This is a genomic window from Bradyrhizobium sp. Pha-3, assembly GCF_042258615.1.
Lineage (GTDB): Bacteria > Pseudomonadota > Alphaproteobacteria > Rhizobiales > Xanthobacteraceae > Bradyrhizobium.
Genome location: NZ_CP170152.1, coordinates 2,515,666 through 2,631,008 on the forward strand (window position 1 = coordinate 2,515,666; position 115,343 = coordinate 2,631,008).

Annotated in this window: 96 protein-coding genes, 1 tRNA gene and 1 pseudogene (2 of these 98 only partly in view); 56 read left to right on the forward strand and 42 right to left on the reverse strand. The window is 64.0% G+C overall.

The genetic code is table 11. From position 1 onward, the window contains the following. From ACE10Z_RS11775 to ACE10Z_RS11805, 7 genes are all read left to right on the forward strand, one after another. Positions 1-273, forward strand: partial view of a CoA-transferase subunit beta gene (locus tag ACE10Z_RS11775; protein ID WP_194459395.1) — the final stretch only. It extends 498 nt beyond the left edge of the window; only the last 273 of its 771 coding nucleotides appear in the window; its start codon lies off the left edge, out of view; the stop codon is at positions 271-273. A 27-nt stretch (positions 274-300) separates the two neighbouring features. Beyond that, entirely contained in the window at positions 301-1,254 is a 954-nt protein-coding gene (locus ACE10Z_RS11780) for an LLM class flavin-dependent oxidoreductase (protein ID WP_050401073.1), read from the forward strand. 35 nt (positions 1,255-1,289) lie between these two features. Then, a complete protein-coding gene (locus tag ACE10Z_RS11785; RefSeq protein WP_375788064.1) occupies positions 1,290-2,567 on the forward strand; it encodes an ArgE/DapE family deacylase in 1,278 nt (425 codons plus the stop codon). A 157-nt stretch (positions 2,568-2,724) separates the two neighbouring features. Continuing rightward, on the forward strand, positions 2,725-5,151 hold the full coding sequence (locus ACE10Z_RS11790) for a xanthine dehydrogenase family protein molybdopterin-binding subunit (protein WP_375789813.1): 2,427 nt from the start codon (positions 2,725-2,727) through the stop codon (positions 5,149-5,151). Beyond that, positions 5,148-5,987: an FAD binding domain-containing protein gene (locus ACE10Z_RS11795; protein WP_375788065.1), complete on the forward strand. Its 840-nt coding sequence runs from the start codon at positions 5,148-5,150 to the stop codon at positions 5,985-5,987. The genes ACE10Z_RS11790 and ACE10Z_RS11795 overlap by 4 nt, the downstream gene beginning before the upstream one ends. Continuing rightward, positions 5,984-7,204 carry a 2Fe-2S iron-sulfur cluster-binding protein gene (locus ACE10Z_RS11800; protein WP_375788066.1) on the forward strand — a complete coding sequence of 407 codons (1,221 nt, stop codon included), beginning with the start codon at positions 5,984-5,986 and terminating at the stop codon, positions 7,202-7,204. Before ACE10Z_RS11795 ends, ACE10Z_RS11800 begins: the two co-directional genes overlap by 4 nt. A 53-nt stretch (positions 7,205-7,257) precedes the next feature. Then, on the forward strand, positions 7,258-8,016 hold the full coding sequence (locus ACE10Z_RS11805) for a GntR family transcriptional regulator (RefSeq protein ID WP_375788067.1): 759 nt from the start codon (positions 7,258-7,260) through the stop codon (positions 8,014-8,016). A 36-nt stretch (positions 8,017-8,052) separates the two neighbouring features. Here the strand turns inward: ACE10Z_RS11805 and ACE10Z_RS11810 are convergent, their stop codons facing one another. Continuing rightward, positions 8,053-9,240 (reverse strand): diaminopropionate ammonia-lyase, encoded by a 1,188-nt coding sequence (locus ACE10Z_RS11810; protein ID WP_375789814.1) that lies wholly within the window; start codon positions 9,238-9,240, stop codon positions 8,053-8,055. Between the two features lie 255 nt (positions 9,241-9,495). On the opposite strand from ACE10Z_RS11810, the gene ACE10Z_RS11815 reads away from it, so the two are divergent. The 16 genes from ACE10Z_RS11815 (at position 9,496) to ACE10Z_RS11890 (ending at position 25,504) form a co-directional block, all read left to right on the forward strand. Continuing rightward, entirely contained in the window at positions 9,496-10,272 is a 777-nt protein-coding gene (locus ACE10Z_RS11815; RefSeq protein WP_173638209.1) for a LamB/YcsF family protein, read from the forward strand. A 21-nt stretch (positions 10,273-10,293) separates the two neighbouring features. Next, the gene (npdG, locus tag ACE10Z_RS11820; protein ID WP_375788068.1) at positions 10,294-10,953 is read left to right on the forward strand and encodes an NADPH-dependent F420 reductase; all 660 of its coding nucleotides are present in this window, start codon (positions 10,294-10,296) and stop codon (positions 10,951-10,953) included. Between the two features lie 3 nt (positions 10,954-10,956). Continuing rightward, complete coding sequence (gene cofE / locus ACE10Z_RS11825; RefSeq protein WP_375788069.1) at positions 10,957-11,730, forward strand: coenzyme F420-0:L-glutamate ligase; 774 nt, start codon at positions 10,957-10,959, stop codon at positions 11,728-11,730. After that, entirely contained in the window at positions 11,727-12,665 is a 939-nt protein-coding gene (gene cofD, locus ACE10Z_RS11830; protein WP_375788070.1) for a 2-phospho-L-lactate transferase, read from the forward strand. Before cofE ends, cofD begins: the two co-directional genes overlap by 4 nt. Positions 12,666-12,673: 8 nt before the next feature. Next, complete coding sequence (gene cofC, locus ACE10Z_RS11835; RefSeq protein WP_375788071.1) at positions 12,674-13,366, forward strand: 2-phospho-L-lactate guanylyltransferase; 693 nt, start codon at positions 12,674-12,676, stop codon at positions 13,364-13,366. After that, the gene (cofH, locus tag ACE10Z_RS11840; protein WP_375788072.1) at positions 13,366-15,771 is read left to right on the forward strand and encodes a 5-amino-6-(D-ribitylamino)uracil--L-tyrosine 4-hydroxyphenyl transferase CofH; all 2,406 of its coding nucleotides are present in this window, start codon (positions 13,366-13,368) and stop codon (positions 15,769-15,771) included. The genes cofC and cofH overlap by 1 nt, the downstream gene beginning before the upstream one ends. 45 nt (positions 15,772-15,816) lie before the next feature. Further along, positions 15,817-17,307, forward strand: coding sequence for a pyridoxal-phosphate dependent enzyme (locus ACE10Z_RS11845; protein WP_375788073.1), 1,491 nt, complete (start codon positions 15,817-15,819; stop codon positions 17,305-17,307). Between the two features lie 276 nt (positions 17,308-17,583). Next, the gene (locus tag ACE10Z_RS11850) at positions 17,584-18,747 is read left to right on the forward strand and encodes an ABC transporter substrate-binding protein (RefSeq protein ID WP_375788074.1); all 1,164 of its coding nucleotides are present in this window, start codon (positions 17,584-17,586) and stop codon (positions 18,745-18,747) included. Between the two features lie 111 nt (positions 18,748-18,858). After that, a complete protein-coding gene (locus ACE10Z_RS11855; protein ID WP_375788075.1) occupies positions 18,859-19,731 on the forward strand; it encodes a branched-chain amino acid ABC transporter permease in 873 nt (290 codons plus the stop codon). Beyond that, positions 19,728-20,762, forward strand: coding sequence for a branched-chain amino acid ABC transporter permease (locus ACE10Z_RS11860; protein WP_375788076.1), 1,035 nt, complete (start codon positions 19,728-19,730; stop codon positions 20,760-20,762). Before ACE10Z_RS11855 ends, ACE10Z_RS11860 begins: the two co-directional genes overlap by 4 nt. Next, positions 20,759-21,565: an ABC transporter ATP-binding protein gene (locus ACE10Z_RS11865; protein WP_375788077.1), complete on the forward strand. Its 807-nt coding sequence runs from the start codon at positions 20,759-20,761 to the stop codon at positions 21,563-21,565. The genes ACE10Z_RS11860 and ACE10Z_RS11865 overlap by 4 nt, the downstream gene beginning before the upstream one ends. Next, entirely contained in the window at positions 21,552-22,256 is a 705-nt protein-coding gene (locus ACE10Z_RS11870) for an ABC transporter ATP-binding protein (RefSeq protein ID WP_375788078.1), read from the forward strand. Before ACE10Z_RS11865 ends, ACE10Z_RS11870 begins: the two co-directional genes overlap by 14 nt. Before the next feature lie 6 nt (positions 22,257-22,262). Beyond that, positions 22,263-22,469 carry a hypothetical protein gene (locus ACE10Z_RS11875; RefSeq protein WP_375788079.1) on the forward strand — a complete coding sequence of 69 codons (207 nt, stop codon included), beginning with the start codon at positions 22,263-22,265 and terminating at the stop codon, positions 22,467-22,469. 140 nt (positions 22,470-22,609) lie between these two features. Continuing rightward, positions 22,610-23,734, forward strand: a complete 1,125-nt coding sequence (locus ACE10Z_RS11880) for a Re/Si-specific NAD(P)(+) transhydrogenase subunit alpha (protein WP_375787301.1) — start codon at positions 22,610-22,612, stop codon at positions 23,732-23,734. An 11-nt stretch (positions 23,735-23,745) separates the two neighbouring features. Further along, on the forward strand, positions 23,746-24,063 hold the full coding sequence (locus ACE10Z_RS11885; protein ID WP_016841609.1) for a proton-translocating transhydrogenase family protein: 318 nt from the start codon (positions 23,746-23,748) through the stop codon (positions 24,061-24,063). Between the two features lie 43 nt (positions 24,064-24,106). Then, positions 24,107-25,504 carry an NAD(P)(+) transhydrogenase (Re/Si-specific) subunit beta gene (locus tag ACE10Z_RS11890; protein ID WP_375787302.1) on the forward strand — a complete coding sequence of 466 codons (1,398 nt, stop codon included), beginning with the start codon at positions 24,107-24,109 and terminating at the stop codon, positions 25,502-25,504. 66 nt (positions 25,505-25,570) lie between these two features. Here ACE10Z_RS11890 and ACE10Z_RS11895 read toward each other — a convergent pair whose 3' ends face one another. The 3 genes from ACE10Z_RS11895 to ACE10Z_RS11905 all read right to left on the reverse strand — a co-directional run bounded on the left by ACE10Z_RS11895 (position 25,571) and on the right by ACE10Z_RS11905 (position 27,224). Continuing rightward, positions 25,571-25,852: a hypothetical protein gene (locus tag ACE10Z_RS11895; RefSeq protein WP_375788080.1), complete on the reverse strand. Its 282-nt coding sequence runs from the start codon at positions 25,850-25,852 to the stop codon at positions 25,571-25,573. Positions 25,853-26,076: 224 nt separating this feature from the next. Continuing rightward, on the reverse strand, positions 26,077-26,703 hold the full coding sequence (locus ACE10Z_RS11900) for a thiamine pyrophosphate-dependent enzyme (protein ID WP_375788081.1): 627 nt from the start codon (positions 26,701-26,703) through the stop codon (positions 26,077-26,079). Next, a complete protein-coding gene (locus tag ACE10Z_RS11905) occupies positions 26,700-27,224 on the reverse strand; it encodes a thiamine pyrophosphate-binding protein (protein ID WP_375788082.1) in 525 nt (174 codons plus the stop codon). Before ACE10Z_RS11905 ends, ACE10Z_RS11900 begins: the two co-directional genes overlap by 4 nt. Positions 27,225-27,527: 303 nt before the next feature. On the opposite strand from ACE10Z_RS11905, the gene ACE10Z_RS11910 reads away from it, so the two are divergent. The 5 genes from ACE10Z_RS11910 to ACE10Z_RS11930 all read left to right on the forward strand — a co-directional run bounded on the left by ACE10Z_RS11910 (position 27,528) and on the right by ACE10Z_RS11930 (position 31,951). Then, the gene (locus ACE10Z_RS11910) at positions 27,528-28,436 is read left to right on the forward strand and encodes a PotD/PotF family extracellular solute-binding protein (RefSeq protein WP_375788083.1); all 909 of its coding nucleotides are present in this window, start codon (positions 27,528-27,530) and stop codon (positions 28,434-28,436) included. Between the two features lie 42 nt (positions 28,437-28,478). Then, positions 28,479-29,312: an ABC transporter permease gene (locus ACE10Z_RS11915; protein ID WP_375788084.1), complete on the forward strand. Its 834-nt coding sequence runs from the start codon at positions 28,479-28,481 to the stop codon at positions 29,310-29,312. Next, positions 29,312-30,133, forward strand: coding sequence for an ABC transporter permease (locus ACE10Z_RS11920; protein ID WP_375788085.1), 822 nt, complete (start codon positions 29,312-29,314; stop codon positions 30,131-30,133). Before ACE10Z_RS11915 ends, ACE10Z_RS11920 begins: the two co-directional genes overlap by 1 nt. Positions 30,134-30,145: 12 nt before the next feature. After that, positions 30,146-31,255 (forward strand): ABC transporter ATP-binding protein, encoded by a 1,110-nt coding sequence (locus tag ACE10Z_RS11925; RefSeq protein ID WP_375788086.1) that lies wholly within the window; start codon positions 30,146-30,148, stop codon positions 31,253-31,255. A 135-nt stretch (positions 31,256-31,390) separates the two neighbouring features. Further along, positions 31,391-31,951: a hypothetical protein gene (locus ACE10Z_RS11930; protein ID WP_375788087.1), complete on the forward strand. Its 561-nt coding sequence runs from the start codon at positions 31,391-31,393 to the stop codon at positions 31,949-31,951. A 155-nt stretch (positions 31,952-32,106) separates the two neighbouring features. Here the strand turns inward: ACE10Z_RS11930 and ACE10Z_RS11935 are convergent, their stop codons facing one another. Further along, complete coding sequence (locus ACE10Z_RS11935; protein ID WP_375788088.1) at positions 32,107-33,312, reverse strand: ABC transporter substrate-binding protein; 1,206 nt, start codon at positions 33,310-33,312, stop codon at positions 32,107-32,109. A 28-nt stretch (positions 33,313-33,340) separates the two neighbouring features. Here ACE10Z_RS11935 and ACE10Z_RS11940 point away from each other — a divergent pair, with 28 nt between their 5' ends. The 4 genes from ACE10Z_RS11940 to ACE10Z_RS11955 all read left to right on the forward strand — a co-directional run bounded on the left by ACE10Z_RS11940 (position 33,341) and on the right by ACE10Z_RS11955 (position 36,606). Continuing rightward, positions 33,341-34,156, forward strand: coding sequence for a helix-turn-helix domain-containing protein (locus ACE10Z_RS11940; protein WP_375788089.1), 816 nt, complete (start codon positions 33,341-33,343; stop codon positions 34,154-34,156). Between the two features lie 3 nt (positions 34,157-34,159). Next, positions 34,160-34,597 carry a cupin domain-containing protein gene (locus ACE10Z_RS11945; protein WP_092116247.1) on the forward strand — a complete coding sequence of 146 codons (438 nt, stop codon included), beginning with the start codon at positions 34,160-34,162 and terminating at the stop codon, positions 34,595-34,597. A gap of 26 nt (positions 34,598-34,623) precedes the next feature. Beyond that, the gene (locus ACE10Z_RS11950) at positions 34,624-35,751 is read left to right on the forward strand and encodes an iron-containing alcohol dehydrogenase (RefSeq protein ID WP_375788090.1); all 1,128 of its coding nucleotides are present in this window, start codon (positions 34,624-34,626) and stop codon (positions 35,749-35,751) included. 393 nt (positions 35,752-36,144) lie between these two features. After that, the gene (locus ACE10Z_RS11955) at positions 36,145-36,606 is read left to right on the forward strand and encodes a hypothetical protein (protein ID WP_375788091.1); all 462 of its coding nucleotides are present in this window, start codon (positions 36,145-36,147) and stop codon (positions 36,604-36,606) included. A 347-nt stretch (positions 36,607-36,953) separates the two neighbouring features. Here ACE10Z_RS11955 and ACE10Z_RS11960 read toward each other — a convergent pair whose 3' ends face one another. The 5 genes from ACE10Z_RS11960 to ACE10Z_RS11980 form a co-directional block, all read right to left on the reverse strand. Further along, entirely contained in the window at positions 36,954-37,580 is a 627-nt protein-coding gene (locus ACE10Z_RS11960) for an RES family NAD+ phosphorylase (RefSeq protein ID WP_375788092.1), read from the reverse strand. Next, complete coding sequence (locus tag ACE10Z_RS11965) at positions 37,577-37,915, reverse strand: hypothetical protein (RefSeq protein WP_375788093.1); 339 nt, start codon at positions 37,913-37,915, stop codon at positions 37,577-37,579. Before ACE10Z_RS11965 ends, ACE10Z_RS11960 begins: the two co-directional genes overlap by 4 nt. A gap of 65 nt (positions 37,916-37,980) precedes the next feature. Then, a complete protein-coding gene (locus tag ACE10Z_RS11970; RefSeq protein ID WP_375788094.1) occupies positions 37,981-39,027 on the reverse strand; it encodes a hypothetical protein in 1,047 nt (348 codons plus the stop codon). A 54-nt stretch (positions 39,028-39,081) separates the two neighbouring features. Next, positions 39,082-39,157 (reverse strand) — tRNA-Ile (locus ACE10Z_RS11975). Between the two features lie 115 nt (positions 39,158-39,272). Beyond that, on the reverse strand, positions 39,273-40,241 hold the full coding sequence (locus ACE10Z_RS11980; RefSeq protein ID WP_375788095.1) for a Bug family tripartite tricarboxylate transporter substrate binding protein: 969 nt from the start codon (positions 40,239-40,241) through the stop codon (positions 39,273-39,275). A 119-nt stretch (positions 40,242-40,360) separates the two neighbouring features. Here ACE10Z_RS11980 and ACE10Z_RS11985 point away from each other — a divergent pair, with 119 nt between their 5' ends. Next, a complete protein-coding gene (locus ACE10Z_RS11985) occupies positions 40,361-41,329 on the forward strand; it encodes a TAXI family TRAP transporter solute-binding subunit (RefSeq protein WP_375788096.1) in 969 nt (322 codons plus the stop codon). A gap of 137 nt (positions 41,330-41,466) precedes the next feature. Here the strand turns inward: ACE10Z_RS11985 and ACE10Z_RS11990 are convergent, their stop codons facing one another. Further along, positions 41,467-42,678 carry an ABC transporter substrate-binding protein gene (locus ACE10Z_RS11990; protein ID WP_375788097.1) on the reverse strand — a complete coding sequence of 404 codons (1,212 nt, stop codon included), beginning with the start codon at positions 42,676-42,678 and terminating at the stop codon, positions 41,467-41,469. Positions 42,679-42,861: 183 nt separating this feature from the next. Here ACE10Z_RS11990 and ACE10Z_RS11995 point away from each other — a divergent pair, with 183 nt between their 5' ends. Further along, positions 42,862-43,983: a molybdopterin-binding protein gene (locus ACE10Z_RS11995; protein ID WP_375788098.1), complete on the forward strand. Its 1,122-nt coding sequence runs from the start codon at positions 42,862-42,864 to the stop codon at positions 43,981-43,983. A gap of 9 nt (positions 43,984-43,992) precedes the next feature. Next, entirely contained in the window at positions 43,993-45,945 is a 1,953-nt protein-coding gene (locus ACE10Z_RS12000) for a molybdopterin biosynthesis protein (protein WP_375788099.1), read from the forward strand. A gap of 856 nt (positions 45,946-46,801) precedes the next feature. Here ACE10Z_RS12000 and ACE10Z_RS12005 read toward each other — a convergent pair. Together ACE10Z_RS12005 and ACE10Z_RS12010 are read right to left on the reverse strand one after the other, a co-directional pair. Next, a complete protein-coding gene (locus ACE10Z_RS12005) occupies positions 46,802-47,113 on the reverse strand; it encodes a hypothetical protein (protein WP_375788100.1) in 312 nt (103 codons plus the stop codon). Positions 47,114-47,401: 288 nt separating this feature from the next. Further along, on the reverse strand, positions 47,402-49,963 hold the full coding sequence (locus tag ACE10Z_RS12010) for a fused MFS/spermidine synthase (RefSeq protein WP_375788101.1): 2,562 nt from the start codon (positions 49,961-49,963) through the stop codon (positions 47,402-47,404). Positions 49,964-50,194: 231 nt separating this feature from the next. Between ACE10Z_RS12010 and mobB the strand changes: the two genes are divergently transcribed. From mobB to ACE10Z_RS12030, 4 genes are all read left to right on the forward strand, one after another. Continuing rightward, positions 50,195-50,722, forward strand: coding sequence for a molybdopterin-guanine dinucleotide biosynthesis protein B (gene mobB, locus ACE10Z_RS12015; RefSeq protein WP_375788102.1), 528 nt, complete (start codon positions 50,195-50,197; stop codon positions 50,720-50,722). Between the two features lie 57 nt (positions 50,723-50,779). After that, on the forward strand, positions 50,780-51,049 hold the full coding sequence (locus ACE10Z_RS12020) for a sulfurtransferase TusA family protein (protein ID WP_375788103.1): 270 nt from the start codon (positions 50,780-50,782) through the stop codon (positions 51,047-51,049). Positions 51,050-51,375: 326 nt separating this feature from the next. Then, positions 51,376-53,028: an OFA family MFS transporter gene (locus ACE10Z_RS12025; RefSeq protein WP_375788104.1), complete on the forward strand. Its 1,653-nt coding sequence runs from the start codon at positions 51,376-51,378 to the stop codon at positions 53,026-53,028. An 89-nt stretch (positions 53,029-53,117) separates the two neighbouring features. Beyond that, a complete protein-coding gene (locus ACE10Z_RS12030) occupies positions 53,118-53,396 on the forward strand; it encodes a hypothetical protein (protein ID WP_375788105.1) in 279 nt (92 codons plus the stop codon). Between the two features lie 90 nt (positions 53,397-53,486). On the opposite strand, the gene lon is transcribed toward ACE10Z_RS12030, so the two are convergent. Together lon and ACE10Z_RS12040 are read right to left on the reverse strand one after the other, a co-directional pair. Beyond that, on the reverse strand, positions 53,487-55,862 hold the full coding sequence (gene lon, locus ACE10Z_RS12035) for an endopeptidase La (protein WP_375788106.1): 2,376 nt from the start codon (positions 55,860-55,862) through the stop codon (positions 53,487-53,489). 11 nt (positions 55,863-55,873) lie between these two features. Next, a complete protein-coding gene (locus ACE10Z_RS12040; protein ID WP_375788107.1) occupies positions 55,874-56,281 on the reverse strand; it encodes an Hsp20/alpha crystallin family protein in 408 nt (135 codons plus the stop codon). Positions 56,282-56,544: 263 nt separating this feature from the next. Here ACE10Z_RS12040 and ACE10Z_RS12045 point away from each other — a divergent pair, with 263 nt between their 5' ends. Together ACE10Z_RS12045 and ACE10Z_RS12050 are read left to right on the forward strand one after the other, a co-directional pair. Next, positions 56,545-56,820, forward strand: a complete 276-nt coding sequence (locus tag ACE10Z_RS12045; protein ID WP_375788108.1) for a hypothetical protein — start codon at positions 56,545-56,547, stop codon at positions 56,818-56,820. Between the two features lies 1 nt (position 56,821). Further along, a complete protein-coding gene (locus tag ACE10Z_RS12050) occupies positions 56,822-56,986 on the forward strand; it encodes a hypothetical protein (protein ID WP_375788109.1) in 165 nt (54 codons plus the stop codon). Positions 56,987-57,203: 217 nt separating this feature from the next. On the opposite strand, the gene ACE10Z_RS12055 is transcribed toward ACE10Z_RS12050, so the two are convergent. From ACE10Z_RS12055 to ACE10Z_RS12085, 7 genes and pseudogenes are all read right to left on the reverse strand, one after another. Next, positions 57,204-57,965, reverse strand: coding sequence for a slipin family protein (locus ACE10Z_RS12055; protein WP_375788110.1), 762 nt, complete (start codon positions 57,963-57,965; stop codon positions 57,204-57,206). Next, positions 57,962-59,359, reverse strand: a complete 1,398-nt coding sequence (locus ACE10Z_RS12060) for a nodulation protein NfeD (RefSeq protein WP_375788111.1) — start codon at positions 59,357-59,359, stop codon at positions 57,962-57,964. Before ACE10Z_RS12060 ends, ACE10Z_RS12055 begins: the two co-directional genes overlap by 4 nt. Before the next feature lie 119 nt (positions 59,360-59,478). Next, complete coding sequence (dapA, locus tag ACE10Z_RS12065) at positions 59,479-60,408, reverse strand: 4-hydroxy-tetrahydrodipicolinate synthase (RefSeq protein WP_375788112.1); 930 nt, start codon at positions 60,406-60,408, stop codon at positions 59,479-59,481. Between the two features lie 12 nt (positions 60,409-60,420). Then, positions 60,421-60,675, reverse strand: coding sequence for a hypothetical protein (locus tag ACE10Z_RS12070; protein WP_375788113.1), 255 nt, complete (start codon positions 60,673-60,675; stop codon positions 60,421-60,423). Positions 60,676-60,787: 112 nt separating this feature from the next. Continuing rightward, positions 60,788-61,063, reverse strand: coding sequence for a hypothetical protein (locus ACE10Z_RS12075; protein WP_375788114.1), 276 nt, complete (start codon positions 61,061-61,063; stop codon positions 60,788-60,790). Between the two features lie 13 nt (positions 61,064-61,076). Continuing rightward, positions 61,077-61,541: a hypothetical protein gene (locus tag ACE10Z_RS12080; RefSeq protein ID WP_375788115.1), complete on the reverse strand. Its 465-nt coding sequence runs from the start codon at positions 61,539-61,541 to the stop codon at positions 61,077-61,079. Between the two features lie 305 nt (positions 61,542-61,846). Next, a pseudogene (locus ACE10Z_RS12085) lies at positions 61,847-62,962 on the reverse strand (integrase core domain-containing protein); the annotation flags it as partial. A 542-nt stretch (positions 62,963-63,504) separates the two neighbouring features. On the opposite strand from ACE10Z_RS12085, the gene ACE10Z_RS12090 reads away from it, so the two are divergent. The 8 genes from ACE10Z_RS12090 to ligD all read left to right on the forward strand — a co-directional run bounded on the left by ACE10Z_RS12090 (position 63,505) and on the right by ligD (position 74,879). Then, positions 63,505-63,594, forward strand: coding sequence for a K(+)-transporting ATPase subunit F (locus tag ACE10Z_RS12090; RefSeq protein ID WP_375788116.1), 90 nt, complete (start codon positions 63,505-63,507; stop codon positions 63,592-63,594). Between the two features lie 119 nt (positions 63,595-63,713). Then, positions 63,714-65,417 carry a potassium-transporting ATPase subunit KdpA gene (gene kdpA, locus ACE10Z_RS12095; protein ID WP_375788117.1) on the forward strand — a complete coding sequence of 568 codons (1,704 nt, stop codon included), beginning with the start codon at positions 63,714-63,716 and terminating at the stop codon, positions 65,415-65,417. Between the two features lie 24 nt (positions 65,418-65,441). Further along, positions 65,442-67,553 carry a potassium-transporting ATPase subunit KdpB gene (kdpB, locus tag ACE10Z_RS12100; RefSeq protein WP_375788118.1) on the forward strand — a complete coding sequence of 704 codons (2,112 nt, stop codon included), beginning with the start codon at positions 65,442-65,444 and terminating at the stop codon, positions 67,551-67,553. Positions 67,554-67,565: 12 nt separating this feature from the next. Next, positions 67,566-68,171 (forward strand): K(+)-transporting ATPase subunit C, encoded by a 606-nt coding sequence (locus tag ACE10Z_RS12105; protein ID WP_375788119.1) that lies wholly within the window; start codon positions 67,566-67,568, stop codon positions 68,169-68,171. A gap of 39 nt (positions 68,172-68,210) precedes the next feature. After that, entirely contained in the window at positions 68,211-70,922 is a 2,712-nt protein-coding gene (locus tag ACE10Z_RS12110) for a DUF4118 domain-containing protein (RefSeq protein ID WP_375788120.1), read from the forward strand. After that, positions 70,919-71,608, forward strand: a complete 690-nt coding sequence (locus ACE10Z_RS12115) for a response regulator (RefSeq protein WP_375788121.1) — start codon at positions 70,919-70,921, stop codon at positions 71,606-71,608. Before ACE10Z_RS12110 ends, ACE10Z_RS12115 begins: the two co-directional genes overlap by 4 nt. A 170-nt stretch (positions 71,609-71,778) precedes the next feature. Continuing rightward, on the forward strand, positions 71,779-72,018 hold the full coding sequence (locus ACE10Z_RS12120) for a DUF6496 domain-containing protein (protein WP_375788122.1): 240 nt from the start codon (positions 71,779-71,781) through the stop codon (positions 72,016-72,018). Between the two features lie 224 nt (positions 72,019-72,242). After that, on the forward strand, positions 72,243-74,879 hold the full coding sequence (gene ligD / locus ACE10Z_RS12125) for a DNA ligase D (protein WP_375788123.1): 2,637 nt from the start codon (positions 72,243-72,245) through the stop codon (positions 74,877-74,879). A 168-nt stretch (positions 74,880-75,047) separates the two neighbouring features. On the opposite strand, the gene ACE10Z_RS12130 is transcribed toward ligD, so the two are convergent. After that, positions 75,048-75,212, reverse strand: coding sequence for a DUF3309 family protein (locus ACE10Z_RS12130; protein ID WP_076865768.1), 165 nt, complete (start codon positions 75,210-75,212; stop codon positions 75,048-75,050). Between the two features lie 165 nt (positions 75,213-75,377). On the opposite strand from ACE10Z_RS12130, the gene ACE10Z_RS12135 reads away from it, so the two are divergent. Next, on the forward strand, positions 75,378-75,686 hold the full coding sequence (locus ACE10Z_RS12135) for a polyhydroxyalkanoic acid system family protein (RefSeq protein ID WP_223976985.1): 309 nt from the start codon (positions 75,378-75,380) through the stop codon (positions 75,684-75,686). A gap of 9 nt (positions 75,687-75,695) precedes the next feature. On the opposite strand, the gene treY is transcribed toward ACE10Z_RS12135, so the two are convergent. From treY to ACE10Z_RS12165, 6 genes are read right to left on the reverse strand one after another with little or no spacing between them, the layout of a single operon-like run. Then, entirely contained in the window at positions 75,696-78,479 is a 2,784-nt protein-coding gene (gene treY, locus ACE10Z_RS12140) for a malto-oligosyltrehalose synthase (RefSeq protein WP_375788124.1), read from the reverse strand. 4 nt (positions 78,480-78,483) lie between these two features. Continuing rightward, positions 78,484-80,256 carry a malto-oligosyltrehalose trehalohydrolase gene (gene treZ / locus ACE10Z_RS12145; protein WP_375788125.1) on the reverse strand — a complete coding sequence of 591 codons (1,773 nt, stop codon included), beginning with the start codon at positions 80,254-80,256 and terminating at the stop codon, positions 78,484-78,486. Continuing rightward, on the reverse strand, positions 80,253-82,325 hold the full coding sequence (gene glgX / locus ACE10Z_RS12150; RefSeq protein ID WP_375788126.1) for a glycogen debranching protein GlgX: 2,073 nt from the start codon (positions 82,323-82,325) through the stop codon (positions 80,253-80,255). The genes treZ and glgX overlap by 4 nt, the downstream gene beginning before the upstream one ends. Positions 82,326-82,328: 3 nt before the next feature. Beyond that, positions 82,329-84,476, reverse strand: coding sequence for a 1,4-alpha-glucan branching protein GlgB (gene glgB, locus ACE10Z_RS12155; RefSeq protein ID WP_375788127.1), 2,148 nt, complete (start codon positions 84,474-84,476; stop codon positions 82,329-82,331). Next, on the reverse strand, positions 84,473-87,778 hold the full coding sequence (treS, locus tag ACE10Z_RS12160; protein WP_375788128.1) for a maltose alpha-D-glucosyltransferase: 3,306 nt from the start codon (positions 87,776-87,778) through the stop codon (positions 84,473-84,475). The genes glgB and treS overlap by 4 nt, the downstream gene beginning before the upstream one ends. A 10-nt stretch (positions 87,779-87,788) precedes the next feature. After that, on the reverse strand, positions 87,789-89,738 hold the full coding sequence (locus ACE10Z_RS12165) for an alpha-1,4-glucan--maltose-1-phosphate maltosyltransferase (protein WP_375788129.1): 1,950 nt from the start codon (positions 89,736-89,738) through the stop codon (positions 87,789-87,791). A 203-nt stretch (positions 89,739-89,941) separates the two neighbouring features. Between ACE10Z_RS12165 and malQ the strand changes: the two genes are divergently transcribed. Next, a complete protein-coding gene (malQ, locus tag ACE10Z_RS12170; protein ID WP_375788130.1) occupies positions 89,942-91,891 on the forward strand; it encodes a 4-alpha-glucanotransferase in 1,950 nt (649 codons plus the stop codon). 15 nt (positions 91,892-91,906) lie between these two features. Continuing rightward, complete coding sequence (locus ACE10Z_RS12175; protein WP_375788131.1) at positions 91,907-93,715, forward strand: glycoside hydrolase family 15 protein; 1,809 nt, start codon at positions 91,907-91,909, stop codon at positions 93,713-93,715. Positions 93,716-93,961: 246 nt separating this feature from the next. Here ACE10Z_RS12175 and ACE10Z_RS12180 read toward each other — a convergent pair whose 3' ends face one another. The 8 genes from ACE10Z_RS12180 to ACE10Z_RS12215 form a co-directional block, all read right to left on the reverse strand. Then, complete coding sequence (locus ACE10Z_RS12180; RefSeq protein ID WP_375788132.1) at positions 93,962-94,768, reverse strand: HAD family hydrolase; 807 nt, start codon at positions 94,766-94,768, stop codon at positions 93,962-93,964. Further along, complete coding sequence (locus tag ACE10Z_RS12185) at positions 94,765-95,253, reverse strand: gluconokinase (RefSeq protein ID WP_375789815.1); 489 nt, start codon at positions 95,251-95,253, stop codon at positions 94,765-94,767. The genes ACE10Z_RS12180 and ACE10Z_RS12185 overlap by 4 nt, the downstream gene beginning before the upstream one ends. A 54-nt stretch (positions 95,254-95,307) precedes the next feature. After that, complete coding sequence (gene pgl / locus ACE10Z_RS12190; RefSeq protein WP_375788133.1) at positions 95,308-96,060, reverse strand: 6-phosphogluconolactonase; 753 nt, start codon at positions 96,058-96,060, stop codon at positions 95,308-95,310. Between the two features lie 2 nt (positions 96,061-96,062). Beyond that, the gene (zwf, locus tag ACE10Z_RS12195) at positions 96,063-97,556 is read right to left on the reverse strand and encodes a glucose-6-phosphate dehydrogenase (RefSeq protein WP_375788134.1); all 1,494 of its coding nucleotides are present in this window, start codon (positions 97,554-97,556) and stop codon (positions 96,063-96,065) included. Between the two features lie 20 nt (positions 97,557-97,576). Beyond that, complete coding sequence (gene gnd / locus ACE10Z_RS12200) at positions 97,577-98,560, reverse strand: phosphogluconate dehydrogenase (NAD(+)-dependent, decarboxylating) (protein ID WP_375788135.1); 984 nt, start codon at positions 98,558-98,560, stop codon at positions 97,577-97,579. A 12-nt stretch (positions 98,561-98,572) separates the two neighbouring features. Next, positions 98,573-101,419 carry a bifunctional transaldolase/phosoglucose isomerase gene (locus tag ACE10Z_RS12205; RefSeq protein WP_375788136.1) on the reverse strand — a complete coding sequence of 949 codons (2,847 nt, stop codon included), beginning with the start codon at positions 101,417-101,419 and terminating at the stop codon, positions 98,573-98,575. A gap of 218 nt (positions 101,420-101,637) precedes the next feature. Next, positions 101,638-102,087 (reverse strand): DsrE family protein, encoded by a 450-nt coding sequence (locus ACE10Z_RS12210; protein ID WP_375788137.1) that lies wholly within the window; start codon positions 102,085-102,087, stop codon positions 101,638-101,640. A gap of 41 nt (positions 102,088-102,128) precedes the next feature. After that, positions 102,129-102,746 carry a hypothetical protein gene (locus ACE10Z_RS12215; RefSeq protein WP_375788138.1) on the reverse strand — a complete coding sequence of 206 codons (618 nt, stop codon included), beginning with the start codon at positions 102,744-102,746 and terminating at the stop codon, positions 102,129-102,131. A 497-nt stretch (positions 102,747-103,243) separates the two neighbouring features. Between ACE10Z_RS12215 and ACE10Z_RS12220 the strand changes: the two genes are divergently transcribed. From ACE10Z_RS12220 to ACE10Z_RS12230, 3 genes are all read left to right on the forward strand, one after another. Next, positions 103,244-105,187, forward strand: coding sequence for a PrkA family serine protein kinase (locus tag ACE10Z_RS12220; protein ID WP_375788139.1), 1,944 nt, complete (start codon positions 103,244-103,246; stop codon positions 105,185-105,187). A 107-nt stretch (positions 105,188-105,294) separates the two neighbouring features. Next, positions 105,295-106,566 carry a YeaH/YhbH family protein gene (locus tag ACE10Z_RS12225; protein ID WP_298377106.1) on the forward strand — a complete coding sequence of 424 codons (1,272 nt, stop codon included), beginning with the start codon at positions 105,295-105,297 and terminating at the stop codon, positions 106,564-106,566. A 4-nt stretch (positions 106,567-106,570) separates the two neighbouring features. Then, entirely contained in the window at positions 106,571-108,115 is a 1,545-nt protein-coding gene (locus tag ACE10Z_RS12230; RefSeq protein ID WP_375788140.1) for a SpoVR family protein, read from the forward strand. Between the two features lie 9 nt (positions 108,116-108,124). Here ACE10Z_RS12230 and ACE10Z_RS12235 read toward each other — a convergent pair whose 3' ends face one another. Continuing rightward, positions 108,125-108,358 (reverse strand): hypothetical protein, encoded by a 234-nt coding sequence (locus ACE10Z_RS12235; protein WP_375788141.1) that lies wholly within the window; start codon positions 108,356-108,358, stop codon positions 108,125-108,127. A 9-nt stretch (positions 108,359-108,367) separates the two neighbouring features. On the opposite strand from ACE10Z_RS12235, the gene ACE10Z_RS12240 reads away from it, so the two are divergent. Further along, positions 108,368-109,564 carry an ABC transporter substrate-binding protein gene (locus tag ACE10Z_RS12240; protein ID WP_375788142.1) on the forward strand — a complete coding sequence of 399 codons (1,197 nt, stop codon included), beginning with the start codon at positions 108,368-108,370 and terminating at the stop codon, positions 109,562-109,564. A gap of 63 nt (positions 109,565-109,627) precedes the next feature. Here the strand turns inward: ACE10Z_RS12240 and ACE10Z_RS12245 are convergent, their stop codons facing one another. From ACE10Z_RS12245 to ACE10Z_RS12260, 4 genes are all read right to left on the reverse strand, one after another. Further along, positions 109,628-110,683, reverse strand: coding sequence for a 2-oxoacid:ferredoxin oxidoreductase subunit beta (locus ACE10Z_RS12245; protein WP_375788143.1), 1,056 nt, complete (start codon positions 110,681-110,683; stop codon positions 109,628-109,630). A 130-nt stretch (positions 110,684-110,813) separates the two neighbouring features. Next, the gene (locus ACE10Z_RS12250) at positions 110,814-112,661 is read right to left on the reverse strand and encodes a 2-oxoacid:acceptor oxidoreductase subunit alpha (protein ID WP_375788144.1); all 1,848 of its coding nucleotides are present in this window, start codon (positions 112,659-112,661) and stop codon (positions 110,814-110,816) included. Further along, on the reverse strand, positions 112,631-114,430 hold the full coding sequence (locus ACE10Z_RS12255; protein ID WP_375788145.1) for an FAD-dependent oxidoreductase: 1,800 nt from the start codon (positions 114,428-114,430) through the stop codon (positions 112,631-112,633). Before ACE10Z_RS12255 ends, ACE10Z_RS12250 begins: the two co-directional genes overlap by 31 nt. Before the next feature lie 283 nt (positions 114,431-114,713). Further along, a protein-coding gene (locus tag ACE10Z_RS12260; protein ID WP_375788146.1) for a hypothetical protein crosses the window boundary here: on the reverse strand, positions 114,714-115,343 show its 3' portion. Its footprint extends 42 nt past the window's final position; 630 of the gene's 672 nt are visible here — the last part of the coding sequence; its start codon lies beyond the right edge, outside the window; the stop codon is at positions 114,714-114,716.

The following is a 115,343-nucleotide window of genomic DNA, read 5'->3' on the forward strand; positions in this document are numbered from 1 at the left end:
TTCATCCGCGGCGGCACCAGCCGGCGCGATTCCGGTCTGCCCAGCGGCGGCATGTGGCGCGTGATTACCGAGCTCGCGGTGTTCGGCTTCGATGACAGGACCCGGCGCATCAAGGTGCTGGCGCTCAATCCCGGCGTCAGCCGCGAGGAGGTGCAGGACAATACCGGTTTCAGGCTCGACTTCGACGAGAAGCTCCACGTCACGTCGCCGCCGACCGATCACGAACTCGAGACGCTGCGGATGCTCGATCCCGACCGTCTCTTCACCGCTTAAAGCTACACCAAGTCCGGAGATCTATTGATGACCACGCTCGCCAACACGTTTGGTATTGCCGCGCGCAACTTCACCGCTTATCCCGAAATGCCCAACGCCCGGGCACTCGTCGAGTATGGCGTTCGGGTCGAGGAACTGGGCTATGATTCGGTCTGGGTCTGGGATCACATGCTTCTCGGGGTGGATCCGAACTTCCCGATCATCGACTCCCTGACGACGCTGACGGGCATTGCCGCGCGCACGAAGCGGATCAAGATGGGCACCGGCATCCTGGTTCTGCCGCTGCGCAACGCGGTGGCCCTCGCCAAGCAGCTCTCGAGCATGGATCAGCTGTCCGAGGGCCGTCTGATCATGGGCATGGCGTCCGGATGGTACAAGCGCGAGTTCGACGCGCTCGGCATTCCCTTCGAGAAGCGCGGCAAGATCATGGATGAAAATCTTGAGATCATGCGCCGGCTGTGGACCGAAGAGTCGGTTTCGGGCGAATACATGCGTCACAACATTTCGAAGGCGGTGATGTACCCGAAGCCGGCGCAGCCGCAAATTCCGCTGTTGATCGGCGGATACGCCGATCCCGTGTTGAAGCGCGCCGCCTTGAACGGGGATGGCTGGCTCACCTACTTCTATCGTCCCGCCGACTTCAAGAAGTCCTGGGACAAGATCATCAACTTCGCCAAGGAGGGCGGCAAGGATCCGTCGACTTTGAAGAACGCCTCGCAATTGCCGATCATGATCGGCAAATCGCGGCAGGCGGTCGAAGCCGACATGATGGACTGGCTCAACAAGGAGTGGGATTTCCCGGCTCACAGCGATTGCAGCCGCGAGAGCGCCATCATGGGCTCGGTCGATGAGTGCGTTGCCCAGCTTCGCGAGCACATCGCGCTGGGCGTCCAGAAGATCATCTTCGTGCCGTACAAGTATCAGGCGGACCAGGTCGAGACCATCGCGCGCGAGATCATCCCGCGCCTGCGCGCCAAGTAACGAACCCGGAAACGATCAACACAGGCGACAAGCAGATGACTGACCCCGTACGCAAGAAGATCATCGACAAAGTCGACGCTTCGAAAGATCACGCGATCAAGTTCCTCCAGGATATGGTCGCGATCCCGAGCGTGACCGGCGACGAAGCCGCGATCCAGAAGCACATGCACGGCTACCTGACCGAGGTCGGTCTTGAGGTCGACATGTGGGAGACCAATTGGGACGAGCTGAAGAAACATCCCGGCTATCGCCCGGTCGACCGCGGCTACGAGAACCGTCCCAATATCGTTGCGACCCTGAAGGGCACCGGCGGTGGTCGCTCGCTGCTTCTCAACGGCCATACCGACGTGATCCCTGTCGGCAACGGCGAGGGATGGAGCGACAATCCGTGGTCGGCCTCGATCAAGAACGGGCGCATCTATGGCCGCGGTTCGTGCGACATGAAGAGCGGCGTTGCCAGCCACGTGCTCGCGGTCCAGTACTTGAAGGAGCTTGGGCTCACCCCGAAGGGCGATGTCATGATCAACATCGTCATCGACGAGGAAGTCAGCGGACACGGCACGCTCGACACCGTCATCCGCGGCTACAAGGCGGATGCCGGCATTTCCGGCGAAACCAGCGACCTCTTCGTGCAGCCGGCCTGCATCGGGCGCATCTGGTTCCAGATCGACATCGAAGGCAAGCCCGCCGGTATCCAGCAGCGCTATCTCGGCATCAGCGCCATCGAGCTCGGCAACAAGATCGTGAAAGCCGTGCAGGAGCTGGAAGACGAACGCGTGGCGAACGTCAAGCACGCGCTCTACCCGAGCGCCATCGACTCCTTGCCTTGTATTATCGGCAGCTTCCAGGCCGGCAACTATCCGAGCGCCTTTCCGGCGAGCGCGGTTCTGAAGGGGTCGATCGGTACGGTGCCGAGCGAGGACCACGAGGGCGTCAAGCAGAGCCTCGTCAGGAAGATTGCCGAAGTTGCGGCCCAGGATCCCTGGATGAAGGACCATCCGCCCGTAGTGAAGTTCGTCGGCTACGACGCCGAGGCTTCGGAGATTCCGGTCCAGCATCCGATCGTGCAGACCGTCTGCGACGTCTATACGGAAGTGACCGGCAAGAAGCCGACGATCTCGGGGCGCCAGGGTGCGGCGGATACGCGGTTCTTGAACAAGTACGCGAATACGCCGACCGTGATCTTCGGACCCGGTTCGACGGCGGTCATGCACGCGAACGACGAGTACGTCTCGATTGATGACTATCTGACGGCCATCAAGGTCATGGCGCTCAGCATCTACGACTGGTGCAATTCCGCCCCAACCAAGTAATCAAGGGCCGGATCGATCCAGGAGGGGCCCATGGTTTGGGCCCCTCTTTTTTGGCGGCGTCGGTGGTGCGAACTCGTTATTGTCGCACGCGGGAGGGTTCTCGAGACTCGACGCTCGATGCTAGTGATGCTATCTTTGCGATAATAGAATGAATTTGATGTTCGAGCTGTCGATCGCTCCGGGCACCGACGACAAGAGGGGAGACGGAGTGGCAAAGCAGGGCGTTGGAGCTTCCATTCCCCGAAAGGAAGATGATCGCTTTCTCCGCGGACGAGGCGAATATGTCGGCGATATTCGTTTGCCCGGCATGCGCGACGTCGCGTTCGTCCGTAGTCCGCTTGCACATGCGCGGATCAAGGATATCCGTATCCCGCCGCATCTCCGCAGCAGCGTATTCATTGCGTCAGACATCGCAGCCGACACCCGTCCCATTCGCGCTGTGTCCGGACTGCCGGGCTTCAAGCCTTCCGATCAGCCGATCCTTGCGTTCGAGAAGGTCCGTCAAGTCGGCGAATTGATCGCGATGTGCGTCGCCGATGCCCGCGCGGAAGCCGAGGACATTGCGGCTGCGGTCGAAGTCGATTTCGAGGAACTGCCGGCCGTGCATGACATGCTGCTGGCGCGGCGTCCGGGCTCGGCCCTGGTGCACGAAGAGTGGGGCGACAATGTCTTCCTCGAGACGTTTGTCGACATCAACATGGAAGCGGCCTACGACGCTCCGATCAAGATCACGCGCGAAATATCGACTGCGCGGCAGAGCATGGCGCCGATGGAAGGCCGCGGCACAGTCGCGGTCTGGCACAAGCGTATGGATCAGCTCGTCCTCTACACCGGCAATCAGCAGCCGCATATCGTGCGCAACGGCCTGTCGGAGTGCCTCAATCTCGAGCAGCTGAAGATCCGCATCGTCTCGCCCGATGTCGGCGGCGGCTTCGGCTACAAGGGTATCGTGCTGACGGAGGATGTTTGTCTTGGCTGGCTCGCCATGCGCTGCGGCTATCCGGTGCGCTGGATCGAGGATCGTCGCGAGCACTTGACGGCAGGCGCGAATTGCCGCGAGCATCATTATAACATCACCGTCTATGCCGATCGCGACGGGAAACTGCGCGGTGTCGAGTGCGAGGCCTCGGTCGATTCCGGCGCCTATTCGTCCTATCCGTTTTCGGCATGCCTGGAGGCTGCGCAGATCGCCAGCATCCTGCCCGGGCCGTACGATTTCCCATCCTATCGCTGCCGCACCTGGTCGGTCTCCACCAACAAGTGCCCGATCCTGCCTTACCGCGGCGTTGCCCGCACCGGCGTTTGCTACGCGATCGAACTGATGATGGACGCCGTCGCACACGAATGCGGTCTCGAGCCCTACGAGGTGAGGCTCAAGAATCTGGTGCGGCCGGAGCAGATGCCGTTCGACAACATCACCAAGAAGCACTTCGACAGCGGAAACTATCCGGAATCGCTGCGGCTGGCTCTGGCAAAGATCGATTTGGCCGGCCTCCGCGCGCGCCAAAAAAAGGGCGAGCCGGACGGTCGTTTGATCGGGGTCGGGCTTTCAGTCTATTGCGAGCAGGGCGCCCACGGCACCTCGGTCTACGCAGGCTGGGGCATCCCGATGGTTCCGGGGCACGAACAGGCAACCGCCCGTATGACCCCCGACGGTGGCCTCGAGCTGCGCATCGGTGCGCATTCGCATGGTCAGAGCATGGAGACCACGCTTCCGCAGGTCGCGCACGAGATCCTCGGCATCGACATCGCGCGCATCAAGCTGGTTCACGGCGACACCGAGTACACGCCTTACTCGACGGGTAGCTGGGGATCGCGCTGCGCGGTGATGTCCGGCGGCGCCGTTGCGACGGCTTCGCGCGAACTCGCCAAGCTCATCAAGGGGATTGGCGCGCATCTGCTGCAGACCGAAGTGGAGAACGTCAAGCTCGAGAACGGCGCGGTCGTTGGTCCATCCAACAGCGTGAAGATCGACGAAATCGCGCACACCTGGTACCGCCGGCCGCAGGACTTGCCGGCAACTGTCGATCCAAGGGGCCTCGAGGTCACCATCGGCTACAAGCCGGCGCGCGATTCCGGCACGTTCAGCTACGCGACCCATATCGCGGTGGTCGCCGTCGATCCGGAATTGGGCGATATCGAGCTGATCGACTATGTGGTCGTCGAAGACGGCGGCCAGCTGATCAATCCCATGGTTGTCGACGGGCAAATCTATGGCGGGCTGGCGCAAGGCATCGGCACCGCAATGTATGAAGAGATGAATTTTGATGCCTCGGGGCAGCCGCTGGCATCGACCTTTGCCGACTATCTGCTGCCGGGCCCGACCGAGGTGCCGGCGCCCAAGCTTGGCCACATGGAGACGTTGGCGCCCTATACGGAGTTCGGTGTCAAAGGCATCGGCGAGGGCGGTGCTATCGCGCCTCCTGGAGCAATCGGCAACGCGGTCAATGACGCATTGCGGCCTCTTGGAGCCCAGGTCTTGCACACACCAATGACGCCACGGCGCGTTCTCGAAGCCATTCAGGCCGCGGCGGGGCGCCGCAAGGCGAAAGCGCCCGAACTGGCGGAAGGTTTGCCGGCGTGAAACCTGTCAATTTCGACTATGCGCGCCCCGATGCGGTCGATGCGGTCATCAGGCTCATCGCGGACGACAGCAGAACCGTCAAGATGATGGCCGGGAGCCAGTCGCTCGGGCCGATGTTGAACCTCAGGCTCGTGCAGCCCGATCTGATCGTCGACCTGACCGGGATCGAAGAGCTCCGTTGTTTCAGTGACGGGGCGGACGAGATCTCGATCGGGGCTTGCGTCACGCATGCCGATATCGAGGATCTCCGCGTCACCGACGTCACGCGCGGTGCGCTGCCGACGGTGGCCAATGGCATCGCTTATCGCGCGGTGCGCAATCGCGGCACCATCGGCGGAAGCTTGACGCATGCCGATCCGTCCGCCGACTGGCACTCGATCCTCGCCGCGGTTGGGGCAAAGGTCGTGCTGCGTGGCCCGGCCGGAGAGCGGACCGTGGCCGTTGAGGACTACATGGTGGGCGCCCTTGAAGCCGACCTTCGGCTCGGTGAAGTTCTCGTTCGCGTCGTGGTGCCGCGACTGAGCAAATCGGCGCGCTGGGGCTATTACAAGAGTTGCCGCAAGACGGGCGAGTTTGCCCACGCGATCGGCGCCTTCATGACCGACCCCGATCGCGGCATCAGCCGTGCGGTGATCGGCGCAACGGAAAGCCGTCCGATCGTCATTGCCGAGGCAGGCAATGTGATCGGCGACGGCCGCGCTCCGCGGCTGAGCGACAGTTTCGACGGCGGGGCCGTCGACGAGATTCTGGAGAAGGCAGGGATGGTCGATCCCCTGGACAAGCAAACCCATGTCGTCGCGCTGCGCCGCGCGGTCGAGCAGGCACGGCCGCAATGAGCACCTGCAATCTGAACGTCAACGGGAGCGCCGTCAGCGCGGAGATCCAGCCGCGGACGCATCTTGCGGACCTTCTCCGCGAGAAGCTCAATCTGACCGGCACCCATCTGGGTTGCGAGCACGGCGTCTGCGGCGCATGCACACTGCTTGTCGATGGTGTGCCCACGCGCTCCTGCATTACCTTCGCGATGGCTTGCCAGCAGGCCGACGTCACGACGATCGAGGGGCTCGACGACGACGAGATCACGCGCGAGCTGCGTGCCGCCTTCACACGGGAGCACGGCCTGCAATGCGGCTATTGCACGCCGGGGATGGTCGTGTCGGCTCGCGATGTCGTGCTGCGCATGCAGGACCCCACCGAGCGCGATATTCGCGTGGCCATGAGCGGAAACCTTTGCCGCTGCACCGGCTATGTCGGCATCGTCCGCGCAATCCAGAGTGTAATCGCAGACCGCAGGGGGCGAGGGATCGCGGCGATTCCAAACGGAAACCGGACGCGTCTTGGTCCGTCGGGTTCTGGCAATGCGACCGCGGTTGCCGCGGCTGAGGCTCGGCCCAAGGCATACGCCGCACTAACGGCGAAAAAGGCGGAAGCTCCGGCAGCGGCGGCGGCCTCGCTCAGGGATGCGAGCTGGAAGCCGCAAACGACCTTCACGCAGAGTTTCACCGTCGGGCATCCGGTCGATGACGTCTGGAATTTCTTCTCCGACATCGGTGCGGTCGCGGCCTGTCTGCCGGGCGCATCATTGGCCGGAGAGCCGGTCGACGGTCACGTCGACGGCCAGATCAAGATCAAGGTCGGGCCGATCTCTGCCGAATTTCAAGGCATCGCCGACGTGACGCGCGATGATGCGACCCGCACGGGCACGATTGTCGGCGCAGGCAAGGACAAGCGCAGCAACTCCTCAACCCGCGGTCTGATCGGCTATGCCGTCAAGCCGGGTGATGTGGAAAACCAAACCAGGGTCGATCTCAGCATTGGCTTCACCTTGACCGGGGCCCTGGCGCAGTTCAGCCGCTCCGGCTTGATCCAGGATGTGGCCGGACGAATCATCGCTGTTTTTGTCCAGAACCTCGAGACGAGGCTCTCCCATCGATCGGGAGGAGACGAGGGTGAGCCGGCCATGGTCAGGGAATTCGACGCCGGCGCGCTCATGCGATCGATGGCATTGGACTATGTGAGGCGAGCGTTGCGATGGCTCTTGCGACGATCCTAGTTGTTCGGTGATAAAAACTCGCCTTTGGCGATGAAATGGACTATCTTACTATCATGAATAAGCTAGTCCCAAACTACGAGCGCAGCCGGGTCCCCCTCTATGTGCAGGTGGCATCGGTCATGCGTCAGCGGGTCGAGTCCGGGCAATGGCAAGAGGGCGACAAGATCTCGACCATCGAGGAACTCGAAACCGAATTCGGCGTCGCGCGCGTTACGGTCCGGCAGGCGATCGAGATGTTGCGGAACGAAGGTCTCCTTGACGCGCAGCAGGGTCGCGGGACGTTCGTGTCCGGAAGACCCAAGAATCGTCACTGGCTGAACCTGGCCAATGATTTCGAGTCGATGGTCGATTCCGTCAGGAACAACGTCCTCAAGCGCGTCTATGTCGAGGAGAACGCGGAGCCGCCCCGGCTCGCTGCGCATGAAGGGCGGCCTGCAGCCAGCTACGCTTTCCTCAGAAGCGTGCAATACAACGAGGACGAGCCGTTTTCCGTCGTCAATCTCCATCTGGCGCGCAACCTCTACCTCAAGGACCGCAAGCGCTTCACCCACACCGCCGCGCTGACCAAAATCATGGAGATGGACGACATAACGCTCGCCCATGCTCATCAGGTTGTGACGATCGGCGTGGCCGATCCCGAAACGGCCGAACTGCTCAAGATCGGCCTCGGTGAACCAACGGCCGATTGTCGCCTTGTGCTGGTCGACAGCAACGACATCGCCGTCTATGTCGCCAATATCCATTATCATCGCAGCTGCTTCGCGCTCCGTTCCGATCTTCTCGAAAAATCGAAGAAGCGAACGAAGGCCTGACGAAGGAGCGGGCGCAAGGCCCGCTCCGCATTGTCGCTAGGCGAGGATGCTCGCCGGCGAGGCTCCCACGATCTCCGTGTAGCGCTTCTGGTCGGTCGCACCTTCGGTGTTGATCAGCAGGACGCGCGATGCCTGGTTCAAGCCCAGCGATTCACGCGCGGTGCTGCTCTTGGCGGCTCGCCAAAGGCCGGCCAATCCGGCAGCGCCGCTTTCGCCGGCCACAATGGCGGGATCGTCGCCTGTCGGGTGTGCGAGCCGGCGCATTGCCGCCGCGGCACCTTCTTCGCCGACCATCATGAACGCGTCCGCCTTCCGCGACAGGATGCGCCAGGCGACCAGAGAAGGCTCGTAGCATTCGAGCATCGCCATGATCGTCGGCTCGCCATGAGCGATCTTGATCGGCGCGCCCGCGATGGCGCTTTGATAGAGGCAGGCAGCCCGTTCGGGCTCCACGACCACGAATGTCGGCCGGCTCTTGCCGAAGACGACATCAAAGTAACCCGCAACCGCGGCCGCGAGGCCGCCGACGCCGGCCTGGATGAAGACGTGGGTGGGCGGCTCCGGCTGCTGCCGGAGGATCTCGTTCAGCATCGCCGTATAGCCCTGCATGACCAGTCCGGGGATGCGCTCATAGCCGGGCCAGGACGTATCCGAGACGACGATCCAATGATTGTCCTGGCAGACCTTGTCGGCGACCGCGACGGAGTCGTCGTAGGTGCCGGGCACCCTCACGATTTCCGCGCCGAAGCGGGCAATTGCCTGCACGCGCTCATCCGTGACTCCGGAATGCACGAAAATGACCGCCTTGGCTCCGACCATCTGCGCGCCGGCCGCGACCGATCGCCCATGATTTCCGTCGGTGGCGCAGCCGACCGTCAGGCCGCGCGCGATTTCGCGTATCGCAGGCGTCCCGATCTCGCTGATATCCACCGCGCGGCCCAGCTTGTTGCCGGCATGCTCCAGCAGTAGCCTGACGACGGCGTAGGATCCGCCCAGTGCCTTGAAGCTGCCGAGGCCGAGCCGATGCGATTCGTCCTTGATGTGGATGGACTTCACCTCGAATTCGCGGGCGAGCGCCGGCAGCGATCGCAGCGGCGTTTCCGCGTGGTTCGGTCGAAAGGTGAGAAAGCGCTCGACTTCGTTGGCTTCTTGACGCGACAGCGTGGCGGCATCCGCCGGGTCAAGCGGTTGGTCGTGAGATGAACTTGTATTCGACAGGAACATTCGAACCGGCCTTCGCGATGGGTTGTTTGGTGGAACCTGCCGCCGCTGATCGGACGTGTCGCGATCGGGCAGCGTAACTTGCCAGGATTGGAGATACATACTATCATTGGGATGATGGTTCAATACGGTTCTCGTGAGACGCCGCCTGCTGTGGTCGCTCCAAAAGCGATCTTCGGGAAAACGGGAAAAATTGTTTGCGAAAGGGATTGTCTTACTAATGATAGGACATTATAGCTCAAGCAGACGAGGTGACGGATGACCATATCGATCAACTTGAACGCCGACATGGCCGAAGGGTTCGGCGCCTACGACGTCGGTGACGACGCCGGAATCCTCAAGATCATCGGATCGGCCAATATCGCCTGCGGCTTTCACGCCGGTGACCCGCGGGTGATGCGCAACGTCGTGCGCGAAGCCAAGCGGCTCGGCGTCACGATCGGTGCCCATCCCGGTTTCAACGATCTCTGGGGCTTCGGGCGCCGGCGCATCGATATGCGCCCCGATGACCTCGAATACATGGTCGCCTACCAGATTGGTGCGCTGCAGGCGATGGCGGCCTATGAAGGCGAGCGGGTCACCCACCTCAAGCCGCACGGCGCGCTCAACAACATGGCCGCCGAAGACGCCGAATACGCGCTGGCGATCGGCCGCGCCATCAAGGCCGTCGATCCGCGCATCATCTATGTGGCTCTCGCGGGGTCGGAGATGGAGAAGGCCGGCCGCAAGCTCGGACTTCCCGTCGCCATCGAAGGCTTCTGCGATCGCCAGTACGACGACGATGGCAATCTGACCTCGCGCAAGATCGCGGGCTCGGTCATCAAGGACGCGGCGGTCGCCACCCGGCAGGTGCTCGACATGGTGCTGAACAACACCATCACCTCCCGCAACGGCAAGAAGATCAAATGCAAGGTCCACTCGCTGTGCGTCCATGGCGACGAGCCCACGGGCGTCGCCACGGCCCGCGCGGTGCGGGAAGGCCTCGAGAAGGCCGGCGTCAAGCTCGTGCCGCTCACCGAAATGCCCCTCGACTAATCCTGGAAAGGCCACCGAGACATGAACACGAAACCGACGATTGCCATCCTTGGGGGAACCGGCGACTTGGGATCCGGCCTCGCGAAATGCTGGCTTGCGGCGGGATACAAAGTCATTCTCGGTTCACGCTCTGCGGAGAAGGCCAGGAGCGCGGCCCAGACCATGACCGGCAACGTCGCGGGCGACGACAATTCCTCCGCCGCCCGGGCTGCCGACATCGTGGTCGTTGCCGTGCCGTTCGCGAGCCATGATGCGACGCTGAACGAAGTCAAGGACGTGGTTCAAGGCAAGATCGTCGTGGATGCCGCGGTCCCGCTGGTGCCGCCGAAAGTGTCCGTCGTCCAGCTTCCGTCCGCCGGCTCGGCCGCGCAGATCGCGCAGCAGTTGCTGGGGCCCGGCGTGCGGGTCGTCTCCGCCTTCCACAATGTGGGCGCGACCAAGCTGCATCAGGGCAGCCGGGCGGATTGCGACGTTCTGGTCTTCGGCGACGACAAGGCGGCGCGCGACGTCGTCATCGGTCTCGCGAACGAAGTTGCATCCGCAGGCATCGACGGCGGCGTGCTGGCGAACTCGGCGGCGGCTGAGGCGCTGACATCCGTGCTGATCGGGATCAATCGGCGCTACAAGGTGCCCGGCGCCGGCATCCGCATCACCGGTCTGTCCGCTAGCCCGGGTACCTGATCGATGTCTGTGGGGACGCGAGTCGAATACATCGCCCTGCAGGACATTCGGCGCGTCGAGCCGGGCGAGGATCTTGCCGCGCTCATCAGGCAGGGCCTGGCCGGAATGTCCCTCGAGCTGCAGCGGGGCGACATCCTCGTCATTGCGCAGAAAATCGTCTCGAAATCGGAAGGGCGGTACGTTCGGCTGAGCGACGTCGAGCCGTCGCCCGAGGCGCTCGAACTCGCGGCGACCGTCGGCAAGGACCCGCGCTTCCTTGAGGTCGTGCTGCGCGAATCCGCGGAGGTCGTCAAGACGCGGCCGAACGTCGTCATCACCGCGCACCGGCTCGGCTTCGTCATGGCCAACGCCGGCATCGATCAATCGAACATCGAACACCGTGAAGGCGAAGAGCGCGTCCTGCTGCTGCCCAAAGATCCCGACGGATCCGCGCAAGGGCTGAAGGTCGCGCTGGACGCAGCCGGCGACCTCGATCTTGGAATCATCATCAACGACAGCTTCGGCCGTCCCTGGCGCAATGGTGTCGTCGGCGTGGCGATCGGCGCTGCCGGCATTCCCTCGCTGTTGAGCCAAATCGGCGTCCCCGACATGTTCGGCCGGGCGATGCGCGTCACCGAGATCGCCATCGCCGATGAGATCGCCGGCGCCGCTTCACTCCTGATGGGGCAAGCGGGCGAGGGGATGCCGATCATTCTCGTCCGTGGCCTTGCGCTTGATGGACCGGTCTCACCTGCGGCCGCGCTCGCGCGACCCAAGAGCCAGGACATGTTCCGATGAGTGGCGGTGAGCTCAACGTTGTTGCGCTTTGCGGCGGGGTCGGGGGCGCCAAGCTTGCCTATGGCCTCAATCGCTCGCTGGGCGCCAACCTCGCCGTCATCGTCAACACAGGCGACGACTTCCAGCATCTCGGTCTCACGATCTCGCCGGATATCGACACGGTCGTCTATACGCTGGGCGAGCTTGCCGACGAAGAGCGGGGTTGGGGGCGAGCCGGCGAAAGCTGGAACTTCATGGAGGCGCTCGGCGGCCTGAAGGGCGAGACATGGTTTCGTCTCGGTGACCGCGATCTTGCCATGCACGTCTTGCGCTCGCGCGCGCTGAGCGCCGGCGTAACCTTGACCGATTTCACGGGCAGGATTGCATCGCATCTCGGCATTGAAGCGAGCATCCTGCCGATGACAGACGATCCGTTTGCGACGATCGTCGTGACGGCCGATCAGAAGCTCGCGTTTCAACGCTATTTCGTCGAGTTGCAGGCGCGGCCCGAGGTGAGGAAGATCGAATTCCAGAGCCCCAGTGGTGGAACGGCGACCAGCGCCGCATTGCGGGCTATCGGCGCCGCCGATGCCATCATTGTCTGTCCGTCGAACCCGTATCTCAGCATCGATCCGATCCTGGCTGTACCCGGTATCCGGGCTGCCTTGGACGAGACGAGGGCTCCCATCGTCGCAATCTCGCCGCTGGTCGGCGGCCGCGCCATCAAGGGACCGACCGCAAAGATCATGAACGAGCTCGGCGTCGCGACGAACTGCGCCTCGATCGTCAGGCACTATGGCTTCCTCGATGGTCTGGTGATGGATCGCGAGGACCAGGCCGACGCCGATGCGGTCGGCATTCCCGTGCATGTGACGAACACGATCATGCGCTCGAAGGATGAGCGCGTTGAGCTGGCACGCGAGTGTCTCCGCTTTCTGGACCGACTAAGAAGCTGAGCGAAGCGATGGACGATTCCGAAACCTGGGCCCTGGTGCCTGTCAAACGGTTCAGTCAAGCAAAGAGCAGGCTGGGCGACATCCTGGTGGCGACCGAGCGTGCAAAACTGGCGCAAGCGATGCTGTGCGATGTTCTCGGAAACCTGCGGGATACGCGCTCGCTGGCCGGCATCGCCGTGGTGAGCGCCGATCCGGAAGCGTTTGCAATCGCCAAGCGCTTTGGCGCGGCCATGATCTTTGATGAGGTCGAGACCGGCGTAAATGCCGCCGTGCAGCGTGGCCTCGATGCGTTCCAACCGTACGGGCGGCGGGTTCTTGTTGTGCCCGCCGATATTCCGTTCGCCCGTCCGGAGGACTTCGAACACGTCATCCGGTTGCTGGACCACACGCCGATCGTGCTGGTACCTGCGCTTTACGACGGTGGCACAAATGCGCTGGCGATGCGGTCGCCCGACATGCTGGAGCCTCGATTTGGCGAAGAGAGTTTCCGCGCGCACCGCGCCCTGGCGCGACAGCGGCAACTGAGCTGCAGCGTGTTCAAGTCCCATGGCATCGGCAAGGACATCGACTGCCCGATCGATTTTGGTCCGTATCTGATCTCGTCGCAAGATCTCGGAACGACAGGCTCGCTCCTTGATGAGCTCAGGATCGCCGAGCGTTTCGGCAGTGACGACCATCCCGTTCCCGTGAGGCTGTTCTGATGACGTCCGTCTTGAATCTCCCGTTCGACCGCCGCCTGTCCCGAAGCGAAGCCTACGGGCTCATCGATCTTGCTGACATCGACGAACTCCTGACGGCCGCCGCCAGGCGAAGGGATGCCGCGCACGGCGATGTCATTACTTATTCGCCCAAGGTGTTCATCCCGCTCACCCAGCTTTGCCGCGATGTCTGCCACTACTGCACGTTCGCTCATGCACCGCGCTCGAACGTGAAGCCGTATCTCTCGATCGAGGAAGCGGTCGCCATCGCCAAGGCCGGCAAGGAGGCAGGCTGTCACGAGGCGTTATTTACGCTCGGCGACAAGCCGGAGCTTCGTTACCGCGTCGCGCGTGAGGAGCTGACAAGGCTGGGCCACGAATCTTCGCTGTCGTATCTCGCCGAAGTGGCCAGGGCTGTCTTCGAGCAAACCGGCCTGCTCCCCCACGTCAATCCCGGGATCATGAGCGAGCTCGACCTTGCCATGCTGCGCAAGGTATCGGTCTCGCAGGGGATCATGCTGGAATCCGCGTCCGATCGGCTTTGCGCGAAGGGCGGTCCCCACTTCGGATCGCCGGACAAGGTGCCGGCCGTCAGGCTTCAGACAATCAAGACTGCCGGTGAGCAGGCCGTTCCCTTCACATCCGGAATCCTGATCGGCATCGGGGAGACTAGGGCCGAACGGATCGACGCATTGCTCGCCCTGCGGGACCTGAACGATGCGCACGGCCATCTGCAGGAGATCATCGTCCAGAACTTCCGGCCAAAGGTAGGGACGCGCATGGCCAATGCGCCGGCGCCTTCCGTCGACGATCATCTCTGGACCATCGCTGTCGCCCGCTTGATATTCGAGCCGGGGATGAACATTCAGGCGCCGCCGAACTTGAGCCCGGCGGCCCTGGGGCGCGTCGTTGCAGCGGGGATCAACGATTGGGGCGGCGTGTCGCCCGTCACGCCGGACCACGTCAATCCCGAAGCACCATGGCCGCATCTGCGGCTGCTGGAGGCTGCAACGCGGTCAACCGGCAAGCGGCTCGAGAAGCGGCTGCCGATCTATCCGGGCTTCGCACGCTATCCTTCGCGCTGGCTCGACAACAAGCTGCTGAAGTCGGTCCTCGATCGCATCGATGGTGACGGCTTTCCTCGCACCGATGACTGGCACCCCGGCCACATCGGCGGGCTTCCATCGCGCGAGCTCGGGTGGTTGAAATCCGCTCCGCGCACCGCGCACGCCAGCGAGGTCACATCGGTCGTTGCCAAGGCCCAGCGCGGCGATGAGCTTTCAGAGGGCGAGATCGTCAGGATGTTCCGCTCTCACGAGCGCGACTTTACCAGCATCTGCCGGGCGGCCGACGAACTGCGAAGCAGCGTCAACGGCGACGTGGTGTCCTACGTCGTATGCCGCAACATCAACTACACCAACATCTGCTCGTTCAAATGCCAGTTCTGCGCCTTCTCGAAGGGGAAGATGAGCGAGAATCTGCGCGGCCGGCCGTACGACCTCGAGATGTCCGAAGTCGCGCAGCGGGTCACCGAGGCCTGGGACCGCGGCGCCTCCGAGGTGTGCATGCAGGGCGGTATCCATCCTTCCTATACGGGGCAGAAGTATCTGGATATCTGTCGGGCCGTGAAGGGCGCCGTCCCGGCCATGCATCTCCACGCGTTCTCGCCGCTCGAAATCCATCAAGGCGCGCACACGCTTGGCATCTCTGTCGCGGAATTCCTGCAGGAGCTGAAGGCGGCAGGCCTCGGCACCCTGCCGGGAACGGCCGCTGAAATCCTCGACGACGAGGTGCGCGAGACGCTCTGCGCCGACAAGATCAGGACCCAGCAGTGGCTCGACGTCATGCGTACGGCGCATTCGATCGGGCTCCGATCGACGGCCACCATCATGTTCGGCCATATCGAGCGTTACGACCATTGGGCGCGGCATCTGCTCCGGGTGCGGCGCTTGCAGGCGGAGACCGGTGGATTTACCGAGCTCGTACCGTTGCCGTTCGTTCACATGGAAGCGCCGGTCTATCTCAAGGGCCGGGCGCGTCCGGGCCCGACATTCCGCGAGGCGGTCTTGATGCATGCAGTGTCGCGCCTCGTCCTCAACCCCCACATCACCAATATCCAGGCGTCCTGGGTAAAGTTGGGACCGGAGGGGCTGCGGCACTGCCTTTCGGCTGGCGTCAACGACCTCGGCGGAACGCTGATGGATGAGAGCATCTCGCGGTCGGCCGGTGCCTCGCACGGCCAGGAAATGACGCCGCAGGAGCTCGAATCGATCATCATTTCGGCAGGTCGTGTGCCGCGTCAGCGCACGACGACGTATGGCGTCGCGGATGACGTTCGGAGGCAGCGTTCATTTGACGCGGTCCACGAGCGGCAGGCCAGCACGGGCATGCGATCCGCGGGGTGCTAAAGGGACCCCGGGCGAGGCCGTGCGATTCAACAGGGATAATTGAAAATGGCGTTCGTAATCGAGCCGAATGTTGTCGACAGGAAAGGCTGGCGGCAAGCCGCCGCGCAAGCGCGCAAACTTAACCTGAAGCTGCCGACCTTCTCTCAGCTCGCGCATCCACCGCTCCCCTCGGCCAAGGTATGGGAAGACATCGCGGCGGTCGGGCCGGATGAGCCGAGCGCCGCGAACCTCTGGCGCATGCACTGGTACAATGCGGAAAACCGCAGGGGCAGGGACCTGGTGCCCGGCCATATCGTGCTGCCAAAGGAGATCACCGGCGTCGATGCCAAGATCATCGTGCTGCTCGGCAATCGCTTCCCGATGATTGGCGCGCACAAGGTCCTGCCGGCCTATGCCGCCTTGATCGAGCAGCTCGTCACGGGGCGCTTCGATCCATCCAAACAGAAGGCTGTCTGGCCTTCCACCGGCAATTATTGTCGCGGCGGTGTCGCAGTTTCACGGATCCTCGGCTGCCGCGGCGTTGCTGTTTTACCCGAAGGGATGAGCCGCGAACGCTTCGAATGGCTCGAGAGGTGGGTGACGGATCCGGGCGATATCATCCGGACACCCGGCACCGAGAGCAACGTCAAGGAGATCTACGACAAGTGCGCGGAGCTCAGGCGGGACGACAGCAACGTCATTCTCAACCAGTTCTCGTCGTTCTCGAACTATCTCATCCACTATGAATGCACGGGGCGCGCGGCGGAAGACGCCTTCAAGGCGTTCAATCGAGACGATAACCACGAACTGGCGGCCTTCGTTTCGGCAACCGGGTCGTCGGGAACGATCGCCGCGGGTGATTTTCTCAAGACCCGCTGGGGCTCGAAGGTCGTTGCCGTGGAGGCGCTCGAGTGTCCGACGATGCTCAACAATGGCTATGGCGAGCACAACATTCAGGGGATCGGCGACAAGCACATCCCGCTCATCCACAATGTCATGAACCTCGACTTCGTCGTCGGGGTCTCGGACCGAACCACGGACCAGCTCAATCTGCTGTTCGGCTCGAAAGCGGGCCGGGATTATCTCGAGACGCGCCGCGGTCTCGAACCGGCGCTGGTCCGCGCCTTTGACCATGTCGGAATCTCCGGGCTCGCCAACATCATCGCCTCGATCAAGCTGGCAAAGCAGATGAATTACGGGCCCGAGAAGGCCATCGTCACCGTGGCGACGGACAGCGCTGCCATGTACGGCAGCGAACGCAGGCAGTTCGAAGAGAAGCACTACGCGCGTGGCCTTGATCAAGTGAACGCCGCCGAAATCTTCGGCGCCTGCCTGCTCGGTGCCGCCTCCGACAATGTCGTCGAGCTGACGGAGCTTTCGCGCCGCGCCGTCTTCAACCTGGGGTACTACACCTGGGTCGAGCAGCAGGGAGTTTCAGTCGCCGATTTCGAGCGGCGCCGGTCGCAGTCCTTCTGGAGCAGGATTCAGGACAGCCTGGGCGAATGGGATCAACTCACCATCGAGTTCAACAAAGAAGCGAATTTGGCGAACGCTTGATCGGCACGCGCGGCATCGTGTCCGTCGAAGGAGTTTCGAAATTGGTCTAGGCGAAAGCAAACGCGCAAATGATGAGCGGCTGCGTCAAATGAGGGCACCGCGAAAACAAAAATAGAGCAGGGCGCCTGCTTGACGACAGATTGGAAGTATCTTTAAGATACTAAGAATAGGATGATAGGATCATCCCGGCGGTGACGAATGGCCAGCACCCATAAGCTGGCGCGCTGCACTGGTGTTTCGTTCCCTAGGCAGGCTCAAGCGAGCACAGGAGGAAAGATGAAGCGAGCACACGGATTGATTACGGGCGCGGCCCTCGCCGCGGCAATGTCGGCCGCACTGGCGACGGGCGCCGCGGCACAGACCATCAAGATCGGTGTCAATGAGCCGCTCACCGGTCCGTTCGCCGCTTCCGGTACCTATGTCGTGAACGGCGCCAAGATTGCCGCCGACGAAATCAATGCCAAGGGCGGCTTGCTCGGTCGCAAGATCGAGCTGGTCATCGAGGACAACAAGAGCAATCCGACGGAGGCCGCGGCCGTCGCCGAGAAGCTGATCACCGGCGACAAGGTGCCCGTGATCATGGGTGCCTGGGGCTCGAGCCTGACGCTCGCGGTGATGCCGAAGCTCATGGAATACAAGGTCCCGATGGTGGTGGAGACCTCCTCCTCGAGCAAGATCACGACGTCCGGCAATTCCTACATCTTTCGCATCTCGCCGCCCTCGTCAGTGGAGGCGACCGAGTTCAAGTCCATAATGCCGTCGCTCGGCATCAAGAAGGCCGACTTCCTCGTCATCAACAATGACTGGGGCCGTGGATCAGCCGAGGACTTCGGCAAGATCATGAAGTCCCAGAACATTCAGGTCGGTCTCGTCGAGATCATGGATCAGGCGGCCCAGGACATGAGCGCCCAGCTTGCCAAGATCAAGGCAACCGACTCGGACACGATCATGGTCACGACCGCGGTCGAGCAGCTCACCCTGGTATTGAAGCAGGCCGCAGCGCTCGGCATCACCAAGCGGATCGTCACCACCGGCGGCTCGCAGAATCCGGATCAACTGATCGAGCAGGCCGGCGCCGCAGCGAACGGCTCGATGCATCTGACGACCTTCGCGCCCTGGTATCCGGACAAGACCCCGGATCCGGCAGCGACGAAGTATTTCCTCGGCGAGTGGAAGAAACGTGGCTTTGCGATCGCCGGCGCGACCGAAAGCTTCCGCGGCTACGACGGCATTCGCACGATCGCCAATGCGATCCAGCGGGCCGGCAAGGCAGAGCCCGCGGCGATCACCGATGCGCTTTGGACGACCGACTTTCCCGGCCTGAATGGTCAGATCAAGTTCCAGAAGCAGGGGCCGGCCGGCAAGGAAAGCGGCCAGAGCATGCCCAACCTCTATCTGATCAAGATCGAGAACGAAAAGATCATCCTGTCGGGCTCCTGAGCTCGACGATTGCGGAAGGCGCCACCAGAACGGGTGGCGCCTTGGCATCGCCTCGCCCATTGAACATGCTCTGAAGAGAGGATCAGCGGTCTTTCGGCCGAAAAAATCAGCATGACCGAGTTTCTGCAACACATCGTCAACACGCTCATTCTGGGCAGCACCTACGCGCTGCTGGGCATTGGGCTCACGCTCATCTTTGGCATCATGCGCGTCGTCAATTTCGCGCATGGTGAGCTCTACTCCTTCGGGGCGTATGCGCTGTATTTCGTCGGCGTGATGCTCGGCCTCAACTTCTTTCTTGCGCTGATCGTGGCGGTCGTCCTGGGCTGCTTTGCCGGTGCGCTGATCGAGGTCATCTTGCTGCGCCCGATGCGTGGCGCGGATATCGATACGACCATGCTGGTCATGATCGGCGCCATGATCGTGATGCAGAATGGTGAGCAGTTCATCTGGGGTGGTGTCGCGAAGTCGGTTTCGACGCCGTTCCCGGAACTTCCGCTCGTCATTGGTTCGATTTCGGTGTCCTGGTTGCGCCTGTTCGTCTTCTGCGCCGCCCTTGCCCTGATCGGCGTGTCCTATCTCCTGATCAACCGCACAAAACTCGGAAAGGCGATGCGGGCCACCTTCCAGGATCGTGACGCTGCTTCGCTCATGGGCGTCAACATCCAGTTCATCTACATGGCGACGTTCGCGATCGGCTCGAGCCTCGCGGCGGCGGCGGGTGCACTGCTCGGGCCCGTCTACGTCATCTCCCCGCAAATGGGCAATCTCGCTTCGTTGAAGGCTTTCGCCATCGTCATCCTGGGCGGTCTCGGCAGCATCGGCGGGGCCACCATCGGTGGCTTCTTGCTGGCGTTGGCCGAGGAGCTTGGTGCTGGATACGTTTCATCGGGCTACCGCGATGCTATGGGCTTTCTGATCATCATCGTCGTTCTCCTCTTCAAGCCGACTGGCCTGTTTGCACGCGCGGAGCGGATCGGATGAAGCGCTTGATCCCCTATATTGCGCTCGCAGCGTTCGCGTCGGTCCCGTTTTGGCTGCACGATCCGTATCTGCTGAACGCCTTCATCACGACGGGTATCCTCATTATCGCGGCGATGAGCCTCAATCTCCTGCTCGGGTTCACGGGACAGCTGAGTCTTGGTCACGTCGCATTCTTTGGCATCGGAGCCTACACGAGCGCGCTCGTGTCGCTGGGCTTCGATGTCGAGTTGATCGGCGGTATCCGCGTGGTTCACGAACCCTGGCCGGTCTGGACCGGGTTTGTGATCGGCACCCTGGTTGCAGCGCTCTGCGGCTACGCCGTCGGGAAGCTGTCCTTCAAGGTACGAGGTGCCTACTTCGTCATCGTGACCATCAGCTTTGCGGAAGTTGTCCGGCTGGTCGCGCTGAACTGGGTCGAGTTGACGCAAGGCCCGCTGGCCTTGACCTCGATCCCGCCGATGACGCTCGGATTCCCCGGAGTTGGCTACCTCGACTTCTACAGCAAGCAATCCAACTATTATCTCGTGCTTGCCGTCCTTGTGGTGTCCTACATCGTCATCCAGCGTCTCGTTTACTCCCGTGTCGGGCGCGCAATGATTGCGCTCAAGGAGAACGAGTCGCTCGCGGTCTCGGTCGGGATCGACGTGACCCGCTATTTGGTGCTGGCCGCGGTCTTCTCGGCCGGCATTGCGGGGGCCGCCGGCAGCCTCTACGCCCATTACCTCAAGATCATCGATCCCGACGTGTTTGCGTTTCTTTACACGGTCACGATGGTGATCATGGTGATCTCGGGCGGCAAGGGCACCCTTGCGGGACCCATCGTTGGCGGCCTTATCTTCGGCTTCATTCCCGTCGCCGCCCGTTCTTTCGCCACGCCCGAGATTCAGTGGATCCTCTATGGCCTGCTGATGATCATCATCGTCTTCGTGTTGCCGAAGGGGATCGTTCCTGCCATCGAGAAGTGGTTCGCAGCTCCCAGCAGCCGCGCGGATCCGGAACCTCTCCAAGCCAAGATGCACGACACGCCATGAGCACCATGCCCTCCAACGCCCCCCAGCCGGTTCTGTCCGTCGAGCATATCGCCGTGCATTTCGGCGGACTGATTGCGATCACCGATATGAGTTTCGTCGTCAACCAGGGTGAGATTGTCAGCCTGATCGGACCAAACGGCGCCGGCAAGACGACGGCTTTCAACGTCATCACCGGCTTTCTGCGGCCGACCAAGGGCGAGGTGCGCTACAAGAATACGTCGCTCAGCAACCTCAAGCCGCATGAAGTCACGTCGCTCGGCCTGGCGCGGACCTTCCAGCGCACCAGCGTGTTCCAGAGCGTGACTGTCTTCGAGAACGTGATGATCGGCTTGCACCGACGGAGCCGGTCGACGCTGCTGGATACGCTGCTGGCGCTGCCGCGTGAAGGGCGGGCGGAGGCGGAGTTGAGGAATCTTGCGCACGAGCTGCTCGAGATCGTCGGGATCGCGCGCCGTGCGGACGAACTCGCCGGGTCGCTGTCTTACGGCGACCAGCGTCTGCTCGGCGTCGCGCTTGCCCTTGCTACAGACCCTTCGATGCTGCTGCTGGATGAGCCGGTGTCGGGCATGAACGCGACGGAAACCGCCCGGTTCATGGAACTGCTCAACAGGCTGCACAGCCGCGGCATGTCGATCCTGCTGGTGGAGCACGATGTGCCCATGGTCATGGGCGTCTCCGATCGCATCGTCGTGCTCAACTACGGCCGCATCATCGCGGAAGGGCCTCCCGCGGCGATCCGCGGCAATCCCGAGGTCATTCGCGCCTATCTCGGTGAAGGAGCCAGCCGGCATGCTGCACATTAATGGTCTGGTTTGCCGCTATGGCAAGGTCGAGGCCCTCAAGGGCGTCACCTTGTCGATCGGGCAGGGGCAGCTGGTCGCTCTGATCGGAGCGAACGGTGCGGGCAAGAGCACGACGTTGCGGGCGATCTCGGGAATCCTGCCGTCGTCCGCCGGACGGATTACGTTCGATGGGCACGATATTACGAAGTGTTCGGCACGGGAAATCCTGGGCAAGGGAATCGCCCATTGCCCCGAGGGACGTCGCGTATTCCCTGACATGACCGTCGACGAAAACCTCGATATGGGCGCGTATCTGCGGTCCGACCGTCGGGAGATCGCGGCGGACCGGGAGCGGATCTTCGGGATGTTTCCGCGACTGGCGGAGCGCCGGCATCAGGTGGCGGGAACACTATCCGGTGGCGAGCAGCAGATGCTGGCGATCGGGCGCGCGATCATGTCCAAGCCCAGGCTCATGATGTTTGACGAACCATCGCTCGGCCTGGCGCCCAACATCGTCGAACAGGTGTTCTCGATCATCGATGGCATCAGGAAATCCGGAACGACGGTCTTGATGGTCGAACAGAACGCCTACTCGGCGCTCGAGATGTGCGACTACGCCTATCTTCTGGAGACCGGTTCGATCGTTCTTTCCGGCAGCGGCAAGGATCTGATCGACGATGAACACGTGCGATCTGCCTACTTGGGTGGATAACCGTAGGTGAGCAGGAATGACGACACTCTCGTGGGCGGTGCGGCGCGAGCGAGAGACGAGGTGGGTTCCGACGAATGTCTGGTTCTTCTCGCGTCGTTCATGAGGGTGCGGGATCGAAAGGCGCGCGCCGAGATCGTCAAGTTCGCGCAACGATGCGCCGACTTCGAGCCCGGCGGAATTGTCTCCTTTGGGCTCGATACGCCACGCGATTGATGCGTCGGCGTTGGCAAGTTGGAAAATCCTGCGACGCAGGCGGGCACGCTGGGATCGAGGACGATCCTCCGGGCAATGCCGCGCTTGCGTCGCTGATTTGGTGAATGACCTCGTTGGTTCTCAAGAGTGGTGCTGTGAGCGTGAAGATCGCCGTTGCCAAGGAAATCGATGCGTCCGAGCCGCGGGTTGCGGTTTCGCCCGATACCATCAAGAAGTTCAAGGCGATCGGCGCCGAGGTCGCCGTTGAGCCGGGCGCGGGCGTCAAGTCGGGGCTGCCCGATTCGGAGCTTGTCGCGGCGGGCGCGACCGTCAGCGCCGATGCGCTCAAGGACGCCGACATCATCATCAAGGTGAAGCGGCCCGAGGCCTCCGAGCTCGCGAAGTACAAGCGCGGCGCGCTGGTGATCGCGATCATGGACCCCTATGGCAACGAGGCCGCGCTGAAGGCGATGGCCGATGCCGGCGTGTCGGCCTTCGCGATGGAGCTGATGCCGCGCATCACCCGCGCCCAGGTGATGGACGTGCTGTCCTCGCAGGCCAATCTGGCCGGCTACCGGGCGGTGATCGAGGGCGCCGAAGCCTTCGGCCGCGCTTTCCCGATGATGATGACCGCCGCCGGCACCGTGCCGGCCGCCAAGGTGTTCGTGATGGGGGTCGGCGTCGCCGGCCTGCAGGCGATCGCGACGGCGCGCCGTCTCGGCGCCGTCGTCACCGCGACCGACGTGCGGCCTGCCACCAAGGAGCAGGTGGAGAGCCTCGGCGCCAAATTCCTCGCCGTCGAGGACGAGGAGTTCAAGAACGCGCAGACCGCCGGCGGCTACGCCAAGGAGATGTCGAAAGAATACCAGGCCAAGCAGGCCGCGCTGACCGCCGAGCACATCAAGAAGCAGGACATCGTGATCACCACCGCGCTGATCCCGGGCCGTCCGGCGCCGAAGCTGGTGTCGGGCGAGATGGTGAAGTCGATGAAGCCGGGCTCGGTGCTGGTCGATCTCGCGGTCGAGCGCGGCGGCAATGTCGAGGGCGCAAGGCCCGGCGAGGTGGTCGAAACCGACGGCATCAAGATCGTCGGCTACACCAACGTCGCCGGCCGCGTCGCCGCCTCGGCCTCGAGCCTCTATGCGCGCAACCTGTTCTCGTTCATCGAGACGATGGTCGACAAGGCCAACAAGGCGCTCGCGGTCAATTGGGACGACGAGCTGGTGAAGGCCACCGCGCTGACCAAAGACGGCGCCGTCATCCATCCCAACTTCCAGCCGAAGTAAGGAGACAAGCCATGGAGCATCTCGCGCAGGCCGTCGATCCGTTCGTGTTCCGGCTGTCGATCTTCGTTCTTGCCGTGTTCGTCGGCTACTTCGTGGTGTGGTCGGTGACCCCCGCGCTGCATACCCCGCTGATGAGCGTGACCAACGCGATCTCGTCGGTGATCGTGGTCGGCGCGCTGCTCGCGGTCGGCGTCGGCATGGTGTCGAGCGGCTCGGGCTGGGCCCGCGGCTTCGGCTTCGTCGCGCTGATCTTCGCCTGCGTGAACATCTTCGGCGGCTTCCTGGTCACCCAGCGCATGCTGGCGATGTACAAGAAGAAAGCCAAGTGAGCGGCGTGCACCTCGGGGTGACGAAGACAAAGGGGGACCTGAGATGAACGCCAATCTGGCTGCTGTTCTGTACCTCGTGGCGGGGGTGCTGTTCATCCTGTCGCTGCGCGGCCTGTCGAGCCCGGCCTCTTCGCGCCAGGGCAACATGTTCGGCATGATCGGCATGGCGATCGCGGTCGCCACCACGCTGGCGAGCCATCCGCCGGCCGACGGCATCGCCTGGCTCTTGGTGATCGTCGCGATCGCGATCGGCGGCGGCATCGGTGCGGTGATCGCGCGGCGGGTGCCGATGACCTCGATGCCGGAGCTGGTCGCCGCGTTCCACTCGCTGGTCGGCATGGCCGCGGTGCTGGTCGCCGCCGGCGCGTTCTACGCGCCCGAGGCGTTCGATATCGGCACGCCCGGCAACATCCATCCGCAGAGCCTGGTCGAGATGTCGCTCGGCGTTGCGATCGGCGCCCTGACCTTCACCGGCTCGGTGATCGCGTTCCTGAAGCTGTCGGCCCGCATGAGCGGCGCGCCGATCATCCTGCCGTTCCGCCACGTCATCAACATCGTGCTGGCCTTGGCGCTGGTGTTCTTCATCGTCGGCCTCGTGATGAGCGGCAGCGCGCTCGACTTCTGGCTGATCACGATCATCGCGCTGGCGCTCGGCGTCTTGATGATCATCCCGATCGGCGGCGCCGACATGCCGGTCGTGATCTCGATGCTGAACTCCTACTCGGGCTGGGCCGCGGCCGGCATCGGCTTCACGCTCGGCAACTCGGCGCTGATCATCACCGGCGCGCTGGTCGGCTCAAGCGGCGCGATCCTGTCCTACATCATGTGCCATGCGATGAACCGCTCGTTCATCTCGGTGATCCTCGGCGGCTTCGGCGGCGAGACCGCGGCGGCCGGCGGCGGCTCGGGCGAGCAGAAGCCCGCAAAACTCGGCTCGGCGGACGATGCCGCCTTCATCATGAAGAACGCCTCCAAGGTCATCATCGTGCCCGGCTACGGCATGGCGGTGGCGCAGGCCCAGCACGCGCTGCGCGAGATGGCCGACCTCCTGAAGAAGGAAGGCGTCGAGGTGAAATACGCCATTCACCCGGTGGCAGGGCGCATGCCCGGCCACATGAACGTGCTGCTGGCCGAAGCCAACGTGCCCTATGACGAGGTGTTCGAGCTCGAGGACATCAACTCGGAATTCGCCCAGGCCGACATCGCCTTCGTGATCGGGGCCAACGACGTCACCAACCCGGCGGCGGAAGAGGACAAGACCTCGCCGATCTACGGCATGCCGGTGCTGCAGGTCTGGAAGGCCGGCACCGTGATGTTCATCAAGCGCTCGCTGGCGTCGGGCTATGCCGGCATCGACAACCCGCTGTTCTACCGCGACAACACCATGATGCTGCTCGGCGACGCCAAGAAGGTCACCGAGAACATCGTCAAGGCGATGTAAGGCGGGCAGTGAATGGCGCCTGCCTGTGCCAGGGCCCTGCGATCGGCCAGCCCGGAAGCAGATGACCTATGAAGCGCGGGATCCGATCGGGTCTCGCGGCGACGGAGTGTGGCCCAGGATGAGCTCGAGGGAAGGCCATGCCTCACCGGATAACGAGCAAATCCACATCAGCAAGGCCTGAGACACCGGCATTCGACGCTCGCCGCGTTGCGGATGATCCGCATCCGCCGTCTCGTCAAACTCATTTGTTCGGTCCGGGGAGCCGCCGTCATTGAAGTGAATAACTGGCATGCCGACGGAGATCGACGCGGCCACATCAATCCGCAAGGCGTCCTGGTTGCTGTGCATCGTTGTCGTCGTCCTTCATCAAGAGCGAGCGAACCAGCGAATAGTCCATCGTCAATACATCGTACTAAGTGATGAACGGCGGACAAGTTCAAAATTTCGACGTCCTGTGCCTAAGATCGGAGCGCCTTCCGATAGCCTGGTGGCATGGGGAGCGCGTAAAAAAGCGGCCCGCTTCGGCAACCAAGCGCACCGCCATGGATTTGTGCAAGGGAAATGCCGGTCGACTAGGGTCGCTCGAGCATCCCGCCGCCGAACAGCGTCGGGATGTAACGTGGTGCCTCAATCGCCGCCATGAAGCGATGTTTTGTCGCGACCGGATCGAGTGAGATGGGCGGCCGCACGACTTCGACATCGGGCTCCGTCGCCAGAACCAGAACTCCGACGCCATCGCGCTTTTCGGCCGCGGCGATGCTGGCGGCAAGTGCGCTCGGCGCATTCAGGTTCTCGGCGTGCTTGATTCCCGAGGCGCGCGCCAGCTGTGCCAGATCGAGCGCTGCGTTGGTCAAGGCTTGGCCGCCTGAAGCTGCGTGAACACCGTTCTGGATCAGCAGGATGGTGAGATTTGACGGGTTCATCGCGCCAATCGTAACGAGCGCGCCCATATGCATGAGCAGGGCGCCGTCGCCCTCAACCGCAATGACCGGACGATCCGGTTGAGCGAGCGCCAGGCCCAGCGCCAGAGGGAGTGTCAGTCCCATGGCGTCTTCGAAGTAGAAGTTCTCCGGTGCGTGATGCAGCGATGCCCACAAATACGAAGCATTGCCGAGCGACGTCACGACGAGCGCACGGGAAGACAGACTGCTGGCAAGCGCCCTGTAGTGATCCGCCCGGGTCGGTCGTGTATTGGTCACCACTGGATATCCTCCCGACCCATCAGCAGGGCAAACGGACACGAAGCTTCTTCCGCATAGGTTGCGGCATGTTCGATCTGGGGGCCGATCGGGCGGTATCGATCGGTGCAGGCATGGGCGAGGCCGATGCCGCGGAAGACCGGCTCCGTCGCTCGGCCCTTCGGCACATGATAGAAGACCGGATCATCCGGGGTGCCACGGTAGGACACCAGCATCAGAAGCGGAAATTGATAACGCTGCGCGAGCGACACCATGCCCGCGCCCATGCTGAGCACGCCGGCGTTCTGCACGAGCAGGGCGGTGCGAATGCCACCGAGCCGGCTTCCACAAGCGATTGCAAGCGCCTCTTCTTCATGCGTTGCCCGCACCAGCGTCATGCCCGGCTCCTGGTCGATGCGAATAAGGATTTCGCCCAGCCAGCTGTCGGGGACGGAGACGACGGTGCCGAAACCAAGACGCTTGAGCGTATCGAGAACGGCAGACGGCCGATGGGCCTCTAAAGCTTCCGTCGATGTCGTCATCGACTGCCTCCGTGATTTCAACCAACGTGCGGCGCAGGCTAATCGCAAAAGGTACTATTGTCGATAAGACAAACCTATTGCAGGCCGAAAGCGTGCCTGATAAAAGGTACTATTAAGCAGATGATAAGTTTAATTTCATGACCGAGGATTGCAGCTGGAGCCGGCGCTGCATTCTGTCGCTGGAGGGAGACTGCACCTATGCTTCGCCTTTGGTCTGTGTTGATCGCTGTTCTGATTGCATTGCCGGCTCACGCACAAGACAAGCTCGTTGTCAGTATCTGGGGCGGCAGTTGGCGTGATCTGGTGGCCGAGACGGTTGCCAGGAAATTCACCGCCGAAACCGGCGTCCCCGTCGAATTCATCACCGGCGGCACCATCGATCGACTGAACAAGGAAAAGCTCGCCAAGGGAAATCCCGAAAGCGACGTGACGTTCACGACGTCACATGTCGGGTGGCTCTATGCCAATGACGGGTTGTTCGAGACGATCGATACCTCGAAGATACCCAATGCGAAGAATCTCGCGGACGAGGCGCGGATCAGTCCCTACCACCTCGGCGCCTGGGCCTATGTCTACACGATCGGCTACCGCCCCGATCTGATCAAGGACACCAAGTTTGAGAGCTGGAATGATCTCTGGAAGCCGGAGCTGAAGGACAAGCTCGCCGCTCCGGATTTCGATCCCGGTCACATCATTGCGGTCGCCGCCATTCTTGCCGGCGCCGACCCGGCGCACTGGGAACAAGGCGAGGAGAAGCTCAAGGCGCTCAAGCCGAACTTCAAGGCGTTCTACACCAATGACGCCAACAGCCAGCAACTGCTCGCGAGCGGTGAGACGCCGGTGCAGATCGTCCTCTCGATGAACGCCTACTACATGATCGGGCAGGGCATTCCGATTGCGCTCGCGATGCCGAAGGAGGGTGCGGTGCTGGGAATCGACACCGTTGCGATCATGAAGGGGTCGAAGAAGGTCGATCTCGCCTACAAGTTCATCAATACGCTCTATGACCCCGATATCCAGGCCGAGATTTCGAAGCAGAAGAAGGGGAGCCCGGCAGTCCTCAACGCCAAGATCGATCCTGAAATCGCCAAGCTTCCGGGCGTCTTCACGTCGGCGGAGCAATGGAAGCAGCAGATCAACATCGACGCCAAGCTGCGCGCCAACAAGACGGCGGAATGGCGCAAATGGTTTGCCGAAAACATCATGAACTGATCCGTTGCCAGATCGGCCCGCATCATGAATCAGCAGCCATTTATGCGCATCTTCACGGCGCCGGCGACGTTGTGTGCCATCGGATTCGTCGCGGCAATGGTTGCGGTTCTGCAATACAGCCTCAGGGCCTACGTGCCGGGATCGCTCGATCCCGGCGGGTTTACGCTGGCGAATTTCGCCGACCTTCTGAAACCGCTCTATGCGCGCGTGTTTCTCGAGACGGTCGCCGTATGCGCGATGACCGCGGTCGTGACGTTGATCGTCGGATATCCGCTGGCCTATGCGCTTGTGCGCGTCGAGCAGCCGATCCTGCGCTCCATCCTCCTCGTGATTGTCGTGACGCCGCTGTTTCTGGGCGAGGTCGTTCGCACCTATGCGTGGATCATCGTCCTTGGCAACAATGGGTTCATCAATTCCTTGTTGATGTCGCTCGGCCTCATCGGCAAGCCGCTGCAGCTGATGTTCACGCCATTCGGCGTTGTGGTTGCTCTCGTGCACGTCACGCTGCCGGTCATGGTCATCATGCTGGCCGCTGGATTGTCCCATATCGATCGCGACTATTCCCGAGCGGCTGAGAGCCTGGGAGCCGGTCCCATCCGCGTGTTCCTGACCGTGACATTGCCGCTATCCTTGCCGGGCGTGGTCGCTGGCACCACGACGGCATTCGCCTGGACGTTCTCGGCATTCGCCACGCCACAGCTCATCGGCGGCGGCCGTGTCAATATGATCTCCAATCTGGTCTACCAGCTTGGATTTTCGAGCTTCAACTTTCCGTTCGCCGCGACCTTGTGCGTGGCTGGGCTGGCTTTGACGGCCCTGGTGCTTGGATTGCTTCAGCTTGCCTCCCGCCCGCTTCGGAAGATCGAGGTGCATTGATGATCCCGCGCTCGACCTATCAGAAAGTGCTCGGCTGGGCTGGACTGCTGACGGTGCTCGTCATCGTCGCCTTTCTCGTCTTGCCTGCGGCGGTCGTGACGATCGCCGCGTTCAACGACAAGCCTATCCTGTCGTTTCCGCCGCAGACCTGGTCGTGGCGATGGTTCGGTCGGGCCCTCGCCTATGAAGACTTCCGGCAAGGATTCTTCAACGGCCTGATCGTCACGGCCTGGAGTTCGACGATCGCGCTTTGTGTTGGCGCCATGTTCGCTTTTGTCATCGACCGGTACAAGTTTCCGCTCAAGTCCGCCATCGAGGGAATCCTGATTTCGCCCCTGGTGATTCCGCACTTCACGGTAGGGCTCGGCTTTCTCGTCCTCGCGGCGCAAGTCGGCCTGAGCCGCGGTTTTGCAGTCGTCGTGATCTGCCACGTCGTCCTGGTGCTGCCGTTCGTGTTGCGCAGCGTGTATGTGTCGCTGAGGAACCTCGATCAGAGCTACGAACACGCTGCAGCGAGCCTCGGCGCCGGACCGCTTCGTGTCCTGACCACCGTCACCCTGCCGCTGTTGCTGCCCGGGCTCGTCAGCGGGTGGCTGTTCGCGGCGATCCTCTCGTTCAACGAGTTCACGGCCTCGCTGTTCGTGACCTCGCAGCGTACTCAAACGCTTCCTGTCGCGATGTACAATTACGTGCGCGAGTTCGCTGATCCGTCGATGGCGGCATTATCGGTCATGTATATCGTCGGCACCGCCGCCTTGATCGCTTTTGCCAATACGTTCCTCGGGCTCGGCAAGGTCCTCAATATCGAGCAGTCTCACTAGGGAGCACGGATCTTGAAGACGTCTGCAAATGGTGGAGGGGAACAAACGGCGGTCCATTTCGACGCCGTGACCAAACGGTTTGATGATGTCGTGGCCCTGAACGCCGTTACGCTCGGCGTGGGCCGTAGCGAGTTCGTGACGCTGCTTGGTCCATCGGGATGCGGCAAGACCACGTTGCTCAAGCTGGCCGCGGGCTTTCTGGGGCCGGACGGCGGTTCGATCTCGATCGAAGGCGAGCGCGTGAACGACATTCCGACCTACCAGCGCGGCATCGGCATGATGTTTCAGAACTACGCGCTGTTTCCGCACATGAGTGTGGCGGAAAACGTCGCCTATGGCCTGAAGACGCGGCGCGTCCCCAAGGCAGACAGGGACAAGCGCGTCGCCGATGCGCTGGCGCTGGTCAAGCTGAAGGGTATGGAGAACCGCAAGCCCCGGCAATTGTCCGGCGGCCAGCAGCAGCGCGTTGCGCTTGCGCGTGCTCTCGTCATCAATCCGACCGTCTTGCTGCTCGATGAGCCGTTCTCGGCGCTCGACAAGAGCCTGCGGACCTCGATGCAGGTGGAGCTGCGCGAAATTCAGCGCAAGCTGGGTCTGACCACCATCTTTGTGACGCATGACCAAGGCGAGGCCTTGAGCATGTCCGATCGCGTGGCTGTCATGTCCGAGGGCCGTATCAGGCAACTCGGAAGCCCCGTTGACGTCTATCGCAGCCCGGCGGACCCGTTCGTGGCCGGCTTTGTCGGCGACAACAACAGGCTGCGTGGCCAGCTTGTGAGTATGCAGGCCAGGCAAGCGATCGTCGCGCTCGGCGATGCCCTTGTGAACGTGCCGGGCGAGAGCCTGTCCGGATTGGAGAAGTCCGCGCCGGTTGACTTGTTCGTCCGACCCGAGCAGTTCAGCGTTGTGACGCCCGAGGAGCCGTGCGCGATCAAGGGCAGCGTTGTTGCCCAGATTTACCAGGGTGGCCACGTCGATCTTCAGATCGAGTGCTCTGGAGGCGCCGGGGAGCGGTTGCTGGTGCGATCGGCGGGTGAGCAGGCCGTTCTGCGCTGGCCGATGGGGACACCCGTCGGCATTGCTATTCAAGCAGATCGTTGCTCGGCATTTCCGGCAGCCTGATCGCGATCGTCTTTCGCAGCGGTGTGAGGGTGAAGATATCAAGCTTGCGGTATATTGTGAGGCCGGGTTAGCTGCGCTTGCGTTGCTGTTTCCTGTCGCGCCCTTGCCGCCGCTGCGTCACTCTGGAGAGAAGACTTGAGTCAACCCCAATCGATCACAGCAGCCGAGGCGATCAGCACTTACATCGAGGCAAAGGACCGAAACCTGCCCCAGCTCATGAAGCGTGCGTTCGTGCAGGATTGTGAGCTCCAGTTGCAGCTCCTGACCGACGCAATCTCTTTTCCAAGCTCCGCTCGCGGATTGGAGAGCGTCACCGACGTTCTCGTACGAGACTTTGGATTGCAGTATGAGAATGTGCGCACCTTCTGCCTCTCGCGCCCTGAGTCCAATCGCCTTCCACGGTTTCAATGCGACTGGCTGGTGGGGATGTCAAACAAGTCCGACGGCGACGTTCGCGTCGGTTGCGGTGAGTACACCTGGGATTTTGATGCCGCCGGCGACGGTCGCGTCAAGCGGCTGCTCATCAAGATCGAGTTCATGTGCGTGCTGCCGGCTGTCTATCAGACGCCCGTCCTGCAATGGCTTTCGACTATCCCCTATCCCTGGTCGTCATACGATGAGGCGCGCACGGGTTTGCCTTCGATCGACGCTTTGACGCCGATTGCTCAATTTCTTCGGCGCGAGGCGCGCTGCTGATTTCGGCGGTTGAGCGCCGGGCGTCGGTCCATCGAGTTCAGGCTTCGATGGCGAAGGTGCGCCTGACGTAGCCCAAGAGACGTCGCTCGCTAAACTGCATGCAGGCCGTTATGGGCGATGGCGGACGGTGGTGTTATCACCGTCCGCCTGCGTCGTCACTGCGAGACCAGCTCGCAGCCACCCTCGCTGAGCGGGCGGAAGGCCTGCTCGGCGGGAATCGTCGCGACGATATCGTAGTAGTCCCATCGTCGGTTCGAGGCCGCCGGTGTCTTGACGCGCGCCAGGTACATGTCGTGCACGAACTGGCCGTCTGCACGGACCGTGCCGCGAGCGAACGCGTCGGCAACCGGCAATTCGCGTATCTTGGCTGCGACAGCGAGGCCATCGTCGGAATTTGCGGCCTGCACCGCACGCAAGTAGTGACGCACGGCCGAATAGACGCCGGCCTGGGTCATGGTCGGCATCCGCCCGACCTTCTCAAAGAATCTTTTGGCCCACGCTCGCGACTCGGCATCGCGGTCCCAGTAATATGCGGTGACGAACTGCAGGTTCTGTGCGGCCGCGAGGCCCATCGCGTCGACATCGGTGAGGAATACGGTCGGTGCCACCAATGCCTGCCCGTGGGTGATGCCGAACTCCGCTGCCTGCTTCACCGAGTTGGTCATGTCGGCGCCGGCGTTGGCCAACGCGATCACCTTGGCGCCGGACGCCTGCGCCTGCAGCAGCACCGAACTGAAGTCGGCGGTGTTGAGCGGGTGGCGCACCTCGCCGATCACCTTGCCGCCGCTATTCTCGACCGCGCGGCGCATGTCGGCGGCGAAGGCGTGGCCGAACGAATAGTCCACCGTGATCAGGAACCAGCTGTCGAGCTTCTGCGCCGTCAGCGCCCGCGCGAGGCCGTAGCCGTTGGTATAGCTCGTGTAGACCCACTGGAACGAGGTCCGGGTGCAGGCCTTGCCGGTGAAGTCCGAGGAGGCCGACGCGTTCAGCACGATCTTGTTGCGCTCCTTGGCGAGCGCGGTCACCGCGAAGCCGACGCCGGAATTGGAAATGTCGGCAACGGCATCGACTTTCTCCGTGTCGAACCAGCGCCGCACGATGCCAAGTCCGATGTCTGGCTTGTTCTGGTGATCGGCCGAGACGATCTCGATCGGCACGCCACCGATCGCGTTGCCGAACTCCTCCGCCGCCATCTTCGCCGCGACGACCGAGCCTTCGCCACCGAGGTCGGCATAGGCGCCGGAGCGGTCGCTGAGAACGCCGATGCGGATCACATTGTCGGACATCGCGGCGTGCGCGACGTGGATGTGCAGCAGCGTCGCGGTCATCGCCGCGCATAGCGTTCTGAGAGTGGTCGTCATGGTCGGGTGCTCCTCCGGGGCGTGTTGTTTGCTGTTTGGTTTTGTTGCGTGGTACGCAATTCGCTTGTGCACCGATGCGGAGAACCAACGGGATTTCCCGTCGTTTCAACACCGGTTGCATCAAAAATTGTGTGTAGAGCAATTTTTGTTGACAGGGAAGCAAATTCAGGAGAGGGTCGGAGCAATGAAAACGCAGGACGAGACGCTGGCGAGGCTTGGAGCGCGTATTCGCTCGCTGCGGGAGGAGCGTGGCATGAAGCTGAAGGATCTGGCCGACACCACCGGGCTGTCCGACGCCTTCGTGTCGCGCCTCGAGCGCGGCCAGGTGTCGAGCTCCGTTGCCAATCTGATCCAGATCGCGCAGGCGCTCGATATCGGCGTCAGCGAATTGTTCGCCGCGCCGCAGGATCAGCCGCGCAGCCACGTCACGCTGCATCGCCACGGCGACGATGGTGAGGACCAGAGCATCCCGAGCACCGGCTATCGCTGGCGATTGTTCGCGGGCGGCATGCCGAACGATGATCTGGAGGTGTTTCACCTCTCGTTCCCGCGCAAGAACCGGATGGACCTGATGGTGTCGCATCCGGGGCAGGAATACTGCTACGTGATCAGCGGGCGCATCCGCTTCCACGTCGGCGCCGAGGCGTTCGATCTCGCGCCTGGCGAAGGCATTTTCCTCAATTCCGAGCTGCCGCACCGCGCCGACAATATCAGCGAGGACGAAGCGCGCATCCTGATGGTGGTCGCGAAGTCGCCGCAGAAGGCCGAGCATTTCGACTGGTGGCGCGTGCCGAGCGCCGCCGCCCCACCTCGATCACCCAAGAGCAAGCCCCAAGGAGACTGATCCATGCAGACCGCAACCGCGACCGGCAGGCACCTGCCGTATGAGGCGAAGCACATCGACGATGTGGAGTGGGAGACCATCCGCTGGCCTGGCGAGACCGGCAAGATGCTGTTCCACCCGCGGCCGGAACGGCCGACCGAGCCCAACGCGGGTATCCTGCGGCTGGAGCCGGGCGCGCATCATCCGATCCACAATCACGAGTTCGCGCAGGTCTGGTACATCCTGAGCGGCGAATTCAGGATCGACGACAATCTGTACACGCCGGGCACGATGATCTTTCATCCGGACCCCCATTTCGAAGGCAAGTTCGAGACCGCGACCGGAGGCGATATCCTGATCGTGCAATATCCCGGTCCGACCACCGGCGGGCGGCCGATCTATGCGGGGCGCTTCAACATGGAGCAGCGTCGCGACATCGCCGAAGAACGCACCGATCTCTGATCGATCGACGCGACGGACGACAGGCCATGGCGCTGATCACCTATCTCACCACCATTCGCTTCGGCTTCGGCGAGGCGGACGCGCTAGGCGATGAGATCGCAGCGCTCGGTATCCGTCGGCCGATGCTCGTCACCGACCGCGGCATTGTCGCGGCGGGCCTCGCGGAGCGCGTGACCGCCCCGCTTGGCACTGCGCCGGTCGTGTTCGACGCGACGCCGCCGAATCGGACCGAGCGTGCGACGCTGCAGGCGCTCGCACGCTATCGCGAGGCCGGATGCGACGGCCTCGTCGCGCTCGGCGGCGGCTCGCCGATCGATCTCGCCAAGGCGATGGCGCTGCTCGCCACCCACGAAGGCCCGCTGGCGCAATATGCCGCGATCGATGGCGGTGTCGCGCGGATCACCGCCGCCGTCGCGCCGGTGATCGCGATTCCGACCACTGCGGGCACCGGAAGCGAGGTCGGCCGCGCGGCCCTCATCACGCTCGAGGACGGCCGCAAGGTCGGCCTGATCAGTCCGCATCTCATCCCGGCGCGCGCCATCTGCGATCCGCTGCTGACGCTCGGCCTCCCGCCGGCGTTGACGGCCGCGACCGGCATGGACGCACTGTCGCATTGCGTCGAGACTTTTCTGTCGCCGCGCTTCAATCCACCGGCGGATGCGATCGCCCTCGATGGCGCATCGCGCATCGTCGGTCATCTCAAGCAGGCCGTGAGGCAGGGCGATGACCGCCACGCCCGCGCCGAAGTGATGATGGGCGCGCTGCAGGGCGGCCTGTGCTTCCAGAAAGGCCTCGGCGCGGTGCACGGTCTGTCGCACGCGCTTGGCAGCCTCGCGTCGCCGAGCCTGCATCACGGCACGCTCAATGCCGTGCTGATGCCTGCGGTGATGCGCCACAATGGTCCGGCGATCGCGGGCAAGCTGCCGCGGCTGAGGCGGGCGCTCGGTCTGGCTGATGGTGCCGACATCGCCGCGTTCTTCGATGCGCTCAATGCCGAACTCAATCTGCCGCGCGGCCTGCGCGCCATGGGCGTGCCGGCCTCGGTGCTGGACGCCATGGCGGAGAAGGCGGCGAAGGATCATTCCACCGCCACCAATCCGCGTCCTGTGGATGCCGACGGCTACCGCGCCATTTTCCAGGCCGCCTGGGAGTGAATTGACCGCAGCGAAGATGGTAGCCGGTGATGCCGAACGGCTCGATCGACGCAGCGCGCATGGGTGCCTTTGATCGAATGGTGGGCCCGGCAGGAGCATCCACCATCGCTCATAAAGCCTTGATTCCCAGGCGCGATAGACGGGAGGCGAAACAGGATGTCTCACCTTCTTGCTTCATCAATAGCCGAGCGGGATACTCCTTTGCAACTTTCCTCACGAGTAGCTCGCGTTCGTGACTCTGCAGGGATTGAAGTGGCGGCCGAGTACATACCGCCTGTCTAATCCTCCGCAATCTAGATTCTCCCACCCGTTGCCTAAGATAGGGTCGTACCTCTGCATTGTGTGTCTGCTACTTCATCGGTTAGCTTAGAGAGGAGCCGCAGGGGGCAGTGCATGGATCAGACAATTGAAGATGGTAAGAAGCGCCGTTCGGTGCATCGTACACAGTGGGCGGCGCAGTTCGCCGTAGCGAGCGAGTTATGTAAGCAAGGCTACGAGGTAGCCTTCACGATGGGCAATCATCCGTCAGTCGATCTGATGGTCAACAGCCCGAGTGGGTGTGCGTTCTCTATCGACGTGAAGGGTCTGTACAAGAAAAACTTTTGGGCCGTCAGTCCGAAGAAAGTTAAAGAGGGTCTGTTCTACGTACTTGCATACGTACCTGACGACGGGTCCAACCGGTTCTTCATACTCAGCCAAGCGCAGGTCAATGAAGAGATTAAAGCTGATTATGCAGTCGCACGTGCGAACGCGGTGAAGAAAGGGCGTTCCACGGAGCGAGCGGGAGCCTTCCCCGGGATACCTTGGAAGAGAGCTGAAAAGTTCGAGGACAAGTGGAAGGTTCTTCCTGCCTAAGCCCGGGATTTTTTTAAGCAACATCGACTAGCTCGGCCAGACCCGAGATTTCGCTACGTGCTATCGTCCGGCCCAATCCGCAATACGCCAGCTTTGAGATGGCAGATTTGACAGAAATTTTTGAGCGGGGATTCAACATGGAGCAGTTCTTGAATGTCCCCCGCTGCCGTCCATGATGCTATCAGTATCCGTTTGTATTTGATGTAGACTTGCTTCCATTGCCAGACGTCACGAGACTTGGGCTGGCCTTAGCCGGGTATGGGGGCTCGCGTTGTTGGAAGGTCTCGACGGGAGCCGCGCGGCTCTCTTACCTTTTTGAATCCGCGAGACTGCGTCCGGAAGCCTTCTCAAATGGCTTGAAACTGAACTTGCGTATTGCTGGCCAGAACGAATCTGCCGTAACTCAGCTTGCGTGGCTGAGAGATCGAGGACTTGATGAAAATGGGAACGCACATGCCTTCCACGTGTCGTGCTGATGGAACATGAAGGCCGCTCACTGTTGCACGCGCTTCATTCCCAATCTGCTGACAGAACGGGTACCCCGCGTTTGTTGAGCTAACAAGATCGGGATATTCGTTTTGACGTCCGGTGAGATCGAGTGCCTCACCGTCGAACTGGCACGACACCAGCGTGTAGTAGCGGCCTTCGATTGCCTGCGCCCCCAAATGATAGCCGACTTCAGCCGCGCAAGTCTCGATGGACTGCGCGGCGTAGTAGACGGGCCATTGGCCATTCCCATATCTTCCAATCGGGAAGGGGGTTGGATACTCGGGCTTAGCGACAAAGGTGTTATCGACCATTTCCTCGACAGAAAACGGTGCGCCGCTCAGTTGCAAGGCGGCCTGAGTCTCCGCAATGTTTTCTGGACGAACGCCTCGCTTCAACAACACGATTTCAATCGAGGTTTGATGCAGTCCGGCAAGTCGGAGCACTATTTGGGCAGAGATGGTCTGCTGTGGAAATAGTTCGATCAAAGGTTTCTTTCGGCCGCAACGAGACCGGCCACTGCAATTAGATGAATCATTCTGCCTCCCAACATGTGCTGAAGAGGGCTCTCTCTAAGCTTTGGATGGATATTGGTAAGCCAGTCAAGTTCGGGCGCAACCGCTTCATTGAAAATTGTGCCAAGTCCAAGACTAACTGCAAGGACGTAGCCTATCCTGTCCTTTACGTCCTGAGTGCGCGCTGGAACTCGGCCCATCAGTAGTTGCGAGCCCAGAAAATCGCCTTCAGGAAACCCTAGGAGCCTAAGCTGTGAGTTTCTCTCAAGTCGCCACCGTTGGCATGTGTTGATAAATGCATCGAACATGCCGCGAGCCAAGTTCTCAGGCTGAGCGACGTTTGCGTTTGTGGTGTTCAATTCCTGGTTAACGATTATACGCAGTGCCGTCTGCGGACTACCCCAAATCCTCTCGCTGTCCTGATTTGCAGGGTATGTAGCCCTTCAAATACATTGCTGCTGACGAGCCCGTTGCGCTTTGCCCAGCCAAACATAGTACCGTAAGTCTGTAGGTACTTGTTGATGGTCTGCACATTGATCGTCGATACGCCAGGAATGTTGAGTGCATCCAGCAAAGCCAAATCACGAGTCCTGCGGTCTTTACGACGGTTCTTGGGATACTTCGTCAGTGTCTCTTTCACGCGATGTGCATCCGCAATTGAGATTTTCGTGACGTCTTTGTCTGCGGTCAGTAGTTCAACGAGAAGCGCGAAATGATCTCCCTTCTCATGTTGCGTCTTTTGCGTCCATTGCGAGCCGAGATTGCTGTCCTTCGTATGGCGATCTATGAGTTGCTGAAGCGAAATGTACGGCAGGCCGACTACGTGATCTGCACTCGCTGCGCTATCTGTCTTGTTCTCAAATTGATAGTTCTCAAGTGACCGATCGTAGGCGAGCACCGATGAGCAGTAATCTCGATAAGCTCGCTTTAGCTCTGTGCGAAGTGTCGTATGTGCGTCCGTGCCGGGTTGAAGATTGAGCTCGTATCGCTCCATAAAGCGAGCAACTAAGTCATCGTCATTGCCACCGGGGAATAGCGAAGCCCCATCCTGTACAGCCTCAGCAGCAAATGCCGATCCATTCTCTAAGGCCATCGCCTCAATTTGCGCGAGACGACCGGTGGTCGCGATCTGTAGCTTGCGCTGCGCCAACATTTGACTGAAATGAGTGGTCAACAGCCTTCGTATTTCTTCAAACGTCATTCCGCGCTCAGTGCCGTGCCGGACTAGTTGTTGAGCCCAATAGCTCAGTACGCGCGACACGCGCAATGCTTCCTTCGGATCGCGCGTCTGTAGTGAAATCTTTACGCTCGATGATTTGCGCTCGGCTGGGTTCGTAAGGCGCAAAGGCCATCGAAAATAGTAGATGCCATGACGCGACACCGCCAGATAGGAAGGAACGAACACGACAAAATGCCTCACCAGAATGTCCCACCAGAGAGCATCCAAGAGGCAAGGCTTTGATCTTTCGAGAAATGGTGGGCCCGGCAGGACTCGAACCTGCAACCAGACCGTTATGAGCGGCCGGCTCTAACCATTGAGCTACAGGCCCCGCCGCCTTGCGGGCCGCGGGGCGCGGCCGGCAACGGTGCGGGCTCCGTTTACAGGGTGTGTGGGGTTTCGGCAATGCCGCCGCGAGGCCCCAGCGCCGCCGCATCATCGGCCGCTCAGTCCACCGAGACGCCGGCGAATTCCACCACCTTGCGCCATTTCTCGGTCTCGTCGGCCACCAGCCTGCCGAATTCGGCCGGGGTCATCGGCTTCGGGATGCCGCCGACCTCGGCGAGGCGCGCGACGAGCTTGGGGTCCTTGAGGGCCTCGCCGACCGCCTTGTTGAGGGTGTCGATGACTTCCGGCGGCGTGCCCTTCGGCGCAGATATGCCGTAGAAGCCGACCGCCTCGAAGCCCGGCACGGTCTCGGCGATCGCCGGCACGTCGGGCACGCCCGGCCAGCGCTGCGGCGAGGTGACGCCGAGCGCGCGGACGCTGCCGCCGCGCGACTGCTCCAGCGCCGACGGCAGATTGTCGAAGATCAGCTGCACCTTATTGGAGATGATGTCGGGGAAGGCGATCGCGGATCCCCGATACGGCACGTGCTGCATGTCGCACTTGGTCATCGCCTTGAACAGCTCGGCCGACATGTGCACCGAGGTGCCGTTGCCGGACGAGGCGTAGGCGATCTTGCCCGGATTGGCCTTGCAGTAGTCGATGAACTCCTGAACGGTCTTCACCGGCATCGCGTTCGAGACCACCAGCATGTTGGTGAGCTGCATGATGCTGGCGACCGGGGTGGTGTCGCGCAGGAAGTCGTAGGGCAGCTTCTTGTAAAGCGAGGTCGAGATCGCATTGTTGGGCGCGACGAACAGCAGCGTATAACCGTCCGCCGGCGAGTTGATCGCGGCGGCGGCTGCGATGTTGCCGCCGGAGCCGGCGCGGTTCTCGACCACGAATTGCTGACCGAGATGATCCGACAGCCACTGGCTCATGATGCGCGCCACGATGTCGACCGGCCCGCCGGCGGCAAAGCCGATCAGCCAGCGCACCGGACGGTTCGGATAGTCGGATGCGGATGAGGGGGCAACGAAGGCAAGGCAGCAGATCAAACCAAGCAACGCGGCACGTGCGAACCGGAACATCGTCTCTCCCGTCGTCTTCTTGTGACTGTTGCCGTCATGGTTTCACAAAACGCTGGCTTTGCCTACGACCCCGCCCGTGCGACGATAGTCGCGCTCATGTGCAATGCTTGAGGCTCGAGATGAAATTCGCTGTTATGATCTGCGCCGGCGCGCTGCTGCTCGCGGGCGGCGCAGCGGCGCAAGAGGGGAGCAAGACCATTTCCAAAACCACGATCAGTTTCGCCACGGCGACGCCGGGTGGCGGCTTTCCGCTCTATGGCAACGCCCTCGCCGAGGTGATGAACGCGTCCGATGCGACGCTGTCGATCGAACCGCGCAACACCAAGGGCTCCAACGAGAACATCCCGCTGCTCGAGGCCGGCAGCGTCGACATCGCAACCGTTGCCGGCGAGCCGTCCTACGAGGCCTTCATGGGCATCGGCCGGCCGAAGGCGACCAGGCTGAAGATTCTCACCGCGATGTATTCGAGCCCCGGCATGTTCGTGGTGCGTGCCGACAGTCCCTACAGGACGATCCAGGATCTGGTCGGCCAGCCGGTCGCGTTCGGCGCCAAGGGCTCCGGCCTGCCGATCCTGTCGCGCTACATCCTCGACGGCATCGGGCTGAAGCAGGACGAGGACTTCAAGTCGATCTATCTCGATCGCGCTGGCGACGGGCCCGCGATGGTCGAGGACGGCCGCGCTGCGGCGCTGTGGGGCGCCGGCATCGGCTGGCCCGGTTTCACCAAGATGGCCGAGAGCACGACCGGCGCGCGCTTCATCGCGCCGGCCGCGGACGAGATCGCCCGCATCCGCGCCAAGCACACCTTCCTGAAGCCGCTGACGATCCCGGCCGGCAGCTACCCGAAGCAGACCGAAGCGATCGCCTCGGTCGGCTCCTGGAGCTACATCCTGGTGCGCGAGAGCCTGCCAGAGGATGTTGCCTACCGGCTGGCGAAGACGCTGCATGGCGTCGAGGCGACCTTCTGCAAGAAGCTCGCCCAGGCTTGCGAGACCACGGCAGCGAACACTGTCGCTGCCGCGCCCGATATCAATCTGATCCACCCCGGCGTGCTGAAGTATTTCAGGGAGATCGGGGTGGCGCGCTAGCGCGCCGCGAGGCATGTCATTGGCACAGTCGTTCCGGGGCGCAATTGCGCCCTGGGGAACATCGAGATTCCCCGATGCGCAGCGCGCATCTGAGGTCTGGTGCTTGCGCACCATCCCGGAATGACGACCTTCGGTTGTCACTTCTTGATCATCGGGCAGGCCGGGTCCGGCGGACCGAATGCATCCTCGCCCGAGATCTTGGCCAGGATCTTGTAGTAGTCCCACGGATACTTCGATTCGGCCGGGGTCTTGACCTGCACAAGCCAGAGATCGTGCACCATCAGATTGTCCTCGCGCAGTTTGCCGTTGCGGGCGAAGAAATCCTCGACCGGTTTCTCGCGCATCTTGGCCGCGACCTTGAGCGGATCGTCGGTGCCGCCGTCCTTGATGGCGTTCAGATAGGCGGTCACCGAGGAATAGACGCCGGCCTGCCACATCGTCGGCATCCGGTTCATCTTGGCGAAATAGCGCTTCGACCATTCCCTCGTCTTGTCGTCCATGTCCCAGTAGAACGAGGTGGTCAGCAACAGGCCCTGCGCGGCCGACAGCCCGATCGAGTGGACGTCGGTGATCAGTGCCAGCAGCGCGGCCATCTGCTGCCCGCCGGCGAAGACACCGAACTCGGCGGCGGTCTTGATCTCGTTGGTGTTGTTCGGCGGTCCGCCGGCAATGCCGATGATCTTGGCCTTCGAGGCCTGCGCCTGCAGGATGAAGGACGACAGATCAGGCGTCGCAAACGGCGGCCGCACCGCGCCGAGCACCTTGCCGCCGGTCTTGGTCACGATCGCGGAGGCGTCCTTCTCCAGCGAATGGCCGAACGCATAGTCGTCGGTGATGAAGAACCAGCTGTCGCCGCCGCGCTTCACCACCTCCTGCGCGGTGCCGACGGCGAGCGCGCGGGTGTCGAACACCCACTGCATCGCATAAGGCGAGCAGAACTTGCCGTGGAAGTCGGTCGCGCCGGTCGAATGCGTGATGAACAGCTTTTTCTTCTCGTTGGCGATGTTCTGCACCGCGAGCCCGACCGCCGACACCGGCACGTCGACGATGAGATCGACCTGATCGACGTCATACCAGCGCCGCGCGATGGTCGCGCCGATATCCGGCTTGAGCTGATGATCGCCGACGATCACCGAGATCGGCTTGCCGAGCACCTTGCCGCCGAAATCGTCGACCGCCATCTGCGCGGCGGTGACCGAGCCCTGTCCGGTCGGTGTCGAGGCCGGGCCGTTCATGTCGGTCAGCACGCCGATCTTGACGATGTCGTCGGATACCTGCGCCGATACGGCCGAGGAGGCCAGCAGCGCGGCTGCGAGCGTCCCGAACATGGCTAGTCTGGTGGCGATCATTCTGTCTCCCTCCTGAATTGGCGCATTGGCCATTATGGTTGTGCCGGGCCTCCGGGACCCGGTCATATTGGTTTCTTTTGCAACTAGTTTGGGGTCCGCGTCAACGCGCCATCGGTCTAATGACGGAGGTCCGGACCGGCCCGAGGCGGTTTCTTTCGCCGCCGATTCGGTCCATAGCGGGCCATGGTCACCGCCCAGCGCCTTCCGGCTTCGCTCACCCCGCTCGATGCGGTGCTGGCCGCCGTGCTGCGCGACCTCGTGCCGGTCCAGCCGATCGAGCTGCCGCCGACCGACGCCTTGCGCTGCATTGCAGCCGAGATGCCGGCGTTGCGCGCCTATCCACCGCACGATGTCGCCGTCGGCGACGGCTGGGCGATGCGCGCCGATGATTTGGTCGGCGCGTCGTCCTATGCGCCGCTGCCGCTGGCCGGACTTCCGGTCTGGGTGGCGGCCGGCGCGGCGATGCCCGATGGCACCGACTGCGTGGTCGATGCCGATGCCGTCGATAGCTCCGGTCCGCTTCCGCAGGTGCTCGCCGAAGCGATCCCGGGGCAGGGCGTGCGGCGTGCCGGCAGCGACATTGGGGTTGGGCGTGCCGTGATCGCGGCGGGAAAGTCGGTGCTGCCGCGCGGCCTGCTGCTCGCGCGCGCGGCCGGGCTGGAGCTGTTGCGCGTCCGGCGGCCTCGGCTTCGCATCGTCAACGTCTGCAATGGTCAGCTGACCGCGCAACTGATCGCCGACACCGCGCGCCTCGCGGGCGCTGAGGTCGTCTATGCCGAGGCAGCACCGGATGCGGCGGCAATTGCCGACGCACTCGAGACCGCCGGCTGCGACCTGATCATCACGATCGGTGGCACCGGCGTTGGTCACACCGATGCGACGGTGAATGCGCTGGCGAGGTGCGGCACGCTGATCGCGCACGGCATTGCCCTGCAGCCCGGGCGCAGCGCAGCGGTCGGCCGGATCGGTGCGACGCCGGTCGTCGCCTTGCCGGGCGCGCCGGATCAGGCTTTCGCGGCCTGGTGGGCGATTGCGCTTCCGGTGCTCGACCGCCTGTCGGGCCGGCGACCGCGTAGAACGCTGGCGATGCCGCTGGAACGCAAGATCGCCTCCGGCGTCGGCATTGCGGAGGTCGTATTGCTGACGCGTCAGCAGGGTCCTCAGCAAGATTCCTGGACCCCGCTTGCGATCGGGGACCTGTCGCTCGATGCGATCGCGCGCGCCGAAGGCCTGCTGATCGTGCCCGGCACCGCAGAGGGCTTCGCTGCGGGCACGTCTGTCGATGCCTATATGTTGCGGGAGTGAGTTCCCGAGATGACCAGTATCTTCACGCCGAAACCCAACCCGTCCGTCGAGCAGGATCAGTTCCTGACCATCCTGTCGCGCGAGGAGGCGATCGCGCGCTTCGAGGCGGCGCTGTTCCCGCGCCAATTGCCGTCCGAGACACGGCTGCTCGCTGATGCGCTCGGCCGTGCGCTGGCGGAGGACGTGGTGGCGCCGATCGACGTGCCGCCGTTCGATCGCTCCAATGTCGACGGCTTTGCCGTGCGCTCGGCCGATCTCGCAAACGCCGGCGAAGCCACACCGGCGCAACTCGCGCTGAACGACGAGATCATTTCGTGCGGCACCGCGCCGGCCCGGCCGGTGCTGCCGGGCACCGCGACGGCGATTGCGACCGGCGGTCCGGTGCCGCGCGGCGCGGATGCGATCGTGATGGTCGAGCACACCCAACCGGCCGGCAATGGTGGTGCCATCGAGGTCCGGCGCGCGGCATCGCCGGGGCAGTTCGTGTCCTATGCCGGCTCCGACATCGCGCGCGGGGAGGCGCTGTTGCGCGCGGGAACGATCATCGGGTCGCGCGAGATCGGCATGCTCGCGGCCTGCGGCATCGCCGACGTTCGGGTGGTGCGCCGTCCGCACGTCGCGATCCTCTCGACCGGCGACGAACTGGTGCAGCCGGGTGAGACGCTGCGGCCGGCCGCGATCTACGACACCAATGGTGCGATCGTCACCGCGGCGATTGCCGAGAATGGCGGCGACGCGTCGTTCCTCGGCGCGATCGCTGACGATGAGGCGATGCTCGAAGCCGCGATGCGCAAGGCATTGGCGGAGAGTGACATGCTGGTGCTGTCGGGCGGCACCTCCAAGGGCGCGGGCGACGTCTCGCACCGGATCGTCACAAGGCTCGGCAAGCCCGGTATCGTCGCGCATGGCGTGGCGCTGAAGCCGGGCAAGCCGCTGTGCCTCGCGGTCTGCGACGGCAAGCCGGTGATCATCCTGCCGGGCTTTCCGACCTCGGCGATGTTCACCTTCCACGACATGATCGTCCCGGTGCTGCGGCGGATGTCCGGCCTGCCGCCACGGCCGGATGCCAGGGTGGCAGCGAAGGTGCCGGTGCGCATCGCCTCCGAACTCGGGCGCACCGAGTTCGTGATGGTGTCGCTGGTCGAAGGCGCCGACGGCCTGATCGCCTATCCCAGCGGCAAGGGCTCGGGCGCGATCACGTCGTTTGCGCAGGCTGACGGTTTCCTGAAGATCGAGGCGCTGGCCGACCAGCTGCCGGCCGGCAGCGACGCCGAGGTGACGCTGTTCACGCCGCATGTGCGGGTGCCCGATCTCGTCATCGTCGGCAGCCATTGCACCGGGCTCGATCTCGTCACGGCGCCGCTGGCGCGTGCCGGCCTGGTGGTGCGTTCGATCGCGGTCGGCAGTCTCGGCGGGCTCGCCGCCGCCAAACGCGGCGAATGCGATCTCGCCCCGATCCACCTGTTCGACGACAAGACTGAGACCTACAACACGCCGTATCTGGCCGATGGCCTCGAGCTCGTGCCGGGCTGGCGGCGCATGCAGGGCATCGTGTTCCGCAAGGACGACTCGCGTTTTGCCGGTCTGAGCGCGGAGCAGGCGGTGCGCGCCGCGCTCGCCGATCCCGCCTGCATCATGGTCAACCGCAACCAGGGTGCCGGCACCCGCATCCTGATCGATCGCCTGCTGGCAGGCAGCCGGCCCGACGGTTACTGGAATCAGCCGCGCTCGCACAATGCGGTTGCGGCCGCGGTGGCGCAGCATCGCGCCGACTGGGGCATGACCATCGCGCCGGTCGCCCGCGCGTCCGGGCTCGGTTTCATTCCGCTTGCCGAAGAGCACTACGACTTCGCGCTGGTCACAGTGCGCAAGCAGCGGCCCGCGGTGCAGGCCTTTCTCGACGCACTGGTATCGGATGAGGGGCGGGCGGCGTTGACGGCGGCGGGGTTCAGGCCGGCCTAGGCGATCCACGACATTCACCGCTGTCGTCCCTGCGAAAGGGACCCATAACCACAGGGTTGTGTTGTTGAAGAGAGCTGTGGCCCCCAGCGTCCCGCAACAATTGAGATTTGGGGTAATGGGTCCTGGCTTTGGCCAGGACGACACCGATTGTATGGCACGACCTACATCCACAGTCGTCGTCCCGGCGAAAGCCGGGACCCATACTCCGCAGCGGAAGTTGGGAGCGGGACTCGTCGTTCCAGCATCGTGAATCAATGACCACCGGTGGTTATGGATCCCGGCCTGCGCCCGGACGACACTGAGTTTGTTGCGTCACCTGTGAATCATACATCCGCGTTCTCGCGACATGATTGTCCGAGTCTTGCTCTTCGTTCCGCCCTCCTCTCACAGAGGGCGCAGGGAAAGCCGGGTGCCGATCGCACCCATGGGCCCCGAGCAATGGGTAGAAAGCTCGGGGGTAGGACCACAGGTGTAACCGGAGACTCCGGCTTTCCCTGCGCGATGGGCTACGGCTTACTTCGTGCTCTCCCCGGCGAGACTGGGCTTGCTTGTCACCGTCTTCGCAACGCGCATCGCGCAATTCGAAAAGACACCTGCCGCTAGGGCGTCAGGACCACACGACTTCGCCGTCCGCCTCATGCGCACTCGTCAGTCGCGCAATCAGCGTCCACCGCATCTCGACCCACGTTCGTGACGACCGCGAAGCGCCCCTCGATCGGGTGAGACGGACGGATTCATACGCTGAGTTGGTCTTCGGATAAAGCGAAATATTTTTGCGACCGAGGATTGACAGGTTTTTGCTGAGTTGCCCGTCGGGTTGTTTTGCCGCAGGTCTCGCTGCGACTGCGGATCCAGCTCAGTGCCGCATGGCCGTCTCGACGAACTCCAGCACGGAGCGCGGGACCTCATCGTATTCGACGAAACGGCGCCGCAACTCGTCGGCAATATCGGTCGTGACGTCGCGTGACCATCCTTCGCTGGTGTTGAAGGCCACGATGCGGACCGGATGGCTGTAATGGTCATCCAGCAGGCGGCGGATCAGCGTTTTCCGGTCGGTGCCTTCTTCATCGGTTTCGCACCAGGCGCGGCCAAGCCGACCGAAATCGTTCAACACCAGATAGGTGTCGTGGTCGATTTGGTGCGGCACGATCGAAGGCGAGCGAGGCATTGGTGGTGCTCCGGCGGTTCACATTATCGCGTTCCAGTCGTGCCGTGCATTGGAAACTTCGAGGTATATCCGCTGGATCGTCGGATGACGCGTGACGTGATTGATCCTGCGGGATAGTGAGCCGCGGCGGCGTGAGCTCGCGCCTGGCGGTGGCCCCTGAACTGGTTCGGGATTGCCGCGACACAATCCGTCGTGGCGCTCGGTGTCTGCGGACTGGTCGCGTTCGCGTTGCCGTGGGCGCAGCTACTCCAGGAGTTTCCGAAGGCGCTCTGCCGGGAGGTCGCCCGATCACTCGCGCAGCTTGCGGTCCAGGAAGCCGACATAGGAGTTGTCGGGATCCAGTTTGACGGCCAGGCGAAGCGCGGCACGGGCGGCGGACTTGTCGCCCTCAGCCGTGGCTTGGTGCTCATCCAGAATCGCATTGGCCACCGTGCGCGCGGTGTCGAGACGGGCCTCGTCGATGGATTTGTCGGCAAGATAAGTTTCCACCGGCTCGCGGAGGCGCTTCAGTTCGTCCACGCTGACCGAATTCAGAGGATACCAGTTGTAATATTCGAGACGCGGCCGATCGTCCGTGAGGCTCGGCACATCCCTGACAAAGGCCGCGAGCTTTTCATCAGCGGCGATGAACGTCGCCAGGAAATCCTCGGGCGAGCGCAGACCGTTGGCTGTCAGGTCGTCAGCCACCCCAGGCTTGGACATGCGCGTGGCGAGCACGCGAGGATCGATTTTCAGCGGTTCATCGGAGGCGATGGCCACGCCTTCCATTCTGGACGGCAACCACAGGGAGACGTGCTTGAACTGGCCCATCATGGCCTTGAGGATCATCTTCGGAAGAATGCCGCGGTTGAAATCCAGCGGCACCCACTGCGCGAGAACGGCGCCGGGGCGCATCTTCTGCTTTGCCAGCGCATAGAATTCCTCTGTGTAGAGGTTAATGACGCCGGCGTCATGGGGCGGCGGGGGCTCGAGGGTGATGACGTCGAATGTCTCGTTTGTCCCCAGCAGGAAGTGGCGCCCGTCCGCGACGATCTGATGGACCTTGGGATTTTGATAGAACTGCTTGTTGATCGGCACGAAGTGGGGCGCAAACTCGAAAACCGTCGAGGCCAGATCGACCGCGTCGATGGATTTTAGTTCCTGATGGGTGCTGACCGCACCCACCGTGGTTCCGGTCCCGATGCAAATGACGACAGCCGTTTCGACCGGGCTCGGGTGCAGCAGAATGGGATAATGCCCCATCGCAGCCATGTAGCGTCGGCCCTCGGGACGGTTGTTGGCATAGCTCTTCGAATTCACCACCAGTTGCTGATAGGTGCCCGCCGCCTTCTCGCGATACTCGACCACCGCAAATGTTGCTTGTTTGGTCTCGCGCAGCTCGAGGACATTGCCGCCTTCGATCGCGGTCAGGACCCGCTCCAGATAGTGTGGGGTGAACAGCAGGAGCGCTGCGGCGATGATGCTTGCAGCGACGGCCCCTTGCCGCCACAGGCTGCTTTCTTTCAGAAGGCCCGGTTGCGATACGGTCGTCGCGACAAAGAGCAAGACGTTCAGAACAATCAGGGCGGTGAGCGCCCCCTGGCTGCCTAGATAGGGGATCAGAAGAAACCCTGCCGACAGGGAGCCCACCACGCCGCCAATCGTGTTCAAGGCGTAGAGCGTGCCGATCCGGCGGCCCAGCGCGCTCATCTGCATCACGGTCAGTTCGCTCGCCAGGGGAAAGCTGATGCCGATCAGCGTGGTCGGCAGCAACAGCGCAACGGCACAGATCAGGAAGAATGAAACATCACCCCCCAGAAGCTCCTGCGCCGGGACTGGAACTATCCCCGGTACGATGGGAGACAGCGCGGCTTCCACGGTGCGCGCCTTGCCGAGTATTCCCACGGTCAGCGTGGCCGCAACCGCGATGAGCAGCTGCGTTACGGCGAAGTACCGCAGCAATTGATCCTTGCGGGGTGCGAGCAGCCTGGCGCAGATCAGGGCGCCGATCACCAGCCCAAGCAGGTAAACACCGAGCATGCCCGAGAAGGCGTAGACACTCGAGGTGCTGACATTGGTCAGGAAGCGGAACCAGACGACCTCATAGGCGATGGACACGAATCCGGAGCACGCGAAGATCGCGATGAGGATGGACGTCCCGCGATGCCCCGGCCCGGCGGATTGCACCGGGGCTTCTGCCGTGACCGGCGACAGGGGGCTTGCGCCGTGCGCGAGGAGCAGGGCCACGCCGCCGACGCAGACATACAGGCCTGCTGCGACCAGGCTCGATCCTGTGATCCCCCAGAGGCCCATCAGGACAAAGCCGACGGCCAGGGTGCCAATCGCGGCGCCCAGGGTATTGAACCCGTAGAGCAGGCCGATGCGATTGGCGAGGTCGGTTTGCGTGCGGGTCAGGAACTTCACCAGGAAGGGCAGGGTCGCGCCCATCAGCATCGTCGGCAGCGACAGGATGGCGAGCGACAGCGCGACCATCAGCGGCAACCGGAATGGAGACTCCAGGTCCAACATGGGCGACAGCCAGCCGACCCATGTCGACCAGTGCGACAAGAACGCGGTCACCGCCAGGGAAACGACCGCGAGCGCAAGTTCGAGCAAGCCGTAGATTTTCAGGGGGCGGCTGACCGTGTCGGCGATCCGGCCCCCGAAAGCGCTGCCCAGGGAGAGGCCGAAAAAGAAGCTCGCCACCGTAACGCTTACGGAGACGGTCGCGCTTCCCAGCACGAATTGCAGTTGCTTGAACCAGAGAACCTGGAGGATCAGGGATGCCGCGCCCGATGCCAGGAAGATCGCGGTGACCAGAGCCCGGTTCTTCAGGCTTATGGCGTCTCGAACACCATCACGATTGGGCACTGGACAGGCCTCCCATTGATCGGGAGAACTGGTACGGCAAATGCCGTTAATATTGCCCTTATAGGCGGTCTGCTCGCATTTGCGCTGCTGCGGGCGCAGCTGCTCCAGGAGCTTCCCAAGGCGATCCTCCCGGGAGCCTGATCGATCACGATCCGCTGGCGGGGCTGGCATGACATTGCGTCAAGGCTGATATAAGCAGCATTGGACGTTATATGTCTGCGGAGATTGCGTATGAAAGTGATAGGCCTCGCGGGCTGGAGCGGAGCCGGCAAGACCACCCTGCTGTCGCGGGTGATCCCCTATCTGCTTGGCCGGGCCTTGCGCGTCTCCGTGATCAAGCACGCTCATCACGAATTCGATGTCGACGTCCCCGGCAAGGACTCCTGGGTGCACCGCCAGGCCGGCGCGACCGAGGTGCTGGTGTCCTCGACGCGGCGCTGGGCGCTGATGCACGAGCTGCGCGGCGCGAGCGAGCCGCGGCTGCCGGAACTGCTCGCCAAGATGGCGCAGGTCGATCTGGTCGTGGTCGAGGGCTTCAAGCGTGAGCCGGTCAGCAAGATCGAGGTGTATCGCGCCGCCAACGGCAAGCCGCTGCTGTTCCCCGACGACCCGCGCGTGGTCGGGATCGCCAGCGACGTCGCGGTCGAAACCAGGCTGCCGGTCGTGCATCTCGACGACATCGAGGACGTCGCCGAATTGATGCTGCGCTCGGCTATTCCGGTCGACGATGTGCTGGCTTCGGCCGCAGCGGAAAGCTGAACAGGGCGAGAAGGTGCCGCCGTTGACGATGCATGACGGCTTCGCCATGGTCGAACCATGACAACGACGAAGCTCGATCTCACCGGCCTGAAATGCCCGCTCCCCGCGCTGAAGACGCGCAAGGCGCTGAAGAGCGTGACGGCGGGAGATTTCCTCGAAGTGCACTGCACCGACCCGCTTTCGGTGATCGATATCCCGGCGCTCATCCAGGAGACCGGCGACAGGGTCGAGATCACCGAACGAAGCGGCGTTCGGATCGTTTTCCTGATCGAAAAGGCGAATGGAACGATAGATAACTCAAATGCTGCAGCGCCGCGTACGCGCTAGATCCGGCTTGATATCTACCTTTTGCCAATCGACACCTATTTTCCATTCTGCGCGAATTGATAATCTCTGCGGGGTTGCGGAGATGGAGGTGTGCCCGAATTTGGGCCCATCGACGCACGATGGTCGGCCCTGCGTCCAGATCACCGGCTGCACAGCTGGGCATATCCGGTCGTATTGGGGGTTAGCATTTTGCGGAATGCGCGTGGTTGGTCCCGGCGCATCGAGGAAATGTGCGGCGCGGCCGCCGGACGGTGGCCGCAAAGGGCTGAGATGGGATCGAAGACGCAGACGCGCCTGACGTAACGGCGGCTGCAGGGGAGAAGTCAATGACCACAGTGAGCAGCGCGGCACGCGTATCCGCGGCAGGCGCAGGTTTCCTCGACAAGGAACACACGATCGCGACCGCCGGCTTCAACCGCTGGCTGGTGCCGCCGGCGGCGCTGTGCATCCATCTGTGCATCGGCATGGCCTATGGCTTCTCGGTGTTTTGGCTGCCGCTGTCGCGCGCGATCGGGCTGACCGCGCCGAAGGCGTGCCCCGATATCTCGCTGGTGCAGGAATTGTTCACGACGACCTGCGACTGGAAGGTCGCGAGTCTCGGCTGGATGTATACGCTGTTCTTCGTACTGCTCGGCGTCTCCGCCGCGATCTGGGGCGGCTGGCTCGAGAAGGTCGGTCCGCGCAAGGCCGGCTTCGTCGCAGCGCTGTGCTGGGCCGGCGGTCTCGTGATCGGCGCGCTGGGCGTATACACGCACCAGCTCTGGCTGATGTGGCTCGGCTCCGGCGTAATCGGCGGTGTCGGCCTCGGCCTCGGCTACATCTCACCGGTGTCGACGCTGGTGAAATGGTTCCCTGACCGGCGCGGCATGGCAACCGGCATGGCGATCATGGGCTTCGGCGGCGGCGCGATGATCGGCGCGCCGCTCGCCGACAAGCTGATGAATTATTTCAAGACCCCGACCTCGGTCGGCGTTTGGGAGACTTTCCTCGCCATGGGCGCGATCTATTTCGTGTTCATGATGATCGGGGCGTTCCGCTATCGCCTCCCGCCGACCGGCTGGCAACCGGACGGCTGGACACCGCCGGCGAAAGCCAACGCGATGATCTCGAGCAAGAACGTCCATCTCGATAACGCGCACAAGACGCCACAGTTCTGGCTGATCTGGGGGGTGCTGTGCCTGAACGTGTCGGCCGGCATCGGCGTGATCGGCATGGCCTCACCGATGCTGCAGGAGATCTTCGCCGGCAAGCTGATCGGGCTGCCCAATGTCGGCTTCAACGCGCTCGACGCGTCGCAGAAGGCGCAGATCGCGGCGATCGCCGCCGGCTTCGCCGGCTTGCTGTCGCTGTTCAACATCGGCGGCCGTTTCTTCTGGGCGTCGCTGTCGGACAAGATCGGCCGCAAGAACACCTACTACACGTTCTTCGTGCTCGGCATCTTGCTCTACGCGCTGGCGCCGACCTTTGCCGCGATGGGGTCGAAGCTGTTGTTCGTGCTTGGCTTCGGCATCATCCTGTCGATGTATGGCGGTGGCTTCGCCACCGTGCCGGCCTATCTCGCCGACATGTTCGGCACCCAGTTCGTCGGCGCGATCCATGGCCGTCTGCTGACGGCCTGGTCGACCGCGGGCATCATCGGCCCCGTCGTGGTGAACTACATCCGCGAATTCCAGCTCGCCGCCGGCGTGCCGCGCGACCAGCTCTACAACACCACGATGTACATCCTGTGCGCCATGCTGATCGCCGGCTTCATCTGCAATTACATGATCAAGCCGGTCGACCCGAAGTGGCACATGAGCGAGGCCGAGGTGGCGAAGCTGCAGGCAGCGACGGCGACCGGCGGCAACGGCGCAACCGGATCGTTCGGCATCGGCAAGGGCGGTCTGGACGGCAGAGCAGCGCTGTTCTGGCTGTTCGTCGGCATTCCGCTGGCCTGGGGCATCTACATGACGCTGCTCAGCGCGGTCAAAATCCTCTGAGCGCGACCATCATCCCCGCGGGCCGTCGATTCCCGGCGCCCGCGGCATTCGCTCTATTTCACGAACAGAAATCGGATTGGGGGATTTCAATGTTTCGCACCCGGATTTGCCTTGCCGCCGCGCTGCTCGTCCTGGGACTGCATGCCGCGTCAGCCCAGACCGCGGCACCGGCAGCACCAGCACCGGCCGCCACCACCACGGCCAAGCCGTCGAAGATCAAGCTGACGATGGAGAAGCTGAAGGCCATGAAGGCGCAGTGGCGCGCCAACAAGCCCAAGCTCAAGGCCTGCCGCAAAGAGGTGAAGCAGAAGGGACTGATCGGCGACGACCGCTGGTTCTATATCTCGGACTGCATGGCCAAGAGCTGAGAAGAGCTGAGAATCGGCCGCTCCGGAATGCGCTGGTTTCAAGGGGCGTGACAGCGGTCGCTGCACGCCCCTTTTGCTGTTGAGAAGCGGTCACTCCGCGGCGGCGGGGGTCGCCTTGGCGGGCTCCAGCGCTGCCGCAATCGCCTCGTCGACGCGCTCCAGCCAGATGAACTCGAGCTTGGCGCGGGCGCCGGCGGGGATGTCGTCGTAGTCGCGCTTGTTGCGCGCCGGCAGCATCACCCGCGTCAGGCCTGCGGCCGCGGCGGCGACCACCTTCTCCTTGATGCCGCCGACCGGCAGCACGAGGCCGCGCAGCGAGATCTCGCCGGTCATCGCGGTGTCGCTGCGCACGGTGCGATCGGTCAGGAGCGAGGTGAGGGCGGTGAACATCGCGACGCCCGCGCTCGGGCCGTCCTTCGGCGTGGCGCCGGCGGGAACGTGGACGTGGATGTCGCTCTTCTCGAACACGGCGGGGTCGATGCCGAGCTGGGACGCGCGGCTCTTCACCAGCGTCAGCGCGGCCTGCACGCTCTCGCGCATCACGTCGCCGAGCTGGCCGGTGATCATCAGCGCGCCGCGGCCCGGCGTGCGCGAGGCCTCGATGAACAGGATGTCGCCGCCGACCGGCGTCCATGCAAGCCCGGTGGCAACGCCGGGGATGCTGGTGCGCATCGCGATCTCGTTCTCGAACCTCGGCTGGCCGAGCAGAGAGACGATGTCCTTCGGCGCGATCGTGACGTGGCTCGTGCTGCCGTCGGCGATCTGCACCGCGACGTTGCGCAGCACCTTGCCGATCTCGCGCTCCAGACTGCGGACGCCGGCCTCGCGGGTGTAGCTCTTGATGATCAGCCGCAGCGCGTCCGGTTCGATCTCGACCTGCTCGGCCTTGATCCCGTTGGCCTCGAGCTGGCGGCGCACCAGATAGCGCTTGGCGATCTCGAGCTTTTCGTCCTCGGTGTAGCCGGCGAGGCTGATCAGCTCCATGCGGTCGAGCAGCGGCCCGGGAACGCCGTCGAGCATGTTGGCGGTGGCGATGAAGACGACGCGCGAGAGGTCGAACGGCACGCCGAGGTAGTTGTCGCGGAAGGTGCTGTTCTGCTCGGGGTCGAGCACTTCGAGCATCGCCGCCGACGGATCGCCCTGGATGCCGCGGCCCATCTTGTCGATCTCGTCCAGCATCATCACGCAATTGCGCGCGCCGGCCTTCTTGATGGCCTGGATGATGTTGCCGGGCAGCGCGCCGATATAGGTGCGGCGATGGCCGCGGATCTCGGCCTCGTCATGCACGCCGCCGAGCGAGACGCGAACGAACGGCCGCGACATCGCGCGTGCGATCGATTGCCCGAGCGAGGTCTTGCCGACGCCGGGCGGCCCGAGGAAGCAGAGGATCGGCGCCTTGCCACCGGGCGCGAGCTTGCGCACCGCGAGATATTCGATGATGCGGCTCTTGATCTTCTCGAGGCCATAATGGTCCTGGTCGAGGATCTTGCGCGCCTCGGCGATGTCGATCGGCTTCTCCTCGGGAATGCTCCAGGGCAGGTCGATCAGCCAGTCGAGATAGCTGCGCACCATGCCGGATTCGGCCGCCGCCTCCGGCATCCGCTCGTAGCGGCGCAATTCCTTCTGCGCCTGGCTCTCGGCCTCCGGCGGCATCTTGGCGTCTGCAATCGCCTTGGTCAGCTCGGCAACCTCGGCGGCCTTGCCGTCGCCTTCGCCGAGCTGGCGCTGGATCGTCGCCATCTGCTCGCGCAGGATCGCCTCGCGCTGCCGCTCGTCGAATACGGCCTTGGTCTTTTGCCCGATCTCCTGGCTGAGCCTGAGCACCTCGATGCGCTCGGCGAGATGCCGCGAGACCTTGTCCATCCGCGCCACGAGATCGACGGTCTCGAGGATGTCCTGCTTCTCCGCCGGCTTGATGTCCATGTAGGAGGTCGCAAGGTCCGCGAGCGTCGCCGGCGACGTCGTGCCCTGCAGCGCGGCGATCAGCTCGGGCGGCGTCTGCGGCAGCAATTGCGCGGCCTCCAGCGCCTGGCGCTGCAGATTGAGGAAGCGCGCCTCGATCTCCGGCGAGGTCGTGGTCGGCTCCGGGATCTGCAGCACGCGGGCGGCGAGGAACGGCGTGCCGGGCAGATAGTCGAGCACGCGCATGCGCTGCACGCCCTGGCAGACCAGGTGATGGCTGTCGTCGGCGCCGGTGATGTAGCGCACGATGTTGGCGACGGTGCCGACGCGATAGAGCCCGTCGGGGCCGGGATCGTTGGCCTCGGGATTACGCTGCAGCAGGATACCGATCGGCCGCTGCTCGCGCACCGCCTGCTGGGCCGCGGCAATCGAGGTCGCGCGCGCGATCGTGATCGGGATGATGACGTCCGGGAACAGCACGGTGTTGCGCACCGGGACGATGATCGTTGCGTCGCTCGGGATCGGCGCCGGATTGACCGGGCTTGAAACGTCTGAAGCAGCCATGTCGAAATCCCTCAGCTCGATTTTCCGAGCCGCAGGCCGACGCAGCCATGCGCGGCAAAGCGGCTGATGGTGTAGCGGCCGGTCGGCAGCGTGATGCGGCGCTCGAAGCGGCCCTGCGGCAGCTCGAGGCGTAGGATGCGGGCGTTGCGCAGCTCGGCGGGCAGGATACGGCGGCCGGAGATCACCAGTGTGCCGCCGTCGAGCGCGGCCTCGACCTCATCGGGGTCGACCCCGGGCAGCGCGACCAGGATCAGGATTTCCTGCTCGGTCTCGATCACGTCCATCGGCGGTTCCCAGCTCGGCTCGCTGCCGCCCGCGCTCGGGTGCAAATTGAGGAAGCTCTGGTGCAACCGTTCGGCGCGGGCGAGCGCCTCGATCGCATCCGTCAGCATCCAGTTGATCTGATCCTTGGGCCGCATGGGCACTCTCCACGTCGCATTGGGAGGCGACGTTACCGGTCTTGCCGCCGACGGTAAACCGGGTTCGGGCGGGATCGTTCGAGGGAAAAATTGTCCCAAATGTTCGCGATTTGCACATCGTCGCGAAGCGCCGGCCACAGCCGGGCCGCTTATGCCGCGGCTATGTGACAGGGCTGCGGGTCCTCTCGAATTCCTACGGCCGTCCCAGCATGTTCTGGCGTGACGCGGTGCGCTCGCGCGCGCCGCCAACAGGAAGGTGGGACATGACCTTGCTCCATTACCACGATGCCCGGCCGCACGGTTCGGCCGGTGCCACGCCCCTCGTGCTGCGGCGGACGATCCGGCGGATCGGCCTCGCCTTCAGGACCGTTCACCGCGCCATTGCCGCCGCCAAGATCCACCGGCTGCGCAACGAGCTGTTGCTGCATCGCGGCCATGAGGACTGGGCGCGCAGCCATCTCCATGTCGGCATGCTCGGCGGCGATGCCGAGAAATATCCCCGCCCGCCGGTCGTGCTCGGCGAGAAGTGGGATTACTGAGATGCGCGCAGCTTCATTCATCGCGGCCCTGCTGCGCCGCGTGGCAGAGGGACTGCTCAAATTCCTCGCCTGGATCGGCGAGGAGCCGATCAGCGGCTACCGGCCCGAGGCGCATTACATGCGCGGCCCGGGACCGGCGTGGCGGGCCAAGCATCACCGGCATTAAAGCGGGATGAGCTTTGGTTGAATCGGCTCGCTGCAGTTTCGTTTCACCTCTCCCCGCCGGGGAGAGGTCGGATTGCGAAGCAATCCGGGTGAGGGCTCTTGCTCTCTCGATAGACCGTAACCCCTCACCCGATTTGCTGCGCAAATCGACCTCTCCCAAAGGGAGAGGTGAGTCTTCGCCGTTCGGGCTCAACCTACTCTCACGCTAGCAAACCGGATTACGTCGTTCCACCCCGCCGCGTCAGGTGATCGAGCAGATTCATCGGCAGCGGGAAGACCACGGTCGAGGAGCGTTCGCCGGCAATGTCATGCAGCGCCGCGAAATAGCGGAGCTGCATCGCCTGCGGCTCCTGGGCGAGGATCCGGCCGGCCTCGACGAGCTTCTCGGCGGCCTGCTGCTCGCCCATCGCGTTGATCACCTTGGCGCGCCGCAACCGTTCCGCCTCGGCCTGCTTGGCGATCGCCCGCACCATCGTCTCGTTGATATCGATGTCCTTGATCTCGACCGCGGTGACCTTGATGCCCCAGACGTCGGTCTGCTTGTCGAGGGTCTCTTGGATATCGGCGTTCAACTTGTCGCGTTCCGCCAGCATCTCGTCGAGCTCGTGCTTGCCGAGCACCGAGCGCAGCGTGGTCTGGGCAAGCTGGCTGGTCGCCGCCATGTAGTCGCCGACCTTGATGATGGCGCGCTCGGGATCGACGATGCGGAAGTAGAGCACGGCGTTGACCTTGACCGAGACGTTGTCGCGGGAAATCACGTCCTGCGGCGGCACCACCTGAACCATCACCCTGAGGTCGACCTTCACGAGCTGCTGCACCACTGGAATCAGGATGATGAGCCCGGGGCCCTTCACCCCGGTAAAGCGGCCGAGCGTGAAGATGACGCCGCGCTCGTATTCGCGCAGCACGCGCACGGCCTGGGTCAGGAATATGATGACAAGCAGGACGACCGCCGCATAGGTGAAATAATCAAGCATCATGCTGTACCTCCATCGCCGGCAGAAGCCGGCGCACGCTGGACCACCAGCGTCAAATTGACGATGTTGGCCACCTCGACAGTCTCTCCCGCCTTGAACGCCTCGGTGCCGCGCGCCTGCCAGCGTTCGCCGTTGGTGAAGACGTGACCTGATGTCTCGGACCAATCGAGCACCTCGGCCGGTAGCCCGCGCATGGCCTGCGCACCTGTCCGGAGCGGACCGTTGCGCGCGCGGCGCAGCGCCCCGAGCACGACGAGAATGAGACCTGCGAACATCGCAGCGACGATGCCGATGACCGACCATGACAGGTGGTATCCGGGCGCCTCGATCCGGAACAACAAGGCGGCTCCCAGCACAAGGGCGACGATGCCTCCGAGGCCGATCACGATGGTCGGGTTGAAGGCTTCGATCGCGAGCAGCGCCATCCCGACCAGCATCAAGGCGAAGCCGGCGTAGTTGATCGGCAGCATGTTGAGCGCGTAGAGCCCGAGCAGCAGGCAGATCGTGCCGACGACTCCGGGTGCCACGGCGCCGGGGGACATGAATTCGAAGATCAGGCCGTAGATGCCGACCATCAGGAGAACGAATGCGATGTTGGGATCGGTGATGACAGCAAGCACGCGCGAGAGCCAGGTGGGATCGATGGCTTCGATCACGGCGTCCTTCGTCGCCAGCCGTTGCGTCTTGCCGCCGGCAAGCTCCACCGTCCGGCCGTCGATCTGCCTGAGCAGGTCGGCCGGATCATGCGCGGTGAACTCGATGACATGGGCCTGCAACGCGGCGTTGGCGGAGAGCGTGGCGGCGTCGCGGACCGCCTTCTCGGCCCAGTCGGCATCGCGGCCGCGCAGTTCGGCGAGGCTGCGGATGAAGGCGACGGCATCGTTCGTCACCTTCGCCGTCATGGTATCTTTGGTCGTCGACGGGTTGCCGCCGTCCTTCTGGTCCTTGCCGTCCTTGTCCGGGGTGCTGCCCGGCAGACCCGGCATCGGGCCGCCGATCTGCACCGGCGTCGCGGCGCCGATATTGGTGCCGGGCGCCATGGCCGCGAGATGGGTCGCATAAAGAATGTAGGTCCCGGCGCTCGCGGCATGGGCGCCGGAGGGCGCGACGTAGCCGACGACGGGAACGGGCGAGGCCAGCACGTCGGTGATGATCTCGCGCATGCTGGTGTTGAGGCCGCCCGGCGTATTCAGGCGCAGAATGACGATCTCGGCGTGTCGCTCGGCCGCCTTGGCCAGGCCGTCCTTGACGTAGCTGGCCGATGCCGGCCCGATCGCTCCGTCGATTGAAATAGTCAGGGCAAGACGGTTGTTGTCCGCGGCCGCGCCGGGACCAATGGAAACAACCAAGGCGACCAGGGTGGTCGCCACAACGAGAGCCGCCTTGAAGGTCTGCACGGCAAGCACTCCCTTGCCGTGGATATGGGATGCCGCTCGGGAACCTCAATATGGCGCGGTGTCACGGACGCGGTGGGCTGATTCCATTGTGCGTTGCGATGGCCTGCGTTGCGGCACGCTCAGTGCGCGACGGCCAGATATTCGTCGGCGATGTCGGTCATCGCCTGCGCGACCTCGGCCTTTGCTGATCGGTCGAGCTGAACGATCGGCAGTCGCGTCGCCGGCTGCATGAACCCCAGCAGCGCCAGCGCGAATTTCAGGGCCGCGGGATGCTCGCGCTCCAGCAGCGTCGCGAGCGGGACCAGGCGCTGATGCAACTCGCGCGCCTGATACAGCCGGCCCTCGCGCAGATGCCGGGCTACGGCCACGCACAGATCGGGCGCGAGGTTCGAGACCGATGAGATGCAGCCGTCACCGCCGGCGGCCATATAGGCGAGCGACACGGTGTCGTCGCCGGTCAGCATCCGGAATGTTGCCGGCAGGCGTGGGCGCAGGCGCCTGAGGCGCGCGACATCGCTGCTGCCGTCGCGCAGTCCGATGAAGCGTGGGGTGTGCGCCAGCTCCAGTAGTATCTCGTCCGGCAGCCCCTTCACCGTCCGCGACGGGATGTCGTGCAGGATCACGGGCAGTGTCGTGGCGGCGGCGACGGCGCGGAAATGCGCCGCCATGCCCCGTGGCATCGGCTTGTTGTAATAGGGCACGACCGACATGATGGCGTCGGCGCCGGCCGCTTCCGCCGCGCGCGTGAACGTGACGGCGCGATCCGTCGCGTTCGACCCGGCGCCGGCGATGATGCGGACCCGCTTGCGCGCGACACTGGCCGCGATGCGGACCAGCTGCGCGCGCTCCGCGGGCTCCAGCGTCGAGTTTTCACCCGCAGTCTCGCCGACCACCAGCGCCGAGGCGCCGGCCGCGATCTGGCGCTCGCACAGCCGGCCGAACGCATCAGTGTCGATCTCGTCCAGGTGGTTGAAGGGGGTCGGAAGATCGGGGATGAAGCCGGACAGCCACGCCGTCGAACCCGCTTTCGAAGTGACTTTCGCAGTCATGGGGTGAGTGGCTCAGGCCACGCGGCTTGCGGGGAGGGGCGCGGTTTCGCCGCGCATATCGAGTTCGAGCTCGCGCGACAGCTCGACGATCATTTCGGGGTGCTGGCCGTTCTCGAACAGCGCGTATTTGACGGCCTGGGCGCGGTTGACGAACAGGCCGCCATAGAGGCCGTTCTGCTGCTGGGCGACCCACTGGCCGCGGTGGTTGCGGCCGATGAAGACAATGGTGGACGCTGCGCTACACGAGGGAGGTTCGACGAATTTCACGATTGTAGTCCTTCAGGTGGAAGTCACGCGTTCAATGTCTGTCTTGCCGGATATGAAATCGAGCGCGGAGGACGGCCGACTTCATAGGAGCGGCATAGGATTTGAGGGGGGCTTAGATGTGTTGGACGATGCCGGTGCCGAGCGCGCACAGCGCGACATAGGCGGTCATCTCGTCCCAGTGATTGAGATTTGCGGCGAACGGCATCTCGCGCTTGAACAGCCCGGCGAGTGCGCAGATCAGCGCCGACATCCACAGCAGCGTGACGAGGCCCCTGCCGAAGCCTGCGCCGGCGAACACGGCAAAGCCGATCATGATGGCAAGCCGGAAACCGAACCGGACCATCACCTGGACCGACTGCAGCTGCTGCGGCAGTTGTTTGGCGTTCACGACGGCGCCGCCATCAACCGATATTGTCGACGAACAGCGGCTCGTAAAGCGAGCTGGCGTTGCGACGGACAGTGGGCACGCTGGTGCGGTTCTCGGGCGCCGAGATCCGCTGCGCCTCGACGAAGCCGCTGAGGATCGCGAGCGCGAGATCCACATGGCGGGTCTCGATCGACTGGTCGAGCCAGTCGGGCAGCTCGCGTTCGCGCGACAATGCGCAGTGCCACTCGCCCTCGTCATAGACCAGGCGGCGGATCTGCCATTGCGGCAGCTCGAGGTCGAGCAGCGCGATCGCGGCATCAGTCCATGCGCCGGACTGGATCAGTCGCTCGACACGGGCGCTCTTGCCGCTCTGTCCGACCGAGGGAAAGCGGCGGCAGGCCTGGCTTACGATGTCGGCCATGAACTCGGCAGTCACTGTATAGGCGTCGCGCAGCCGTTCGCCGAGGTCGGTGGAGGTGGGTTGGGATAGCACGGACATGGCGTCTTCTCGTCGAAGCACGGCCCAAGGTATTGGCCGCAGGCCCAAAATGGCCCGATGGCCATTTGAAAACGAGATGAGGCAGAGGGCGGAGATATAGGGATTCCATAAAGATGGAACGGGCCCTGAGCAACCGGCAACATGGGTAACAGTTCAGACCGACGACATGGGTAACACAATTCTCGTTTCGTTCAGGTCTGTTGTTGTTGAGGCTGTGGACCCTGAGGGCAACGCGCAGCGTTGTCCTCAAGTCCACAGCCTCTTGCTTTGCGTCTCGGCCTGCGGAGTTGGTCACCGCGGCGAGCGATCGTGCCGAGCACGATCGGGCCATAGCTGACGGTCCAGCCGTCTTGGTCCTCGGCCAGGCCGACGGGCTCACCGATCAGCGCTTCGCTGATGTAGATCGTGTTGCCCAGCCACTTGATCTCTCCGTTCTGCCGGACCGAGCGGACCTCCTGATCGTCAGCGTATTCCGGCTCGCGCAAGACACCGTGGAAGCGGCGCGAGGAGGCTTGGTAACGGTCGGCTGGCGTGGCGTTGTCGAGCGATTGGTGCGGACGTTCTTGGTTGTAGAGATGCTGGAAGCTGTGCAAGCGCTTGAGCTGCTCGCGCATGGTGGGAGCCGGCGGACTGGCAACGTCTTGCAGCAGGGTCAGATGCATGCGTTCATGGCGGCCGTTCTGCTGAGGTTTGCCCGGTGCAATGCGCTCTGGCGTCACGCCGGCTTTGATCAGCTTGACCGACAGCCGCGACAATCCTCCGGCGCCGCGCGAGGCAAACGGCGAGCCGTTGTCCGAGCGCATGTAATGCGGCAACCCAAACTCGCGGAACGCCGCGTCCAGCACCGGCCAGACATGATCCGTGTCGGTGCGCGCCAGAACCTGGCAGCGCAGCAGGTAGCGGCTGTAGGCATCGGTGATCGTCAGCGGCTCGCAGCGCATGCCGTCCCCGGTCAGGAACCAGCCCTTGAAGTCGATGCACCAGGTATCGTTGGCTGCATCGCAACCGGCAAAGGGCGCGCTCGAGGGCGGGCTACGCCGGCGCAGCTTGCGCTTCACCGTCAGGCCCTCACGATCGAACAGCTCGCCGATCGTGCTTGCCGCAGGCCATGCCGTCCGAGGTGACTTCCGTTCAAGAAAGGCCAGCACCTTGATCGGCCCCCAGGTCGGATGCGCCCGACGCACCTCAAGGCAGCGCTCGGCGATCTCCTCCGCAACGCTTTGCGGACGATGCAGAGGAGCTCGCGGACGATCGAACAGTCCGGCCGCGCCTTCTTCCTCGAACCGTGCAAGCCATTTGTAGCCCACCCGACGGCTCACTCCGAACCGCCGACACACCGCCGCAAATGACTCCTCGTGCTTTTGCGCCGCAACCACAAACCGCATCCGCTCATCCACAGCACAGGTCTCCATCCACCCCATCGGCAAGCTCCTCCTTGCCGATCAGTTGACCTGTTACCCATGTCGCCGGTCTATTCTGTTACCTATGTAGCCGGTTAGGACCGCCCTTCACCCTCCCCTGGAGGGGGAGGGTCGCTTCACATCGCGTCAGCGATGCGAAGCGGGGTGGGGTGACGGTCCCTCCGCGTCTGACAGCGTCCGTGCTGGGAGATCACCCCAACCGTCTCGCATTCCGCTTCGCTCCACGCGAACCGACCCTCACCCTCCAGGGGAGGGTGAATCAGTACCATCTTTGGGTCGATGTGGTGCAGGACGACAGCGGAGAGCCTCCGTCGCACTTATAGGATTCCTATAACGTCCTTATGCGCCACCTCTCGAAAACCTATGCCGCGGATGGCACCTCACGGTCATCCGGCGCGGAGCGCTTATACGGTCGTCCCGCGCCCCTCGGACGCATAGGAGTCTCTCATGATGGACATTCTCATGGCGGCGCTCGCGATCGGCTTCTTCGCGGCCGGCATCGGCTACGCCTACGCCTGCGAACGGCTATAGGGGAGGCGGCGATGAACTTCGATTACTCGCTCGCCGGCCTCGTCTCGCTCGGCCTGCTGTTCTACCTCACCTACGCATTGCTGCGGCCCGAACGCTTCTAGGCGGTTCGCGATGTCAGCGCTTTGCACAATTCTGTTGGCCGACGCGGTGCTGACCGGGCTGTTGCTCGGCGTGTTCGCGTCGCTGCTGCGCTTCGCACCCATTCGAAAGGTATGACGCAATGACCGTCATCGGTTGGATTCAAATTATTCTGTTCTGCGCGATCGTGGTCGCGCTGGTCAAACCGCTCGGCTGGTACATGACCCGCGTGTTCAACGGCGAGCGCACCTTCCTCTCGCCCGTGCTGCGCCCGGTGGAGCGCGGCATCTACTGGGTCGGCGGCGTCGACGAGCGGCGCGAGCAGCACTGGCTGACCTATACGGTCGCCATGCTGCTGTTCCATGTCGGCGGCTTCGCCCTCATTTACGGCCTGATGCGACTGCAGGCGGTGCTGCCGTTCAACCCGGCCGGCCAGACCGCGGTATCAGAAGATCTCTCCTTCAACACCGCGATCTCCTTCATCACCAACACCAACTGGCAGAACTACGGCGGCGAGAGCACGCTGTCCTATCTGGTCCAGATGCTGGGCCTGACCCACCAGAACTTCCTGTCGGCGGCGACCGGCATCGCGCTGGCGATGGCGCTGATCCGCGGCTTCACCCGTTCGTCGATGCGCACGGTCGGCAATTTCTGGGTCGATGTCACGCGCTGCACGCTGTACGTCCTGCTGCCGATCTGCATCGTCTATGCGCTGTTCCTGGTCTCGCAGGGCATGCCGCAGACGCTCGGCGCCTATGTCGACGCCACCACGCTGGAGGGCGGCAAGCAGACCATCGCACTGGGGCCGGTGGCTTCGCAGGTTGCGATCAAGATGCTCGGCACCAATGGCGGCGGCTTCTTCAACGCCAACGCCGCGCATCCGTTCGAGAACCCGACCGCGCTGTCGAACCTCGTGCAGATGATCTCGATCTTTGCGCTCGGCGCCGCGCTGACCAACGTGTTCGGCCGCATGGTCGGCAATGAGCGACAGGGCTGGGCGATCCTGGCCGTGATGGGCATCCTGTTCATCGCCGGCGTCACCGTCACCTACTGGGCGGAAGCCAACGGCACCTCGGCGCTGCAGGCGCTTGGTCTCACCGGCGGCAATATGGAGGGCAAGGAGGTCCGCTTCGGCATCGTCGCGTCCTCGCTGTTCGCCGTCGTCACCACCGCTGCGTCCTGCGGTGCGGTCAACGCCATGCATGACAGCTTCACGGCGCTCGGCGGCATGATCCCGCTGATCAACATGCAGCTCGGCGAAATCATCGTCGGCGGCGTCGGAGCCGGCTTCTACGGCATGCTGCTGTTCGTCGTGCTGGCGATCTTCGTCGCCGGCCTGATGGTTGGCCGCACCCCGGAGTATGTCGGCAAGAAGATCGAGGCGCGCGAGGTCAAGATGGCGATGCTCGCGATCCTGGTGCTGCCGCTGATGTATCTCGGCTGGACCGCGGTCGGCGTGGTGCTGCCGTCGGCGGTGGCCTCGATGGCCAATGCCGGCCCGCACGGCTTCACCGAGGTGCTTTATGCCTACACGTCCTCGACCGGCAATAACGGCTCGGCCTTCGCGGGCCTGTCCGGCAACACCCTGTTCTACAATCTGACGCTCGCGTCCGCGATGTTCGTCGGCCGCTTCTTCATGATCGTGCCGGCGATGGCGATCGCGGGTTCGCTGGTCGAAAAGAAGTCGATCCCGGCCTCGGCGGGCACCTTCCCGACCACCGGCGGCCTGTTCGTCGGCCTCGTCATCGGCGTGATCCTGATCATCGGCGGCCTGACCTTCTTCCCGGCGCTTGCGCTCGGGCCGATCGTCGAGCACCTCGCCATGAACGCCAACACCCTGTTCTGATCGAATACGTTCGGAGTGACATCCATGGAAACCATGAAACTGCAGAAGCAGGTGACGGCGTCGACCATGCTCGACCCGAAAATCCTGGTGCCGGCGATCTGGTCGGCCTTCGTCAAGCTCGATCCCCGGCTGATGATGAAGAACCCCGTGATGTTCGTGGTGGAGGTGGTGGCCGCATTGACCACAATCATCTTCGTACGCGACCTCGTCACCGGCGGCGCCAACCTCGGCTTCACCTTCCAGATCATCCTCTGGCTCTGGTTCACGGTGCTGTTCGCCAACTTCGCCGAGGCGGTCGCCGAGGGCCGCGGCAAGGCGCAGGCGGAATCGCTGAAGAAGACCCGCACCGAGAGCCAGGCCAAGCTGCTCACCGGCACCGACCGGACCTATCGCATGGTGCCCGGCACCTCGCTGAAGGTCGGCGACATCGTGCTGGTCGAGGCCGGCGATAATATCCCGTCCGACGGCGAGGTGATCGAGGGCGTGGCATCGGTCAACGAGGCCGCCATCACCGGCGAATCCGCGCCGGTGATTCGCGAGTCCGGCGGCGACCGTTCGGCGGTCACCGGCGGCACCCAGGTGCTGTCGGACTGGATCCGTGTCCGCATCACCGCGGCGCAGGGCTCGACCTTCATCGACCGCATGATCAGGCTGGTGGAGGGCGCCGAGCGGCAGAAGACGCCGAATGAGATCGCGCTCAACATCCTGCTGGCGGGCCTCACCATCATCTTCGTGTTCGCAACGGTGACGATCCCGAGCTATGCCGCCTATGCCGGTGGTTCGATCTCGGTCGTGGTGTTGGTGGCGCTGTTCGTCACGCTGATCCCGACCACGATCGGTGCGCTGTTGTCGGCGATCGGCATCGCCGGCATGGACCGCCTGGTGCGCTTCAACGTGCTGGCGATGTCCGGCCGCGCGGTGGAAGCCGCCGGCGACGTCGACACGCTGCTGCTGGACAAGACCGGCACCATCACGCTCGGCAACCGCCAGGCGACCGCGTTCCGTCCGATCCGCGGCGTCTCCGAGCAGGACCTCGCCGATGCGGCGCAGCTCGCCTCGCTGGCCGACGAAACGCCGGAGGGCCGCTCGATCGTGGTGCTTGCCAAGGAGAAGTACGGCATCCGCGGCCGCGACATGCACGATCTTGCGGCGACCTTCGTGCCGTTCACCGCGCAGACCCGCATGAGCGGCATCGATGCCGGCACCTCGTCGGTCCGCAAGGGTGCGGTAGACGCCATTCTCGCCTATGTCGACGGCGGCTCGCCCCGCACCGTCGCATCGGGCAATACCGTCCGTGCGGTCGCAGCGACGATGAGTGCGGAAGCCCGCGAGGTCCAGTCGATTGCCGACGAGATCGCCAAGGCCGGCGGCACGCCGCTGGCGGTCGCCAAGGACGGCAAGCTGCTCGGCGTCGTGCACCTGAAGGACATCGTCAAGGGCGGCATCCGCGAGCGTTTTGCCGAATTGCGCCGCATGGGCATCCGCACCGTGATGATCACCGGCGACAACCCGATGACCGCGGCAGCGATCGCAGCCGAAGCCGGTGTCGACGACTTCCTGGCGCAGGCAACCCCCGAGGACAAGCTCAAGCTGATCCGCGACGAGCAGTCCAAGGGCAAGCTGGTCGCGATGTGCGGCGACGGCACCAACGACGCGCCGGCGCTTGCGCAGGCCGACGTCGGCGTCGCCATGAACACCGGCACGCAGGCCGCCCGCGAGGCCGGCAACATGGTCGACCTCGACTCCAACCCGACCAAGCTGATCGAGGTGGTCGAGATCGGCAAGCAGCTCCTGATGACCCGCGGCGCGCTGACCACGTTCTCGATCGCCAACGACGTCGCAAAGTACTTTGCGATCATCCCGGCGATGTTCCTCGCATTCTATCCGCAGCTTCAGGTGCTGAATATCATGCACCTGGCGAGCCCGCAGAGCGCGATCCTGTCGGCGATCATCTTCAACGCGCTGATCATCATCGCGCTGATTCCCTTGGCGCTGAAGGGCGTCAAGTATCGCGCGGTCGGCGCCGGCGCGCTGCTCAGCCGCAACCTGATGATCTATGGCTTGGGTGGCATCATCATCCCGTTCATCGGCATCAAGGCGATCGACCTCATCGTCGCCGCCCTGGGCCTGGCTTAAGGAGCCGCAATCATGTTGAGAGAAATCCGTCCCGCCATCCTCGTGCTGGTCCTGCTGACCGCGATCACGGGTCTTGCCTATCCGCTCGCCATGACGGCGATCGCCGGCGTCATCTTTCCGAAGCAGGCGCAAGGCAGCCTGATCGAGAAGGATGGCAAGGTGATCGGCTCCGCCCTGATCGGGCAGGAGTTCAAGGAGGATAAATACTTCCACGGCCGGCCGTCGGCGACGCTCGCGCCGGATCCGAACGATTCCTCCAAGACCGTGCCGGCGCCCTACAACGCGGCCAATTCCGGCGGCTCCAACCTCGGCCCGACCAGCAAGGCGCTGAACGACCGGGTCAAGGAGGATGTCGAGAAGCTGAAGGCGGAGAACGCGTCCGCCAGCGTGCCGGTCGATCTCGTCACCACCTCGGCCAGCGGGCTTGATCCCGACATCTCGCCGGACGCCGCGCTGTTCCAGGTGCCGCGGGTCGCCAAGGCGCGCAGCATGTCCGAGGACGCGGTGCGCGAGCTGGTGACGCAGAACACCCAAGGCCGCTTCGCCGGCGTGATCGGTGAGCCCCGCGTTAACGTTCTTGCGCTCAACCTGGCGCTCGATGCGGCAAAGGCGAAATAGGGGAGTAGGCCCGCTCTCGCAGGATGACTATATTGCGGTATGGCCAATCAGCGTGATCCCAATAAACGACCCTCGCCGGATGCGCTGCTGGAGGCGGCGCGCCGGGAGACCGATCGATCGGGGCGGCTGAAGATCTTCATCGGCGCCGCCCCCGGCGTCGGCAAGACCTACGAGATGTTGCAGAGCGCCCACGCCCGCCTCAAGGCGGGCGTCGACGTCGTGGTCGGTGTCGTCGAAACCCACGGACGGGTGGAGACCGAGGCGCTGCTCAGGGGGCTCGAGGTGATACCGCGGAAGCGGCTGGCCTATCGCGACCAGACGCTCGAGGAGATGGACCTCGACGCCCTGATCGCGCGGCGGCCGCAGCTCGCGCTGGTCGACGAGCTCGCCCATACCAACGCGCCGGGCAGCCGGCATCCCAAGCGCTATCTCGACGTCGAGGAGCTGCTGTCGCACGGCATCGACGTCTACACCGCGATCAACATCCAGCATATCGAGAGCCTCAACGACGTCGTCGCGCAGATCACCCATGTGCGGGTGCGCGAGACCGTCCCCGACTCGGTGGTCGATCGCGCCGATGCCATCGAACTGATCGACCTCACGCCCGACGACCTGATCCAGCGGCTGAAGGAGGGCAAGGTCTATGTGCCGAAGCAGGCCGAACGCGCGCTGGAGCACTATTTCTCGCCCGGCAATCTCACCGCGCTGCGCGAGCTGGCGCTGCGGCGTACTGCCGAGCGGGTCGACGAGCAATTGCTCACCCACATGCAGGCCAATGCGATCCAGGGGCCCTGGGCCGCAGGCGAGCGCATCCTGGTCTGCCTGAGCGAGGACCCGCGCGCGGCCGGCCTCGTGCGCTACACCAAGCGCCTGGCCGACCGGCTGCATGCGCAATGGACCGCGGTCAGCATCGAGACGCGGCGCAGCCTGCAATTGAGTGACGAGCAGCGCGACCGGCTTTCCGACACCATGCGGCTTGCGGAATCGCTCGGCGGCGAGGCGCTGACGCTTCCCGGCGTCGGCCGCCGCATCGCCGACGACGTCATCAATTTCGCCCAGGCCAACAACGTCACCCAGATCATCATCGGCAAGTCGACGCGTTCGCGCTGGTTCGAGCTGACGCATGGCTCGGTGGTGCACGATCTGGTGCGCCGGGCCGGCAATATCAGCGTCAACGTGATCGCCGGCGACGAGCTGCCGGTCGGCAAGGCGGCGGTGCAGACCGCGCAACGGCAGGAGCCGTTCAATCCGCGGCCCTATCTGATGGCGCTGCTGCTGACGGCCATCGGGCTCGGCGCGGCCAAGCTGATCCAGCCGTTCTTCGGCATCGAGAATGTCGACCTGGTCTTCATCACCGCGGTGGTCGGTGCGGCGGCGCGCTACGGCCTGTGGCCGTCGCTGCTGGCCAGCGTCGCGGCCTCGCTGTGCTACAATTTCTTCTTCCTGCCGCCGGTCTACACTTTCACCATCACCGACCCGACCAATGTCGCGGCGTTCTTCTTCTTCATGCTGATCGCGCTGCTGGTCTCCAACGTCGCGGCGCGGGTGCGCGTCCAGGCCGATACCGCGATCGGCCGCGTCCGCACCACCGAGTCGCTCTATGCGTTCAGCCGCAAGCTCGCCGGCACCGCCACGCTCGACGACGTGCTGTGGGCGACCGCCTACCAGATCGCCCTGATGCTGAAGGTGCGCGTGGTGCTGCTGCTGCCGGAGGACGGCATGCTGACGGTCAAGAGCGGCTATCCGCCGGAGGACCAGCTCGATCAGGCCGATCTCGCCGCCGCCAACTGGGCATGGGGCAATGATCGCCCGGCCGGCCGCGGCTCCGATACGCTGCCGGGCGGCAAGCGGTTGTTCCTGCCGATGCGCACCGGCCGCGGCCCGATCGGCGTGATCGGCATCGACGACGACCGCACCGGCCCGCTACTGACGCCGGACCAGCGCCGGCTGCTCGATGCGCTGGTCGACCAGGGCGCGCTCGCGATCGAGCGCGTGCTGCTGGTCGAGGACATGGATCGTGTCAAGCGCACGGTGGAATCCGATCGGCTGCGTGGCGCGCTGTTGACCTCGATCTCGCACGACCTCAAGACGCCGCTTGCCTCGGTGCTCGGCTCGGCTTCGGCGCTGCGCGATCTCGGTGCCAGCCTGAGCGAATCCCAGAAGCATGATCTGCTCGCGACCGTGATCGACGAGTCCGAGCGGCTGAATCGCTTCATCGCCAATCTGCTCGACATGACCAAGCTGGAATCCGGTGCGATCGTGCCTAATACCGCGCGGCACGATGTCGGCGAGATCGTCGGCAGCGCGCTACGCCGCGCCGCCAAGATCCTGGTGCATCACCGGGTGTCGCTGGAGCTCGCGGCGGACCTGCCGATGCTGGAGCTCGACGCCGTGCTGTTCGAGCAGGTGCTGTTCAACCTGCTCGACAACGCCGCCAAATATGCCCCCTCGGACACCACGATCTCGATCCGCGGCGCGCGCGACCGCGACACCATCGCGTTGCAGATCCTCGATGAAGGCAACGGCATTCCGGCCGCCGAGCTCGAGAGCGTGTTCGACAAGTTCTATCGCGCCGAGAAGGGTGACCATGTCCGCCCCGGCACCGGCCTCGGCCTTGCGATCTCGCGCGGCTTCGTCGAGGCGATGCGCGGCACGATCGCGGCGGCCAACCGCTCCGACCGCAGCGGCGCCGTCATCACCATCCGCCTGCCGATCCCGGCCGACACCAACGCGCTGGACACTGCTGCATGAACGCGACGCCCATCAAGGTCCTGGTCATCGACGACGAGCCGCCGATCCGCAAGCTGCTGCGGATGGGGCTGAGCACGCAGGGCTACGACATCCTCGAGGCCTCCAACGGCAAGATGGCTCTGGAGATGCTGGGCGAGGGGCCGTCGCTGATCATCCTCGATCTCGGATTGCCCGACATCCAGGGCCACGACCTCTTGCGCATGATCCGCGGCCGCAACGAGGGTGTGCCGATCGTGGTGCTGTCGAGCCGCGGTGACGAGGCCGGCAAGGTGCAGGCGCTCGATCTCGGCGCCGACGATTATCTGACCAAGCCGTTCGGCATGGACGAATTGCTGGCGCGGCTGCGGGCCGCGCTGCGCCACCAGTTGCAGGTGCAGGGCGAGCGCCCGGTGTTCCGCTCCGGCGATCTCTCGGTCGATCTGGTGCGCCGGATCGTCAAGGTCGGCGACAAGGAGATCAAGCTGTCGCCGAAGGAGTACGACCTGCTGCGCGTGCTGGTGCAGCATGCCGGCAAGGTGCTGACCCACCGCTTCCTCTTGAAGGAATTGTGGGACGAACTGACCGACGCGCAGTATCTGCGCGTCTATGTGCGCCAGCTCCGCCAGAAGATCGAGGCCGACCCCGAGCGTCCGCAATTCGTGCTGACCGAGACCGGCATCGGCTATCGGCTGCGCGCGGCGGATTAGCTCCCTCCGGTGTCATGCCCCGCGAAGGCGGGGCATCCAGTACGCCGCGGCCCATCGGTTCAATCGCTGGCGTCTCTGGAATACTGGATCGCCCGGTCAAGCCGGGCGATGACGGCTCCCGGAACTTTCACTCACATCAAGGCTTGTTTTCCGTTACCGGGAGAGAAGCCATGGCAAGAAAATACTCGCGGAAGGCATCAAGCGATGTCGAGCGCGTGATGAAGAAGCGCAAGGCAGGAACGTTGCGCAGCGGCCGCTCCAAGAAGAAGGTGACGAGCCGCAAGCAGGCGATCGCGATCGGACTGTCGGAGGCGCGCGCCAAGGGCCGCAAGGTACCGAAGAAGGCCGCGCGGAAGACGTCGACGAATCGCAAGACGACCAAGAAGCGCAAAGCCGCGAAGAAGCGGTAGGATCGCTAGCCTGCATTCCTTCGTCGTGCCCGGGCTGACCCTGGTATCTTTCTTCCCGGCGACGAAGAGGGCCGCGAAGCCGGGCGATGACGCATCGGTCCAGCTCATCCAAACAGCTTGAGTTTGGAACTTGAACGGATACCGTAGGTTTCGGTTCCTGATGGCCGCGCCGGGGTGGCGGCCGGGGTTTGCGCCGAGGCCTGGATGTGTCGCTGAGAAATCACGTGTCGCTGAGAAATCTCACCACCTATCGCAAGAAGCGCGACTTCGAGAAGACCAACGAGCCGTCGGGCGACGTCAAGGTCGCACCCGGCAAGCAGCGGCGCTTCGTGATCCAGAAGCATGACGCGACGCGGCTGCACTATGATCTCAGGCTGGAGTTCGATGGCGTCTTCAAGTCCTGGGCGGTGACGCGCGGGCCCTCGCTCGACCCGCATGACAAGCGGCTCGCGGTCGAGGTCGAGGATCATCCGCTCGACTATGGCGACTTCGAAGGCACGATTCCGGAAGGCCAGTATGGCGGCGGCACGGTGCAGCTCTGGGATCGCGGCACCTGGGAGTCCGACGATCCCGACCGAGGTTTCAAGAAGGGCGACCTGAAATTCACGCTGCATGGCGACAAGCTGCACGGCAGCTGGGTGCTGGTGCGGATGAAGAACGACCGCTTTGGCGGCAAGCGCACCAACTGGCTGTTGATCAAGCATCGCGATGAGTATGCCGTTGATGGTAACGGCGAAGCGATCCTTGATGAGGACCGCTCGGTCGCCTCGGGCCGCTCGATGGCAGAGATCGCAGCCGGCAAGGGCCGGGCGCCGAAGCCGTTCATGCTGGCCAAGGGCAACGGCAAGGCCAGGGCGACAATCAAGGCAGATGCGGTCTGGCAGTCCAATCACGGCATGGCCGCGGATGCGCGCGCCAGGACCAAGGCGCCGGCGCCCCAAGAAAAGGTGAAAGCGCAATTGAAGGCGAGGCCGAAGGCGCAACCGAAGCAGGTGGCGGAGATGCCGGACTTCGTTTCGCCGCAGCTCTGTGCCGCGGTCGAGAGTCCGCCCAATGGCGCGGGCTGGTGCCACGAGATCAAGTTCGACGGCTACCGCGTGCAGCTTCGTATCGAGGATGGTGAGGCCGTGGTGAAGACCCGCAAGGGGCTCGACTGGACCGACAAGTTCGGCGCGATCGTGAAGGAGGCCGGCAAGCTGCCGGATGCCCTGATCGACGGCGAGATCGTCGCGCTCGATGAGAACGGCATGCCGCATTTCTCGACGCTGCAGGCGGCACTCTCCGACGGCAAGACCGACCAGCTGGTCTTCTACGCGTTCGACCTGCTGTTTGCCGGCAACGAGGATCTCCGCCCGCTGCCGCTGACCGAGCGCAAGGCGCGGCTCAAGACGCTGCTCGCGGCGCGCAAGGGCAAGCTGATCCGCTATGTCGAGCATTTCGAGGAGCGCGGCGATGCGGTGCTGGATTCAGCGCGCAAGCTCGGGCTGGAAGGCATCGTCTCCAAGCGGCTCGACGGCGCCTATCGCTCCGGGCGCTCGGACGACTGGACGAAAGCGAAAATCCGTGCCGGCCATGAGGTGGTGATCGGCGGCTGGAAGACCACCAACGGCAAATTCCGCTCGTTGATGGCGGGTGTCTATCGCGGTGATCATCTGGCCTTTGTCGGCATGGTCGGCACCGGCTTCGGCCAGGACACGGTTCGCCGCATCATGCCGGCGCTGAAGGCTGCGGCGTCCGACACCAACCCGTTCGGCGGCAAGGATGCGCCGAAGAAGACCCGCGACGTGCACTGGCTGAAGCCGGAGCTGGTCGCCGAGATCGAGTTCGCCGGCTGGACCGACGCCGGCAATATCCGCCAGGCGGCGTTCAAGGGCCTGCGCCAGGACAAGCCGGCGCATGAGGTCGAGGCCGAACGGCCGGTCGTAACCAGAGTGGTGAAGCCGATGGCGAAAGCAAAATCCAGCGAGGTCATGGGCGTCGCCATCTCCCACCCGGACAAGGCATTGTGGCCGGACGCCGGCGATGGCGCGCCGGTGACGAAGCTAGATCTCGCCACCTATTTCGAGGCGGTCGGCGCATGGATGATCTCCTACCTCAAGGGCCGGCCATGCTCGATCGTGCGCGCGCCTGACGGCATCAAGGGCGAGACCTTCTTCCAGCGCCACGCGATGGCCGGCACGTCGAAGCTCCTGAAGCTCGCCAAGGTCTCCGGCGACCGCAAGCCATATCTGCAGATCGACCAGGTCGAGGGTCTGGCTGCGGTCGCGCAGCTCGGCGGTCTCGAGCTGCATCCCTGGAATTGCGCGCCCGATGCCTATGACACGCCGGGCCGGCTGGTGTTCGATCTCGATCCCGCGCCCGACGTCGCGTTCTCCGACGTGATCGACGCCGCCAAGGACATGCGCCAGCGGCTGACTGCGGTCGGTCTCGAGAGCTTCTGCAAGACCACCGGCGGCAAGGGCCTTCATGTCGTGGCGCCGCTGCTCGCAGGCGCCAGGGACAAGGTGACCTGGAAGGAGGCCAAGGCGTTCGCGCAGGCGATCTGCCAGTGGATGGCGCAGGACGATCCCGAGCGCTATCTGATCAACATGTCGAAGGCCAAGCGCACCGGAAAGATCTTCCTCGACTATCTGCGCAACGACCGGCTCTCGACCGCGGTCGCGGTGTTGTCGCCACGGGCGCGTCCGGGCGCGACGGTGTCGATGCCGCTGACCTGGAGCCAGGTGCGCGGCGACCTCGATCCGAAGAGATACACGGTGCGATCGGTGCCGGCGCTGCTCGCGAAGAGCAAGGCGTGGGACGGCTATGAGGATGCCGCCTCGTCGATCAAGGCGGCGATGAAGAAGCTCGCGGCGCAGTGAGAAGCGTCAAGCGAGCGTTCTCCCCGTCATACCCCGCGAAAGCAGGGTATCCAGTACGCCGCGGCCTATCGGTTCAATCATCGGCGCCTCTGGAATACTGGATCGCCCGCTTTCGCGGGCGATGACGTTCGTAGCGGCGGTGATGGCGCGCTACACCACGCCCCGGCGCTACAGGCGTCCGAGCAGCAGCAGGATCAGCAGGATCACGATCACGAGGCCGAGGCCGCCGCCGCCGTAGTAGCCGGTGCCGTAGAACGGTCCGCCGCCGATGCCGCTGAAGCCGCCAAGCAGCGCAATGACCAGAATAATAAGAATGATCGTTCCAAGTGACATCTCAGTCCTCCTCAGCCCCGCGGGCCTGTCGTCTCTGCCCTTCGGGGGAGGAAACAACCCGCAACTGTGAAGGTTCCGGTTTGAGCGGCGCGATAAAACTGTGTGATCTTCCATTTGCGGTGGAACAGAATTACATCAACGGAATCCATGGAGGAGTGCACCGCGATGTCGGCTCCGCTGATTGTCTCGATTCCCCACAGCCTCGGCCGCGACGAGGCGATGCGCCGCCTGAAAACAGGCCTGTCGCGCGCAGCGGCGAACGTGCCTGTCATGAGCGTCGACGAGGAGCGCTGGGAGAATAACCGCATGAGCTTCCGCGTCCGCGCGCTGGGGCAGGTCGCCACCGGACATCTCGATGTCGAGGACAGCCATGTGCGCCTGGAAGTGACGCTGCCGTGGCTGCTGCAACGCTTCGCCGAGGTCGCGCAGGCCGCCATTAAGAAGAGCGGGCAGTTGCTGCTGACCAAGCGCTGACGCGTGACGTTAGCCGTGCGCGCGTGCACGTCTTGGGGCTTGCTTCGTTCCAGCCGCGGCCTTCGCCTTCAGTACCGCGACCGGCAGCCTGGCGAACAGCGTCGAGAGCTGAATCCTGTCTTGGCCGCCCGGGAGCGCATATCCAGCCACATCGATCTCGCCTTCAAAGGCTTCGGGGCGCGGCCAGCTGCGCCCGCCCTGCGTGAACGGGGCAAATGATTTCGCCACCGCGACGATGACCGCGTCGCGGCCATGACGCCGTGCGAAGGCGATGACGTGATCGCGATGCGCGCCGCTGACCGTGAGCGGCTGGTAGTCGCCGCTGGTGAAGACCTCGGGCAGCTCGTTGCGCAGCCGCAGCAGGTGCCGCGTCCATGCGAACTTCAGGCGGCCATCGCGCCAGCTTTGCGTCAGCGCGTCCCAGTCCGGCGCCTCCAGCGCCGCGAGCATGTCCGCGCGTCCGGCAAAGTCGACCGGACGGCGGTTGTCGGGGTCGACAAGCGAAAGATCCCAGCTTTCGGTACCCTGGTAGAAATCGGGCACGCCAGGCATCGTCGCCTTCAGGGTGATCTGGCTCAGCGAATTCAGCGCGCCGATCAACGCGGTGCGCTCTGCCAGCGTCTCCAGCGCATCGAGGAATTCAGGCGAGGCCTTGCGATCGAGGACCCGCTCGATGAAGGTTTTCACGCCCGCCTCGTAAGCTTCGTGCGGATTGAGCCAGCTGGTCTCCTGCTTGCCCTCGCGCGCGGCTTTCAGCGCATAGGCCTGGATGCGCCCGACCAGCGATTTGTCATCCGGATCCCAGGCGCCAAGCAGGGCCTGGTAGAGCATGTATTCGAATGTCGCCGACGGGGCGCGCGTCTTGCCGTCCAGCACAAGATGCGGCGCGTTCAGAACCTTCCAGCGTGCCACCGCGCTGGTCCATTCGCCGGGGATCTCCGCAAGCGCCATGATCCGGGCGCGGGCGTCCTCGCCGCGCTTGGTGTCGTGGGTCGCGGTCGCCGTTATGCCGTGCGGCCATTCGCGGGCACGGGTCTGCATCATGGCGTGGAAGGTCTCGGGCGCGATCGCGCTCGCCGCCGGATCGCCGCCGACCTCGTTGAGCGCCAGCAAGCGATGGTAGCGATAGAAGGTGGTGTCCTCCAGCGACTTCGCCATCATCGGCCCGGTGAATTGCTGCACCTTCAGCGCGAAGCGCCGTACCCGTGGCGCACTGTGCGGCGGCCGGCCGGGCTTCAGGAGGTCCATGGTCAGGGCATCGCGCAGGAAATCGAAGATGCCTTCGTCGGCGGCGAACCAGTCGGCGCGGGCGCGCTCGATGGTCGCGCTGATCAGTGCGCGGTCATGCGCGGTCGGGCCGGAGGCGGTGAGATAGGTGCGATAGACCGGGAAGTGCAGCACATAGAGCTCGAGCGCCTGCCGCAGGCTGTCGGCGGAGAAGTCGCGGGTCGAATAGTGCCCGCTGGCAATGCGCGCGAGCAGCCGCGCCAGCACGGTGAATTCGCTGGTCAGCAAGGTCTCCAGCACGCGGCGCTTGGCCTCGCGCAGCACCGGCGTCAAATTCGGTGACTGGTTGCTGATCTGGCGCCAGATCTCGTTGAGCGGATCGAGCCCGCTGCCGTCGACCAGCACCTGGCTGATCGTGTTCATCCATTCATAGCCGGTGGTGCCATGGACGCCGCTGAATTTCGTCAACTTCTCGTCCTCGCCGAGGATCTTCTCGATCACCATGTAGAACGGCTTTGCCTTGGCGCCTTGGGCGTTGCGGATCAGGCGGCGCAGCCGCTGGAAGTACTGGGCAGGGTCGCGCAGGCCGTCGATATGGTCGAGCCGCAGGCCTTGCAGCCGGTCTTCCGCGATCAGCCGCTTCACGAGGCTGTGGCTCGCCTCGAAGGTGGCGGCGTCCTCGACCCTGAGGCCGGCCAACGTGTTGACGTCGAAGAAGCGGCGATAGTTGATGTCGCTGGAGGCAAGCCGCCAGTGGCCGAGCTTGTAGTGCTGGCGCTCCAGAAGATGATGCAGCGCCAGTGTCTGGGTGGGCCGGTCCTCGGCGGCGCGATAGGCATCGAGCCCGCGCGCGATGATCTCGGAACTGCCCGCGATCGCCTTGATCGCGGCCTTCAGCGTCGGCGCCTCCTGCCGGTTCGGGTGACGCAGCCCGCGGTACCGCGCCGCGAGTTCGAGCATCGCCCGTCCGGCTGCGCTGCCTTCTGCGCCGGCCTCGCGGACGATGCTCCGCAGCACCTCGCCATAGCGCTCCGGCGCGATCGGCAGGCGGTGCTCGAAATACCAGGCCGAGAAACTGCCTTCGCTTGCGTCGTAGCGCAGCTCGATCTCGCCGCGCTCCAGCGCCTGGCCATAGGACGAGCCGAGGATCGGCAGCAGCACGCCGCCGCGCGCGCGATAGGGCAAGAGGTCCCAGTCGATGTCGAAGGAGACCGCATGCGGTGACACCGGTCCCCATTCCAGCACGTCGAGCCACCACGGGTTGTCGGCAAAATGCACGCCGACATGGTTCGGCACGAAATCCAGGATCAGGCCGAGGCCGTTGCTCTTCAACGCATCGCTGAATCGCGCAAAGCCTTCTTCGCCGCCGAGCTCCGGATTGAATTTGGTGTGGTCGACGACATCATAGCCATGGGTCGAGCCCTTGCGCGCCTTCATGAACGGCGAGGCATAGACATGGCTGATGCCGAGCGCCTTCAGATACGGCGCCACGGCTGCGGCGGCATCGAAGTCGAAATCGGCAGTGAGTTGCAGTCGGTAGGTCGCGATCGGGATCGCCGGAGGCATTGTGCTATCCGATGTGCCAGCGCACCGCCCAGCCGGGGAGGTCGCTCGACAACGCGGCGCCCCAGATCGCAGTTCCCTTCGGTTCCGCTGCGCCGGTGATCGCCCGGTCCGACAGATTGACTGTCAGCCATAGCGTGCGGCCATCGCCCATCCGCCAATGCGCAGTCAAGAGATCGCCCGTGACGCGGTCGCCGCCGAAGCGTGCCCCGATGAGCCGCGGCGTGATCTCGCGCCGCCGCACGGCGAGCAGGTCGCGCACCAGCGCGAGCCGCGCGCGCGCTGGATCGTGCCCAAGCGCCGCCCAGTCGAGCACCGCCGATCGCACCGTCTCCTCGGCAAGCGGGTCGGGAATGTCGTCGCCATATTTGGCATAGGCCCAGGCGAATTCCTTGCGGCGGCCGGCGCGGACGGCGTTGGCGAGGTCGCCCTTGAAATCGCAGAAGAACGGGAAGGGTGTCGTCGCGCCCCATTCCTCGCCCATGAACAGCATCGGCGTGGTCGGCGCGATCAATGTGACTGCCAGCGCCGCCTCGATCGCCTTGGGCTTTGCGATGCTCTCGAGCCGATCGCCCAGCGGCCGGTTGCCGATCTGGTCGTGGTTCTGCAGGAAGTTGATGAAGCAGGTCGGCGACAGCGCGCCGCTCGGTTCGCCGCGGGCCTTGCCGCCCCAGAACTCCGAGACTTCGCCCTGGTAGATGTAGCCGGACGACAGAGCCCGTGCGAGGTCCTGCTTCGGCGTGCGGTAGTCGCCGTAGTAGCCCTGGGTTTCTCCGGTCAGCAGCACATGCCAGGCGTGATGATAATCGTCGTTCCACTGGCCACGGAATTTGCCGCGCGGCGGGCCTTCGGCGGCATCGAGCAGGCTTGCAATGTTGTCGCCGTTCTCGAGCACGAGGTTGATGTGCCGGCCAGTCTCCATGGCGAGCTTGCCGGCGGCCTTGCTGAAGTCATACAGGATGGAGATTTCGCCGGCTTCGACGATGGTGTTGACCGCGTCGAAGCGCAGCCCGTCGAAGCGATAGTCGCGCAGCCAGCTGACGACGCTGCCGATCGTAAACGCGCGCACCTCGGGCACGCGATAATCGATCGCGCTGCCCCATGGCGTATGCGCGTCGCTGAAGAAGGTGGGCGCATAGCGGCCGAGGTAATTCCCTTCCGGGCCGAAATGGTTGTAGACCACGTCGAGCATCACCATCAGCCCACGCAGATGCGCTTCGTCGATCAGGGTCTTGAGGTCTTCTGGCCGGCCATAGGCGCTGTCGGGCGCGTACCACAGCACGCCGTCGTAGCCCCAGTTGCGCTTCCCTGCGAAATCCGCCAGCGGCATCAGTTCGAGCGCGGTGATGCCGGTGGCGACGAGATGATCGAGCTTGTCGATCATGGCGCGGTAGGTGCCGTCCGGCGTGAAGGTCCCGACATGGGCCTCGAGAATGACGGCCTCATGCCAGGGACGGCCGCGCCACTCGGTCGCGCGCCATTTGAAGGCTGAATGATCGATCACCTCGCTCGGGCCGAACACGTCGTCCGGCTGGAACGCGGAGGCCGGATCCGGCACATCGACTTCGTCGTCGATGCGGAATTTGTAGCGCGTGCCCGCGCGCGCGCCCGGGATCTCGGCGATGTACCAGCCGGCGGCATCCCGTGTGAGCGCATGCGCATCGCGGCTTCGCGTATGCGGCTTGTCGAGCAGGAGGTCGACGCGCTTAGCTGCCGGCGCCCAGAGCCGGAAGCGCGCGCCATCAGCGGTCAGTTCGAGTCCGAAGTGCTGCGCGCTCATGCGGAGCCTGCGAATGCCAGCACCGAGCGCGGCGGTGCCGTGGCGTCGGCGCCGGCTGCAAACTGCTCGGCCGTCTGTTCTGCCATGGTTGTGTTCAAGACCTGTTGCCAGCTCCTGTATTCCGCCATCCGCGGCATCCTGAATACGATCTCCTGCGGCGCGGCATTCAGCACGATAAAGATCGGCGCCTGCCCTTGTTCCATCGGCCCCAGCACGTAGGCGAGAAACCGGCTTTCCGGGAATTTCCAGTCGGACTCCTTCATTTCCTCCGCTGATGGCGTCAGCCAGATCACGCCATAGCTGCCGTCGGCGCGGCGGCCGTCGAGCCAGCTCTGGCAGCGGATCTGGCCGAAGCGCTGGCGCAGCGCGGTGAGATGACCGATGAAGGCGATGGCGTCGTCGTCCGTGCCGAGGTTCTCCCAGCCGATCCAGCCGGTCTCATTGTCCTGGCAATAGGCGTTGTTGTTGCCGGCTTGCGTGTTGGCGACTTCGTCGCCGGCGAGGATCAGCGGGGTGCCCTGCGCGAGCAGCAGGCAGGCCAGAGCGTTCTTCCTGAGCTGGCGGCGCAGCGCGATGATGTCGGGATCGTCGGTCGGGCCTTCATGGCCGCAATTGTTGCTGTGATTGTCGTTGGAACCGTCGCGATTGTTCTCGCCATTGGCCTCATTGTGCTTCTCGTTGTAGCTGAAGAGGTCGGCGAGCGTGAAGCCGTCATGCACCGTGATGTGGTTGACGCTGGCGCGGGTCGCGCGGTTGTCGTGGTGAAACAAATCCGAGGACGCGGTCATGCGGCCCGAGATGTCGCCGATCAGGCTGCCTTCGCCGCTCCAGTAGCGCCGCATCGCGCTGCGATAGCGGTCGTTCCACTCCGACCATTGCGACGGAAACGCGCCGACCTGGTAGCCGCCGAGACCGAGATCCCAGGGCTCCGCGACCATCTTCGCGGTCGCCAGCACCGGATCCTGGCGGATCGCGGTGAGGAAGGGATGGTTGCGATCGAACCCGTTCGGTCCGCGCGCCAGGGTCGTGGCGAGATCGAAGCGGAAGCCGTCGACATGGCAGACCTCGACCCAGTAGCGCAGCGAGTCCATCACCATCTGCAACACGCGCGGATGGGTGAGGTTGACCGAGCTGCCGCAGCCGGTGAAGTCGTCGTAGAAGCGCGGGTTCTCGCGGTTCAGCCAGTAGTAGGAGGCGTTGTCGATGCCGCGGAAGCACAGCGTCGGGCCCATATGGTTGCCCTCGGCGGTGTGGTTGTAGACGACGTCGAGCAGCACCTCGATGCCGGCATCGTGCAGCCGCGCCACCGTGGTGCGGAACGAGTCCAGCGCATTGTCCTGGGCGTAGCGTGCCTCCGGCGCGAAGAAGGCGATGGTGTTGTAGCCCCAGTAATTCGAAAGCTTCTTCTCGACCAGGACACGGTCGTCGATCAGGCCGTGCATCGGCAACAGCTCGATCGTGGTGACGCCGAGCCGCTTGAGGTGATTGATCATCGCCGGTGATGACAGGCCGCCATAGGTGCCGCGCAGGTTCGGCGGCACGTCGTCGCGCTTCTGCGTCAGGCCCTTGACGTGGGCCTCATAGATGATGGTGTCTGCCCAGGGAATATGCGGCCGGATCTCGCGGCGACCCCAGTTGAAGGTCTCGTCGACCACCACCGCCTTCGGCATGCCACGGGCATTGTCGCGCCGGTCGAAAGAAAGGTCCTCGCGCGCGCTGCCGGTGCGGTAGGCGAAATGCGCATCGCTCCACACCAGCCGGCCGGCCAGCCGCTTGGCATAGGGATCGAGCAGCAGCTTGTTGGCGTTGAAACGGTGGCCGCGCTCCGGCGCGTACGGTCCATAGACGCGATAGCCGTAAAGCTGGCCCGGCGAGACGTCGTTGAGATAGCAGTGCCAGACGTCCTCGGTGCGCTCCGGCATCTCGATCCGCTCGAGCTCGCGGCGGCCCTGGCCGTCGAACAGGCACAGCTCCACCTTCTCCGCATTCGCCGAGAACAGCGCAAAATTGGTGCCTCTGCCGTCCCAGCTTGCACCGAGCCGTGCGGACGTACCCCCGGTCAGTCGCATGAATCAGCTTTCCGGTACGAGGAAGATCGCTGCCAGCGGCGGAATGGTCAGGCTCAGCTCGGGCGTGGCGCCCTCCGAGGCGCGGACCTCGCCGATATTGCCGACATTGGTGCCGCCGTAATGGGAGGAATCCGAGTTGAATACCTCGTGCCACTTGCCCGCGAACGGCACACGGACGCGATAGTTGCGATAGACGTTGGGCGAGAAGTTCAGGACCACGAGGCAGCGCGCGCGCGCATCGTTGCCCTTGCGGATCCAGCCGAACACATTGTTGCTGGCGTCGTCGGTGATGACCCATTCGAAGCCGGCCTGATCGCAGTCGAGCTCGTGCAGCGCCGGCAGCGCGCGATACAGCCGGTTGAGGTCGCGGACCAGGTTCTGGATGCCCTTGTGCTTGGGTTGATCCAACAGATGCCAATCGATCGAGTAGTCGTGATTCCACTCGCGCTCCTGGCCGAATTCACAACCCATGAACATCAGCTTCTTGCCGGGATGCCCGAACATGAAGCTGTAATAGGCGCGCAGGTTCGCGAAGCGCTGCCAGTCGTCGCCGGGCATGCGGCCGAGGATCGAGCGCTTGCCGTGCACAACCTCGTCGTGGGACAGCGGCAGGATGAAGTTTTCCGAGAAGGCGTAGTGCAGGCCGAACAGGATGTCGCCGTGATGGAATTTGCGGTGGATGGGATCCTTGCCGATGTATTTCAGCGTGTCGTGCATCCAGCCCATGTTCCACTTGTAGCCGAAGCCGAGCCCGCCATATTCGACCGGACGCGACACCTGTGGCCACGCGGTGGATTCCTCAGCCGCCGTCGTCGCCTGGGGAAAATGCGCGAATAGCTCGGTGTTGAAGCGGCGCAGGAAGTCGATCGCCTCGATGTTCTCGCGGCCGCCATATTTGTTCGGAATCCAGCCGCCGGCGGGGCGGCTGTAGTCGAGATAGAGCATGGAGGCGACGGCATCGACGCGCAGCCCGTCGATGCCATAGCGGTCGAGCCAGAACAGCGCGTTCGACACCAGGAAGTTGGTGACCTCGGTGCGCCCGTAATTATAGATCAGCGTGCCCCAGTCGAGGTGCCGGCCCTGCAGCGGATTGGCGTGCTCGTAGAGCGCGGTGCCGTCGAAATTGCCGAGGCCGTGCGGATCGTCGGGGAAATGCCCGGGGACCCAGTCGAGCAGCACGGCAAGTCCGGCACCGTGGCAAGCGTCGATCAACGCGGCGAAATCATCGGGCGAGCCGAAACGGCTGGTCGGGGCGAACATGCCGGTCGGCTGGTAGCCCCAGGAGCCGTCGAACGGATGCTCGGTGATGGGCAGGAATTCGATATGGGTGAAGCCCATGTCGCTGGCGTAGGCCGGAAGCTGCTCCGCCATCTCGCGATAGGTCAGCCACTCATTGCGGCCCTTGCGGCGCCACGAGCCGAGATGAACCTCGTAGATCGACATCGGCGACGTCAGCGCGTTGACGCGATCGGGCGCCGGGCGCGGGTGCGGGATCCTGCGCTCGTCGATCACGATCGAGGCGGTCTTCGGCCGCACCTCGGCGGCGAACGCCAGCGGATCGGACTTCAGCGGCAGATGCTGGCCGTTGCGCCCGATGATCTCGAACTTGTAGTGGTCGCCGACGCGGGCGCGCGGGATGAACAGCTCCCAGTAGCCTGGGCCGCGCACCCGCATCGGATGCCGCCTTCCATCCCAGAAATTGAAGTCGCCGACCACGCTGACCCGCCGTGCATTCGGCGCGAGCACCACGAAGCCGATGCCGTCGACGCCGTCGAGCGTCATCGGATGGGCACCAAGCGTGTCGTAGACGCGCAGATGCGTCCCCTCGCCGAGCAGATAGAGGTCGAAATCGCTCAGGATCGGCGGAAAGCGGTAGGCGTCCTCCAGTTCGACGACGTTGTCGCCGAAGCGGGCACGGAGCTGGTAGCGCGTCGAACCGTTCGGCAAGGGACCCGCGAACAGGCCGGCGTCATGGATTTTGGCCAGCGGCGCCGCCTCGCCATGCTCCCCGATCGCCTCGACATTGCTGGCATCAGGCAGGAAGGCGCGCACGACGTTGCGATCCCCCTCGGCGTGGAGGCCGAGATAGTGGAACGGATCGGAGTGGCGGCCCTCGATGATGGCATAGGCCTCGGCGGGCAGTTTGGTCATGCAACCTCATGCGGCTGTTGGGCCAGGAGTCTCAACAGGCCAGTCAGTGGGACGCGGAGCCAATCCGGGCGGTTGGCCAACTCATACTCGATCTCGTAGAAGGCTTTCTCAAGCAGGAAAAAGTTGAGCAGGCGATCGGCCGCCCTGGCGCCGGCGGGCCACAGTCGCTGGCCGGCCGTGGTCTCGCGATAGGCCGCCAGCAGGGCATCCGCGGCCTGGTCGCGCCATTCGGCCAAAGCGAGCCTCAGCCTGCCGCTCTCGTCGGGGGCGACCTTGAGTGCCCGTTCCAGCGCGGCGGTCGCCGCATAATCGATCGAGCGGATCAGGCCGGCGACGTCGCGCGCCGGCGGCGCCTTGCGCCGCCGCTCGGCGATGGTGCGACCCGGCCCGCCGTCGAAATCGATGATGAAGACGTCGTCCTTGACGACCAGCAACTGGCCGAGATGCAGGTCGCCATGATGGCGGATGCTGAGCCCGTCGGTCTCGCGCGGCAGCAGCGCCTTCAGCCGCTCCGGCAGCAGGTCGTGCTGGGCCTGCAACTGATCGGCCAGCAGCCGGTCGGCTTCTCGCAGGGAGCCTCGCCGCTGCTTCAGCGTGTCGAACACGCGTTCGGCGCGCGCCATGATCTCGTCGCTCCAGCGCTGCAGGTCTTCGGGCCTGGTCGGTTCGGGCGCGAAGTCCGGCAGGTCGCGGTTGCTGGCGAGCGCGATGTGCAACTCGGCGAGACGCTTTCCGCTGTGCGACATGTGCCACAGATAGGTGGCCTGATCGCCGTTCTCCTCCGGATGTTCGCTCGCCGCCAGCAGGCGCTGCCGCTCGACGAGGCGATCGAGGTGCGCAGCGGCCACGGTCCAGAGATCGCCCTGGTTGACCACCATGGTGTGCAGCACTGCGATCGCGCTGCGATTGTCACCCTCCACCAGTTCCGATGTGCCGAGCAATGCGGGTGTGTTGGGGAAATTGACCACCTCGGTGAGGAAGCGGCCCATCTCGATCTCCGGATTGATGCCGACCTCGAGCTTCCGGTAGATCTTGGTGACATACTCGTTATCGACCAGCGCGGTCGAATGCGGCTGATCGTTCTCGAAGACGCGAATCCGCTCGGGCTGCCGCACCGGGCGGTCGGAGAAGCGGCTGGTCGGCCGGAATTCGAGCTTCAGGCCCTGCTCGCCCTCGTCGACCGTGAGGTTCTCCCTGAGATTGCGCAGGAACAGGCCGGTGAAGATCTGGTCGGTGGCGACATCGAGCAGCGTGCCCTCGCGCGCGCCCTGACGGACCGCGGCAAAGGCGCGCGGGTTGTAGCGCTCGCGGTCGAACCGCACCCATTCGATCTGCATCGGCAGCACGTAGCGGCTGGTGGTGCCGCGCTCCGTGGTTTCGAAGAAGATCAGCCAGGGCCGGTTGTCGCCGATGTCGCAGAACGGGATCGCCGACACCAGCGTCGGCTGGATCGCCTTCGCGGAATGCTCCGGGTACCAGCGCGTGCGGGCAAGGTGGCCGGGCAGCACGTCATGCTCGAACACGCCGCGCTCCCGCGCCAGCGACGTCCAGGTCGAACCGAGCGGCACCACCAGCGTCTCGAATTCCGGCACCGCTCGCGGCTTCACCGGCTCGGACTTGTCGCGCTCCTGCAGCTGGAACCAGTAGAAGCCGTAAGGCGCCAGCGTGATCATGTAGGGCAATTCGCCGATCGCGGGGAAGCGCGTGCGTCCGAGCATCTCGAGCGGAATGCGGTCCTTGAAGGCGGAGAGGTCGAGCTCGGTGGCTTGCGCCGAGCGCGACAGATTGGCGACGCACAGGATCGCCTCGCCCTGGTACTGCCTGACATAGGCGAGCACCGAGCGGTTCTCGGGGCGGATGAAGGTCATGGTGCCGCGCCCGAAGGCAAGCGTCGACTTACGCACCGCGATCAGCCGCTTGGTCGCCGACAGCAGCGACGACAGGCTGCGCGACTGCGCCTCGACATTGACGGATTCGTAGCCGTAGACCGGGTCCATGATCATCGGCGCGTAGAGCCGCGCGGGGTCGGCGCGCGAGAAGCCGCCGTTGCGGTCCGGCGACCATTGCATCGGCGTCCGCACGCCGTTGCGGTCGCCGAGATAGATGTTGTCGCCCATGCCGATCTCGTCGCCGTAATAGATGATCGGCGTGCCGGGGAACGACAGCAGCAGCGAGTTCATCAGCTCGATCTTGCGCCGGTCATTGTCCATCAGCGGCGCAAGGCGGCGGCGGATGCCGACATTGATGCGGGCGCGCGGGTCGTTGGCGTAGGTCGACCACAGATAGTCGCGCTCGACGTCGGTGACCATTTCCAGGGTCAGCTCGTCGTGGTTGCGCAGGAACAGCGCCCACTGCGCAGCTGCCGGAATGTCGGGCGTCTGCCTGAGGATGTCGGTGATCGGAAAGCGGTCTTCCTGCGCGATCGCCATGTAGATGCGCGGCATCAGCGGGAAATGATAGGCCATGTGGCATTCGTCGCCATGGCCGAAATATGCCTGCACGTCCTCCGGCCATTGATTGGCTTCGGCCAGCAGGATCTTGCCCTTGGCATAGGCGTCGAGCTCCTGGCGCAGCCGCTTGATGATGGCATGCGTCTCCGGCAGGTTCTCGTTGTTGGTGCCGTCGCGCTCGCACAGATAGGGAATGGCGTCGAGCCGGAAGCCGTCGACGCCGGTGTCGAGCCAGCGCTTCATCACCTGCACGATGGCGCGCACCACGCGCGGATTGTCGAAATTCAGGTCCGGCTGGTGCGAGAAGAAGCGATGCCAGTAGAACTGGCCGGCTTCCGGATCCCAGGTCCAGTTCGACTTTTCGGTATCCGTGAAAATGATGCGGGTATCGAGGTATTTCTGGTCGGTGTCGCTCCAGACGTACCAGCTGCGCGCGCTCGAATTCGGCGGGCTGCGGCGCGCGCGCTTGAACCAGGCGTGCTGGTCCGAGGTGTGGTTGATCACGAGCTCGGTGATGACGCGCAGGCCGCGCCGCTTGGCCTCCTGGATGAAGCGCTTGAAGTCCTTCATCGTCCCGAAATCGGGATTGATGTCGCCATAATCGCCGATGTCGTAGCCGTCGTCGCGGCCGGGGGAGGGATAGAACGGCAGCAGCCACAGCGCGGTGACGCCGAGCTCCTGCAGGTAGCCGAGCTTCTCCGTCAGGCCTGTGAAATCGCCGATGCCGTCATTGTTGCTGTCGGCGAACGCCTTGACGTGCAGCTGGTAGATGATGGCGTCCTTGTACCACAGCTGGTCCGCGGTCTCGGTCGCGACCTTCACCTCGCTGTCGACGGAGGAAAATACGTTCATGGCGGCTCCTTCAGGCGACACAGCGCAGCAGCAACGCGGGATCGCGCGCAGGATCTAGATGCAGGCGGATGCCTCCCCATTCGAGCGCATGACGCGCGCCGGTGACAAGGTCTTCCACGGCCGTGACGGGGCGGCGGGCATCGCCGCGGCCGACCATGACGTCGCCGAGCGGAAGCCAGACGTCGCGCGGCTCGGACGACAACGCAACCGCGGCCGCGATCACATTGCCCTGATCGGCCGCCTCCTTGACGAAGCCGATCACGCCGCCGTCATCGACATTGATAAAGCGCAGACTGGCGAATTGTTGCAGGGCCGGATTGCCGCGTCTGATCTGGTTGAGGACCGCGATATAGGGCTTGATGTTCCCGACCCGATCCCAGTCGCGAACCCTGATCTCGTATTTCTCGGAGTTGAGATATTCCTCGCGGCCGGGCACCGGCGTGTGCTCGAGCAATTCGAAGCCGCTCGTGATGCCGTAGCTGCCTGAAAGCGTCGCGGCCAGCGCGAGACGCGACTTGAACATCCAGGATTCGCCGCTTTGCAGGTGGAAGGGCAGGATGTCAGGTGTGTTGACGAAGAAATTCGGCCGAAAGAAGTCGCGATCGGGATACGAGATCAACTCGCCGAGATACTGTTCGAGCTCGGAGCGCTGCGTGCGCCAGGTGAAGTAGGTATAGGACTGCGTGAAGCCGAGCTTGGCGAGACCCTTCATCAGTTTCGGCCGCGCGAAGGCCTCCGAAAGGAACAGCACCTCCGCATCGCGGTCCTGTACCTCGCGGATCAGCCACTCCCAGAATGCCAGCGGCTTGGTGTGCGGATTGTCGACCCGGAAGATCTTGACGCCCTGTTCGACCCAGAACAGCACCACATCGCGCAGCGCGCGCCACAGCGCCGCCGCGTCCTCGGATCCGAAATCCGGACTGACGACATCGTCCCAGCGCTGCGGCGCATGTTCGGCCGTGCGTATCGATCCGTCCGGGCGCCGTTTGAACCACTCCGGATGCTCGGTCAGCCAGGGATGATCGGGCGAGCATTGCACGGCGAAATCGAGCGCGACCTCGAGGCCGTGGGCCCGGCACGCCGCCAAGAAGGCGCGGAAATCGTCGAGCGTGCCGAGCTCCGGATGCACGGCATCGTGGCCGCCCTCCGCAGCGCCGATCGCATAGGGGCTGCCGGGATCGCCGGGCTGCGCGATGGCGGCATTGTTGCGGCCCTTGCGATGGGTCCGCCCGATCGGGTGGATCGGCGCCAGCAGCACGACGTCGAAGCCCATCGCCGTGATATCGGGCAGCCGCGCGATGCAGTCGTTGAAGGTTGCGTGCACGCCCGGTGTCCTGCCCTGGCTGCGCGGAAACATCTGGTACCAGGCGCCGCTGCGCGCCCGCGGCCGGTCCGCGATGAGGGGATAGAGCTGCGATCGTACCAGGTCGCGGCGAAACTGGCTGCCGGCCATCGCCTCCCGCAATTCGGGTGCGAGCAGCGCGCCCGGCTCGCCGGTCTGCAGGAAGATCTCGCACTGCCTGATGATGATTGCGGCCGCGGCCGGGCCACCGGCCTGCGCCCGGGTCAGCATGCCCGCGCCTTCGACGGCATCGAGCGTGTGGTCGCCGCCGTCGCGCTGCTTCTGCTCGAAGCGGTGCCGCCAGCTGGCGAATTCGTCGGTCCAGGCCTCGATCGCGAAGCTGTAGCGGCCGGGTCGGTCGGGCACGAAGGCGCCGCCCCAACGGTCATCGCTGTGCGGCGTCATCGGCGCGTGTTGCCATTCGCCGTCGCCTTCGTGCCGCCACACCAATGCCGCCGCGATCACATCATGTCCATCGCGGTAGATGTCGGCCCACACCTCGACGGGTTCACCGGCGATGCGCTTGACCGCAAAGCGGCCGCCATCAACCGATGGATAGACATCGGTAATATGAAAAGTGCTGTTGGCACTCTCGACAGGCCGGGCGGTTTTGTTCACGGTGATGCCGCCATTGAATAGGCAAATGAAGTCCCGGCGCCGGGAAGGAGGCACGCCAGACCCATATAGAAAGCCGCTCGCCGGGCAATGGTTCCCGGTGGGAACGCCGGATAGGGTAGAGCGTTGAACATCAACTATCCCTTTCCCGTATCTGTACAATTTAGCAACGATCCCAATACCGTTGCGAGCAGGCAGCGTGCCGAATGGACCTTTACGCCAAAGCCCAGACCCTGGGAATCCAGACCGAGTATATCGATGGTAGCGGTCACCGCCGTGTGACAACCCCCGAGGCGCTGACGGCGATCCTCGCGGCGTTGCCGCCCCAGACGCCGCAGCGGATGATCGCCGATCCCGTGGTCGTCAGAGGCGGCCATGGCGGACAGACGCAGCTCTCCGAGACGGCCCGGCTTCCGGTGCAATGGAAGCTCACCAACGGCACTGCGGTGCTCGCGCAAGGCGAGGCGCATGAGCGCAGTGTGACATGGCCGTCCGGCCTGCCCGAGGGCGTGCACCGGTTGCAGCTGACGGACGCATCGGGCAGCGAGGAGCTGCCGCTTCTGGTGGCGCCGGACGGCGCATTCGGCGGCGCGTTCGACCGCTGCTGGGTGATCGCGGTCCAGCTCTATGGCGTGCGGTCCGCGCGCAACTGGGGCATCGGCGACTTCACCGATCTGCAGGGCTTGCTCGAATTCGCCCATCGGCTCGGCGCCGACGGCATCGGGCTCAATCCGCTGCACGCGCTGTTCGATGATCGGCCCGGCGATTGCAGCCCATACTCGCCGAACAGCCGGCTGTTCCTCAATGCGCTCTATATCGACGTCGAGAAGGTTCCCGAATTCCGCAACGATCCGGAGACGCAGGCCGCGCTGGCGCAGCTCCGCAGCCGTGACATGGTCGACTATGTCGGTGCCGCGACGCTGAAATGGCCGGCGCTGCGTGCGGCCTTCGCGGCCTTCAAGGCCAATCCCGGCCTCGGCCGCTGGCAGGATTTCGAAGCCTATCGCAAGGAGCAGGGCGTGCTGCTGTCGCGCTTCGCCTGCTTCGAGGTGATGCGGCACAAATTCAACACGCCGTGGTGGGAATGGCCGGACGAGTGGCGGCAGCCCGATGATACGGCATGCGCGAAATTGCGCCGCGCGCGCGACACGGCCATCGAGGTCGAGTTCGTCGAATTCGTGCAATGGACCGCGGACCGGCAGCTCGGCGCCTGCCAGGCGCTCGCGCACAAGCTCGGCATGCGGGTCGGGCTCTATCTCGACGTCGCCGTCGGCGTGCAGTCGGATGGCTTCGACGCCTGGAATGAGCAGACCGCGATCTCGCGTCATCTCGGCGTCGGCGCGCCGCCGGACCCGCTCAACACCGCGGGCCAGGACTGGGGGCTTGCCGGCTTCAATGCCGCGGGCCTCGAGCAGCGCTCGTTCGAGCCGTTCAGGCAGATGCTGCGCGCCTCGATGCACCATGCCGGCGCGATCAGGCTCGATCATGCGTTCGGGCTGAAGCGGCTCTATCTGGTGCCGCGCGGATTCGGTCCGGCCAACGGCGCCTATGTGCTGATGCCGTTCGAGGCGTTGCTGGCGGCGACCGCGCAGGAGAGCACGGCAAACCGCTGCGTCGTGATCGGCGAGGATCTCGGCACCGTGCCTCCGGGCTTCCGCGAGCAGATGAACGGCTGGGGCATCTGGTCCTATCTCGTAATGATGTTCGAGACCGACGACCAGGGCCTATTCCGCAACGCCGACTACTATCTGCCGAACGCGCTGGTGACGTTCAACACGCACGACCTGTCGACCTATGCCGGCTGGCGCTCGTTCAGCGACCTCAAGACCAAGCGCGCGCTCGGGATCGATCCCGGCGAGACCGACCAGGGGCGCTGGGATGCGCTCGGCCATCTCGACGACGTGCTGCGCCGTCACGACATCCACCACAATGATTTCTATTCGGTGGTGAACTTCATGGCACGGACGCGGTCGCGGATGATGGCGGTCTCGATGGAGGATTTGCTCGGCATTGCCGAACAGCCGAACATCCCGGGCACCGTCTACGAGCATCCGAACTGGAAACGGCGGCTGCCGGTCTCGATCGAGCATCTCGCGTCGGCGATCGACATCGACGCGCTCAAGCGTGCAACCCGCGAGCGGTCGCACGCAGGCTAACGCGGAGCATGGCGCGTGGCCTCTCGTATCGAAGACTATGGACTGATCGGCGATTGCGAGACCGCAGCACTGGTCGGCCGTGACGGCTCGATCGACTGGCTGTGCTGGCCGGCGTTCGATTCCGACGCCTGCTTCGCGGCGCTGCTCGGCACGTCACGCAACGGCCGCTGGCTGCTGGCGCCCGCCGGCGAGATCAGGCAGACCTCCCGCCGCTATTGGGACGATACGCTGATCCTGGAGACGCGGTTCGAGACCGAGGACGGCGTGGTCGCGCTGATCGACTTCATGCCGCCGCGCGGCAATGCCTCCGACGTGGTCCGCCTGGTTCGTGGCATCAGTGGCCGCGTCAAGATGCACATGGAGCTGGTGATCCGCTTCGGCTTCGGGGTCGATGTCCCCTGGGTGAAGAAGAACCCGGACGGCGAGGGGCTGCTGGCGATCAGCGGGCAGGACATGACCGTGCTGCGCACCCCAGTCAAGACGTCGGGCAAGGACCTGACCACGATCGCCGATTTCGAGATCGGCGAGGGCGACACCGTGCCGTTCGTCCTGACATATGGTGCGTCGTATCAGCCGGTGCCGGAGCCGATCGACCCCGAGGCAGCGCTGAAGGACACCGAGGCATACTGGAAGGAATGGTGCAGCCGTTCCACCTATGACGGCAGCTATCGGCGCGACCTCGTGATGCGCTCGCTGATCACGCTGAAGGCGCTGACCTTCAGGCCGACCGGCGGCATCGTCGCGGCACCGACCACGTCGTTGCCGGAAAAGCTCGGCGGCGCGCGCAACTGGGACTACCGGTTCTGCTGGCTGCGCGACGCCACCTTCACGCTGCTGGCGCTGATGAATTCGGGTTACACCGAGGAGGCGGCGGCCTGGCACAATTGGCTGCTGCGGGCCGCGGCCGGCGCTCCCGCCAACATGCAGATCATGTACGGCATCCGGGGGCAGCGGCGCCTCTTGGAATGGGAAGCCGGATGGCTGCCCGGCTATGAGGGGGCGCAACCGGTCCGCGTCGGCAATGCCGCACATGCGCAGCTGCAGCTCGACGTCTACGGCGAGCTGATCGACGCCTTCCACCAGTCCCGCATGGCCAAGCTGAAGCTCGATGATGAGAGCTGGTCGCTCGAATGCACCGTCGTCGCTCATCTCGCCGACGTGTGGGACCAGCCGGATCACGGCATCTGGGAGCGCCGCGGCACTCCCAGGCACTACGTGTTCTCCAAGGTGATGTGCTGGGTCGCCTTCGATCGCGCCATCAAGAGCGCGGAGCGGTTCGGCTTCAAGGGACCGTTGGTCAAATGGCGGGTGCTGCGCGAGGCCATCCATCGCGACGTCTGCCGGCAGGGCTTCGATCCTGGTCTCAACAGCTTCGTCGAGAGCTATGGCTCAAAGCTGCTCGACGCCAGCCTGCTGCTGCTGCCGTCGGTCGGCTTCCTGCCGCCGGACGATCCGCGCATCCGCGGCACGATCGCGGCGGTCGAGCGGCACATGATGCGCGACGGGTTCGTGCTGCGGCACGATCCGCGCGAGGTGTCCGACGAAATCCAGCCGATCGAGGGTGCGTTCCTGGCTTGCAGCCTGTGGCTTGCCGACGCCCATGTGCTGGCGGGAGATCTCGACAAGGCGCAAACCGTGTTCGACCGTGTGGTGGCGGTCGCCAACGATCTCGGGCTGCTGGCGGAGGAGTTCGATTCCGGCGCCGGCCGGCAGACCGGCAACTTTCCGCAGGCGCTGACCCATATCGCGCTGATCAACACGGCGCACAATCTCAGCGCCGCCAGGGCCGACGCCGAGAAGCCGGCAGTGCAGCGGTCGACCTGATGGTGGTTTAAAGCGGGATGAGTTTTGGTTGAATCGGCTTGGCGCGGTCTTGTTTCACCTCTCCCCGTCGGGGAGAGGTCGGATTGGGCCTGGCGATGCGAAGCATCGTCCAGAGCAATCCGGGTGAGGGCTCTTGCCCTCTCGATAGACCGTAACCCCTCACCCGATTTGCTGCGCAAATCGACCTCTCCCAAGGGAGAGGTGAACCTTCGACGCCGTTCTAGCTCAACCTAATCTCATCATGCCTTAACGGCACATCGTCAGCACCGTGTCCATCGCGCGCGCGAAACCGTTGTGCTCGTTGGTTTCGGTGACATGGGTGGCGCGCGCCTTCACGTCGTCGCTGGCATTGCCCATCGCGAACGAGACGCCGCTTCGCGCGAACATCGGCAGATCGTTCTGCATGTCGCCGATCGTGGCGACATTCTCCAGCGACACGCCGAGGCGTTTCGCGATGCCCTCGACGAAGGTGCCCTTGTCGTGGCCGGGCGGGGTGACGTCCAGATAGTAGGTCTGCGAGCGGACCGCGGTCGCATCATTGCCGACCATCTGCTGCATCTCCGCCTCGCAGCGCTGCAGCAGGGGCGCATCCGAGCTCGCGCCGACGATCTTGCAGGCCTGGTCGAGATAGGGCGTGAAATCGCTGACGATGGTCGGATCATGCTTGATCGCGCGCCTTTCGTGCGCGTTGTACTCGCCGTCAGGTTTGCGCGTCAGCCAGCGGTCGTTGGTGAACAGCCAGATATCGACGCCGCGCTCGCGGAGCAAATCGATGCTGCGTTTGGCGACGGCAGGGGGGATCAAATGCTGCTCGATCGGCTTCAATTGCGGATCGACGATCGAAGAGCCGTTGAAGGCGCCGATCGGCAGCGTGATCGCGAGCGGCGCGACCAGGAAACCCATCCCGATGGTCGGCCGGCTCGAGACGATGGTGAAGCCGATACCGGCCTCATGCAGCCTGCGCACCGCGGTCATGGCGTCGTCGGTCAAGGTCTTGTCCTTGGTGAGCAGCGTTCCGTCGACGTCGGATACGACAAGAGCGATGCGGGTCATGAGCGGTCCAACCTCAGTTGACTGACAATGTCTTCGACGATGGTGTCGACCGAACGGTCGATCGCAACCGTGATCGGGCGTTCGTCGGGCGTCGGCGGCTCCAGCGTCTTGAACTGGCTGGCGAGCAGGCCCGGCGGCATGAAATGGTCCTTGCGCCCGGCGAGCCGCGTGGCGATCAGATCCTGCGTGCCGTCGAGGAAGACGATGCGGATATCGTCGCGGCCGTGCACCAGGATGTCGCGATAGGCGCGCTTCAGCGCGGAGCAGGCGATGACGGCCCGTTCGCGGACGCCGCAGGTGCGGTCGATCTCATTGGCGATGGCGCGCAGCCAGGGCCAGCGATCCTCGTCGGTGAGCGGCTGGCCGGAATGCATCTTCGCGACATTGCTCGGCGGGTGAAAACTGTCACCGTCCTCGAAGCGCCAGCCGATCCTGATCGCGAGGCGGTCGGCGATGGTGCTCTTGCCCGAGCCGGAGACGCCCATCACGACCAGTGCGCAGGGGTTTTGCCCGTCACCCAAGAAAGTCACCCAAGAAGATCATCCACGAAAGTCCTCCGGCAGCGCGGCCTGATCGATCAGCCAGACGGTTTCGCCCAGCGATCGTGCGCGGTTTGCCGGCAGGTTCTCGCCTGCGAACAGGCGCGTCAAGATCGCGCGCTTGTTTTCGCCCGCGACCTCGAACAGCATCTCGCGGCAGGAGGCGAGGGCAGGCAGGGTCAGGGAGACCCGCGGCACGAACGGCTCGACATTGGCCTTGGGCACCCCGACCACCCAGCGCTGGGTTTCCTCGACCGCGGGGAAGCCGGGAAACAGCGAGGCGGTGTGGCCATCGGGCCCGATGCCCATCAGCACCAGGTCGAACAGCGGCCGCCTCGGATCGAACTGTTCGGCGCCGTAGAAGGCCATCAGCTCGTTCTCGTACAGCGCCGCACTGACGTCGGGATCCCTGAGATCGGCGGTGTCGGTTGCGATCGGATGGACATTCGCGGCCGGGGCGCAGCGGTCGAGGAAGGCCTGGCGCGCCATGCTCATATTGTGCAGTGGGTCCTTGCGCGGCACCAGGCGCTCATCGCCGATGAACCAGTCGATGCGATCCCACGGAATCCTCCGGCGATAGTCCGGCGTCGCCAGCAGCTGGTAGAGCGCCTTGGGGCTGGAGCCGCCGGTGAGGCAGATCGCTATCCGGCCGCTGTTCTGGTCGGTCCTGGCGATCACCCGTTCGGCGGCGGTCTGCGCCAGTGCGGCCGGATCGGCGACCGTGATGATCTTGCGCTCGCCGCTCGCGGTCATGGTCAGCCCAGCTTCCGCCAGCTGCGGCCGTCGCGCGTCAATAGCGCGTTGGCGGCCTCCGGGCCTTCGCTGCCGGCCTTGTAGGGTTGCAGGCCACGCCCGCCGGCAGTCTTCCAGGCGTCGAGGAAGGGCTGCACCGCCTGCCATCCGGCCTCGACGCTGTCGGCGCGCTGGAACAGCAGATTGTCGCCGATCATGCAGTCATAGATCAGCGTCTCGTAGCCGGTCGACGGCTCGGCCTTGAAGTAGTCCTTGTAGCGGAACTTCATCTCGACGCCGTCGATGTTGATGGCCGGGCCAGGCACCTTGGTGTTGAATTGCAGCTCGATGCCTTCGGTCGGCTCGGTCGAGATGACCAGGTAGTTCTGCGACAGGCGGTCGACCGCGGTGTCGCGGAACATCGCGAACGGAGCCTGCTTGAACTTGATCGCGATCTCGGTGCGTTTGCTGGTCAGCGCCTTGCCGGTGCGCAGGTAGAACGGCACGCCGGCCCAGCGCCAATTGTCGATCGTCAGCTTCAGCGCGGCATAGGTCTCGGTCGAGCTGTCGGGCCTGACGTCCGGTGTCTTGAGAAAGTCCTCGATCTCGGTGTCGCCGATCCGGCCGCCGCGATACTGGCCGCGCACCGAATTGGACAGCGCCTCCTGCTCGCTCTGGATCTGGATCGCGCTCAGCACCTCGGCCTTCTCCGAGCGCACCGCATGGGCGTCGAAGCGCGCCGGCGGCTCCATCGTCACCAGCGACAGCAGCTGGAACAGATGGTTCGGCACCATGTCGCGCAGCGCGCCGGTGGCATCGTAGAAGCTGCCGCGATGGCCGACGCCGAGTTTCTCGTCGACGGTGATCTGGATGTGGTCGATATGGTTGCGGTTCCAGATCGGCTCGAACATGCCGTTGGCAAAGCGCAGCACCAAAATGTTCTGGACGGTTTCCTTGCCGAGGTAATGGTCGATCCGGTAGATCTGGTGCTCGTCCATCAGCTTGAGCAGCGCGGCATTCAGCGCCCTGGCCGACGCCAGATCGGTGCCGAACGGTTTTTCGATGATCAGCCGCCGCCAGGCGCCGTTCTCCTCCAGCATGCGAGTGCGTCCGAGCTGCTCGCTGATCGGCAGGAAGGCGCTTGGCGGGGTCGCGAGATAGAACAGCCGGTTGCCGCCGGTGTCGCGCGCCTTCTCGAGCTTGTCGAGCCGTGCGTTCATGGCATCGAACGAGGCGGGATCGCGCGGATCGGCCTCGATCGCGGTGACGCATTCAAACAGCCGCTTCGCGATCGCCTCGTCGACGGGGCGGGTGGCGAACTTGCGTAGCCCCTGCATCAGGCTGTCGGTCAGCTGCTCGCTCGACATGCCCTTGCGGACAATGCCGACGACGCAGAATTTCTCCGGCAGCAGATTGCCGGCGGCGAGATTGTAGAGTGCCGGGATGACCAGCCGGTGTGTCAGATCACCGGTGGCGCCGAAGATGATGAAGGAGCAAGGATCTGGTTTCTTCTGCACGTGACCTTCCGCGGTTCGATTTAAGCCTTCTTCGGCGGCTCCTTGTGGCCGCCAAACCCTGCGCGCATCGCCGAGAGGATCTTCTCGGCGAAGGTGTGGTCCTTGCGCGAGCGGAAGCGGGTGTAGAGCGCCGCCGTCAGCACCTCGGCCGGCACCGCCTCGTCGACCGCGGCGTTGACGGTCCAGCGGCCTTCGCCGGAATCCTCGACAAAGCCGGAGTAGTTGTCGAGCGTGTGGTTCTGTGCCAGCGCCGAGGCGGTGAGGTCGAGCAGCCAGGACGGGATCACGCTGCCGCGCCGCCAGACTTCGGCGATGTCGGCGATGTCGAGATCGAAGCGATGCTCCGCCGGCAGCGCCTCGATATTGGCGTTCTTCAGGATGTCGAAGCCTTCGGCATAGGCCTGCATCAGGCCGTATTCGATGCCGTTATGGATCATCTTGACGAAGTGCCCGGCGCCGATCGGACCGGCGTGGATGTAGCCCTGTTCGATCCTGACATCGCGGCCCTCGCGGCCGGAGGTGCGCGGGATGTCGCCGATGCCGGGTGCCAGCGTCTTGAAGATCGGATCGAGCCGGTCGACGACGGGCTTGTCGCCGCCGATCATCATGCAGTAACCGCGCTCGATGCCCCAGATGCCGCCGCTGGTGCCGACGTCGACATAGTGCAGTCCACGCTCCCGCAGCGCCTTGCCGCGGCGGACGTCGTCCTGCCAGAAGGTGTTGCCGCCGTCGATGATGACGTCGCCGGGCTGCATCAGCTTCGACAGCGCCTCGATGGTGGCTTCGGTGATCTTGCCGGCCGGCAGCATCACCCAGGCGGTGCGCGGCGCTTCCAGCTTGAGGACGAAATCCTCCAGCGACGAGGAACCGGTGGCGTTGTCGGCGACGAGCGCCGCGACCGCCTTCGGATCCTTGTCGTAGACCACGGTGGTGTGACCCTGGGTCATAAGGCGGCGGACGATGTTGCCGCCCATCCGCCCGAGGCCGATCATGCCGAGTTGCATTGCCCGCCTCCGTCAGTTCAGTGCGGCCGAGATTGCGGCATCGAGTGCCGCAAGCCCGGAGGTGAGGTCGCCCTTGAGGTGAACGCGCAGCGCCCGCCGGCCGCGCTCGGTGAGCACGTCGAAATCACCGCGCGCCTGGGCCGACTTGATCACGCCGAAGCTCGCCTTCTGGCCGGGTACGGCCAAATCCTTGCTGTCGTCGGTCGTGACCTGCAGGAACACACCGCTGTCGGGCCCGCCCTTGTAGGCCTGTCCGGTCGAATGCAGAAAGCGCGGGCCGAATTCGGCGCAGGTCGCAAGGTGTTTTGCGTCGCGTACCTTGAGCCGCATCGCCTGCATGGCGTCGATGGTGTCGCCATCGCGCTCGATGTAGGCGAGCAGGGCGAGATAGTCGCCACGGCCGGAGCGCGACAGGTGGGCCTTGATCCAGGAATTGAGATCGCCATTGGCGCCGGCCTTGCGCAGCTCCTCGGCGTTCTGCGCGTCGGTATAGAGATCGACGTCGGCTCCCGACACCACCGGCTGCTCGGCCGGCAGCGATCCGGTCTTCTCGAACGCCGCGGTCAGCTCGCGCGTCTTGATCTTGGCGGCCTCGACGTCGGGCTGGTTGAACGGGTTGATGCCGAGGATCGAGCCTGCCACCGCGGTTGCGATCTCGAACCGGAAGAACTCCTGGCCGATATGGTCGATCGATTTCATCACGATGCGAACCACGGGATGGCCGGCGGCTTCGAGCGCGGCGAGCTTGGCCTCATGCGCGGCATCGGTCTCGCCCTCGGTGCGGAGGTCGACGAAGAAGCGGTCGTTGCCGTAGACCGCGGCGTCGCCGATGGTCTCGCCCTCGATCGGGATCAGGCCCTTGCCGTCCTTGCCGGTCGATTCCGCGATCAGCTGCTCGGCCCAGGCGCCGAAATCGGCGACGTCCGGGGAGGCGAAGATCGTCACCTTGTCGCGGCCTTCGAGCCCGGCGAGGCCCATCGCCAGCCCGAGCTGGACGCCCGGGTTTTCCTGCGGCGGCACGTCGGCGCCGCAGGAGCGCACCATGGCGAGCGTATGGCCGAGCAGGCTGCGGACGTCGATGCCCGCGGCCGCGGCCGGCACCAGGCCGAACGGCGACAGCACGGAATAGCGGCCGCCGATCGCAGGGTCGCCGTAGAAGATGCGGGCAAAGCCTTGCTTGATCGCGACCTTCTGCAGCGACGAGCCGGGATCGGTCACCGCGATGAAGCGATGGCCGGCCTTGTCCTTGCCGATCGCCTTGGCGACCCGGTCGAAGAAATAGTCCTTCATCACGTTCGGCTCGGTGGTGCCGCCGGATTTGGAGGAGACGATGAACAGCGTCTTGGCGATGTCGACATACTCCTCCATCGCGCGCACCTGCGCCGGATCGGTGGAGTCGAGCACATGCAGCCGCGGGAAGCCGGACTTGTGCGGGAAGGTTTGCGCCAGCACCTCCGGCCCGAGGCTCGATCCGCCCATGCCGAGCACGACGGCGTCGGTGAAGTTCTGTCCCTTCACGCGCTTGGCGAAATCCTCGTAGTCGGCGACGTCGGCGGTCGCAGCGCTGGTCAGCCAGCCCAGCCATTTGTCCTCGTCATCGTCGGTCCAGACCGACTTGTCCTTGTGCCAGAGCCTTCGGATCTTGGCCGATGTGCGCCACTCCTCGGTGCTTTTCTCGACCGCCTTCTCGATGCCGGCGCCGAGCGCAAGCTTCTGGTGGTCGATGCCGCCGCCGAGCGAGGTCGCGCGCTTGTGGGCGACCGCGCCGTACAGCTTGTCGGCGGCGTCGGCGAACAGCTTGACGCCGTCCTTGACCAGCTCCTCGGTGATCGCATCGAGCGAGATGCCGGACCTCTCCAGCTCTTCCAGAACGTGGCGGGCGTCCTCGACATTCTCCTCGAGGCTGTCGCGGACCTTGCCGTGGTCGCGGAAGGCATCGAGCGTCGCCGGCGGCACGGTGTTGACGGTGTCGGGGCCGATCAGCTCCTCGACATAGAGCACGTCGCTGTAGTCCTTGTTCTTGGTGCCGGTCGACGCCCACAGCAACCGCTGCGGCTTGGCGCCCTTGGCCGTGAGCTTGTCCCAGCGCGGACCGGAGAACAGGCGCTTGTAGTCCTGGTAGGCGAGCTTTGCATTGGCGATCGCGACCTTGCCCTTCAGGGCGGCGAGCCGCTCCTTCTCGGACGGGTCGTTGGCGCGTGCGATCTTCTCGTCGAGCTGCTTGTCGACGGCAGAATCGATGCGGCTGACGAAGAAGCTGGCGACGCTCGCGACATGGGAGGGATCGCCGCCCTTGGCGACGTACTTCTCCAGGCCCTTGAGATAGGCTTCCGCGACCTGGCGATAGACCTTCTGCGAAAACAGCAGCGTGATGTTGATGCTGATGCCTTCGCCGATCAGATACTCGATCGCGGGCAGGCCCTCCGGCGTCGCCGGCACCTTGACCATCAGGTTCTTGCGGTGGACGTCCTTCCAGAGCCGCTCGGCTTCCGCGATCGTGCCCTTGGTGTCCATCGCCAGATAGGGCGACACTTCGAGGCTGACGAAGCCGTCGCCGCCATGGCTCTGGTCGTAGACCGGGCGCAGCACGTCGGCGGCATGTTGGATATCCACGACGGCAAGGTGTTCGAACAGGTCGGCGACCGAGCGGTCGCCCTTCTTGAGGGCCTGGCCGATCGCCCCGTCATACTCGTCCGAGCTGCCGATCGCCTTCTCGAAGATCGAGGGGTTTGACGTCACGCCTTTGACGCCGTCGGTCTCGATCAGCCGCTTCAGGTCGCCGTTGGCGACGAAGCCGCGGGCAAGGAAGTCCAGCCAGACGGCCTGGCGGTGATTTTCGAGTGCTTTGACGGGGTTCATGGGTGCCTGTTCTCGTTCGATCGAGGGTCGATTTTTGGGTTCCCGGGCAGCTTTCGGGGGCGGAGGCGGATTGTCAACATGACTGGGGGCCCGGGCGGAATATCAGCATTCCCAAGGGATAACGCCATTCACAACAGTTCGATCCCCTCGGACGCGGGTGCGAGCAGACCCCGATCTCGGCACATTTTTATGACGCGTTGCGGGCGCGCGGCCGCGCGTCAGGGCCGCAGGTAGAGGTAGCCCTGGGATTGCAGCTCGGCGAGGCGGACCACGCCGCCGCGCTCGGCGGCGACGAAGCCCGGGAGCAGGTCGGCGAGGGTGATGTTCTGCGATTTCATGGTGTTGCCGCAGGCGGCGAGCTCGATCCCGTCCTTCCTGAACTGCCCGACATGCTTCGACAGGTCGGGATTGGCGGTCGCCGAATGGAACGCTTTCAGCGCCTGGCCATGCACCACGAGCGCGATCGTCACATTGCCGGGACCGCCGACGCCGTCGAGATGGTTCTGGATGCTGCCGATCACGAAATTGACCTTGCCGAGGTCGTCGAGGTGATAGACCACCTTCAGCTTTCCCGGTGGTGGGGTCTCAGTAGCGGCGTTCGCCCGTGACGTTGCGAGGGCAGCGCCGATCGCCGAGAGCGTGCCCCACAGGATGCTGCGTCGGTGCATGGCGTCCCTCGCGCAATGATTGTCGACCGGCGCAAAACCTATCACTTGTGGCGGAGCGCAGCGAGTTCCTTGCGGTCGGTCACAAGTTCGGCGCATTCGCTCAAGTCCGCACGATCGACGCGAAATATCTTGTCGTCGGCGCCGGCGAGCAGCGCCTCGCCCGCATCGTCGTCGGGCTTGTTGCGATTCCACACCACGATGCGGCCAAGGCGCGCGATCGCGGATTTGTCGTCCTTCGACAGCGCCACGGTGATACCGCCGCCCTCACAATCCACGCTGCATTCGAAGCGTATCTCGTGTCCGGTTTCGGTCGCGAGCGCGTGGTTGCAGTAGCCGCTGGAGTCGAAATTGCCGGGGCGGTGGCGGTAACTGACGCCAAGCCGGAACGAGTAGTTGGTGGCTTTGTCCTCCGGCGCATCCTCGCCGGCGACGAGCAGCTTCATCGCGCTGACCTTCTGCTTCGGATGCTGCGCCAGATGATTTGCATCGTATCGCCGCACGAAGCAGGCATAGGCTTTCGCGCCGGGCGGGCCTGCGAACATCCTGTTGTCGAAGGCGGCCGCCTTGGCCTTGTCGACGCCTTCCTGCGCCTGAACGGTTAACGCCGCGCCGGCGCAGGCTGCGGCGACAAGTGCGACAACAAGGAACGTCTGCTTCATGACCGCCTCGGGAATAGCCCGCGCCTCCAAGGTGTCATCTTTAATGCGCGGCAATGGTGCCGCGTGGAACTGCGCGGGCTCGTTGCCTTAGTCGCGGCGACAAGGAGGCACGTTCAACCTCGTCTGACAGATTGTTCATGCGAGTCTGTGACGTGCGCATCTTGACGCCAAGGCTGGACAGTCACACCTTTTCAGGGAGGCCAACGTTCATCGCCGGACGGGGAAGTTGCCCCGCTTGGATGTCCGCTTCGGAGCCTGGGCCCCGGTAAACCACGGATGTGGCGAGGGGGTTACAGACACCAAAAACAAGGGGATATTGATGAACCATTAAGCTTCCTGCCTGTTGATAAGGCAGAGGCTGCACGCGCCGTGCATTGCCGAAATGAGTCGGTCGAGTGTCCAATGGACCCAGCGTGCCGACGCTGATTCGATCCTAGGACGCTCTGGTTACGACTCGTGTCAGTCGTGCGGCGATACATATCGTGGAGAGAGGGATCATGTACAACGATTCTTTGTTCAACGCCTTCGCAAGGTCGTTTGAAGCGCGAAGCCAGACCGACATGTCGATGGCCGAGTATTTGGAGTCGTGTCGAAGTGACCCGATGCGATACGCCAATGCGGCCGAGCGGTTATTAGCGGCAATCGGTGAGCCCCAGATGATCGACACGGCCAAGGACCCACGCCTTGGCCGTATCTTTTTGAACCGTACGATCAGGTCGTATCCAGCCTTCGCCGGCTTCTTCGGCATGGAGGACACGATCGAACGCCTCGTCGGCTTCTTCCGTCACGCCGCACAGGGCCTCGAAGAGCGCAAGCAGATCCTCTATTTGCTCGGACCGGTCGGTGGCGGCAAGTCGTCGCTCGCCGAGCGCATCAAGGCGCTGATGGAAATCCATCCGATCTACGTGCTGAAGGCGGGTGACGAGCTGTCGCCGGTGTTCGAGAGCCCGCTCGGGCTGTTCGACCCCGAGCAGCTCGGACCGATGATCGAGGAGAAGTACGGCATTCCGCGCCGCAGGCTCAGCGGGCTTATGTCGCCCTGGGCCTACAAGCGGCTCGAAGCCTTCGGCGGCGACATCTCGCAATTCCGCGTCGCGCGCATCCAGCCCTCCCGGCTGCGCCAGATCGCGGTCGCCAAGACCGAGCCTGGTGACGAGAACAACCAGGACATCTCCTCGCTGGTCGGCAAGGTCGACATCCGCAAGCTCGAGACCTACGCCCAGAACGACCCCGACGCCTACAGCTATTCCGGCGGCCTCAACCGCGCCAACCAGGGCGTGCTCGAGTTCGTCGAAATGTTCAAGGCGCCGATCAAGATGCTGCACCCGCTGCTGACGGCGACGCAGGAGGGCAACTACATCGGCACCGAGAACATCGGTGCGATCCCGTTCACCGGCATCATCCTCGCGCATTCCAACGAAGCCGAGTGGCAGAGCTTCAAGACCAACAAGAACAACGAGGCCTTCATCGACCGCATCTGCGTCATCAAGGTCCCGTACGTTCTGCGGGTGACCGAGGAGCAGAAGATCTACGAGAAGCTGATCCAGACCTCCGAACTCGCCGCCGCGCCATGCGCTCCGGCGACGCTGGAGACGATGGCGCGCTTTTCGGTGATGTCGCGGCTGCGCAAGCACGAGAACTCGACGCTGTTCGGCAAGATGCGGGTCTATGACGGCGAGAGCCTGAAGGAATCCGACCCGAAGGCACGCAGCGTCCAGGAGTACAAGGACGCGGCCGGCGTCGACGAGGGCATGGACGGCGTATCCACCCGCTTTGCCTTCAAGGTGCTGGCCTCGACCTTCAACCATGACACCACCGAGGTCGGCGCCGATGCGGTGCACCTGATGTATGTGCTGGAGCAGGCGATCCGCCGCGAGCAGCTGCCTGACGAGACCGAGAAGCGCTATCTCGAATTCATCAAGGCCGATCTCGCGCCGCGCTACGCCGAGTTCATCGGCAACGAGATCCAGAAGGCCTATCTGGAATCCTACGCCGACTACGGCCAGAACCTGTTCGACCGCTATGTCGACTACGCCGATGCCTGGATCGAGGATCAGGACTTCAAGGATCCCGACACCGGCCAGCTGATGAACCGCGAACTCCTGAACCAGGAGCTGACCAAGATCGAGAAGCCGGCCGGCATCGCCAACCCGAAGGACTTCCGCAACGAGGTCGTCAAGTTCTCGCTGCGTTCGCGGGCGCACAACAATGGCAAGAACCCGAGCTGGACCTCCTACGAAAAGGTTCGCGACGTGATCGAGAAGCGGATATTCTCGCAGGTCGAGGATCTGCTTCCGGTGATCTCGTTCGGTTCGAAGAAGGACGGCGAGACCGAGAAGAAGCACGGCGAGTTCGTCGAGCGGATGGTGGAGCGCGGTTATACCGAGCGCCAGGTCCGTCGGCTCGTCGAGTGGTACATGCGGGTGAAGCAGGCCGGCTAGTGCGCGATCCGGAAAGCCGGCAGCGGCTTTCCGTCTCGTTCGGTCCCGTCCAATAAGAATGCGATGCGACATGATCGCATCCGGCGCGAGGCAGATGCAACGTGGTCATGCATATCGTCGATCGGCGGTTGAACCCGGGTAGCAAGAGCCTGGAGAACCGGCAGCGCTTCCTGCGGCGCGCCAAGGCGCTGGTGCAGGGAGCTGTCAAGAAGTCGTCGCAGGACCGGGACATCAAGGATGTCCTGGAGGGCGGCGAGGTGACGATCCCGCTGGACGGCATGGACGAGCCGCGGTTCCGGCGCGAGGGCGGCACGCGCGACATGGTGCTGCCCGGCAACAAGAAGTTCGTCGAGGGCGACTGGCTGCAGCGGCCGAACCAGAGCGGTGCCAAGGGCTCCGGCGCTGGCGAGGGCGACAGCGAGGACGCCTTCCGCTTCGTGCTCAGCCGCGAGGAGTTCGTCGACCTTTTCCTCGACGACCTCGAATTGCCCGACCTTGAAAAGCGCAAGCTCGCGGAAACCGAGAGCGAGGGCCTCCGGCGCGCGGGTTATGCGACATCGGGCTCGCCCGCCAACATCTCGATCAGCCGCACGGTGAGCCGGGCGCTGGCGCGGCGTGTGGCGCTGCGCCGGCCGCGCAAGGACGAGATCGAGACGCTCGAGGCCGAGCTTGCGGAATGCGAGGACGATACGCGCCGCCGCGAACTGCTGGCGCTGCTCGAAGCGCTGAAGGCCAAAGTCAAGCGCATCCCGTTCATCGATCCGATCGACATCCGCTACCGCCGCTTCGAGACGGTGCCGAAGCCGGTGGCGCAGGCCGTGATGTTCTGCCTGATGGACGTCTCAGGCTCGATGTCCGAGCACATGAAGGATCTGGCAAAGCGGTTCTACATGCTGCTCTACGTGTTCCTGAAGCGGCGCTACAAGCATGTCGAGATCGTGTTCATCCGGCACACCGACCGCGCCGAGGAAGTGGATGAGGATACGTTCTTCCATGGACCGGCGTCCGGCGGCACGCTGGTGTCGAGCGCGCTGGTTGCGATGAACGACATCGTCCGCACCCGCTTCCGTCCCGCCGACTGGAACATCTATGCGGCCCAGGCTTCGGACGGCGATAACATGACGTCCGACAGCGGGGTGACCGGGCATCTCCTGACTGACAAGATCCTGCCGGTCTGCCAGTTCTTCGCCTATCTCGAGGTCGGCGAAGCCGCCAACTACACCTTCGACATGCCCGACTCCTCGCTGTGGACGCTCTATGAGCGGCTGCGCAACGAGGGCGCGCCGCTGTCGATGCGCAAGGTGAGCGAGCGCGGGGAGATCTTCCCGGTGTTCCAGGACCTGTTCAAGCGCCGCAGCAAGCAGCAGGAAAGGGTTTAGCGTAATGGGTTCTTCCGACGGACGGCTGTTCGAGGGTGCCGACTGGGATTTCCAGACGCTGCAGCGGGTCCACGACGCCTGCGAGCAGGTCGCGCGCAAGGAACTCGGGCTCGACGTCTATCCCAACCAGATCGAGGTGATCACCGCCGAGCAGATGCTCGACGCCTATTCCTCGGTCGGCATGCCGCTGTTCTACAAGCACTGGTCGTTCGGCAAGCAGTTCGCCTTCCAGGAAGCCTCCTATCGCAAGGGCCTGATGGGCCTCGCCTATGAGATCGTGATCAATTCCTCGCCGTGCATTTCCTATCTGATGGAGGAGAACACGGCGACGATGCAGACGCTCGTGATCGCTCACGCGGCGTTCGGGCATAATCACTTCTTCAAGAACAACTACCTGTTCAAGCAGTGGACCGACGCCGACGGCATCCTCGACTATCTCGAATTCGCCAAGGGCTACATCGCGGTCTGCGAGGACCGCCATGGCCGCGAGACGGTGGAGAGGACGATCGATGCCGCGCATGCGCTGATGTCGCATGGTGTCGACCGCTATCCCGGCAAGAAGACGCTCGACCTGCGGGCCGAGGAGAAGCGCGCCGGCGAGCGACGGCAGCACGAGGAAAGCGTGTTCAACGATCTGTGGCGGACGGTGCCGAACACCAAGGCCAAGAGCAAGGCCACGCTCACCGCCGAGCGCCGCCACGCGCTGCTTGGTTTGCCGCAGGAGAACATCCTCTACTTCCTGGAGAAGACCGCGCCGCGTCTCGCACCCTGGCAGCGCGAGCTCATTCGCATCGTGCGCCACATCGCGCAGTACTTCTATCCGCAGGGCCAGACCAAGGTGATGAACGAGGGCACCGCGACCTACGTCCATTACCGCATCATGAGCCGGCTGCACCAGCAGGGCCGGCTCACCGACGGCAATTTCCTCGAATTCCTGCAGTCGCACACCAATGTGGTGTTTCAGCCCGAGTTCGATGATCGCCGCTATTCCGGCTTCAATCCATACGCGCTCGGCTTTGCCATGATGCAGGACATCGAGCGGATCGTGAAGACTCCGGAGGACGAGGACCGCGCCTGGTTCCCCGATATCGCCGGCAAGGGCGACGTCGAGGGCGTACTGCGCGAGATCTGGAGCAACTACCGCGACGAGAGCTTCATCAACCAGTTCCTCTCACCGGCGCTGATCCGGCGCTTCCGCATGTTCCATCTGCACGACGACCCGGCCGAAAGCCAGGGCATCAAGGTCGATGCGATCCATGACGAGCGTGGCTACCGCAGGGTGCGCCGCGAGCTGGCGCGGCAATACGACGTCGGCTTCGTCGACGCCAATATCGAGGTCGTGGATGTCGATCTCGACGGCGATCGCCGCCTGATGCTGCGTCACACCACCGTGAAGGGCGCGCAGCTCAACGAGACCGACGCGCGCCGCGTGCTGCAGCATCTCGCCGATCTCTGGTCCTACGACGTCGCACTCACCGAACTCGACGGCACCGACAAGGTGCTGAAGGAATACGTCGTCAGCCCGCGCGCGGCTGCGGTCGCTGCCTGAGGCGTGCGCTCACGCAGCGATCAGTGCGCGGTGACCGTCGCGCGGAATGCGAGTCTTGCTTGGTGAACCTTCGCGTCCGTCGAAGGTTCGCATCATGAACATCCCGGCAACATTCCGATATTGAAAGCGCATCATGTTCCACGCGCGAACGTGATTGCCGGCATGCGTAAATCTCATTGCAGTCTTCTTGGCGATTGCCTGCGCGGGCGCGATTGATAATGTGCGCCGCGTCAAGAAAACCAAGAAAAGGATATGCTCTTGTCAACTCGCTCCCGCCTGGCGGGCTTTCTCACCTTCACTGCGCTCACGGCCTCGTCGATCTCGCCGTCCGTTGCCGCCGATTCCGCGATCAGAATAGGAAACACTGCGCCCTATAGCGGCCCGGCATCCGCCTACGGCACGATCGCACGTGCCGAAGCCGCGTACTTCCAGATGCTCAACGATCAGGGCGGCATCAGCGGCCGCAAGATCGACTTCGAGAGTCTCGACGACGCCTATTCGCCGTCGAAGACCGTCGAGCAGACCCGCAAGCTCGTCGAGCAGGACGAGGTGCTCGCGATCTTCAGCGCGGTCGGCACCGCACCCAACATCTCGGTGCAGAAATATCTCAACATCAAGCACGTGCCCCAGCTGTTCGTGTCCTCGGGCGCGACGCGCTGGAACGATCCGAAGCAGTTCCCGTGGACGGTCGGTTTCAATCCGACCTACGAGCTCGAAGGCCGGCTCTATGCAAAGTACATCCTGAAGACCAAGCCGGACGCGAAGATCGCCGTGATCACGCCGAACGAAGACGCCGGCAAGGACTATCTCAGGGGCTTCAAGGACGGGCTCGGCGAGCATGTCGGCCAGATCGTTGCGGAGACCACGTATCTCACGACCGATCCGACCATCGATTCCCAGATGGTGACGATGCGAGAGTCCGGTGCCGACGTGTTCTTCGCCGAAGCAACGCCGAAATTCGCGGCCCAGGCGCTGCGCAAGGCGGCGAGCATGGGCTGGAAGCCGCTCACGATTCTGCCGACCGTCTCCAACTCCGTCTCTGCGGTGCTTGAGCCGGCGGGGCTCGAGAACGTCATCGGTGTCGTCACCGGGCTCTATCTGAAGGACCCGACCGATCCGCGCTGGGCCGACGATCCGGCGCAGAAGGAGTTCTCGGCCTGGATGAAGAAATATCAGCCGAATGCGAGCCCGGGCGACCTCTTCAACGTGCAGGGCTATACCGTCGCGCAGGTCATGACGGCGGTGCTGAAGAACTGCAACGGCGATTTCAGCCGCGACAACATCATCAAGCAGGCGACCAATCTGAAGGCGCTCGAACTGCCGATGCTGCTGCCGGGCATCAAGGTGCAGACCGAGCCCGACAACGTGACGCCGATCCGCCAGATCCAGATGGCGCGGTTCGACGGCAAGTCCTGGGCGCTGTTCGGTGACGTGTTGAGTGACAAGTAGCTCCAAACGGAAATCGGGCCCCTTGGCAGTGCCAAGAGGCCCGATTCGAAGCCAAATTGAATGTCAGCGTAGGCTGGCGTTGATCTTGTCCAGCACCGCCGAGCCGGGGCACAGCGCCTTCTCGTCCAGCGTGTTGAGCGGCGTCTCGACGGTGTCGAGATGGGTGTGCAGATCCTCGGCGTCGGGATCGACATAAAGCAGCCCGGTGACGATCTGGCCCTTGGCCGCATGCTTCTGCAGGAAGGTCATCGCGCCCAGCCGATCATGCGGATCGTAGTCGGCGTCGAGCTTGCGCAGCGCGAGCCGCGTGCCGTCATGCTGCTCGACCACCTGCACGGTGCCGGGCGCGTAATCGACGCTGATCGGCTCGCGGCCGACCAGCACGTCGAGACGGTTCACCGCGTCGTTGTGCTCGCGGACATAGTCGAAGCTCTTGGTCGACCCGGCGTGGTTGTTGAAGGCGATGCAGGGGCTGATCACGTCGATGAAGGACGCGCCCTTGTGGCGGATCGCAGCGGCAATCAAGGGAACCAATTGCGTCTTGTCGCCGGAGAAGCTGCGCGCGACGAAGGTGGCGCCAAGCTGCAGTGCGATCGCAACCAGGTCGATCGCGTTGTCGGTGTTGGTGACGCCCTTCTTGGACTTCGAGCCGCGGTCGGCGGTGGCCGAGAACTGGCCCTTGGTCAAGCCGTACACGCCGTTGTTCTCGACGATGTAGGTCATGTTGACGGCGCGCCGGATCGAATGCGCGAACTGGCCGAAGCCGATCGAGGCGCTGTCGCCGTCGCCGGAGACGCCGAGATAGATCAGGTCGCGGTTGGCGAGATTGGCGCCGGTCAGGACCGACGGCATGCGGCCATGCACCGAGTTGAAGCCGTGCGAATTGCCGAGGAAATAGTCCGGCGTCTTCGACGAGCAGCCGATGCCGGAAATCTTCGCCACCCGGTGCGGCTCGATCGAGAGCTCGTAGCAGGCTTCGATGATCGAGGCGGTGATCGAATCGTGGCCGCAGCCGGCGCACAGGGTCGAGATCTTCCCCTCGTAGTCGCGATGGGTATAGCCCAGCTCGTTCTTCTTCAGGCCGGGATGATGAAACTTCGGCTTTGCAATGTAGGTCATGACAACACCTGCGCTCCCCGCCACGTCATGGCCGGGCTTGTCCCGGCCATCCACGTCTTGGCCAGGAGAAAGAAAGTCGTGGATGCCCGGGACAAGCCCGGGCATGACGCCGGAGAGATCAGATGATCAATCATGTCACGGCCTTGCGGAGAGGGGTCACCTTGAGATGATCCTGATGGTCGGCGATCGCGTTGGCGATGAAGCGCGCGGTGATCGGCGTGCCGTCGTAGTGCAGGATCGGCACCAGCCGCACCGGGTCGATGCCGTTCTCGTTGACGATCAGCTGACGGAGCTGCGCGTCGCGGTTCTGCTCGACCACGTAGACGAAGTCGTGATCGGCGATGAAGCTCGCGACGCTGGAGTGGAACGGGAAGGCGCGGATGCGCATGCGGTCGAGCTGATGGCCGCGTGCCTCCAAAATCCCGATCGCCTCGTCCATCGCGGGCGAGGTCGAGCCGAAATACAGCACGCCATACTTGGTCGGCTTCGCCGCATTGGCCTGCAGCGGCCGCGGCACCATGTCCTGCGCGGTCTCGAACTTGCGCACCAGGCGCTGCATGTTGTCGGCGTAAACAGCGCCTTCCTCGGAATACCGCGCGTAGCGGTCGCGCGAGGTGCCGCGCGTGAAGTAGGAGCCCTTGGTCGGATGCGTGCCGGGATAGGTGCGATAGGGGATGCCGTCGCCGTCGACGTCGAGATAACGGCCGAAGTCGCGGCCTTCCTCGAGCATCTCCGCCGTCATCACCTTGCCGCGGTCGTATTGCTTGGCGTCGTCCCACTTCAGCGGGCGGCACAGCCGATGATTCATGCCGATGTCGAGATCGAGCATCAGGAAGATCGTGGTCTGCAATCGCTCGGCGAGATCGAAGGCGGCGGCGGCGAACTCGAACGCTTCCGCCGGGTCCTCCGGGAACAGCAGCACGTGCTTGGTGTCGCCATGCGAGGCATAGGCGCAGGCGATCACGTCGCATTGCTGGGTGCGGGTCGGCATGCCGGTCGAGGGGCCGGCGCGCTGGATGTTCATGATCACGGCCGGGATCTCGGCGAAGTACGACAGGCCGATGAACTCGGTCATCAGCGAAATGCCGGGACCGGAGGTCGCGGTGAAGGCCCGCGCGCCGTTCCAGGACGCGCCGATCACGATGCCGATCGAGGCGAGCTCGTCCTCGCCCTGCACGATGGCGTATTTCGCCTTGCCGGTCTCGGGATCGTGACGGTACTTCTGGCAGTGGCTGGTGAAGGCTTCCGCCACCGACGATGATGGCGTGATCGGATACCAGGCGCACACGGTGGCGCCGCCATAGACGGCGCCGAGCGCAGCCGCGCTGTTGCCTTCCACGAAGATGCGGTCGCCGACCTTGTCGGACTTCTTGACCCGGAGCCCGATCGGGCATTTCAGGTTCTGCAGCGCCCAGTCGCGGCCGAGATGCAGCGCATGGACGTTGGAGGAGAGCAGCTTCTCCTTGCCCTTGTACTGCTCGCCGATCAGCTGCTCGACCAGCTTGGGATCGAGGTCGAGCAGCGCGCAGAGCGCGCCGAGATAGATGATGTTCTTGAACAGCTGGCGCTGCCGTGGATCGGTATAGGTCGAGTTGGTGATCGCGGTCAGCGGCACGCCGATGACGGTGATGTCCTCGCGGAATTTCGACGTCGGCATCGGCTTGGTCGAATCGTAGAACAGGTAGCCGCCGGGCTCGATCGAGGCGACGTCCTTGTCCCAGGTCTGCGGGTTCATCGCCACCATCATGTCGACGCCGCCGCGGGCGCCGAGATGGCCGTCCTCGGTGACGCGCACTTCATACCAGGTTGGCAGGCCCTGGATGTTGGACGGGAAGATGTTGCGTGGCGAGACCGGCACGCCGTGACGCAGGATCGAGCGCGCGAATAGTTCGTTGGCGGAGGCCGAGCCCGAACCGTTGACGTTGGCGAAGCGGACGACGAAGTCGTTTACGCTGCTGATCGGGCTTTGGACTGACATGTTGATCCCGCTTGAACCATATCGATGAGGTACTTCTGCATGTCCCAGGCGCCGGTCGGGCAGCGCTCGGCACACAGTCCGCAATGCAGGCAGACGTCTTCGTCTTTCACCATGACGCGGCCGGTCTTCAGGTCACCGGAGACGTAGAGCGCCTGGTCGTGATGCGGCGAGGGGGCCTTCAGGCGCTGCCGCACATCATCCTCTTCACCGTTCTCGGTGAAGGTGATGCAGTCCATCGGACAGATGTCGACGCAGGCGTCGCATTCGATGCAAAGCGGCGCGGAGAACACCGTCTGCACGTCGCAATTCAGGCAGCGCTCCGCCTCGCCGAGCGCGAGCTTGAGATCGTAACCCAACTCGACCTCGGCGCGGATGTCCTTCAGCGCGATGACCTTGTCGCGATGCGGCACCTTGAAGCGCTTGTCGGTGGAGATGTCGTTGTCGTAGCTCCACTCGTGGATGCCCATCTTCTGCGAGGAGATCTGCACCTCGGGCAGCGGACGCTCGTTGATGTCCTCGCCGGACAGCATCCGGTGGATCGACAGCGCGGCGTCATGGCCGTGCGCCACCGCCCAGATGATGTTCTTCGGCCCGAACGCCGCGTCGCCGCCGAAGAACACCTTCGGATTGGTCGAGACGAACGTCTTGGGATCGACCTTCGGCATGTGCCACTTGTCGAATTCGATGCCGCAATCGGCTTCGATCCAGGGAAATGCATTCTCCTGGCCGACCGCAACGAGCACATCGTCGCAGGACACGGTCTCGTCAGGCTCGCCCGAGGGCACCAGATTGCGCCGGCCCTTGGCGTCGTATTCGGCCTTCACCTTCTGGAAGGTGACGCCAATCAGCTTGCCGGCCACATGCTTGAATGCCACCGGCACCATGTAGTTGAGGATCGGGATGTCCTCGTGAAGCGCGTCTTCCTTCTCCCACGGCGAGGCCTTCATTTCCTCGAAGCCGGAGCGGACGATCACCTTGACGCTCTCGCCGCCGAGGCGGCGCGCAGTACGGCAGCAATCCATCGCGGTGTTGCCGCCGCCGAGCACGATGACGCGGCGGCCGATCTTGTCGACATGGCCGAACGACACGTTGGACAGCCACTCGATGCCGATATGGATGTTGGCGGCGGCTTCCTTGCGGCCTGGAATGTCGAGCTCGCGGCCGCGCGGCGCGCCGCTTCCGACAAAGATCGCGTCATAGTTCTCGGAGAGCAGCTGCTTCAGGCTGTCGACGCGCTGGCCGCCCTTGAAATCGACGCCGAGGTTGAGGATGTAGTCCGTCTCCTCGTCGATCACGTTGTCGGGCAGACGGAATTTTGGAATCTGGCTGCGCATCATGCCGCCGGCCTTGGGATCGCCGTCGAACACGGTGCAGTGATAGCCGAGCGGCGCGAGATCGCGCGCCACCGCAAGCGAGGCGGGGCCGCCGCCGACCAGCGCGATGCGCTTGCCGTTCTTCGGCCCCGGCTTCGGCAGGCGATGCTTGATGTCGTCCTTGAAGTCGGCGGCGACGCGCTTCAGGCGGCAGATCGCGACCGGCGTTTCCTCGACCCGGCCGCGGCGGCACGCCGGCTCGCATGGACGGTCACAGGTGCGCCCGAGAATCCCGGGGAACACGTTGGACTGCCAATTGATCATATAGGCGTCGCTGTAACGCCCCTCAGCAATCAACCGGATGTACTCGGGAACGGGGGTGTGTGCGGGGCAAGCCCATTGGCAATCGACTACTTTATGAAAGTAATCCGGCGCCGAGATATCAGTCGGTTTCATTCCTACCTTTGACCCGCGCGAAAAATGCCTACCCGCGCGGCCTTATCGTTGACGACGAACGCTCACGCGGCGTTGTTCTGGTTTTTGAATTGGATCATAGGCTTATCTTATTAGAGCCGTTCCAGAGAAGGCAAAGGCTAAATTGTCCGATCATCAGCTTTCGCGCGGCTGATGCGCGTGTAGCGTTAATCTCGATTGCGTTATGTGGCGGTGCAGCATGATCTGCACCGCCGCGCCGCTCGTGTTTGAGTATGAATCTCCATGCAAACGTTGCGCGTTTGCTTCAGCCGCGCGGAAGATCGCTCTTTGCGACATCCCACAACAGCCGATACACGCCGCTGGTGATGACCTGCGGCTTCAAGGCTGCGTTGCCGGTGATGCTTGCCGCGACTGCGGGGACCGCGCCGACATCGGTGGCGTCGATCAGCACGAACCAGTCGCCGGCACCTGGATCGGCTTTCCCGGCGTCCGTTGTGAGCGGCTTCGACAGTACGGGGTCGTTCTCGAGCAGGTGCATCGAGATGATGCCGTCGCGCGGGGCTGGATCGAGTTGCTCCCGCAATGCAGCGCGGAGTTTGTCCGCCCCCTCGGCCGGCGGGCGCAGGCGGATGATGCCGAGCGCTGCGCCTCGGCCGACGCCGCGGCTGATCGTGATGCGCGCGACCCCGCGGATCATGTTCTTGAAGCGCGCGATGTTGGCCTTCGACCAGTCGGTCTGGTTGGCGAGCGCCGTGCGGTAGGCGGGGCTCTCGAGCACCTCGAAGGTCGCGGTCGAGTAGAGACTGAGATATTTCGGCTTGCCGTCATGGGCGACGTAGCGGCGGGCCTCCAGGAAGCCGTCGATCGCGACTCGTTCTTCCAGATGCTCGCGATCATACCAGCGGTTGAATTCAGCTTCGTGTAAGCTGTCGAT

Bases quoted from the DNA above. Each gene is read 5' to 3' on its own strand.
- ACE10Z_RS11780 (WP_050401073.1), top strand. From the start codon at position 301: ATGACCACGCTCGCCAACACGTTTGGTATTGCCGCGCGCAACTTCACC.
- ACE10Z_RS11785 (WP_375788064.1), top strand. From the start codon at position 1,290: ATGACTGACCCCGTACGCAAGAAGATCATCGACAAAGTCGACGCTTCG.
- ACE10Z_RS11790 (WP_375789813.1), top strand. From the start codon at position 2,725: ATGTTCGAGCTGTCGATCGCTCCGGGCACCGACGACAAGAGGGGAGAC.
- ACE10Z_RS11800 (WP_375788066.1), top strand. From the start codon at position 5,984: ATGAGCACCTGCAATCTGAACGTCAACGGGAGCGCCGTCAGCGCGGAG.
- ACE10Z_RS11805 (WP_375788067.1), top strand. From the start codon at position 7,258: ATGAATAAGCTAGTCCCAAACTACGAGCGCAGCCGGGTCCCCCTCTAT.
- ACE10Z_RS11810 (WP_375789814.1), bottom strand. From the start codon at position 9,240: ATGTTCCTGTCGAATACAAGTTCATCTCACGACCAACCGCTTGACCCG.
- ACE10Z_RS11815 (WP_173638209.1), top strand. From the start codon at position 9,496: ATGACCATATCGATCAACTTGAACGCCGACATGGCCGAAGGGTTCGGC.
- npdG (WP_375788068.1), top strand. From the start codon at position 10,294: ATGAACACGAAACCGACGATTGCCATCCTTGGGGGAACCGGCGACTTG.
- cofE (WP_375788069.1), top strand. From the start codon at position 10,957: ATGTCTGTGGGGACGCGAGTCGAATACATCGCCCTGCAGGACATTCGG.
- cofD (WP_375788070.1), top strand. From the start codon at position 11,727: ATGAGTGGCGGTGAGCTCAACGTTGTTGCGCTTTGCGGCGGGGTCGGG.
- cofC (WP_375788071.1), top strand. From the start codon at position 12,674: ATGGACGATTCCGAAACCTGGGCCCTGGTGCCTGTCAAACGGTTCAGT.
- cofH (WP_375788072.1), top strand. From the start codon at position 13,366: ATGACGTCCGTCTTGAATCTCCCGTTCGACCGCCGCCTGTCCCGAAGC.
- ACE10Z_RS11845 (WP_375788073.1), top strand. From the start codon at position 15,817: ATGGCGTTCGTAATCGAGCCGAATGTTGTCGACAGGAAAGGCTGGCGG.
- ACE10Z_RS11850 (WP_375788074.1), top strand. From the start codon at position 17,584: ATGAAGCGAGCACACGGATTGATTACGGGCGCGGCCCTCGCCGCGGCA.
- ACE10Z_RS11855 (WP_375788075.1), top strand. From the start codon at position 18,859: ATGACCGAGTTTCTGCAACACATCGTCAACACGCTCATTCTGGGCAGC.
- ACE10Z_RS11860 (WP_375788076.1), top strand. From the start codon at position 19,728: ATGAAGCGCTTGATCCCCTATATTGCGCTCGCAGCGTTCGCGTCGGTC.
- ACE10Z_RS11865 (WP_375788077.1), top strand. From the start codon at position 20,759: ATGAGCACCATGCCCTCCAACGCCCCCCAGCCGGTTCTGTCCGTCGAG.
- ACE10Z_RS11870 (WP_375788078.1), top strand. From the start codon at position 21,552: ATGCTGCACATTAATGGTCTGGTTTGCCGCTATGGCAAGGTCGAGGCC.
- ACE10Z_RS11885 (WP_016841609.1), top strand. From the start codon at position 23,746: ATGGAGCATCTCGCGCAGGCCGTCGATCCGTTCGTGTTCCGGCTGTCG.
- ACE10Z_RS11890 (WP_375787302.1), top strand. From the start codon at position 24,107: ATGAACGCCAATCTGGCTGCTGTTCTGTACCTCGTGGCGGGGGTGCTG.
- ACE10Z_RS11895 (WP_375788080.1), bottom strand. From the start codon at position 25,852: ATGCACAGCAACCAGGACGCCTTGCGGATTGATGTGGCCGCGTCGATC.
- ACE10Z_RS11905 (WP_375788082.1), bottom strand. From the start codon at position 27,224: ATGACGACATCGACGGAAGCTTTAGAGGCCCATCGGCCGTCTGCCGTT.
- ACE10Z_RS11915 (WP_375788084.1), top strand. From the start codon at position 28,479: ATGCGCATCTTCACGGCGCCGGCGACGTTGTGTGCCATCGGATTCGTC.
- ACE10Z_RS11920 (WP_375788085.1), top strand. From the start codon at position 29,312: ATGATCCCGCGCTCGACCTATCAGAAAGTGCTCGGCTGGGCTGGACTG.
- ACE10Z_RS11935 (WP_375788088.1), bottom strand. From the start codon at position 33,312: ATGACGACCACTCTCAGAACGCTATGCGCGGCGATGACCGCGACGCTG.
- ACE10Z_RS11945 (WP_092116247.1), top strand. From the start codon at position 34,160: ATGCAGACCGCAACCGCGACCGGCAGGCACCTGCCGTATGAGGCGAAG.
- ACE10Z_RS11950 (WP_375788090.1), top strand. From the start codon at position 34,624: ATGGCGCTGATCACCTATCTCACCACCATTCGCTTCGGCTTCGGCGAG.
- ACE10Z_RS11955 (WP_375788091.1), top strand. From the start codon at position 36,145: ATGGATCAGACAATTGAAGATGGTAAGAAGCGCCGTTCGGTGCATCGT.
- ACE10Z_RS11965 (WP_375788093.1), bottom strand. From the start codon at position 37,915: ATGTTCGATGCATTTATCAACACATGCCAACGGTGGCGACTTGAGAGA.
- ACE10Z_RS11980 (WP_375788095.1), bottom strand. From the start codon at position 40,241: ATGTTCCGGTTCGCACGTGCCGCGTTGCTTGGTTTGATCTGCTGCCTT.
- ACE10Z_RS11985 (WP_375788096.1), top strand. From the start codon at position 40,361: ATGAAATTCGCTGTTATGATCTGCGCCGGCGCGCTGCTGCTCGCGGGC.
- ACE10Z_RS11990 (WP_375788097.1), bottom strand. From the start codon at position 42,678: ATGATCGCCACCAGACTAGCCATGTTCGGGACGCTCGCAGCCGCGCTG.
- ACE10Z_RS11995 (WP_375788098.1), top strand. From the start codon at position 42,862: ATGGTCACCGCCCAGCGCCTTCCGGCTTCGCTCACCCCGCTCGATGCG.
- ACE10Z_RS12000 (WP_375788099.1), top strand. From the start codon at position 43,993: ATGACCAGTATCTTCACGCCGAAACCCAACCCGTCCGTCGAGCAGGAT.
- ACE10Z_RS12005 (WP_375788100.1), bottom strand. From the start codon at position 47,113: ATGCCTCGCTCGCCTTCGATCGTGCCGCACCAAATCGACCACGACACC.
- mobB (WP_375788102.1), top strand. From the start codon at position 50,195: ATGAAAGTGATAGGCCTCGCGGGCTGGAGCGGAGCCGGCAAGACCACC.
- ACE10Z_RS12020 (WP_375788103.1), top strand. From the start codon at position 50,780: ATGACAACGACGAAGCTCGATCTCACCGGCCTGAAATGCCCGCTCCCC.
- ACE10Z_RS12025 (WP_375788104.1), top strand. From the start codon at position 51,376: ATGACCACAGTGAGCAGCGCGGCACGCGTATCCGCGGCAGGCGCAGGT.
- ACE10Z_RS12030 (WP_375788105.1), top strand. From the start codon at position 53,118: ATGTTTCGCACCCGGATTTGCCTTGCCGCCGCGCTGCTCGTCCTGGGA.
- lon (WP_375788106.1), bottom strand. From the start codon at position 55,862: ATGGCTGCTTCAGACGTTTCAAGCCCGGTCAATCCGGCGCCGATCCCG.
- ACE10Z_RS12040 (WP_375788107.1), bottom strand. From the start codon at position 56,281: ATGCGGCCCAAGGATCAGATCAACTGGATGCTGACGGATGCGATCGAG.
- ACE10Z_RS12045 (WP_375788108.1), top strand. From the start codon at position 56,545: ATGACCTTGCTCCATTACCACGATGCCCGGCCGCACGGTTCGGCCGGT.
- ACE10Z_RS12050 (WP_375788109.1), top strand. From the start codon at position 56,822: ATGCGCGCAGCTTCATTCATCGCGGCCCTGCTGCGCCGCGTGGCAGAG.
- ACE10Z_RS12055 (WP_375788110.1), bottom strand. From the start codon at position 57,965: ATGATGCTTGATTATTTCACCTATGCGGCGGTCGTCCTGCTTGTCATC.
- dapA (WP_375788112.1), bottom strand. From the start codon at position 60,408: ATGACTGCGAAAGTCACTTCGAAAGCGGGTTCGACGGCGTGGCTGTCC.
- ACE10Z_RS12080 (WP_375788115.1), bottom strand. From the start codon at position 61,541: ATGTCCGTGCTATCCCAACCCACCTCCACCGACCTCGGCGAACGGCTG.
- ACE10Z_RS12090 (WP_375788116.1), top strand. From the start codon at position 63,505: ATGAACTTCGATTACTCGCTCGCCGGCCTCGTCTCGCTCGGCCTGCTG.
- kdpA (WP_375788117.1), top strand. From the start codon at position 63,714: ATGACCGTCATCGGTTGGATTCAAATTATTCTGTTCTGCGCGATCGTG.
- kdpB (WP_375788118.1), top strand. From the start codon at position 65,442: ATGGAAACCATGAAACTGCAGAAGCAGGTGACGGCGTCGACCATGCTC.
- ACE10Z_RS12105 (WP_375788119.1), top strand. From the start codon at position 67,566: ATGTTGAGAGAAATCCGTCCCGCCATCCTCGTGCTGGTCCTGCTGACC.
- ACE10Z_RS12110 (WP_375788120.1), top strand. From the start codon at position 68,211: ATGGCCAATCAGCGTGATCCCAATAAACGACCCTCGCCGGATGCGCTG.
- ACE10Z_RS12115 (WP_375788121.1), top strand. From the start codon at position 70,919: ATGAACGCGACGCCCATCAAGGTCCTGGTCATCGACGACGAGCCGCCG.
- ACE10Z_RS12120 (WP_375788122.1), top strand. From the start codon at position 71,779: ATGGCAAGAAAATACTCGCGGAAGGCATCAAGCGATGTCGAGCGCGTG.
- ACE10Z_RS12130 (WP_076865768.1), bottom strand. From the start codon at position 75,212: ATGTCACTTGGAACGATCATTCTTATTATTCTGGTCATTGCGCTGCTT.
- ACE10Z_RS12135 (WP_223976985.1), top strand. From the start codon at position 75,378: ATGTCGGCTCCGCTGATTGTCTCGATTCCCCACAGCCTCGGCCGCGAC.
- treY (WP_375788124.1), bottom strand. From the start codon at position 78,479: ATGCCTCCGGCGATCCCGATCGCGACCTACCGACTGCAACTCACTGCC.
- treZ (WP_375788125.1), bottom strand. From the start codon at position 80,256: ATGAGCGCGCAGCACTTCGGACTCGAACTGACCGCTGATGGCGCGCGC.
- glgX (WP_375788126.1), bottom strand. From the start codon at position 82,325: ATGCGACTGACCGGGGGTACGTCCGCACGGCTCGGTGCAAGCTGGGAC.
- glgB (WP_375788127.1), bottom strand. From the start codon at position 84,476: ATGACCAAACTGCCCGCCGAGGCCTATGCCATCATCGAGGGCCGCCAC.
- treS (WP_375788128.1), bottom strand. From the start codon at position 87,778: ATGAACGTATTTTCCTCCGTCGACAGCGAGGTGAAGGTCGCGACCGAG.
- malQ (WP_375788130.1), top strand. From the start codon at position 89,942: ATGGACCTTTACGCCAAAGCCCAGACCCTGGGAATCCAGACCGAGTAT.
- ACE10Z_RS12180 (WP_375788132.1), bottom strand. From the start codon at position 94,768: ATGACCCGCATCGCTCTTGTCGTATCCGACGTCGACGGAACGCTGCTC.
- ACE10Z_RS12185 (WP_375789815.1), bottom strand. From the start codon at position 95,253: ATGGGCGTCTCCGGCTCGGGCAAGAGCACCATCGCCGACCGCCTCGCG.
- pgl (WP_375788133.1), bottom strand. From the start codon at position 96,060: ATGACCGCGAGCGGCGAGCGCAAGATCATCACGGTCGCCGATCCGGCC.
- gnd (WP_375788135.1), bottom strand. From the start codon at position 98,560: ATGCAACTCGGCATGATCGGCCTCGGGCGGATGGGCGGCAACATCGTC.
- ACE10Z_RS12205 (WP_375788136.1), bottom strand. From the start codon at position 101,419: ATGAACCCCGTCAAAGCACTCGAAAATCACCGCCAGGCCGTCTGGCTG.
- ACE10Z_RS12210 (WP_375788137.1), bottom strand. From the start codon at position 102,087: ATGCACCGACGCAGCATCCTGTGGGGCACGCTCTCGGCGATCGGCGCT.
- ACE10Z_RS12215 (WP_375788138.1), bottom strand. From the start codon at position 102,746: ATGAAGCAGACGTTCCTTGTTGTCGCACTTGTCGCCGCAGCCTGCGCC.
- ACE10Z_RS12220 (WP_375788139.1), top strand. From the start codon at position 103,244: ATGTACAACGATTCTTTGTTCAACGCCTTCGCAAGGTCGTTTGAAGCG.
- ACE10Z_RS12225 (WP_298377106.1), top strand. From the start codon at position 105,295: ATGCATATCGTCGATCGGCGGTTGAACCCGGGTAGCAAGAGCCTGGAG.
- ACE10Z_RS12230 (WP_375788140.1), top strand. From the start codon at position 106,571: ATGGGTTCTTCCGACGGACGGCTGTTCGAGGGTGCCGACTGGGATTTC.
- ACE10Z_RS12240 (WP_375788142.1), top strand. From the start codon at position 108,368: ATGCTCTTGTCAACTCGCTCCCGCCTGGCGGGCTTTCTCACCTTCACT.
- ACE10Z_RS12245 (WP_375788143.1), bottom strand. From the start codon at position 110,683: ATGACCTACATTGCAAAGCCGAAGTTTCATCATCCCGGCCTGAAGAAG.
- ACE10Z_RS12250 (WP_375788144.1), bottom strand. From the start codon at position 112,661: ATGTCAGTCCAAAGCCCGATCAGCAGCGTAAACGACTTCGTCGTCCGC.
- ACE10Z_RS12255 (WP_375788145.1), bottom strand. From the start codon at position 114,430: ATGAAACCGACTGATATCTCGGCGCCGGATTACTTTCATAAAGTAGTC.